Source organism: Bacillus altitudinis 41KF2b (assembly GCF_000691145.1).
Classification (GTDB): domain Bacteria; phylum Bacillota; class Bacilli; order Bacillales; family Bacillaceae; genus Bacillus; species Bacillus altitudinis.
On record NZ_ASJC01000003.1, the window covers coordinates 1 to 115,343 of the forward strand.

118 protein-coding genes, 1 other RNA gene, 1 riboswitch and 4 other annotated features (1 of these 124 running past the window's edge) are annotated in these 115,343 nt (G+C 41.6%); of the genes, 18 read left to right on the forward strand and 101 right to left on the reverse strand.

Features of this window, described 5'->3' with window-relative positions; translation table 11 throughout:
* Positions 1-13 precede the first annotated feature (13 nt).
* Positions 14-1,216: an iron-containing alcohol dehydrogenase gene (locus BA79_RS06260; protein WP_035701661.1), complete on the reverse strand. Its 1,203-nt coding sequence runs from the start codon at positions 1,214-1,216 to the stop codon at positions 14-16.
* Complete coding sequence (locus tag BA79_RS06265) at positions 1,213-2,655, reverse strand: alanine/glycine:cation symporter family protein (RefSeq protein WP_035701665.1); 1,443 nt, start codon at positions 2,653-2,655, stop codon at positions 1,213-1,215. The genes BA79_RS06260 and BA79_RS06265 overlap by 4 nt, the downstream gene beginning before the upstream one ends.
* A 130-nt stretch (positions 2,656-2,785) precedes the next feature.
* Here BA79_RS06265 and BA79_RS06270 point away from each other — a divergent pair, with 130 nt between their 5' ends.
* The gene (locus tag BA79_RS06270; protein ID WP_035701668.1) at positions 2,786-3,679 is read left to right on the forward strand and encodes a LysR family transcriptional regulator; all 894 of its coding nucleotides are present in this window, start codon (positions 2,786-2,788) and stop codon (positions 3,677-3,679) included.
* Positions 3,680-3,817: 138 nt separating this feature from the next.
* Here the strand turns inward: BA79_RS06270 and BA79_RS06275 are convergent, their stop codons facing one another.
* The 5 genes from BA79_RS06275 to BA79_RS06295 form a co-directional block, all read right to left on the reverse strand.
* Positions 3,818-4,939 (reverse strand): ABC transporter permease, encoded by a 1,122-nt coding sequence (locus tag BA79_RS06275; RefSeq protein ID WP_035701672.1) that lies wholly within the window; start codon positions 4,937-4,939, stop codon positions 3,818-3,820.
* Positions 4,932-6,098 (reverse strand): ABC transporter permease, encoded by a 1,167-nt coding sequence (locus tag BA79_RS06280; RefSeq protein WP_035701675.1) that lies wholly within the window; start codon positions 6,096-6,098, stop codon positions 4,932-4,934. Before BA79_RS06280 ends, BA79_RS06275 begins: the two co-directional genes overlap by 8 nt.
* Before the next feature lie 19 nt (positions 6,099-6,117).
* The gene (locus tag BA79_RS06285; protein WP_035701677.1) at positions 6,118-7,062 is read right to left on the reverse strand and encodes an ABC transporter ATP-binding protein; all 945 of its coding nucleotides are present in this window, start codon (positions 7,060-7,062) and stop codon (positions 6,118-6,120) included.
* 209 nt (positions 7,063-7,271) lie between these two features.
* The gene (gene fdhA, locus BA79_RS06290; RefSeq protein ID WP_017358089.1) at positions 7,272-8,486 is read right to left on the reverse strand and encodes a formaldehyde dehydrogenase, glutathione-independent; all 1,215 of its coding nucleotides are present in this window, start codon (positions 8,484-8,486) and stop codon (positions 7,272-7,274) included.
* A 428-nt stretch (positions 8,487-8,914) separates the two neighbouring features.
* Entirely contained in the window at positions 8,915-9,517 is a 603-nt protein-coding gene (locus BA79_RS06295; RefSeq protein ID WP_017367683.1) for a class I SAM-dependent methyltransferase, read from the reverse strand.
* 267 nt (positions 9,518-9,784) lie between these two features.
* On the opposite strand from BA79_RS06295, the gene BA79_RS19950 reads away from it, so the two are divergent.
* Positions 9,785-9,910, forward strand: coding sequence for a YjcZ family sporulation protein (locus BA79_RS19950; RefSeq protein ID WP_008342643.1), 126 nt, complete (start codon positions 9,785-9,787; stop codon positions 9,908-9,910).
* A 43-nt stretch (positions 9,911-9,953) separates the two neighbouring features.
* Here BA79_RS19950 and BA79_RS19370 read toward each other — a convergent pair whose 3' ends face one another.
* The 7 genes from BA79_RS19370 to BA79_RS06320 form a co-directional block, all read right to left on the reverse strand.
* On the reverse strand, positions 9,954-10,115 hold the full coding sequence (locus tag BA79_RS19370) for a hypothetical protein (protein WP_154666048.1): 162 nt from the start codon (positions 10,113-10,115) through the stop codon (positions 9,954-9,956).
* A 159-nt stretch (positions 10,116-10,274) separates the two neighbouring features.
* A complete protein-coding gene (locus BA79_RS18960; RefSeq protein WP_008342648.1) occupies positions 10,275-10,409 on the reverse strand; it encodes a YrzI family small protein in 135 nt (44 codons plus the stop codon).
* Positions 10,410-10,854: 445 nt separating this feature from the next.
* Positions 10,855-11,085, reverse strand: a complete 231-nt coding sequence (locus BA79_RS06300; protein ID WP_017358091.1) for a YrhC family protein — start codon at positions 11,083-11,085, stop codon at positions 10,855-10,857.
* Positions 11,086-11,157: 72 nt separating this feature from the next.
* Entirely contained in the window at positions 11,158-12,306 is a 1,149-nt protein-coding gene (locus tag BA79_RS06305; protein WP_008342652.1) for a bifunctional cystathionine gamma-lyase/homocysteine desulfhydrase, read from the reverse strand.
* Position 12,307: 1 nt separating this feature from the next.
* Positions 12,308-13,231 carry a PLP-dependent cysteine synthase family protein gene (locus BA79_RS06310; RefSeq protein WP_007501427.1) on the reverse strand — a complete coding sequence of 308 codons (924 nt, stop codon included), beginning with the start codon at positions 13,229-13,231 and terminating at the stop codon, positions 12,308-12,310.
* Between the two features lie 46 nt (positions 13,232-13,277).
* On the reverse strand, positions 13,278-13,973 hold the full coding sequence (gene mtnN, locus BA79_RS06315; protein WP_035701682.1) for a 5'-methylthioadenosine/S-adenosylhomocysteine nucleosidase: 696 nt from the start codon (positions 13,971-13,973) through the stop codon (positions 13,278-13,280).
* Between the two features lie 15 nt (positions 13,974-13,988).
* A complete protein-coding gene (locus BA79_RS06320) occupies positions 13,989-14,630 on the reverse strand; it encodes a class I SAM-dependent DNA methyltransferase (RefSeq protein WP_035701685.1) in 642 nt (213 codons plus the stop codon).
* A gap of 187 nt (positions 14,631-14,817) precedes the next feature.
* On the opposite strand from BA79_RS06320, the gene BA79_RS06325 reads away from it, so the two are divergent.
* Positions 14,818-15,024 carry a YrzA family protein gene (locus BA79_RS06325; RefSeq protein WP_024718362.1) on the forward strand — a complete coding sequence of 69 codons (207 nt, stop codon included), beginning with the start codon at positions 14,818-14,820 and terminating at the stop codon, positions 15,022-15,024.
* A gap of 135 nt (positions 15,025-15,159) precedes the next feature.
* Here the strand turns inward: BA79_RS06325 and BA79_RS06330 are convergent, their stop codons facing one another.
* The 16 genes from BA79_RS06330 to BA79_RS06405 all read right to left on the reverse strand — a co-directional run bounded on the left by BA79_RS06330 (position 15,160) and on the right by BA79_RS06405 (position 32,059).
* Entirely contained in the window at positions 15,160-15,825 is a 666-nt protein-coding gene (locus tag BA79_RS06330; RefSeq protein WP_017367687.1) for a YrrS family protein, read from the reverse strand.
* Positions 15,826-15,892: 67 nt separating this feature from the next.
* Positions 15,893-17,635, reverse strand: a complete 1,743-nt coding sequence (locus BA79_RS06335) for a peptidoglycan D,D-transpeptidase FtsI family protein (RefSeq protein WP_035701688.1) — start codon at positions 17,633-17,635, stop codon at positions 15,893-15,895.
* Between the two features lie 50 nt (positions 17,636-17,685).
* Positions 17,686-18,159: a transcription elongation factor GreA gene (gene greA / locus BA79_RS06340; protein ID WP_007501433.1), complete on the reverse strand. Its 474-nt coding sequence runs from the start codon at positions 18,157-18,159 to the stop codon at positions 17,686-17,688.
* Positions 18,160-18,807: 648 nt separating this feature from the next.
* Positions 18,808-19,440: a uridine kinase gene (udk, locus tag BA79_RS06345; protein WP_007501435.1), complete on the reverse strand. Its 633-nt coding sequence runs from the start codon at positions 19,438-19,440 to the stop codon at positions 18,808-18,810.
* A gap of 7 nt (positions 19,441-19,447) precedes the next feature.
* A complete protein-coding gene (locus BA79_RS06350; protein ID WP_025207695.1) occupies positions 19,448-20,716 on the reverse strand; it encodes a peptidase U32 family protein in 1,269 nt (422 codons plus the stop codon).
* Positions 20,717-20,736: 20 nt separating this feature from the next.
* Entirely contained in the window at positions 20,737-21,666 is a 930-nt protein-coding gene (locus BA79_RS06355) for a peptidase U32 family protein (RefSeq protein ID WP_008342670.1), read from the reverse strand.
* Complete coding sequence (locus BA79_RS06360; protein ID WP_008342672.1) at positions 21,663-22,328, reverse strand: O-methyltransferase; 666 nt, start codon at positions 22,326-22,328, stop codon at positions 21,663-21,665. The genes BA79_RS06355 and BA79_RS06360 overlap by 4 nt, the downstream gene beginning before the upstream one ends.
* 212 nt (positions 22,329-22,540) lie before the next feature.
* Positions 22,541-23,623: an endolytic transglycosylase MltG gene (gene mltG, locus BA79_RS06365; RefSeq protein WP_035701691.1), complete on the reverse strand. Its 1,083-nt coding sequence runs from the start codon at positions 23,621-23,623 to the stop codon at positions 22,541-22,543.
* Positions 23,624-23,696: 73 nt separating this feature from the next.
* Complete coding sequence (locus BA79_RS06370) at positions 23,697-24,785, reverse strand: acetyl-CoA C-acyltransferase (protein ID WP_035701694.1); 1,089 nt, start codon at positions 24,783-24,785, stop codon at positions 23,697-23,699.
* Positions 24,773-26,230 (reverse strand): acyl-CoA synthetase, encoded by a 1,458-nt coding sequence (locus tag BA79_RS06375; protein ID WP_035701697.1) that lies wholly within the window; start codon positions 26,228-26,230, stop codon positions 24,773-24,775. The genes BA79_RS06370 and BA79_RS06375 overlap by 13 nt, the downstream gene beginning before the upstream one ends.
* Positions 26,230-26,796 carry a biotin transporter BioY gene (locus tag BA79_RS06380; protein ID WP_035701698.1) on the reverse strand — a complete coding sequence of 189 codons (567 nt, stop codon included), beginning with the start codon at positions 26,794-26,796 and terminating at the stop codon, positions 26,230-26,232. The genes BA79_RS06375 and BA79_RS06380 overlap by 1 nt, the downstream gene beginning before the upstream one ends.
* Positions 26,797-26,952: 156 nt before the next feature.
* Complete coding sequence (locus tag BA79_RS06385) at positions 26,953-27,237, reverse strand: DUF1292 domain-containing protein (RefSeq protein WP_017358102.1); 285 nt, start codon at positions 27,235-27,237, stop codon at positions 26,953-26,955.
* Between the two features lie 15 nt (positions 27,238-27,252).
* Positions 27,253-27,669 (reverse strand): Holliday junction resolvase RuvX, encoded by a 417-nt coding sequence (ruvX, locus tag BA79_RS06390; protein WP_003216519.1) that lies wholly within the window; start codon positions 27,667-27,669, stop codon positions 27,253-27,255.
* Between the two features lie 3 nt (positions 27,670-27,672).
* Positions 27,673-27,939 carry an IreB family regulatory phosphoprotein gene (locus BA79_RS06395; protein WP_024718370.1) on the reverse strand — a complete coding sequence of 89 codons (267 nt, stop codon included), beginning with the start codon at positions 27,937-27,939 and terminating at the stop codon, positions 27,673-27,675.
* A gap of 89 nt (positions 27,940-28,028) precedes the next feature.
* Positions 28,029-30,665, reverse strand: coding sequence for an alanine--tRNA ligase (alaS, locus tag BA79_RS06400; protein ID WP_017358103.1), 2,637 nt, complete (start codon positions 30,663-30,665; stop codon positions 28,029-28,031).
* Between the two features lie 78 nt (positions 30,666-30,743).
* Positions 30,744-30,951, reverse strand: a binding site (T-box leader).
* Between the two features lie 43 nt (positions 30,952-30,994).
* Positions 30,995-32,059: an AI-2E family transporter gene (locus BA79_RS06405; protein WP_035701703.1), complete on the reverse strand. Its 1,065-nt coding sequence runs from the start codon at positions 32,057-32,059 to the stop codon at positions 30,995-30,997.
* A gap of 225 nt (positions 32,060-32,284) precedes the next feature.
* On the opposite strand from BA79_RS06405, the gene BA79_RS06410 reads away from it, so the two are divergent.
* From BA79_RS06410 to BA79_RS06425, 4 genes are all read left to right on the forward strand, one after another.
* On the forward strand, positions 32,285-33,013 hold the full coding sequence (locus tag BA79_RS06410; protein ID WP_007501456.1) for an amino acid ABC transporter ATP-binding protein: 729 nt from the start codon (positions 32,285-32,287) through the stop codon (positions 33,011-33,013).
* Between the two features lie 14 nt (positions 33,014-33,027).
* Positions 33,028-33,837, forward strand: coding sequence for a transporter substrate-binding domain-containing protein (locus tag BA79_RS06415; RefSeq protein WP_008342689.1), 810 nt, complete (start codon positions 33,028-33,030; stop codon positions 33,835-33,837).
* Positions 33,838-33,917: 80 nt separating this feature from the next.
* Positions 33,918-34,571: an amino acid ABC transporter permease gene (locus tag BA79_RS06420; RefSeq protein ID WP_007501460.1), complete on the forward strand. Its 654-nt coding sequence runs from the start codon at positions 33,918-33,920 to the stop codon at positions 34,569-34,571.
* Between the two features lie 15 nt (positions 34,572-34,586).
* Positions 34,587-35,237, forward strand: coding sequence for an amino acid ABC transporter permease (locus tag BA79_RS06425; RefSeq protein ID WP_008342693.1), 651 nt, complete (start codon positions 34,587-34,589; stop codon positions 35,235-35,237).
* A 38-nt stretch (positions 35,238-35,275) separates the two neighbouring features.
* Here the strand turns inward: BA79_RS06425 and BA79_RS18965 are convergent, their stop codons facing one another.
* The 8 genes from BA79_RS18965 to cymR form a co-directional block, all read right to left on the reverse strand.
* Positions 35,276-35,407: a YrzQ family protein gene (locus tag BA79_RS18965; RefSeq protein WP_008342695.1), complete on the reverse strand. Its 132-nt coding sequence runs from the start codon at positions 35,405-35,407 to the stop codon at positions 35,276-35,278.
* Positions 35,408-35,427: 20 nt separating this feature from the next.
* On the reverse strand, positions 35,428-35,619 hold the full coding sequence (locus BA79_RS06430; protein WP_003216308.1) for a hypothetical protein: 192 nt from the start codon (positions 35,617-35,619) through the stop codon (positions 35,428-35,430).
* Positions 35,620-35,632: 13 nt separating this feature from the next.
* On the reverse strand, positions 35,633-36,091 hold the full coding sequence (locus BA79_RS06435; protein WP_008342703.1) for a PRC-barrel domain-containing protein: 459 nt from the start codon (positions 36,089-36,091) through the stop codon (positions 35,633-35,635).
* A gap of 284 nt (positions 36,092-36,375) precedes the next feature.
* A complete protein-coding gene (recD2, locus tag BA79_RS06440; RefSeq protein WP_035390959.1) occupies positions 36,376-38,760 on the reverse strand; it encodes an SF1B family DNA helicase RecD2 in 2,385 nt (794 codons plus the stop codon).
* A 19-nt stretch (positions 38,761-38,779) separates the two neighbouring features.
* Positions 38,780-39,433 (reverse strand): tetratricopeptide repeat protein, encoded by a 654-nt coding sequence (locus BA79_RS06445; protein WP_008342707.1) that lies wholly within the window; start codon positions 39,431-39,433, stop codon positions 38,780-38,782.
* Positions 39,434-39,494: 61 nt separating this feature from the next.
* Positions 39,495-40,613: a tRNA 2-thiouridine(34) synthase MnmA gene (mnmA, locus tag BA79_RS06450; RefSeq protein WP_008342709.1), complete on the reverse strand. Its 1,119-nt coding sequence runs from the start codon at positions 40,611-40,613 to the stop codon at positions 39,495-39,497.
* A 94-nt stretch (positions 40,614-40,707) separates the two neighbouring features.
* The gene (locus BA79_RS06455) at positions 40,708-41,850 is read right to left on the reverse strand and encodes a cysteine desulfurase family protein (RefSeq protein ID WP_035701708.1); all 1,143 of its coding nucleotides are present in this window, start codon (positions 41,848-41,850) and stop codon (positions 40,708-40,710) included.
* A gap of 18 nt (positions 41,851-41,868) precedes the next feature.
* On the reverse strand, positions 41,869-42,288 hold the full coding sequence (gene cymR / locus BA79_RS06460; protein ID WP_008342713.1) for a cysteine metabolism transcriptional regulator CymR: 420 nt from the start codon (positions 42,286-42,288) through the stop codon (positions 41,869-41,871).
* Positions 42,289-42,494: 206 nt separating this feature from the next.
* Here cymR and BA79_RS06465 point away from each other — a divergent pair, with 206 nt between their 5' ends.
* Complete coding sequence (locus BA79_RS06465; protein ID WP_035701711.1) at positions 42,495-43,760, forward strand: replication-associated recombination protein A; 1,266 nt, start codon at positions 42,495-42,497, stop codon at positions 43,758-43,760.
* 32 nt (positions 43,761-43,792) lie between these two features.
* Here the strand turns inward: BA79_RS06465 and BA79_RS06470 are convergent, their stop codons facing one another.
* From BA79_RS06470 to BA79_RS19450, 5 genes are all read right to left on the reverse strand, one after another.
* Complete coding sequence (locus BA79_RS06470) at positions 43,793-44,557, reverse strand: tRNA threonylcarbamoyladenosine dehydratase (protein ID WP_008342718.1); 765 nt, start codon at positions 44,555-44,557, stop codon at positions 43,793-43,795.
* Between the two features lie 92 nt (positions 44,558-44,649).
* Positions 44,650-44,830, reverse strand: a non-coding RNA gene (gene ssrS / locus BA79_RS18970) — 6S RNA.
* Between the two features lie 77 nt (positions 44,831-44,907).
* Complete coding sequence (gene aspS, locus BA79_RS06475) at positions 44,908-46,686, reverse strand: aspartate--tRNA ligase (RefSeq protein ID WP_035391010.1); 1,779 nt, start codon at positions 46,684-46,686, stop codon at positions 44,908-44,910.
* Between the two features lie 18 nt (positions 46,687-46,704).
* Entirely contained in the window at positions 46,705-47,979 is a 1,275-nt protein-coding gene (gene hisS, locus BA79_RS06480; protein ID WP_017358112.1) for a histidine--tRNA ligase, read from the reverse strand.
* A gap of 73 nt (positions 47,980-48,052) precedes the next feature.
* Positions 48,053-48,292, reverse strand: a binding site (T-box leader).
* Positions 48,293-48,350: 58 nt separating this feature from the next.
* A complete protein-coding gene (locus BA79_RS19450) occupies positions 48,351-48,521 on the reverse strand; it encodes a YrzK family protein (protein ID WP_003216250.1) in 171 nt (56 codons plus the stop codon).
* A 161-nt stretch (positions 48,522-48,682) separates the two neighbouring features.
* On the opposite strand from BA79_RS19450, the gene BA79_RS06485 reads away from it, so the two are divergent.
* Positions 48,683-50,239, forward strand: a complete 1,557-nt coding sequence (locus BA79_RS06485) for an N-acetylmuramoyl-L-alanine amidase family protein (RefSeq protein WP_428829220.1) — start codon at positions 48,683-48,685, stop codon at positions 50,237-50,239.
* A 97-nt stretch (positions 50,240-50,336) separates the two neighbouring features.
* Here the strand turns inward: BA79_RS06485 and dtd are convergent, their stop codons facing one another.
* The 8 genes from dtd to BA79_RS06525 form a co-directional block, all read right to left on the reverse strand.
* Positions 50,337-50,780, reverse strand: coding sequence for a D-aminoacyl-tRNA deacylase (dtd, locus tag BA79_RS06490; RefSeq protein ID WP_008342725.1), 444 nt, complete (start codon positions 50,778-50,780; stop codon positions 50,337-50,339).
* Between the two features lie 18 nt (positions 50,781-50,798).
* Positions 50,799-53,009: a RelA/SpoT family protein gene (locus BA79_RS06495; protein ID WP_008342726.1), complete on the reverse strand. Its 2,211-nt coding sequence runs from the start codon at positions 53,007-53,009 to the stop codon at positions 50,799-50,801.
* Positions 53,010-53,151: 142 nt separating this feature from the next.
* Positions 53,152-53,664: an adenine phosphoribosyltransferase gene (locus BA79_RS06500; RefSeq protein ID WP_008342729.1), complete on the reverse strand. Its 513-nt coding sequence runs from the start codon at positions 53,662-53,664 to the stop codon at positions 53,152-53,154.
* A gap of 23 nt (positions 53,665-53,687) precedes the next feature.
* Positions 53,688-56,021: a single-stranded-DNA-specific exonuclease RecJ gene (recJ, locus tag BA79_RS06505; protein WP_035701717.1), complete on the reverse strand. Its 2,334-nt coding sequence runs from the start codon at positions 56,019-56,021 to the stop codon at positions 53,688-53,690.
* Between the two features lie 81 nt (positions 56,022-56,102).
* Entirely contained in the window at positions 56,103-56,459 is a 357-nt protein-coding gene (locus BA79_RS06510; RefSeq protein ID WP_017367707.1) for a LapA family protein, read from the reverse strand.
* 99 nt (positions 56,460-56,558) lie between these two features.
* On the reverse strand, positions 56,559-57,047 hold the full coding sequence (locus tag BA79_RS06515) for a cation:proton antiporter regulatory subunit (RefSeq protein ID WP_008342734.1): 489 nt from the start codon (positions 57,045-57,047) through the stop codon (positions 56,559-56,561).
* Positions 57,048-57,247: 200 nt separating this feature from the next.
* Positions 57,248-59,476 carry a protein translocase subunit SecDF gene (secDF, locus tag BA79_RS06520; RefSeq protein ID WP_035701720.1) on the reverse strand — a complete coding sequence of 743 codons (2,229 nt, stop codon included), beginning with the start codon at positions 59,474-59,476 and terminating at the stop codon, positions 57,248-57,250.
* Between the two features lie 41 nt (positions 59,477-59,517).
* Entirely contained in the window at positions 59,518-59,814 is a 297-nt protein-coding gene (locus BA79_RS06525; protein WP_003216788.1) for a post-transcriptional regulator, read from the reverse strand.
* 116 nt (positions 59,815-59,930) lie between these two features.
* Between BA79_RS06525 and spoVB the strand changes: the two genes are divergently transcribed.
* Positions 59,931-61,481 (forward strand): stage V sporulation protein B, encoded by a 1,551-nt coding sequence (gene spoVB / locus BA79_RS06530; RefSeq protein WP_008342741.1) that lies wholly within the window; start codon positions 59,931-59,933, stop codon positions 61,479-61,481.
* A 1-nt stretch (position 61,482) separates the two neighbouring features.
* Here spoVB and BA79_RS06535 read toward each other — a convergent pair whose 3' ends face one another.
* Positions 61,483-62,145, reverse strand: a complete 663-nt coding sequence (locus tag BA79_RS06535) for a DUF421 domain-containing protein (protein WP_017358120.1) — start codon at positions 62,143-62,145, stop codon at positions 61,483-61,485.
* 165 nt (positions 62,146-62,310) lie between these two features.
* Between BA79_RS06535 and BA79_RS06540 the strand changes: the two genes are divergently transcribed.
* Positions 62,311-62,688 carry a TIGR04086 family membrane protein gene (locus BA79_RS06540; RefSeq protein WP_007501492.1) on the forward strand — a complete coding sequence of 126 codons (378 nt, stop codon included), beginning with the start codon at positions 62,311-62,313 and terminating at the stop codon, positions 62,686-62,688.
* Between the two features lie 49 nt (positions 62,689-62,737).
* Here the strand turns inward: BA79_RS06540 and yajC are convergent, their stop codons facing one another.
* The 7 genes from yajC to BA79_RS06575 form a co-directional block, all read right to left on the reverse strand.
* Complete coding sequence (gene yajC / locus BA79_RS06545; RefSeq protein ID WP_003216659.1) at positions 62,738-63,004, reverse strand: preprotein translocase subunit YajC; 267 nt, start codon at positions 63,002-63,004, stop codon at positions 62,738-62,740.
* A 47-nt stretch (positions 63,005-63,051) separates the two neighbouring features.
* A complete protein-coding gene (tgt, locus tag BA79_RS06550) occupies positions 63,052-64,197 on the reverse strand; it encodes a tRNA guanosine(34) transglycosylase Tgt (RefSeq protein WP_017358121.1) in 1,146 nt (381 codons plus the stop codon).
* Between the two features lie 31 nt (positions 64,198-64,228).
* Complete coding sequence (queA, locus tag BA79_RS06555) at positions 64,229-65,257, reverse strand: tRNA preQ1(34) S-adenosylmethionine ribosyltransferase-isomerase QueA (RefSeq protein ID WP_035701724.1); 1,029 nt, start codon at positions 65,255-65,257, stop codon at positions 64,229-64,231.
* 34 nt (positions 65,258-65,291) lie between these two features.
* A complete protein-coding gene (locus tag BA79_RS06560) occupies positions 65,292-65,492 on the reverse strand; it encodes a DUF2905 domain-containing protein (RefSeq protein ID WP_008342752.1) in 201 nt (66 codons plus the stop codon).
* A complete protein-coding gene (gene ruvB, locus BA79_RS06565; RefSeq protein WP_007501501.1) occupies positions 65,485-66,489 on the reverse strand; it encodes a Holliday junction branch migration DNA helicase RuvB in 1,005 nt (334 codons plus the stop codon). The genes BA79_RS06560 and ruvB overlap by 8 nt, the downstream gene beginning before the upstream one ends.
* An 11-nt stretch (positions 66,490-66,500) precedes the next feature.
* Positions 66,501-67,106 carry a Holliday junction branch migration protein RuvA gene (ruvA, locus tag BA79_RS06570; protein WP_017358123.1) on the reverse strand — a complete coding sequence of 202 codons (606 nt, stop codon included), beginning with the start codon at positions 67,104-67,106 and terminating at the stop codon, positions 66,501-66,503.
* A gap of 147 nt (positions 67,107-67,253) precedes the next feature.
* On the reverse strand, positions 67,254-67,760 hold the full coding sequence (locus BA79_RS06575; RefSeq protein WP_411238095.1) for a BofC C-terminal domain-containing protein: 507 nt from the start codon (positions 67,758-67,760) through the stop codon (positions 67,254-67,256).
* A 232-nt stretch (positions 67,761-67,992) separates the two neighbouring features.
* Here BA79_RS06575 and BA79_RS06580 point away from each other — a divergent pair, with 232 nt between their 5' ends.
* Positions 67,993-68,637 (forward strand): serine/threonine protein kinase, encoded by a 645-nt coding sequence (locus tag BA79_RS06580; protein WP_035701731.1) that lies wholly within the window; start codon positions 67,993-67,995, stop codon positions 68,635-68,637.
* A 233-nt stretch (positions 68,638-68,870) separates the two neighbouring features.
* On the opposite strand, the gene BA79_RS06585 is transcribed toward BA79_RS06580, so the two are convergent.
* Complete coding sequence (locus BA79_RS06585) at positions 68,871-69,053, reverse strand: hypothetical protein (RefSeq protein WP_008342761.1); 183 nt, start codon at positions 69,051-69,053, stop codon at positions 68,871-68,873.
* Positions 69,054-69,245: 192 nt separating this feature from the next.
* On the opposite strand from BA79_RS06585, the gene BA79_RS19540 reads away from it, so the two are divergent.
* A complete protein-coding gene (locus BA79_RS19540) occupies positions 69,246-69,395 on the forward strand; it encodes a hypothetical protein (protein WP_164071257.1) in 150 nt (49 codons plus the stop codon).
* A 30-nt stretch (positions 69,396-69,425) separates the two neighbouring features.
* Here the strand turns inward: BA79_RS19540 and thiC are convergent, their stop codons facing one another.
* Complete coding sequence (gene thiC, locus BA79_RS06590) at positions 69,426-71,186, reverse strand: phosphomethylpyrimidine synthase ThiC (protein WP_035702165.1); 1,761 nt, start codon at positions 71,184-71,186, stop codon at positions 69,426-69,428.
* A 126-nt stretch (positions 71,187-71,312) separates the two neighbouring features.
* Positions 71,313-71,422: riboswitch (TPP riboswitch) on the reverse strand.
* 238 nt (positions 71,423-71,660) lie between these two features.
* Between thiC and BA79_RS06595 the strand changes: the two genes are divergently transcribed.
* Entirely contained in the window at positions 71,661-72,293 is a 633-nt protein-coding gene (locus BA79_RS06595; protein ID WP_035701732.1) for a LysE family transporter, read from the forward strand.
* Positions 72,294-72,339: 46 nt separating this feature from the next.
* Here BA79_RS06595 and BA79_RS06600 read toward each other — a convergent pair whose 3' ends face one another.
* The 5 genes from BA79_RS06600 to nadB all read right to left on the reverse strand — a co-directional run bounded on the left by BA79_RS06600 (position 72,340) and on the right by nadB (position 77,928).
* A complete protein-coding gene (locus BA79_RS06600) occupies positions 72,340-72,960 on the reverse strand; it encodes a YhcN/YlaJ family sporulation lipoprotein (protein ID WP_035701734.1) in 621 nt (206 codons plus the stop codon).
* Positions 72,961-73,093: 133 nt separating this feature from the next.
* On the reverse strand, positions 73,094-74,284 hold the full coding sequence (gene safA, locus BA79_RS19800) for a SafA/ExsA family spore coat assembly protein (RefSeq protein ID WP_035701736.1): 1,191 nt from the start codon (positions 74,282-74,284) through the stop codon (positions 73,094-73,096).
* 131 nt (positions 74,285-74,415) lie between these two features.
* Positions 74,416-75,525: a quinolinate synthase NadA gene (nadA, locus tag BA79_RS06610; protein WP_035701737.1), complete on the reverse strand. Its 1,110-nt coding sequence runs from the start codon at positions 75,523-75,525 to the stop codon at positions 74,416-74,418.
* A complete protein-coding gene (nadC, locus tag BA79_RS06615) occupies positions 75,512-76,375 on the reverse strand; it encodes a carboxylating nicotinate-nucleotide diphosphorylase (RefSeq protein WP_017358129.1) in 864 nt (287 codons plus the stop codon). Before nadC ends, nadA begins: the two co-directional genes overlap by 14 nt.
* A complete protein-coding gene (nadB, locus tag BA79_RS06620; RefSeq protein WP_081826979.1) occupies positions 76,357-77,928 on the reverse strand; it encodes an L-aspartate oxidase in 1,572 nt (523 codons plus the stop codon). Before nadB ends, nadC begins: the two co-directional genes overlap by 19 nt.
* Positions 77,929-78,020: 92 nt before the next feature.
* Between nadB and BA79_RS06625 the strand changes: the two genes are divergently transcribed.
* Positions 78,021-79,169, forward strand: coding sequence for an IscS subfamily cysteine desulfurase (locus BA79_RS06625; protein WP_035701743.1), 1,149 nt, complete (start codon positions 78,021-78,023; stop codon positions 79,167-79,169).
* 3 nt (positions 79,170-79,172) lie between these two features.
* Positions 79,173-79,712, forward strand: a complete 540-nt coding sequence (locus BA79_RS06630; protein WP_017358132.1) for a transcription repressor NadR — start codon at positions 79,173-79,175, stop codon at positions 79,710-79,712.
* Between the two features lie 24 nt (positions 79,713-79,736).
* Here BA79_RS06630 and pheA read toward each other — a convergent pair whose 3' ends face one another.
* The 20 genes from pheA to BA79_RS06730 all read right to left on the reverse strand — a co-directional run bounded on the left by pheA (position 79,737) and on the right by BA79_RS06730 (position 97,819).
* A complete protein-coding gene (gene pheA, locus BA79_RS06635; RefSeq protein ID WP_007501516.1) occupies positions 79,737-80,615 on the reverse strand; it encodes a prephenate dehydratase in 879 nt (292 codons plus the stop codon).
* Between the two features lie 18 nt (positions 80,616-80,633).
* Positions 80,634-81,077: an ACT domain-containing protein gene (locus tag BA79_RS06640; RefSeq protein WP_008342790.1), complete on the reverse strand. Its 444-nt coding sequence runs from the start codon at positions 81,075-81,077 to the stop codon at positions 80,634-80,636.
* 55 nt (positions 81,078-81,132) lie between these two features.
* Complete coding sequence (gene obgE / locus BA79_RS06645; RefSeq protein WP_007501521.1) at positions 81,133-82,419, reverse strand: GTPase ObgE; 1,287 nt, start codon at positions 82,417-82,419, stop codon at positions 81,133-81,135.
* Positions 82,420-82,440: 21 nt separating this feature from the next.
* Positions 82,441-83,034, reverse strand: a complete 594-nt coding sequence (locus BA79_RS06650; RefSeq protein ID WP_007501522.1) for a sporulation initiation phosphotransferase B — start codon at positions 83,032-83,034, stop codon at positions 82,441-82,443.
* 277 nt (positions 83,035-83,311) lie between these two features.
* Positions 83,312-83,596 carry a 50S ribosomal protein L27 gene (gene rpmA / locus BA79_RS06655; protein WP_003216586.1) on the reverse strand — a complete coding sequence of 95 codons (285 nt, stop codon included), beginning with the start codon at positions 83,594-83,596 and terminating at the stop codon, positions 83,312-83,314.
* Positions 83,597-83,608: 12 nt separating this feature from the next.
* Positions 83,609-83,947 carry a ribosomal-processing cysteine protease Prp gene (locus BA79_RS06660; RefSeq protein WP_007501524.1) on the reverse strand — a complete coding sequence of 113 codons (339 nt, stop codon included), beginning with the start codon at positions 83,945-83,947 and terminating at the stop codon, positions 83,609-83,611.
* Positions 83,948-83,961: 14 nt separating this feature from the next.
* A complete protein-coding gene (gene rplU, locus BA79_RS06665; protein ID WP_003216781.1) occupies positions 83,962-84,270 on the reverse strand; it encodes a 50S ribosomal protein L21 in 309 nt (102 codons plus the stop codon).
* A 12-nt stretch (positions 84,271-84,282) separates the two neighbouring features.
* Positions 84,283-84,356, reverse strand: a sequence feature (ribosomal protein L21 leader region).
* Between the two features lie 66 nt (positions 84,357-84,422).
* Positions 84,423-85,292: a M50 family metallopeptidase gene (locus BA79_RS06670; protein WP_025207720.1), complete on the reverse strand. Its 870-nt coding sequence runs from the start codon at positions 85,290-85,292 to the stop codon at positions 84,423-84,425.
* Positions 85,285-86,076, reverse strand: a complete 792-nt coding sequence (locus BA79_RS06675) for a M23 family metallopeptidase (protein WP_035701746.1) — start codon at positions 86,074-86,076, stop codon at positions 85,285-85,287. The genes BA79_RS06670 and BA79_RS06675 overlap by 8 nt, the downstream gene beginning before the upstream one ends.
* A 109-nt stretch (positions 86,077-86,185) precedes the next feature.
* Complete coding sequence (gene minD / locus BA79_RS06680; RefSeq protein WP_017358134.1) at positions 86,186-86,989, reverse strand: septum site-determining protein MinD; 804 nt, start codon at positions 86,987-86,989, stop codon at positions 86,186-86,188.
* A gap of 2 nt (positions 86,990-86,991) precedes the next feature.
* Complete coding sequence (minC, locus tag BA79_RS06685) at positions 86,992-87,675, reverse strand: septum site-determining protein MinC (RefSeq protein ID WP_007501533.1); 684 nt, start codon at positions 87,673-87,675, stop codon at positions 86,992-86,994.
* A gap of 54 nt (positions 87,676-87,729) precedes the next feature.
* Positions 87,730-88,248 (reverse strand): rod shape-determining protein MreD, encoded by a 519-nt coding sequence (gene mreD / locus BA79_RS06690; protein WP_025207721.1) that lies wholly within the window; start codon positions 88,246-88,248, stop codon positions 87,730-87,732.
* Positions 88,245-89,144 (reverse strand): rod shape-determining protein MreC, encoded by a 900-nt coding sequence (gene mreC, locus BA79_RS06695; RefSeq protein WP_007501536.1) that lies wholly within the window; start codon positions 89,142-89,144, stop codon positions 88,245-88,247. The genes mreD and mreC overlap by 4 nt, the downstream gene beginning before the upstream one ends.
* Before the next feature lie 27 nt (positions 89,145-89,171).
* A complete protein-coding gene (locus BA79_RS06700; RefSeq protein ID WP_007501538.1) occupies positions 89,172-90,191 on the reverse strand; it encodes a rod shape-determining protein in 1,020 nt (339 codons plus the stop codon).
* Between the two features lie 90 nt (positions 90,192-90,281).
* Entirely contained in the window at positions 90,282-90,956 is a 675-nt protein-coding gene (gene radC, locus BA79_RS06705) for a RadC family protein (RefSeq protein ID WP_026050121.1), read from the reverse strand.
* Between the two features lie 48 nt (positions 90,957-91,004).
* Positions 91,005-91,574, reverse strand: coding sequence for a Maf family protein (locus BA79_RS06710; RefSeq protein ID WP_007501543.1), 570 nt, complete (start codon positions 91,572-91,574; stop codon positions 91,005-91,007).
* A gap of 177 nt (positions 91,575-91,751) precedes the next feature.
* Positions 91,752-92,768, reverse strand: coding sequence for an SPOR domain-containing protein (locus BA79_RS06715; protein WP_035702168.1), 1,017 nt, complete (start codon positions 92,766-92,768; stop codon positions 91,752-91,754).
* Between the two features lie 157 nt (positions 92,769-92,925).
* A complete protein-coding gene (locus tag BA79_RS06720) occupies positions 92,926-93,657 on the reverse strand; it encodes a prepilin peptidase (RefSeq protein WP_035701749.1) in 732 nt (243 codons plus the stop codon).
* Positions 93,658-93,806: 149 nt separating this feature from the next.
* On the reverse strand, positions 93,807-95,111 hold the full coding sequence (locus tag BA79_RS06725; RefSeq protein ID WP_035701752.1) for a bifunctional folylpolyglutamate synthase/dihydrofolate synthase: 1,305 nt from the start codon (positions 95,109-95,111) through the stop codon (positions 93,807-93,809).
* A gap of 65 nt (positions 95,112-95,176) precedes the next feature.
* Complete coding sequence (locus BA79_RS06730) at positions 95,177-97,819, reverse strand: valine--tRNA ligase (RefSeq protein ID WP_025207725.1); 2,643 nt, start codon at positions 97,817-97,819, stop codon at positions 95,177-95,179.
* 59 nt (positions 97,820-97,878) lie between these two features.
* Positions 97,879-98,108, reverse strand: a binding site (T-box leader).
* Positions 98,109-98,277: 169 nt separating this feature from the next.
* On the opposite strand from BA79_RS06730, the gene BA79_RS06735 reads away from it, so the two are divergent.
* Entirely contained in the window at positions 98,278-98,466 is a 189-nt protein-coding gene (locus BA79_RS06735) for a hypothetical protein (RefSeq protein ID WP_003216497.1), read from the forward strand.
* Positions 98,467-98,540: 74 nt separating this feature from the next.
* Here the strand turns inward: BA79_RS06735 and ysxE are convergent, their stop codons facing one another.
* From ysxE to hemA, 8 genes are all read right to left on the reverse strand, one after another.
* Positions 98,541-99,572 (reverse strand): spore coat protein YsxE, encoded by a 1,032-nt coding sequence (ysxE, locus tag BA79_RS06740; protein WP_035701755.1) that lies wholly within the window; start codon positions 99,570-99,572, stop codon positions 98,541-98,543.
* 37 nt (positions 99,573-99,609) lie between these two features.
* Positions 99,610-100,854, reverse strand: coding sequence for a LysM peptidoglycan-binding domain-containing protein (locus BA79_RS06745; protein ID WP_035701757.1), 1,245 nt, complete (start codon positions 100,852-100,854; stop codon positions 99,610-99,612).
* A 132-nt stretch (positions 100,855-100,986) separates the two neighbouring features.
* Positions 100,987-102,279, reverse strand: a complete 1,293-nt coding sequence (gene hemL / locus BA79_RS06750) for a glutamate-1-semialdehyde 2,1-aminomutase (RefSeq protein ID WP_008342821.1) — start codon at positions 102,277-102,279, stop codon at positions 100,987-100,989.
* A 27-nt stretch (positions 102,280-102,306) separates the two neighbouring features.
* The gene (gene hemB / locus BA79_RS06755) at positions 102,307-103,278 is read right to left on the reverse strand and encodes a porphobilinogen synthase (RefSeq protein ID WP_007501555.1); all 972 of its coding nucleotides are present in this window, start codon (positions 103,276-103,278) and stop codon (positions 102,307-102,309) included.
* A complete protein-coding gene (locus BA79_RS06760; protein ID WP_035701760.1) occupies positions 103,275-104,066 on the reverse strand; it encodes a uroporphyrinogen-III synthase in 792 nt (263 codons plus the stop codon). The genes hemB and BA79_RS06760 overlap by 4 nt, the downstream gene beginning before the upstream one ends.
* On the reverse strand, positions 104,063-104,998 hold the full coding sequence (hemC, locus tag BA79_RS06765) for a hydroxymethylbilane synthase (RefSeq protein WP_035701763.1): 936 nt from the start codon (positions 104,996-104,998) through the stop codon (positions 104,063-104,065). The genes BA79_RS06760 and hemC overlap by 4 nt, the downstream gene beginning before the upstream one ends.
* A gap of 37 nt (positions 104,999-105,035) precedes the next feature.
* Positions 105,036-105,866 (reverse strand): cytochrome c biogenesis protein, encoded by an 831-nt coding sequence (locus BA79_RS06770; RefSeq protein ID WP_007501558.1) that lies wholly within the window; start codon positions 105,864-105,866, stop codon positions 105,036-105,038.
* Positions 105,867-105,873: 7 nt separating this feature from the next.
* Entirely contained in the window at positions 105,874-107,241 is a 1,368-nt protein-coding gene (gene hemA, locus BA79_RS06775) for a glutamyl-tRNA reductase (RefSeq protein ID WP_024718410.1), read from the reverse strand.
* A 240-nt stretch (positions 107,242-107,481) separates the two neighbouring features.
* On the opposite strand from hemA, the gene BA79_RS06780 reads away from it, so the two are divergent.
* The gene (locus BA79_RS06780) at positions 107,482-107,967 is read left to right on the forward strand and encodes a hypothetical protein (protein ID WP_024718411.1); all 486 of its coding nucleotides are present in this window, start codon (positions 107,482-107,484) and stop codon (positions 107,965-107,967) included.
* Between the two features lie 225 nt (positions 107,968-108,192).
* Here the strand turns inward: BA79_RS06780 and BA79_RS06785 are convergent, their stop codons facing one another.
* The 7 genes from BA79_RS06785 to clpX form a co-directional block, all read right to left on the reverse strand.
* A complete protein-coding gene (locus BA79_RS06785; protein ID WP_035701766.1) occupies positions 108,193-108,588 on the reverse strand; it encodes a glycine-rich domain-containing protein in 396 nt (131 codons plus the stop codon).
* Entirely contained in the window at positions 108,589-109,737 is a 1,149-nt protein-coding gene (locus BA79_RS06790) for an MFS transporter (protein ID WP_035701769.1), read from the reverse strand.
* Positions 109,738-109,807: 70 nt separating this feature from the next.
* Positions 109,808-109,948, reverse strand: a complete 141-nt coding sequence (locus BA79_RS19375) for a hypothetical protein (RefSeq protein WP_017367733.1) — start codon at positions 109,946-109,948, stop codon at positions 109,808-109,810.
* Positions 109,949-110,185: 237 nt separating this feature from the next.
* Positions 110,186-110,773, reverse strand: coding sequence for a ribosome biogenesis GTP-binding protein YihA/YsxC (gene yihA, locus BA79_RS06795; RefSeq protein ID WP_035701772.1), 588 nt, complete (start codon positions 110,771-110,773; stop codon positions 110,186-110,188).
* Entirely contained in the window at positions 110,770-113,094 is a 2,325-nt protein-coding gene (gene lon / locus BA79_RS06800) for an endopeptidase La (protein WP_008342837.1), read from the reverse strand. The genes yihA and lon overlap by 4 nt, the downstream gene beginning before the upstream one ends.
* A 171-nt stretch (positions 113,095-113,265) precedes the next feature.
* Complete coding sequence (gene lonB, locus BA79_RS06805) at positions 113,266-114,927, reverse strand: ATP-dependent protease LonB (RefSeq protein ID WP_007501566.1); 1,662 nt, start codon at positions 114,925-114,927, stop codon at positions 113,266-113,268.
* Positions 114,928-115,066: 139 nt separating this feature from the next.
* On the reverse strand, positions 115,067-115,343 hold the end of the coding sequence (gene clpX / locus BA79_RS06810) for an ATP-dependent protease ATP-binding subunit ClpX (protein WP_007501568.1). Its footprint extends 989 nt past the window's final position; only the last 277 of its 1,266 coding nucleotides appear in the window; the start codon falls outside the window, past its right edge — the gene reads right to left on this strand; the stop codon is at positions 115,067-115,069.

A 115,343-nucleotide genomic window follows, 5' to 3' on the forward strand; every position in this document is an offset into this window, starting at 1 on the left:
ACCGCGTCTAAATTTAGGGGGTCACTTCACTATTCGGCTCTTTTTCTGTATGACTATATGAAAAAGCAGCCTTTAGTATATCTAAGTAGTCCGCTTTCGTAACGGCACGAACATTGCTTTTTGTAGAGTTGTTTTGTTCTGCTAGTTCAGCCATTTTTTCAAAATCTTCTACTTTTACATAAGATAATTCTTTTAGTGATGGAATACCTAAATTCTTTGTGAATGTATACATACCATCCATTAATTTTTGAATCGCCACATCATCTGCATCCGTTTTATCTGCAAAGCCCATAATGTTTGCAAGCTCTATGTGCAATGATTTGTTTTCAGCTGCATTAAATTGTATGACATAAGGTAAAAACACAGCATTTGCGATACCATGAGGCGTATCATAAAGACTGCCGAGCGCTTCGGCTAAACAATGTACGGCTGCTACATCAGCAGAACCGAAGCATAAGCCAGCGAGTAAACTGCCTTCCTGCATTTTGTATCTTGCTTCTAAATCAGACCCGTCTTCATACGCCTTCGGTAAATAGGTCACAATGGTTTTCATTGCGCTTGCTCCCATCGCCTTAGATATAGGGTTTGTTTCTTTACATGTATAGCCTTCAATCGCATGGACCAGTGCATCAACACCTGTTGCCGCTGTTATACTTTTTGGCACCGTAGAAGTAAGAGCAGGATCCAAAATCGCAATAGTTGGTCGAAGCAAGGCATGTTTTAAGGTGATTTTTTTATGTGAAGCAGCTAACGTAATCACAGATGAACGGGTCACCTCAGAGCCAGTTCCAGCCGTGGTTGGAATACAAATTAAGGGTGATACATTTGTATACGCCTTCTTCCCTGCTATATACTCTTCAGGATTACCGCCATTTGGACCTAATAAAGCAATGGCTTTTGCCGTATCCATTGGGCTGCCTCCGCCAATCGCAATTACCGCTGATGCTTGTACTTTTCTAAAGAGCTCTGCACCCGTTAGACATTCATGATCTCTAGGGTTTGGTGATACTTGATCAAAGACGACAACGGAATAACCAGCTTCTTGTAAATATGCTTCAATAGGCGTCACCAATCCTGCGCTTTTTACACCAGGGTCAGTCACAATCATAATTGTAGCACTAGGCAATACAATGTCCTCTACAATAGAGGCAATATCTTTAGATTTTCCAGTCCCCATGATCATTTTCGTATGACAATCATATTCAAAATTTATCATTGATTTTCTACCCCTTCATTTGTTGATTTAATCGCTTGTTTTTCTGCTCCCCACCATTCTATTCCTTTTAAACCTGGAATGGTAGAAGCGTAAAAAACAGGGTTCTTTCCTACCTTTCTTTGTCCCATGTAATCATTAAGAGCCGCAAAAGCAAATTTGCCTAAAATCGCAATGGCAACCAAGTTAACAATAGCCATAATCGCCATCGACAAGTCCGCTAACGTCCAAACGATTTGTAAGTTGGCGAGAGCACCAAACATGATCATCATTAAAACAGTGATTCGATACACGAATAGCGCGGATACACTGTGATGAATAAAACCGATATTGGCTTCACCGTAATAGTAGCCACCTACAATGGAGCTAAATGCAAAAGTAAAGATCGCAAATGCTAAGAAAATACTAGCCCAAGAACCGAAATGCTGCGCCATTGCAGCTTGAGTAATTTCAATACCTGACAAATCACCTGCTGTTTCTACTGTTGATAGCATAATAATAAATGCTGTACAACTACAAACAACTAATGTATCAAAAAATACGCCTAATAATTGAACAAACCCTTGTTTTACTGGGTGTGAAACATGGGCAGCAGCTGCTGCATTTGGCGCACTTCCCATTCCTGCTTCATTGGAAAACAAACCGCGTTTGACACCGTTCATTATTGCAGCGCCGATTCCGCCTCCAACCATTTGCTCTAATCCAAACGCACTTTTCATAATACTTGCTAATGCTGCGGGTACATCAGCGATATTTGTCACAATCACATAAAGTGCTAAGATAATATAAAACGAGGACATGATTGGCACAATGATTTGGGTAAAGCGGGCAATTCTCTTTACACCACCAAAAATGATGAGAGCCGTAAGAATGGTTACGAATACCCCCATACCAATTGGACTGATACCAAATGAATATCGAAAGGCATTTGTGATGGTGTTCGTTTGTACTGCATTAAAAATTAAGCCAAAACTAAGAATAACAGAAAAGGCAAAGATCCTACTTGGCCATTTCAGTCCAAATTGCTTTTGTATATAATAGCCTGGCCCCCCTTTAAAACCATCACTTGTTCTCACTTTATATATTTGAGCGAGTGTGCTTTCGACAAATGCAGAAGCTCCCCCTAAAACTGCTGCAAACCACATCCAGAAAATAGCTCCAGGACCACCAACTGTGATGGCAATAGCAACACCTGCCATATTTCCAGTTCCAATCCTCGTCGCTGCTCCGATAAAGAAAGCTTGCATTGAAGAAATGTCTTGACTCCCTTTTATTTTTGGAGCTTTTTCAAAAATAGAACGGAAGATCTCTTTTAGTAAGACAATTTGCATAAACTTCATTCTCACCGTAAAGTAGATTCCTATTCCTATTAACATAACGACTAAAATATATGTCCATAAAAAGTCATTTATTGAATTGACAATCGTTTCAAACAAAGCCATCCCCCCTATAAAATCTGAACATTCTAAATAATGAAAGCGCCTACTTTTATCATAGTAAAAATGTTATGATCTATCTATAGAAGTTTTCTGATTGCATCAATCGGCTCATCCGATTTAGGAGGGATTGACGTTGGAAATAAAGCAACTGATGATGTTCCAAACAGCATCAAAAGTATTAAACTTTACAAAAACAGCACAAATACTTGGCTATGCTCAATCTAGTATCACGGCAAATATCGCTGCATTAGAAGAAGAGTTAGGAACCCCTCTTTTTGAAAGGCTTGGAAAAAGGGTCATTTTAACAGAAGCTGGCATGAAGTTTCAAGATTATACGGATAAGATTTTAGGTTTAACAGGAGAAGCATTAGAGGCTGTTGGCGGGATGAGTGAGCCAAGCGGCATTTTAAGAATATGTGCATCTGAAACACAATGTACCTATCGACTTCCTCATATTTTAACGGACTTTCAAACAACGTATCCTAAAGTAGAACTGATTTTCCGTCCCGGAATAGCTGAAAAGGATGTTTTAAATCTATTACTGGAAGGACAAATTGATGTCGCCCTATTATCGATGAATCCTGTCGTATCCTCACATTTAATTGTAAAAGAATTAAAAGATGAACCGATGGCCATTGTATGCTGTCCAACAAATCCATTGAGCAAAAAACAAAAAGTATATCCTATCGATTTAGACGAGCAAAGATTGTTGTTAACTGAAGACTGCGATTATCGTTATGCCTTCGAACACTCTTTGACACAGGCAGGAGCAAAATCGAGAAGTAAACTAGAACTAGCAGATGTAGAAGCCATAAAAAAATGTGTAATGGCTGGGCTAGGAATTGCTGTACTTCCCGAAATTTCTATAAAAAGAGAAATAACAGAAGGCCATATGATTAAAATCAATTGGATGGGACCCTGTCTCACAACGAAAATCCAACTATTCTGGCATAAAAATAAATGGATGTCTCCTGCTTTGAAGGCGTTTGTTGATTTAACAGAGGAATATATCCTTCTCAATGGGTAATGTGAAATATTTACTTGGGCAGCCTTCAATTTCTTTCACCATTAAATATTAACGAGTTATCCAATCATTTAAAGTAAATCACGTGTATACAAAAAGCCCTCTACATAGCTATAGAGGGCTTTTTAGAAGAACAAAGGATTAATAGGATCTGATACTCTTCAAACCAATGATCATAAAGACCACCGTAAAAGCAATTAAAACCGTCGCATCTAATAATAAGATAGAAAGATTAACATTGCCGCTCATGATCTCACCAAAACCAGACATCATCCATGTTTGCGGTATAGTCAAAGAAATCTTCTTCATAATGTCTGGAACGATATCTAAAGGCCAATAAATACCACCCAGCATGCACGATCCTACAATGACAATTGCACTAAAGATTTCAGCTTGTTTTTTTGTTTGAGATAAAGTAGCTATCATAAATCCTAAACTTACGACAAGGCCTATAACAAATGATCCGAACAATAAGATAAGAAACAGGTTGCCTAAGTAGACATTAAAGAAAATAGATAAGATGGTCAAAAGAACACCCAATTGTATCCATCCAAGAAGGAAATATGCCATTAAATAGCCCAGAAGTACATATATTTTATGGATTGGACTCGAAAGCAATCTTTGCCATGTATAATTTTTATACTCCGAATGTATAGATGACAAAGAGCTTGAAATCGCAAACATCATAAACATAATGGTAAAGCCAAGCGGTATTAAATTTGGTTGTTGGCTTGCTTGACCATTTTGATTTTTTTCGGCCAATGAAATCGTACCAGATTCATTTAACTTGTTCAATGCATTGGTGAGAGAAACACTTTTCTGCTCTTTCACACCCTGATTGATTTGATAAATGATGGCAGCTGTCTCTTTTAAATAGGGAGATAAGACTGCATATTCTTCAGTTTTTTTATAAACTGTCACATCAAAAATCTCTTTATTTTCTTTTAGATGGGACTTTAATTGGTTTACGACTTTCACAGACTCAACTACCTTTTCTTCAGATACTAAATCTTTTGCGTCGCTTTCAGTTGCCTTTACCCAGAGAAATTTGGTGTTTTTTTCGAGAATTTGAAAAATTTCTTGATCTAGTTTACCTTGACTGGGCTCTAGAATAAAAGCAACTGTCGGTTTCTTTGTATCAGATGCGGTACTACCAAAGATAAAACTAAATACAATTGGCATCACAAATAAAAAAATGAGGGTCAATGGGGACTTTAATGTTTCTTTTAACTTTAACGTGATAATGGCTAATATTTTATGCATAACGATGCTTCCTTTCAAAAGACATTCTTAATAAAGCAATGATGAAGAAAGCCATTCCCATCCCACAGCTAAGTAATAATCCGTTTTGTATTTCACTAAATTCAGCACCTGCCATACTTTTCAAAAACATTTGAAGTGCAAGAGAATTAGGTAAAAAATAGCTGGTATCAATCACCCATTGTGGGAATAAGTATAAGGGCACCATACTCCCGCCTAAAGCAGCTAACACTTGAGTGCCTAAAATCCCCACACTATTAAACGTTTTTTCTCTTTTGATAAAAGAACCAATCAGCACCCCGAAACCCGCAGCATTTAATATAAAACTACATCCGATCATAACAACAGTAAAAGGCTCTCCCCAGTTCACCTTAAAGACAAAGCTAGTAAATAAAATAATGACCGCAAGTTGAATCATACTCATTAAAATAATGCCCAATAACTTTCCAATGATATAACTAGTATTGCTTAATTTTGATACTAGTAGTCTTTTATAAACTTCTTCTTCTTTTTCCTCTATCATACTGCCAACCAAGAAAACAACAGTCATTAATAAAAAAAGCACACCCATCCCGCCTGCGTAGTATTGGAAGGATGTAATCGGCTGGCTGTTGATATGAATATTTCTTTCGTTCACTAGTTCTTTTTTCAGTTGATCAGACACGACCTCCACTTCTTTACCTTGATTCAACGGCACCAAAATACGATTCATATGATAATTTTGAAAGAATTGCAAAACCACATTTTCTAGGACCATTTCATGTAAGCTTGAATTAGGTCCTTTCAAAATATTCAATTGCACATGATCGTGATTTAATAGGCTTTTTTCAAAATTCGGCTTGATGATTATACCCATTGTAATGTCTCTACTATTTAAATCTTTCTCTAGCTGATTTTTCGAGGTGACCTTCACTTCAAATATGTCACTGAGTTCACTCTTAGACAATGTTGAAAGAAACATTTTACTTGTAGCGGACTTATCTTGATCTGTTATTCCTACTCGAAATGAATTGATCCTAATTTCGCTATCTTTCTTCATATTATCTCCAAATGCTGCACCTAATATAGCAATTAATATGATAGGCATAAAAAAAAGTGTAAAAAAGCTTTTCTTATCCCTAAAAAACAATAATAGATCTTTCAGTACAACCCAAATGCTCATATGCTCACCTCTATTCGGTCTAATCTCGTAATTTTTTACCTGTTAAATACAAGAATACATTTTCTAAATTTGGTTCTACAACTTCTGCTGAAATTAATTGAACATGTAATGCGGTTACACCTTGAATAAGTTGACTTAGTAAATGCTGAGGGTCGTCATCAAATAATGTGATTTGATTTTCCTGTACCACAAAGTCATTCAGTGGGTGGTATTCATTTATGTATTGGCACACTCGCTCCATATCCTTTTGTCCTTGTTCACATTTAATCGTAAAAATGATTTCTCTTTTTTCTCCAACAAGCTCAGCCAATTCACTTAAATCACCTACCTTAATGAAAGAACCTTGATCCATAATAGCTATTTTTTCACATAGATATTCGACTTCCTCCATGTAATGACTCGTATAAATAATCGTCATTCCTTCACTATTTAACGTTTTAACTGTTTCTAATATATGATTTCTGGATTGCGGGTCTATACCCACTGTAGGCTCATCCATTATTAATAGTTTTGGCCGATGCAAAATCGCACATCCGATATTCACTCTTCTTTTCATCCCTCCTGAGAATACTTTCACTTTATCATTCGCTCTATTGCCCAGACCAATTAATTCAAGGATTTCTTGTACTCTGCTTTTTAATTCTTCTCCTTTAAGTCCATACATTTTCCCCCAAAACGTTAAATTTTCTTTTGCTGACATATCTAAATATAAAGCGATCTCTTGCGGAACAATACCAATCAATTGCTGTGCATGCTTTGTTTCTTTATGTAGATCAATGCCTCCAATCGTAACAGTCCCGCTCGTTGCAGGTAGAAGTCCTGTCATGATGCCGATTAAGGTTGATTTCCCTGCACCATTAGGACCCAAAAGCCCAAATGATTCACCAGGTTTCAAGTGGAAGCTAACCCCTTTTAATACTTGTTTACCCTCATAATTTTTGATGATGTTCTGTACTTTTAGCAATTGTAATCTCTCCTCTATTCTTCCTATCTATCATAATCCTATCCAATCATTGCCAACTGTTTTATGGTATGTCTTTCAACTAAAGATCATTTTTTCCAATTTACTCATTTTACCACGTTATGAAATGTAGAAGAACAGTATAGGTCTTTTTATATTTATAAACAAAAAAACTTACAGGAAAAACCCTGTAAGTTTTTTTCGATGGATCATTATTTAGAAATCATGCCATGCGGGTCAATCACAAATTTCTTCGCCACACCCGAATCAAAATCGCTATATCCTTTAGGGGCTTGATCTAGGGAAATGACGGTTGCATTAACGGCTTTGGCGATTTGTGCTCTTCCGCTTAAAATAGATTTCATCAAGCTGCGGTGATATTGCATGACAGGGGTTTGGCCTGTCACAAAGGTATGGGCTTTGGCCCAGCCAAGTCCAATTCGCACTTTCAGAGATCCAACTTTTGCATCTTCATCCACAGCACCTGGATCTTCTGTGACGTAAAGTCCTGGAATTCCAAGCTTACCGCCAACTTTGGTAATATCCATAATTGTATTTAAAACGGTGGCTGGTGCTTCTCCTTGATCTCCATGACCTGAAGCTTCAAAACCGACACAATCGACCGCACAGTCGACTTCTGGCTCTCCAAGGATGTTTGTCATTTGTTCACCGATTCGATCATGTTTTCGTAAGTTAATCGTTTCGCAGCCAAAGCTTCTCGCCTGCTCGAGCCTTTGTTCATTAAGATCGCCGACGATGACAGCAGAAGCGCCAAGGAGCTGAGCGGAATGCGCTGCTGCAAGACCTACTGGCCCTGCACCAGCAATATAGACGGTAGAGCCCGGCTTTACGCCAGCCGTATAAGCACCATGAAAACCTGTCGGGAATATATCAGAAAGCATCGTCAAATCAAGTATTTTTTCCATCGCCTGATCTTTGTCCGGAAATTTGAGTAGCTGGAAATCAGCATATGGCACCATGACGTACTCCGATTGGCCGCCAACCCATCCGCCCATATCTACATATCCATAAGCTGAGCCAGGTCGATCGGGGTTCACATTTAAACACACATGGGTTTTTTGTTCTTTACACATGACGCAGCGACCACAGGCAATATTAAATGGAACTGATACGAGATCACCCTTTTGGATAAACTCTACATCTCGTCCAACTTCAACGACTTCACCAGTAATCTCATGACCAAGGACAAGTCCTTCAGGCGCAGTTGTGCGCCCTCTTACCATGTGCTGGTCGCTCCCGCAAATGTTTGTTGTCACCACTTTTAAAATGACGCCATGCTCACACTTACGTCCAACATTGGCTTTAGGTACACCAGGGCCATCCCTTAAAACCAAATCAGGGTATCCAATATCTTCAACTGCTACATTTCCTGCTCCTTTATAAACGACACCTTTGTTTCCCGACATGTTTTCATTCCTCCCTTTTTGTTTAAAAATGAAGTCTCTCCAAAGTTCTCTCTTTCTCGGGCTTTTTCCTTCTTTCAACCACACATTGACTCAAATAGTAAATGAAAAATGTCTATCCAGGAGAGAAAAATGTATTTTCCAGTCAAATAAAAAAGAAAAAATTGAAAAAAAAGCTAAACATTTGAAGAACATTGTCGATATAAGGAATAAGCCAGACAGGTATCCTTAATCGACAAACAAATTCCTTATATATACTATCATTCCTTACACACCTGGCTGGCCCCTACATATGAAATGAATGCAAAAGACTCTTCTTGTGAAGAGTCTTTTTTATTGACGAATGGTCCATTTCATCGCATGCAAAAAGGCTCCTCTGACGAAGAGCCTTTTTTAATTGCTTGTTCATTACCTGGGAAATATTTTCATCATCATTTTAAGGCTTTGATACAGATGTATGTATCATAATGGTAAACAGAGACGTCTCTAAAGTGATACGCTGAAAAAAGACAGCTGATGTCTTCTTCACTGTACGTTGAAAGAGACTGTGAGCGTTTTTGTTCCTTCATTAGTTCCTGCTTTTGAAAAGATAAGAATACTTCTCCATCCACTTGAAGAACACGATATACCTCTTTCATAACTTGTTCGATATCTGGCAAGTAATAGATGGTCTGCACTGTGAACAATTTATTGAATGATCTGTCTTCAAAAGGTAATTGCTCAGCTTTTCCAAGTGTGATAACGGCTTTTTCCTGCTCGACAAGCCTCTTATGTTTTCTTTTCGCGTATTTTACCATATGACGCGAAGCATCGATTCCATATACTTTCCCTCGATCAAGTTTTTCCGCTACTTTAGATAATGTCATACCTCTTCCAGTACCAATTTCTAAGATCCGGTCGTTTTCTTGTATATTTAAGAGTTGAATCGTCCATTGATTGATATTATGATGATTTTTTTCCATATAGCGGGCAACCCATTTTGAGAACAAGCCCTTTGGTTCCCTCATTTGTTTTCCAATCCAGCTTTGAATCAATGTCAACACCTGCTTTGCACCAGTAAATAAAACTATTTACGAATTTTCTTACTTTTCATATCGGCTCTCGCCTAACAAAAGTTAAGACCTAGTCCTAATTTCTTTGTCTTTTATTAGACGGCACCTTTTCTGAAAATGTTTCGCACGTCATGAAAAATATTTAAACAAATAGGCATTTTCATTAATTGTGCTCAGATTGATTTCGTTTTCCGCATGAGCTGCATATTTTATGAATGTATCTTGATTAGATAAAGGTGGTGCTAGATTATGGGCTTTGGCGGTTATTCTGGAGGCTACTGCGGTGGCTACGGTGGCGGTTTTGCAGGCGGATTCGCATTGCTTGTTGTACTGTTCATTTTGTTAATCATCATCGGTGCAAGCTGGATTTGCTAATGTAAAAGGAGCAGGAAACGATAACGTTTCCTGCTCCTTTTCTTTAATACCAATAGGTTGGATAATTGTACATATAGCGTCTGAGCATTTCTTCTTGCTCTCTTTGCATTCTGTATGGATTGCCGTATCCGTGCTTTAAAGAATGTGGAATAGACGCATATCCGTGCCCCACTGATGGAAACCTCATATATGGTGACATCGACATTCATTGATCACCTCACAATCTCCTTTTACGGTTATCATATGTGCAGGTGATCAATGTGGAGCGTGTCTAAACCTGGTCCTTCTCCCTTGTATAACAATCAAGCATTGCAAGCATCATAAACATGTCAATCTCCTCCTTTTCATGTTTTTATTGTCCTTTTTAGTTCATGTACTTTAGTTGTTTCTGCTTCATTTCTTCATAAAACGTTTCGACTTGTTGTTCATAAAGAACCGTTTCAATGTCTTTGTATTTACGTTGGATCGTCAAAGTAATAAAAAATAAATGGATTGTCATATACGCTCACCTCCCTTCAGTTCGCAGCACGCGAAATAGCCCGCAGATCTTCTTTATCAGTTGACCTGCGGGCACACAAAAATGCAGATCAAAAGACAGTGTCTTCTAACCTGCGATGGATGATACGTGAAATCCTCGTTTACTTAAACAGTTTTGTAGCGTGAACCGTAAAAGGTAAAGGAAGGACACGAGCTCTTCCACAGGCTGATGACATGATGAAATTGGTTGTTGAATTGATCACAAGTAGATACGAATAACATATTCTTCAGCCTCCTTTACGTTTTTAATTACTTTGTAAGTATATCCAGCAAGCACCATTTTGTAAACCTGTTTTTAGTAAATTAGATGATTTTTGTGTGTTTGACTAAATTTCCACAGTGATTCTTGTCCGATTATCCAGTGCAATTTAAAAAAGTCTCCTCATCACATGAGGAGACTTTTCGACTTAATCTTCATCTAGTTCTTGTAGCTTTTTTTGAAAAAAGATCGCACGTTTCACGCAAAGGAAAGCAGCCAATAGGAAAACACAATCAACTGCCAGCATCAGCATTTTTGGTGATGCTTCTATGTGCTGATTTGGTAAAATCGTACCAATATATAAAAAGGTGCTAACAGCAAGCAAAATAAAAGCGTATTGCTTGTAATCTGTCACTAAACCATCCCACTTTTTCTTCACTTGATTCACCTTCCCGTTATCAATGTCTATTGATAGCTTACCATAGTGAGAGAAAGCGAGGGGCATGTAAATCTATCCATTCGTTACTGCGTCGAGCCCTTGTTCAATATCATGTAATAAGTCATCAATATCTTCAATACCGACAGAAATACGGATTAAACCATCTGTGATGCCAAGCTCTTCTCTGCGCTCTTTTGGAATGGATGCATGGGTCATGCGAGCAGGAACAGAGATTAAACTTTCAACCGCCCCTAGGCTTTCTGCGATTGTAAACAATTTCAATTGGCTTAAAAACACGTCGACATTTTCTTCTTTTCCAATATCAAAAGAAATCATACCGCCAAAGCCTGTTGCTTGAGTTTTTGCAAGCTCATGCCCTGGGTGAGCGCTTAAACCTGGGTAATAGACACGTGTAATCGCAGGATGTTGTTCTAAAAACTCAGCGATTTTCTGCGCGTTTTGTTGATGTGCTTCCATTCTAAGTCCGAGCGTTTTCATCCCTCGCATTAGAAGCCACGCATCTTGCGGTCCAAGAATACCGCCTGTAGAGTTTTGAACAAAGTGCAGTTCTTCACCCAGCTCTTCAGTAGCTGTCACGACAAGTCCGCCCACCACATCACTATGGCCGCCTAAATATTTTGTGGCACTGTGCAAGACAATGTCAGCCCCATATGAAATCGGCTTTTGAAAATATGGGGTAAAAAACGTATTATCGACAATCATCAAGATGCCAGCTTCTTTTGTGATCCGGCTTATGGCTTGTAGATCGGTCATTTTCAGCAATGGATTGGTTGGTGATTCAATATAGACGGCTTTTGTTTCTGGTAAAATGGCTTTTTTCACCGCTTCAGGATCACTTGTGTCTACAAATGTAGCTTTAATGCCAATCCGGTTGAGCACCTTTGTCATCACACGATAGGTTCCGCCGTACACGTCGTCAGTCAGTACGATATGATCTCCGCTGTTAAACAGCATCATCACAGCTGTAATTGCAGCCATCCCTGAACCGAATGCATAGCCGTTTGCCCCGCCTTCAAGATCACGAATGACTGTTTCCAGTGCTGTTCTTGTTGGATTCGCAGTTCTGGAATATTCATATCCAGTGTGCTCGCCTGCTTTAGGCTGCTTATAGGTGCTGACTTGGTAAATAGGAACAGACACGGCTCCTGTTTTTTCATCACCAGTGATTCCACTATGAATCATCATTGTTTTTGGCTTCATTTTATTTTCCTCCCTCATAAATACCTTTACTTAGATAACGCTCACTGCTATCAGGAAAAATAGTGACAATCACCGTCCCAGGTGATGCCTTTTTCGCTTCCTCTAAAGCGGCAAATAGAGCGGCTCCAGACGAGCTTCCGATCAGAACACCTTCCTTTTCAGCTGCTTCTTTCACCATTCGGAAAGCATCATCGTCACTGACGGTATAAATCTCGTCAAATAAAGTCGATTCCATATAATCTGGAATAAATTCAAGGCCAATTCCTTCCGTTCTATGCGGCCCCGGCTTTCCGCCATTTAAAATAGATCCTTCTGGTTCCACGATCACTGTTTTTAGCGCTTCTTTTTGCTCTTTTAAATAGGCAGCACAGCCTTGAAACGTTCCGCCAGAGCCCGCTCCTGCTACAAACACGTCTATGTTCCCCTGGAGGTCAGACCATATTTCTGGCCCGAGCGTTTTATAGTAAGTCAATGGATTTACTTGGTTTTTAAATTGTAAGACACAATAAGCATTGTCAAGGCTTGCCTCTAGTTCAAGGGCTCGATCAATCGCACCCTTCATCCCATCTTTTCTTGGTGTATGAATAATTTCTGCACCAAGCGCCTTCATGAGCTGTTGTTTCTCTTGACTAAAATGTTCTGGTACACAGAAGATCGGATGCAATTGATGTTTTCTTGCACTTAGCGCAAGCCCGATGCCTGTGTTTCCTGCAGTTGCTTCAATAATGGTTCCGCCTGGGCGCAGTTTGCCCGATGCCAGCGCTTCTTTAATCAGCATATCACCTAAGCGATCCTTAATACTTCCGCCTGGGTTCATCATTTCAAGTTTTGCATAAACATCAACACCTGCCGGCACACCCATCCCTGACAGTTTTAAAAGCGGTGTGTGGCCAATTAATTCCGTAATATCATGTATGACAGCCATATAAATCCCTTCCTTTGTATGGAAAAGAAGGGGGAAACCCCTTCTTTTATTGTGTTTGCTTTATCATACGCAGGACAAGGTCTGTTGAGTGAATCGCTGCTTGCTCTAGAAATTGATCAAAAGAGATATTGGATTCTTTCCCAGCAATATCTGACAACGCTCGAACGACCACAAATGGCGTTTCAAATAGATGGCAAACTTGCGCAACTGCAGCTGCCTCCATTTCCACTGCATACAGCTCTGGGAATTTCTCTCTCACAAACGCGACACGACCAGGATCATCCATAAATGAATCTCCTGTTGCAATCGTTCCTTTTGCCACTTGAATATGATCGATTTCTGAAGCAGATTCCTCTGCCAGCTTCACAAGCTTTTCATCTGCGAGAAAAGCAGCTGGTAATCCTGGCACTTGTCCATATTCGTAATCAAAGATCGTCACATCCACATCATGATGTCTAACATCAGTAGAGATGACAATATCACCTACATTTAATGAGTGATGGAAACCGCCAGCTGACCCTGTATTGATCACATAATCTGGCTGAAAGCGGTCAAGCAGAAGTGTTGTGCTGACCGCTGCATTCACTTTTCCAATCCCTGATTTTAATAAAATCACTTCTTTATCTTCATAAACACCTGTTGTAAATTCACACCCAGCGATGTTTTCTTGTGTGGCATTCTTTAGTTGGTCTCTTAAAATCGTCACTTCTTCTTCCATTGCACCTATCACTGCGATTTTCAAATAAAAAACATCCTTTCATTCCCTTTTCTTCGCTTCTACGATCCACACAAAATCATTCATTTGATGAAAAGATGTGCTAAAACCTTCTTCTTCAAAGATTTGCTTTAACACACCTATGGATGGATAGTATTCCGTTTCTAAATCCTCTGCAAGCTGATCGAATCCAGCGGCTTTCGCTTTGTTCGTTGCAGCTTGATGTGCTGCTTGATTTTGGAACATTGTATCAGCAAAGACTATTTTACCACCTGAGGGAAGGATGTTGCCATAGGTGTGAATGGCTTGTTTTTTTTCTTCGTCGGTTAAATGATGGAAAGCATATGAACTGACGATCGTATCTGGCTCAAAAGGTGGAGATGGAAACGATAAAAAATCCCCGTCATGAAATACATCTGGTATTCCTTTTTGAAGAGCCGCTTTCTTCATGGCCTCTGAAGGTTCAACGCCAAACACTTTCTTATCTGCTTGAAGCAGTGCCGCCGTTAGGTTTCCTGTGCCGCTTCCAAACTCAATGACATGTTGACCTGCACGGCGAGTAATCTCTTTTAGAATGGCCGGATACCGGCGAAACACTTCTTTATACTGCTCGTCATGACCACTTACAGTGTCATCATAAGATTCAGCCCAATGATCAAATAAAGAAAGAAACTCACGTCCCATTTTTCTTTCCCTCCACTTTATCTATTTATTCCTATCTGTATAGTATGTTTTATTCCGTCGAACAGTTCCTATCCTACCACATCTTCTGATTCTTTCCTACTAAAAAATACTGGGCGGGGTAGAAAAATATTTGCCCTTTTGAATGGGAGAGATTATGATGAATCTAGAGCATGGAGGGATGAATGAAATGGATTTTCAACTAGATTTTTTAAAGGACAAAATTGAATTTTTTGAAGCAACGTCTTTAAAAGAACTTGAACAAAAGATCCAAAAACAAATTGAACATAATCAGGCGATCTTGCTGACTGTTCATTCTGTGAGTCATCAAACGACTGTCATTGATGATAAGATTTTGTATACAGCAGTTGTTCATTTTAAAGCGAATGTCTCATAAAAAAGATTAGCGTGTAGGCAGTCAGGTCTGTGCGCCGGTGCTAGTCCTTCCTAGACTGCAAAGGTTTTCTATCACGCTGAAAAGAAGAAAAAGGCTAAAATGAAGTTCATTTTAGCCTTTTTGTATGCATCTTTTTTATTTTAATTTTTCAACCTTCACAGGTTTCCAGCCTTTTTCGTCCACCCACGTAATTTCTACACGGTAGCGTTCACCTGTTGATTTATCACGGATGGTTCCTTTTGCATCTTGAGGTCCTCCGTTATTTCCTAACCAAATAACAGTCATTTGATCTTCTGAGATTCCTGTCGCATAGGACATGGCTTTGATCATTTCTTTCCAGTCTTTTGAGTTAGCATCATAGGTTGCTGTATGTGATCCCGATTGCTCTGTTCCTACGGGCTCCCAGTTATCGTTTTCATATGTTTTGTCTACGTCACTTGTTTTACCGCCATCTGTTTCTGTGGCATCTTTTAACGCATCTTTGTTTGGCTCTTCTTCATCATCTGTTTTCTTTGTATCGTCTTTTTTGTCAGATGAATCGTCTTTTTTTGCATCCGCATCATCGGATGTATCTTTCTTTTGATCTTTCACATCTTCTTCTGAGTTTTGTTTATTTTCACTCGATGCAGGTGCTGTTTTGGATGGTTCGTCTGCTACATTTGTATCTTTCGGTTTATTAAAAATTAACAAACTCGATGCGACAACCAAAATAAGCACCACAACGATACCAATTAATATGTTAAGCACCATATTCGCCTTTCTGCGCTTATCACGATGTTCAAATCGAGAATTTCTACTCAAAATCTCTGCACTCCTTTGCCTCTGTTCCCTAAGTCGTTACTATTCTAACATGACATGAAGGGATGTTCTATGTCTGTTTCTTTTCAATTTCATTGACCTTTTTTACAATATCATAAAACGCTTCATTTGTCTTAGCCCGGCCACTTGCCTCATCAAGGTGAACAACGACGAGAGCGTATTTTGGTTTTTCTGCCGGAAAGTATCCGGCAAACCACTTGTGATAAAGTGGATTCCCCTGTTTATCTTTGCTGCCGGTTTGGGCAGTGCCTGATTTCCCTGCTATATGGAACGGCAGGTCTTGAAATCTTCTTCCTGTTCCTTTGTCAGAGGTCACCACCTGCCTTAAGTACTTTTGCAAGGTTTGAGCTGTATAGCGGTCAATACTGTCACCATCAGGTCGTTTGTTTTGAAAGGATAGCATCGTTGTTCCGTTTTGATACATCACTTTATCTGCAATCCTCACTTCTTTTCGTTCTCCGCCCCTTGCAATCGTTGCCATCATATTGGCAATTTGTAATGGGGTTGTTTTGACATTTTTTTGACCAATTGCCGTTTGTGCAATGGCTTTTTTGACATGCTTGTCTCTTTTATCTCCCCACACACTGCCTGTTTCTTCACGATCAAACTGTTTGAATTGCTGCTTATGGTATACATCCCCTTCCCAGCCGGCTCGATCCACAAGCCCAAGCTTTGAAGCTGTCTTTTCAATGATTTGATCATCTGTTTGGATGAGCTGCTCAGCGAGTGTCGCAAATGTATAATTACAGCTTTGCGCAAAGCTTTCAGACAGATTCAGTACTTCCTGCTTTCCTTCTGGCTCTCCATATAAATTCTTTCGACAATCATACATCGTTTGTGGCTGGTTCAAGTTTTTTTCAATCGCTGCGGCAAGTACGACCGTTTTAAATACAGAACCGGGAGCCATTGCGGTCAGCATGTAATTTCTTGCCTCATGCCGGTTTTTGCTGGTCACATTTGGAACACTCGCCATCGCCAGCACACTGCTATTTTGAATGTCGAGCAGAACCGCTCCGCCTTTTTCAACACCTTGCGCTTTGAGAACATTCTCCATTTCCCTCTGCATGTCTTCGTCCATAGTTGTCTGCACTTGCAGCGGATAAAACGAATGAGCTTCTGCTGTATATTTGACGTCCATCCCAAACAAAGGGTTTCCCCTTCCGTCCACATGATATAACAATTTTGTGTCTTGCTCTGGTAATAGAAATTCGTCAAATGTACTTTCCAAACCGAATGTACCGATCTCAGTGCGAATCGAAAGCTCTTTTTTGTCCGGATAACGTTTTCTCAAGAGTTCTGGATTCTCGCTTGTGAAACCTAATGTGTGGAGGGCAAGTCTTTTTTTGTCCTTCTCTTTCATATATACGCCGTAAACACCTGAATATTTCATATCATTGATGTCTTTCAGCTTTTTTTTCGTGATATCATCTTTTAAAATGAGTGGTTTCTTCGTTTCTGTCAGCTGGCTCTTCAATTCATCTTCTTCCATCTCAAGTATAGAAGCGGTTTGTTTTAAGTGAGGGAGGTCATATTGCAGGAAAGGAAATATGATGACCGCAGGCTCTTCTTTTGTGAGAAGTGCCTCGCCGTTTCGATCTAAAAATTCGCCGCGTCCGTCTGAAATGACTACTTCTTCTGTCCGCTGCCTGACACTTTCTTGGATCAAATTAATATCAAGCTTTGAAAAAGATTCTGTGAAAAACAACTGAATTTCCGCTAGTCTAAATAGGAGACCGAGCAATAAGATAAAAATAATGACACCTGTCCATTGGATTCTTCTTGTTTTCAGCATAAAAACACCTCGTCCCTATTGTGGACGAGGTGTTTATCGTATAAACGTAATTATGAAATTTTTACAATTTGGACGAACATTTCTCCGCCAGGTGTTTGAACCGTGACTTTGTCGTCTACTTGTTTGCCTAAAAGGCTTTTTGCAATTGGTGAATCGTTTGAAATTTTGCCTTCAAACGGATCAGCTTCTGCACTTCCTACAATCGTATAAGACTCTTCTTCACCGTCTGGTAATTCAACGAATGTCACCGTTTTACCGAGTGAAACAATATTTGAGTTACCTTCATCTTCAATAATTTTGGCATTACGAATCATATTATCAAGCGTTGTAATACGACCTTCTACAAACGCTTGCTCTTCTTTAGCAGAATCATATTCCGAGTTTTCAGAGAGGTCTCCAAAACTTCTAGCGATTTTAATACGCTCTACAACCTCTTTACGTTTAACCGTTTTCAAATATTCAAGCTCTTCTTCTAATTTGCGCTTTCCTTCTTCTGTCATTGGAAATACTTTCTCTTGTGCCATGAATCATTCACTCCTTCTATTAATCCTCATCATACAAGCTTTCTGCATGTGAGTGACGACTGAAATATACAAGAATGAGGACATATTCCGGCCCTCATTCCTTCTGTCCCATATTCGTAAAAGTCCATCTTACATGGCGTCCCTTTTAGATGCAACTATTATGCCTTTTTATTAGGCAGGAACAGCAGCGGTCTCATGATGATGTATTATCTTCATCGCACAAACTGTGGAAAGGCACAGGAAGCTCCTGTACCTCGTTCGGCCATTTCGATCATATGTAGAAGAATAGCTTATCCATTCTCCATCTTCCAATACATAATATGGTCAGTGTACGATATGTCTATGCTATATTATTACAAAATTGCATTTTGATCAAGAATTGTTTGAAAATTTGTGATGATTTGTTTGTCGTTTTTTTAATATACTTTTACAAAGCAGGAATAACTGAAACTTTCAGCATCCCATCGTGATTTTCCTGTCTCCATTTCGCAGCATTGTTTTCCTATCATATCAAATCTTTTATTCAGGGGGCTGCTTCTTACAATGCTCACCGATGATTTCGGACTAGCCATTACTAAAGTATTGACTACAAGAGCATGATGTTGAAAAGACCTTTACGTCGTAAAGGTCTTTGTTCTTCTCCACCATTTACTCTCCGCGGTTTTGAAGAATCGTTTGAATTTTTGTCACCATGAGGTCAATGGCCACATGATTTTGACCGCCTTCTGGGATGATGATATCGGCGTATCGTTTTGACGGTTCAATGAATTGATTGTGCATCGGTCTGACGACAGATACATATTGTTCAATCACGGAATCAATCGATCTGCCTCTTTCTTTCGTATCACGTAAAATACGGCGAATGATCCGAAGATCTGCATCAGTATCCACATACAGTTTAATATCCATTAAGTTTCTTAGACGTTCGTTTTCAAGAGCAAAGATTCCTTCAACGATGATGACATCTTTGGGTTCAACATGTACCGTCTCTTCTGAACGTGTGTTTAGTTTAAAATCATAAATCGGTTTTTCAATGGACTCGTACTTTAGCAGCGCTTCTACATGCTCAATCATCAGGTCATTGTCAAAAGCAAGCGGATGATCATAATTGGTCAGCAGGCGCTCTTCAAATGGCATATGACTTTGATTTTTATAATATAAATCTTGCTGAAGCATGAGGATTGAATGTCCTTTAAATTTTTCGTAAATGGAATTGGTGACGCTCGTTTTACCTGAACCCGAGCCGCCAGCGATTCCAATCACCACTGGTTTTTTCCCCATGTGCCGGTTATTTCCCCTTTCTCATCATGTTGCTAGGGTATACTTTTTGATCAAGCTTAAATTTCACAATTTGCAATGGATGACGAGCGGCATCGATTTCGTTCCCTTTTTCGTCCCAAATCGTCTCAATCTTACATGTGAAATTTTCGATTTCTGGACCGAAAAATTCAACTGCGTCGCCAGCTTTAAAGAAATTACGCTGCTGTAATGTGACAATTTGTTCTTGTTCATCATAATGAAGTACAAGACCGACGAAATCAAAGGTCGTTTTCTTTCCATGAATGCCAAACATTTGTTCATCCGTTCCTGGTACACCTTCAAAAAAGGCAGGAGCCGTGTCACGGTTGGCACATTTGTCTAATTCATCGAGCCATTCTTGTTGAATGACGAAATTGTCTGGATCCGCACAGTAAGCATCAATGACTTTACGATAGACACTGACAACTGTTGCTACATAATGAATGGACTTCATTCGTCCTTCGATCTTTAAGCTATCAATTCCCATTTCGATCATTTGCGGTATGGATTCGATGAGTTTTAAATCTTTTGGACTCATCGCAAATGGTGCGTCTTCTTCACCGAATAAAGGCGCTTCCTCAGAGCCTTCTAGTTTATAAAGATCATAATCCCAGCGGCAAGATTGGCAGCAGCCCCCGCGGTTTGAATCTCTCGCTGTCATATGGTTACTGAGCACGCAGCGGCCAGAATAAGCAATACACATCGCCCCGTGAATGAACGTTTCGATTTCAATATCCACTTTTTCTTTCATTTCTTTAATCTCTAGGGCGCTTGTTTCACGTGCAAGGACCACACGCTCAAGCCCCTCTTCCTTCCAAAACTGCACCGCTTTCCAATTTGAAAGAGACTGCTGTGTGCTTAAGTGGACTTCAAGCTTTGGAGCTACTCGTTTGCATGTTTCAATAATGAGTGGATCAGCGACAATAATTCCCGCTACACCGGCTCCTTCAATCCCTTGAAGATATTCTTCCAGCCCGTCCATGTTTTCGTTGTGGGCGAAAATATTCGTTGTCACATAAATGCGAGCACCGTATTTGTTCGCAAATGCAACACCTTCTGCCATTTCTTCAATTGAAAAGTTATCTGCATTTGAACGAAGTCCAAATTCTTTCCCACCAATAAAAACAGCGTCTGCTCCATAATGCACAGCAATTTTTAGTTTTTCTAAGTTTCCTGCTGGCGCTAGCAGTTCTGGTTTTTTTGTAATGACACGTTTTCCATCGATCACTTCAGAAATTCCATCTTTTAAAAGTGCCATTTCCTCTGCCTCCTTTTATCTTAATAAACCGTTTCTTTAAAGAAAAATCCTGTATCGATTGAGCGGTTGACAGGCTGGATCTCTTCAATACGCTCCACCCATTCATCTTTCTGATCTTCATAGGCTTCCTTATCAGTCACTAGTAAATCAATGGCTTTTCGATAGAGGGATGTCACCTCTGTCATATAAGAAAGTGACTTTAAAATTCCGTCAATTTTAAATGAGTCAATGCCTGCGTCGACAAATTCTTCTAATTCATCAATCATACATACATCATTTGGACTCATAATGTGTGTGCCATTTTCATCCTCAAAAATAGGATATTTGTTTTGACGCTCCTGGTCGTGAAGGAATAGACCTTCTTCCATATTTCTGCCTTCCACGTCCATTTGTTTGCCTTGATATTCAAAATAGTTGCCAACAAGTGTCCGTTTCGATTGGAACATACAGGTCATGCCGTGGACTTGAATTTCAATCTCCACTTCAGCGTTTTCTTTGATATCAATCACGCTATCCATATTGAGTTCTTTGGCAAGAACAGCACGTGTTGCGCCTTTTCTGCCCCAGTAGTTACAAGTGTAATAGTTTGTCCCAGTTGTTTCTGTACTCCAGTGCAGATTCAAGTTGACACCTGTTTCTTTTGCGGCCATGATCACTGCCGGATCTCCAAAAACGACACCATCCACGTTTAACCCATCGAGAAAGGTTAAATAATCTCCAAGCAGTGCCACACGGTCATTATGAAAAATCGCATTCATGGCGACATATACTTTTTTGTGATGTGCATGTGCGAGTTGAACCGTTTGTTTCACATCTTCTCTTGAAAACTCACCTGCAAGACGGATTCCATATGTTTGTTCACCTATTAAAAATGCGTCAGCACCCGCTTCAATGAGCGGCAGTACATCCGACACCTTGCTTGGCGTCACAAGCAATTCTGGTTTTTTCATGATTGGTCACCTCTTTTTGTACTAATGGCGATCCCATCTCCAACCGGAATGATACACGTTTGGTAGTCAGGATTTGACATCAGCCATTGATTGTATCGATCAATTTTGCCTATTAATTGTTTTTTTCGTTTATCTTCAATTTCTTCTTCATAATTTGTCGCAACTAAGCCTTTAAATAATACGTTGTCTGTAATAATCATTCCGTCATCGGACAGCATCGGTTCAAACAGCTCAAAAAAGCGTTGATACTGGCCTTTTGCCGCATCAATGAAGATCACATCATAGGGCGCCATCGTCTGAACCGTTTTAGCTGATTCAATCGCATCGCCAAAAAACACGTGAATTCTATCTTTGAAATGTAATTCTTCAATATTCCGTGTCGCTTCCTCATAACGTTTCGCATTTCGCTCAATCGTATAGATTTCAGCATCTGGCAGAGCTTCTGCCATTCGAATCGCTGAATAGCCAATCGCTGTCCCAACCTCAAGAATCTTCTTCGGTTTTTTCAAAGAAAGCAGCTGCAATAACAGTTCAATGCTCACCTTTTCCATAATTGGCACATGATGCTCTTTCGCATACTCCTCTAATTGAGCGATGGCATCAGGACTCGGCTCAATTAAATCTTCAATATAATCATTTATTTGATCATCTTCGATTGTCATTATATGTCTAGCTCCTTCATGACCTGAAAAAGAAGAGTCCTGCCTGCTGCAGCTCTCTTTCTCGTCAATCTTTCGTTCATCTAAGTAAAAACAACCCGATATATTTTACCACAAAGATGTGGTAATTGCGAACCTATAAAATGGATATAACAACGAAAAAAACTGCAGGCAATTTCACCATTGTCTACAGTCTTTTTCCTTTCACATGAGCGCTAGTTGCTGCCTGTGATGTATTTCGCTTTCGCTTTGTTGTGCTCATTTAACGTTTTCGTAAAGACGACTTCGCCATTTTTCTTTGCTAGGAAGTAAACAAAATCTGTTTTCTCTGGATGGAGTGCTGCTTTCCAAGAAGATTCTCCAGCATTGGCAATAGGTCCAGGCGGCAGCCCTTTGTTTGTATACGTATTATAAGGTGATTTCACTTTTAAATCTTTGTAATAAACACGGGACTTATGCTCGCCAAGCGCATAAAGAACGGTTGGATCTGTTTGAAGCGGCATGTCCTTTTTCAACCGGTTATAAAACACACTTGAGATTTTTGCCCGGTCTGTTTTTTCGGTTGCTTCCATTTCTATTAGGGATGCCATCGTTAGGACATCATGGATGGACATCTTTCTCTTTTTCATGTCCTTTTCGTACGTTTTCACATATTGATCTGTTTGTTTAATCATCGTGTCAATGATGGTTTCAAGTGATTCATCCTCACGATAAAACGGATACGTCGCCGGGAATAAATATCCCTCTAACGGATGCTTGACTTGTTTCCCGTTCACTTGTGATGTCACCGTTTTCGGGTATTTTTTCATCAATTTTTTAATAAAGGCTGGATCATCCAGCTTCGCTTCAACTTCTTTCGCTGAAAAATTCGTCTGGTTTGCAATAATGGCTGCAATATCAGACAACTGTTTCCCTTCAGGTATCACAAGCTGAAATGCGTAGTCTGTCCCGCCAGATGTCAGCTTTTGAATCAGCTGATCCGCATCCATTGTTTGTTTGAGATGAAAATAGCCCGCTTTAAAGCCTGACGCTTTTTTGTACTTTGCATAGTAAGTGAAAATCGTGTCATTTGAAATCAGTTCATTTTCTTTTAAAATGCTCGCAATTCCACTGACAGATGTCCCATTTGGAATATGAATATTAATGGTTTGTTTGCTTTTTTGATCGACCGGCCCGAGTGCTGATTTTACATATAAAAAACCTGATAATGCTGCAATGATGATCACAGCAAGTACAGATAACAGGACGATCCCCATTTTTCGTTTAAAAAATGGTCGTTTCTTTTGTTCTGAAAACATGCATGGCCCTCCTCACATCTAGCTTTTATAGTACATGATTCGACGGAGTTCGGCAATTACTTGCTCATGCATGTCATGACAGAACTTGCCATAGTGTGGCTAAACCGACACCGCCTCCACTTCCAATTGCAGCCATGACATAACTTCCATTCGGTAAGGCGCGGGCTTCGTAAAACAGTCTCACCATCATAGCAGCTCCCGAGGCGCTATATGGATGCCCAAGACAAAGCGCACCGCCTCTTTTATTGATACGGTCATAAGGAATACCTAGTGTCCGGGCAATGAGTACTACTTTGAGCGCAAACGCTTCATTGATTTCAAAAAGTGCAACATCTTCTATCTTCACCTGTTCTTTATGTAAAAGTTTCTTGATTGCATCAATTGGTGAAGCAGCAGGATAATGCGGGTCCATAGCGGTCACGGCACTCCCGATATACCGCAGCATAGGGCTGAAGCCTTTTGCCTCCGCTTCCGCTCTTTCCATCACAACGACGGCAGCTGCACCATCTGCTTCTTTACAGCTATTGGTCACAGTCACAGTACCTTTGCCTGGTAAAAAGACAGGTTTTGCCCGCTTTATCAAGCTTGCAATCGGTCTTATTTTAGCTGCCGCTTCATCTGTGCTCATCCCGCCAATCGGAACAATTTCTTCTGAATACGTTCCTTGCTTGAATGCGGTTATACTTCGTTCCCAGCTTAAAAGTGCATAGTCATCTTGCTCTTGTCTCGCAACTGAAAATCTCGACGCCGTCAGCTCTGCCGCTTCGCCCATATGAGGGTCCCCTATCCACTCTGGAGAAAAGCGGGCCCTTTCTTTCATTGGTGACCGAGAAATGCTTTCCGTTCCACCAGCGATATACATTGATCCCTCCCCCGACTGAATCATGATGCACGCTGTTCTAATGGCTTCAAGACCGGAAGCACACTGCCTATCAATGGTCATACCCGGAATATGTAATGAAAGCCCTGCTTCTAACGAGGACAGACGGGCAATGTTGCCACCACCCCCGACGACATTGCCTAAAATGACGTCATCTGGCTTGGTCACGTTTGAAAAATGCTGGATCAAGGGCGCAGCTAGATGCTCTGGCCGGTAATCCTTCAACATTCCATTTTTCTCACCGAAGGGCGTCCGCTTCGCTTGTACGATCACCGCTTGCATAATAGTTGTTCCTCCGCCCACTTTTTCATACTGGCACGAGCGATTTTCCCTCCTGATGTTTCGATCATTTTGTCCGTGACGAGCCATTTTTTTGGTACTTTGTATGCCGCTAATGTTTCTTTTACAGCTTGCCGAATGGTTTTTGTTTGTTGTACATTCTCAATAATGGCAACAGGGATTTCGCCCCAATATGGATCAGGAAGTCCAATCACGATTGACCGATTCACCTCTGGCTGTTCATTCAGCACACGTTCAATTTCCTCTGGAAAAATATTCAGTCCCCCATAGACAATCATGCCATTCTCGCGGCCGCTCATATACAAGTAACCATCCTCGTCAAGCCACCCCATATCATAAACGGTCAACCACTCTGCGGGCGGCTTTTTATCTTGTAAATAGCCTGAAAAAGACATTGGGCTTTTCACATAAATTCTCCCTATTTCATTTGGCTTGCAAACGGTTTGATCTGCCCTCCTGACTTCAACCTGAATAGAAGGAAAAGGCTTTCCGACAGAAGTAGGCTTTTGCAAAAAATCATCTGAAGATAAATAGGAGACAAAACTCAATTCTGATGTTCCATAAAAATCAAAAAATGTGATGTGGGGATAGCGGTTGACGAGCTGTTTTTTTGAAGTGTTTCCCCAATCTGCACCAGAAGACAGGACAAGAAGCGGATGTTTTCCGAAGGCATCCATTTGCAGTAACGATTCTGTCATGGTCGGAACCGTATAAATAGCCGTGATGTCTCCTCTTTCTAAGATGTTCTTTGCTTTCTCTGGCACAAATTTTTCTAACAATGTCACGGTGCCGCCGAAATAAAGTGTGCTGATCGCACCGTATAAAAAATGAGAGGATAAAAGTGTGCCCAAAATCAGTACATGATCTTGATGTGTGATCCCAAAGACGGAAGCTGTCATTTGAAAGCTCTCGATCCATGACTGCTGGCGTCTTATAAAGGCTTTGGGCGATCCCGTTGATCCTGAAGTAAATCCCATATAAAAAGCAGGATCTTCCTCCGGTTCACCTTTGTTCGATTGAACGTTTATGCTGAGGCTGATTCTTTCTTTCCATTCAGATAAAGAGAGCACTGGCATATCCAGCTTGTACTTTTCAATCCTTTTGATATATCGATCTTCCACAATGACAAGGTCCGCGTCGCTTAATAAGAGCTTTTCCGCGCATTCCTTGTCACTCCACCGCGGATCAAGAGGCACCGCTGTCCATCCTGCAGAAGCTGCGCCAGCAAATAGTTGGAGAAACGGAACACCATTTGATACTAAAAAAGCGACTCTTTTTTGCTGATGAGGCATTTCTTTTAACCATTGTGCAGATGACTGGACACGCTTATGCCATTCTTCATAAGTAATTTTCTCTTTTTTATCTATGATCGCCATCTGATCTGGCTTCACTTTTGCATGAGCTGCATAGCTTTCCGTTATTCTCATCAAACTGCTCGCCTCCCTCTATGTAAGTCCCTTTTTCGATAAGACATCGCTTGAATGATTTTCACCGTGAAGACAGCACATATCCCTGCTTTGATCAGATCACCCGGTAAATAAATGACACTGAACAGAGCTGCTTGCGTGATCTTTATATGCATCATCATGGCTTGAAAGGGAATTCCGCCTATATATAATACCCCGATACTGCATACCGCATAGATCAAAAATAGTCGTAAGGCCGTCACTTTCTTTAGCCGGTTCAGCCACAGGCTGATCATAAAGGCAGCCACTGGATAAGCAAGTAAAAAACCACCGCTTGGTCCAAAAAAGACACCTATTCCGCCTCTCCCTCCAGATAAAAGAGGTGCGCCTGCTGCCACTATTAGAAGAAACAGAAGTAAACTAATCAGCGCTTGCTTTGGTTTTAACAGCCCTCCAGCAAGCAAAAGACCTGCGGTTTGCATTGTGATTGGTACAGGTGTAAACGCAAGAAAAATAGGCGGAATCAACCCTAACATCCCAATAACTGCTGTCATTAATGCCATTTGCATCATATCGTGAATTTTCAATTTTCATACTCCTCACTCGATGTTTTTGATAAAAATAGCGTAAAAGGTCGAGTGATATATGTCAACTAAATTTCAATAATAGTTTACATATAGAATGTAAAAAAAGACCTGTGAAGAAAGATCACAGAGATCATGTTCACAGGCCTTTTATTCGTTCTATTCTTCTTCGTCTTCTTGATCTAAGAACGTATTTAACGTTTCTTCAATCATGTCCCACTCTTCATCCGTTTCAATTGGCTCTAATTCGCCATCTTCACCGTCTTCGTTTGGTGTGAAGCTTGATGCATGAATTTCAATTTCTTCGTTATCTTGTTCAGAAATTGGGTAGTAAAGAACATATGATTTGTTAAAATGGTCGCTTTCAAAAGTAAATAGTACTTCGCAAAGCTGCTCATTTCCATTATCATCAACGATTGTAATTTGCTTTTCTCCGTGTTCCATTTGATTCACCTCATTTTAATTTAAGCTGTCTAAGTACCCTTGAAGGATCATAACAGCCGCCATTTTATCAATGACTTTTTTACGCTTTTGTCTGCTCACATCTGCAGAGATGAGCATTTTTTCTGCTGCCATCGTTGACAGACGCTCGTCCCAAAGCACAACAGGAACATTGTACGTGTTTTCTAACACTTTCGCAAATGATTGGCTGGCCTCGCCTCTTGGACCGACCGTACCGTTCATATTTTTTGGAAAACCAAGGACAATTTTATCCGTTCCATATTGCGAGACGATCTCAGACAGGCGGCTGAGACCAAAGTCTCCGCCTGCTTCATCAATTTTAATGGTTTCAATCCCTTGAGCTGTCCATCCCATTTCATCACTGATTGCCACACCAAGGGTTTTCGTGCCTAAATCTAAGCCTAAAATTCTCATGTTTTACGCCTCTTTATGTGTCTCTAAGTACGATTTAACCAATTCCTCAATTAATTCGTCTCGTTCTAGTTTACGAATTAGGTTGCGTGCATCCTGATGTCTTGGAATATAAGCAGGGTCGCCTGACAGCAAGTATCCGACAATTTGATTGATCGGGTTGTATCCTTTTTCTTGGAGTGCGTCATAAACTGTTATGAGCACTTCATTCACATTGGTTTCAGCTGAATCATCAGAGAAGTTAAACTTCATTGTCTTATCAAATGAACTCACTGCTTCTTGCACCTCTCTTCCAACATTCTACTAGCAAGCTTTTTTCTAACCGCTCATCTAATACCATTATTCTACACTACATTGACTGATTATAAAACGGATTTGACAGATTCTTCGACAGTTGCCAGTGCTTCTTCAAGCTTTTCTGGCTGTTTCCCGCCTGCTTGTGCCATATCTGGGCGTCCGCCTCCGCCTCCGCCGCAAATTTCAGCTGCCTGCTTCACAAGTTTTCCTGCATGAAGACCTTTTTCAATGACGTCTTTTGTCACACCGGCTGAAATGTTGACTTTTCCATTTTGAACGGCACCAAGTACGATGACAGCTGAACCTAATTTCGCCTTTAAGTCATCAACCATCGTTCTTAAATGGTTCATGTCTTTGGCGTTTACTTTTTCAGTTAACACGTTCACTCCGCCAACTTCGATGACTTTTTCTAAAATAGAGCCAGCTTCTGCTTGACTTAATTTCGCAAGAAGTGATTCGTTTTCTCTTTGAACTTCTTTTAAATCAGCCTGCAAGGAAGCGATGCGTTTTGGTACATCTTTTGTATTTGATTTCAGTTCATTAGCTGCCTTTTCTAAAATCGCAAGCTGATCATTTAATTCTTCATAAGCACCTTTACCTGTTACAGCCTCAATACGGCGTGTTCCAGCACCAATACCCGATTCAGATGCAATTTTAAACAATCCGATCTCCGCAGTGTTTTGAACGTGACAGCCTCCGCATAACTCGATGCTGTAATCACCCACTTGCACAACACGGACAATATCGCCATACTTCTCGCCAAACAGCGCCATTGCGCCCATTTCTTTTGCTTCAGCAATTGGTTTCAGGTCAATGGCAACCGAAATGCCTTCCCAAATCTTTTCGTTGACGATTTTTTCAATTTGTGACAATTCTTCTTTTGTTACTTGTCCAAAGTGAGAAAAGTCAAAGCGAAGTCTGTTTTCATTCACAAGTGAACCCGCTTGGTTAACGTGGCTGCCCAATACATCTTTTAGCGCTTGGTGCAAAAGATGTGTCGCTGTGTGATTTTTCACAATGCCTTTTCGAAGCGCTGATTCGACTTCTGCAGTGACTTCAATGCCTTTTTGAACCGTACCACTTACGACGACTCCTTCGTGGACATGCTGGCCGTTTGGCGCCTTTTTCACATCTTTGATATCAATGATCGCTTCGGCACTTTTTAACGTTCCTTTATCCGCCACTTGTCCGCCGCTTTCCGCATAGAAAGGTGTTTCATCTAATAAAATTTGCACCGTTTCCCCTTCGTGTGCTTCTGTGACAATTTCACCGTTTTGAAGCAATTCGATAATACGAGCATCTGCAGTTAAATTTTCGTAGCCAACAAACGTACTTTCTGCTTTTATATCGCCTAAAGCCCCGCCTTGAACCTGCATACTGCCCACATCTTGTCTGGCATTTCTTGCACGTTCACGCTGCTTCTCCATTTCTAGCTGGAAGCCTTCACGATCGACTGTCATGTTCTCATCTTCAGCATATTCTTCTGTGAGTTCGACCGGGAATCCATATGTGTCATAAAGCTTAAACACATCTTTACCGGAAATTTGTGAGCTGCCATTGTCTCGTTCTTTTTTGATCACTTCTGATAAAATGGCTAACCCTTCATTCAGTGTCTCATGGAAACGCTCTTCTTCATTTTTGATCACTTTTGCAATAAATTCTTCTTTTGCTTGAACATCTGGATAGAAATCCTTCATGATCTCCGCAACAACTGGAACTAGATCATACATGAATGGACGGTGGATATGGATCGTTTTTGCATAACGCACAGCACGGCGCAGCAAACGTCTTAACACATAACCTCGGCCTTCATTAGAAGGAAGTGCTCCGTCACTGACGGCAAAGGCAACAGTACGAATATGGTCAGCAATGACTTTAAATGCTGTGTCTTTTTCTTTTGACTCCCCATAGCTTTCTCCAGAAATCGTTTCTACTGCACGAATAATCGGCATGAACAGGTCTGTATCAAAGTTCGTCGGTACGTTTTGAATCACAGAGACCATACGCTCAAGACCCATTCCTGTATCAATGTTTTTCTTCGGAAGCGGTGTATATGTACCATCTGGATTATGGTTAAATTCAGAAAAAACAAGATTCCATACTTCTAGATAACGTTCATTTTCTCCGCCTGGATATAATTCAGGGTCGTTCATGTCGTTGCCATATGCTTCGCCGCGATCATAGAAAATTTCTGTATTCGGACCACTTGGCCCCTCGCCAATATCCCAGAAGTTGCCCTCTAGACGAATAATTCGTTCCTCAGGGACACCCATTTTATCTCTCCAAAGAACATATGCTTCTTCATCCTCTGGATGTACCGTTACAGATAACAGATTCGGATCAAAGCCAATCCACTCGTCACTTGTGAGGAATTCCCAAGCCCATTCGATTGCCTCTTCTTTGAAATAGTCTCCAATAGAGAAGTTGCCCAGCATTTCAAAAAACGTATGATGGCGTGCTGTTTTCCCTACATTTTCAATGTCATTTGTACGAATTGATTTTTGTGCGTTGCAAATACGTGGATTCTCAGGCACAACGCGGCCATCGAAGTATTTCTTTAATGTTGCCACCCCGCTGTTAATCCATAAAAGTGTTGGATCGTCATGCGGTACGAGGGACGCACTCGGTTCGACAGCATGTCCTTTTTCTTTAAAAAAATCTAAAAACATTTGACGTACTTGAGCTGAAGTTAAAGTTTTCATCATAAATCCTCCCTTTTTATTCTCAATCTTCACACAAACGAAAAAACATCCCGCCCTATGCAAGCAAAAAACTACTTACACAGGGACGAGATGCTCTCGCGGTACCACCCTGATTATAGACATATGCGTCTATCACCTTCACATCCGATAACGCCGGAAGAGAGCGGCAGTGTTTATCTGCACTCGGGACTAGCTTCCGTTAAAGGTCTGATAAGGCTTTTCTCAGCAAACAAAGCCTCTCTCTGCAACAGCTTTTTAACGTACTCGGGTCCGTCATTGAATTCAATATGTATGAATCGAAATTATTATAGACAACTCGGCTCGTCTTGTCAATGAACGCTTCGTCTCATGTGAATATATTGCACAATAATGACCCTCATAATGGCTGCGGACGGTACGGCTAAAATCATTCCAATCAAGCCAAACAGCTCACCTCCAGCGAGTAACACCAGCATGATCACGACAGGATGCATATGCAGGCTTCTCCCGACAATGATCGGACTCAGTACATTGCTTTCTAAAAATTGAAGCACGGCTACTGTAATTAGCACAATGATCACTGACTTCACTGAGATGGTAAAAGCGATAAAGACAGCTGGGATCGCTCCAATAATCGGACCAAAATACGGAATGACATTCGTTGCACCGATTAACATACCTAGTACAAGCGGATATGGAATATGAAACAGCCAAAGAACAATGGCAGCAGCTCCCCCAATTAAAGAACAGACAAGCAATTGCCCTCTAATATAATCCCCAAGTGAGTCATCCACTGCTTTCACAAAGGCATGTCCCCTTTTTCGAAAGCTTGGCGGGGTTAAATACCATGCTGCCCGCTTCATCGTGTTCATATCTTTCACCATATAAAAGACAAGAAAAGGAATAAGTGCAGCAACTAAGGCGTAATCAAGCAATACTTTACAGCTTAGAATCATCCGCTCTGCCCCATTTGCGGCATACGTTTCAGATTGGACAATAAAACGATCCAGCCGTTCATGCAGTCCATCAGGCCAGTGGCTTGTATGACGATGAACATGTGATAAAGCACCATTATACGTTTCGGCAAGCATGGGAATTTGCTCCGACAATTCATTTAACTGAGCGATTAAAACCGGTACCCCTTTATACACAGCCAAACCAATGCCGCCAAAAAACAGCACATATATCAATAAGAGACTGACCGTCCTTGGCAAACCTCGCTTATGTAGTCTTTCAACAATTGGATAAAGAAGATAAGAAATAAAAATAGCGATAAGAAGCGGGATCAAAACCGCTTTGAGCAATAAAAAAATAGGCATCCATAACTCGTCGAGCTGAACCAAAATGAGTAAAGACGCAAGGACAAGCAGTACACCTGCAGCATATATTAGAAACTCGATCGGACGTTTCTTCACCTTTTTCACCTCTCTTCTTATTGTTTAACCAACTTCTGCAATTATCCATGTAAATAAAATTTGTCCTAACTTTGTTAAAAATGAATACACATGAAACATACGGCTCCATCCAAAGTCACTGTTTGCTGTAAAAATCTCGTTAGAAAATATTCCATTATTTTCTTATTTTCGCCTCATTTATGCTAGAATCCGCTTTAGCTCAATCATTAGAAGAGGAGGTTCTTCATGATCACATTCGAAGAAGTCAACAAGCATTACGGCCAGTTCCATGTACTTAAGGACATTAACCTACATATTCAAAAAGGTGAGGTTGTTGTGATCATCGGTCCTTCAGGATCTGGAAAAAGCACGATGCTCAGGTGTATCAATCGTCTTGAAAGCATTGATGAAGGAAAAGTCCTTGTCAATCAAGTGTCTGTTCAGCATCCGAAAACCAACATCAATCTCATCAGGCAAAATATCGGGATGGTGTTTCAGCACTTCCATCTTTATCCGCATAAGACGGTGCTTGAAAACATTATGCTTGCGCCGATGAAGGTTAAAAAAGTGAGCAAAGAAGAAGCAAAGGAAACAGCTGAATTTTATTTAAATAAAGTTGGCATTCCTGAAAAAGCAGACACCTACCCTTCTAGACTCTCAGGAGGACAGCAGCAGCGTGTGGCAATCGCAAGGGGACTTGCAATGAAACCTGAGGTCATGCTTTTCGATGAACCAACATCAGCTCTTGATCCAGAGATGATCGGTGAGGTGCTAGATGTGATGAAACAGCTGGCAAGGGAAGGAATGACAATGGTCGTTGTCACACACGAGATGGGGTTTGCCCGTGAAGTCGCAGACCGTATTGTGTTTATTGATGAAGGAAGAATTCTTGAAGAATCTACACCAGCTGCCTTTTATGAAAAACCGCGCGAGAAACGCGCTCAGCTCTTTTTAAGCCGTATTTTAAATCACTAGGGGGAATGAATTTGATGAAAAAAATGAAACGCTTTGGCCTATTACTGTTGATGACTTGCTGTATGATCGCTCTCGCTGCCTGCGGCTCTGCCGAGAAAGGCTCAACCGATGCAAAACAAGGTAGCTCATTAGAAGCCATTAAGAAAGACAAAAAAATCGTTTTCGGTGTGAAAAACGATACTCGTTTATTCGGTCTAAAAAATCCTAGTAGCGGGGATATTGAAGGGTTTGATATTGATATCGCAAAAGCGATCACTAAAGAAATGCTCGGTGATGAAGGAAAAGCAGAATTTAAAGAAGTGACATCTAAAACAAGGATTCCTTTACTGCAAAAAGGAGATATTCATGCCATTGTTGCCACAATGACGATCACAGAAGAGCGTAAAAAAGAGGTCAATTTCTCAGATGTTTACTTTGAAGCAGGACAATCACTGCTTGTGAAAAAAGGCAGCGACATTCAATCGATTGATGATCTAAAAAAAGGTACGAAGGTGCTTGCAGTGAAAGGGTCCACTTCTTCTCAAAACATTCGCGAAAAAGCACCAGAAGCATCCGTTTTAGAATTTGAAAATTACCAAGAAGCCTTTACAGCCTTAAAATCAAATCAAGGGCAAGTTCTGACAACTGATAATGCAATTTTATTTGGCATGGCAGACGAAGATTCAAATTATGAAGTCGTTGGCGGAACATTTACCGATGAGCCTTATGGAATCGCTGTGAAAAAAGGCGATGAAGAATTGACAGAAGCCATTAATAAAGCGTTAAAGGCATTAAAAGACAATGGAGAGTATGACAAGATTCATAAAAAATGGATCAAAGAATAATCAATTGACTCGATCAACCTCAACACCCTCAGGAGAGCCGCTTGCCGGCTCCTCTGTTGATTAGGAAGGAAGTGAACTGATTGCTGCGGTTTTCCATTTTAACTGAGAACTTCCATCTTTATTTAGAAGGGTTTAAATATACGATTGGTGCAAGTGTCATTGCGTTGATTGGAAGCTTTTTCATCGGTACACTCATTGCCATTATGAGAATTGCGCCACTAAGGCCGCTCAACTGGTTAGGGACGGCTTACGTGGAATTTATTCGGAATATTCCGTTATTATTGATCACCTTTGTGTTCTTTTTTGGTTTACCGGTACTTGGCATTGTGGCAGATGGCTTTACAGCAGGAACCATTGCCCTCTCCATTTATACGTCTGCTTTTATCGCTGAAGCCATTCGTGCAGGTATACAAGCTGTACCGCTTGGACAAATGGAAGCAGCTAGAGCTTCTGGTCTGTCCTATGGCGGAACGATGCGATATATTATTCTGCCGCAGGCAATCAAAATTGTCATTCCACCACTTGGGAATCAATTTATCAACCTTGTGAAAAACTCGTCTATTTTAGGTGTCATTGCAGGGTTTGATCTGATGTACCAAGGAGACCTTATCGCTTCGAGAACGTTTGTGACATTTGATGTATACATCTTTGTTGCCATGTTCTATCTTCTATTGACCATTCCGCTTAGTCTAGGCGTTGGTTATTTAGAAAAAAGATTAGCCCGAAGCCACTAGAAAGGAGGAAACACAATGGATTTTATAGGTGCCTACCAGCCCGATCATCTCGCCTTTTTACTTGAAGGATTTGCTGTCACCTTAAAAGTGGCTTTTATCTCCATCATTTTAAGCTTTATCATCGGATTAGTCGTTGGCACATTGAGGTTCGCACAAATCCCTATTTTATCAAAGGTGCTTGCGGTCATTGTTGAAACCGTTCGGAACCTACCGCTTTTGCTGATCATCTTTTTTACGTATTTCGCCCTGCCTGAAATTGGCATTAAGCTGAGCATCACGGCCTCTGCCATTGCGGCTTTAACCGTGTTTGAATCCGCTATGCTGTCAGAAATCATTCGCAGCGGATTAAAATCAATTGATAAAGGACAAATCGAGGCGGCCAGATCCTCTGGTTTAACCTATATTCAAACATTAAAAATGATTATCATGCCACAGGCGTTACGCCGAATGGTACCGCCGATTGTCAGTCAATTTATTTCTCTTTTAAAAGATACATCGCTCGCCGTTGTAATTGCCCTTCCAGAGTTATTGCATCACGCGCAGATTTTAAATGGTCAAAGCCAATCTTATTTACTTCCTATTTTCCTCTTGGCGGCCATGATGTACTTTGTTGTCAACTTCAGCTTGTCTATACTTGCACGGAGATTAGAGTACAGGCAGGCATAAAAAAAGGACATCCGCTCATGGTGGATGTCCCTTTTTGTTTAAAGCATTCGCATAACTCGTTTTCTCATCTTTTTCATATCCCGCTTAGATGGCATATCATATCGACTTGCAAAGTGATATGCGAGTGCACCTGCACCAAGCGTTAATAGTGAAGAAGTCATTTTGCCCATTCGAAATTCCCCCTTAACACTTATAGTTGAATTGAACGTTCATCGTCACTAAACAGGTCGTCTAAACTGCTTAGTGTACCGTCTTCCTCCACTTGGTGAGTAGATATTTTGCCTTTTGACAGTGTCAATTCAATAAAACAGCCCCAGCAATAATATTGATTGACCCCAATTTTTCCGATGTCTTTACATTTGCAATTTGGGCAAATGAGCATATTCAGCACCTCTTTACGTTCGGTTTAGAACAAGTGCTTCCTTTTGAACATCCATCAAGGTTCCGGCAGCATGCAGCTGCTTTCGAATCCCTGATAGCTCTGTAAAGAAGCCGTCCGAGAGTTCATATGCTACGATTGTGCCCGAATTCATGCAAAAGTATACATCTTCCAAAACACCTAATGTTTCACCATCTGGCGTACGGATCATTTTCTTTTTTAATTTCGAAAAGAAAAAGGATGGGGCGGTGGTATCTATCTCGATGCCCTTCTGGCAGCTCACATATAGACCTTTGTCTGTCAGTTTGTCGCCAGCTGAGAATGGAATGAAAGCACAGTCTTTCTTTTTCCCATCTAAAACATATCCCCCGCAGCTGCCGCCGGCTAAAAAGCAAATATCTTTGATCGCCCCAAGTGAATAAGACAGCTCGTCTGTATAGATCGTCAGTCCTTCAAGCTCTCGACATGTTCTCAAAATGTGATCAACCACCTTTTCGGAACAGTCTTATCGTGTGCGTTTCCTCTATGACTCATACGAAGAAATGGCTTCCATGAAGGAAGCCATCAGCGTGTAGACAAACCCTCGCATTCTTTGTCAGTCCTGCGTGCTGGTGCTCACGAATGTCAAATTCGTTCCGCGCCAGTACTCGTCCTTCCTAGGGCTGCAAAGTTTTCTTTCACGCTGAAAAAAACAAAGGGCTAAAATCAAGTTCATTTTAGCCCTTTGTTTAACAATATGATGGCTTCCATGGAAGCCATTTACTCTTGCATAAAATCAAACGGGGTGATTCCCTCCATACCAATATTGGCATCGTGTACGCTGAAAGGAAGTTCTTTTTGGAGAGCTGCTAGTTCAGCATCCATGACTTCTTCCGTTTCAGTAAGACGCATGGTTAAAGACGTTTGTCTGAGGGAGTCTTCATTATTTTTTACGCCCCACTCTAATGCTGATTCCTCACCGCACAAAATTAAAAACTTTTTACTTCGTGTAATGGCCGTGTAAAGCAAATTTCTTCGAAGCATTCGATAATAACTTCTCACGACTGGCAGCACCACGATTGGGAATTCACTGCCCTGGGATTTATGAATCGAGCAACAATAAGCGTGTGTAAATTGATGAAAATCTTTTTTCGTAAACGTGATTTCATTTCCATCAAAGGAGATGACCGCCATATCTTCTTTTTCCGTGTTTTCTTTCGCATAAAAGATCGAGACAATTTCGCCAATATCTCCATTAAAAATGTTATTCTCGGGCTGATTGACAAGCTGAAGTACCTTATCACCTGTCCGGTAGACGACATCACCAAAAGGAATTTCTCTTCCTTTTGGCTTTTTAGGATTCAAAATTTGCTGAAGCATTTTATTCAGTTCATTAATGCCTGCTTTTCCTTTATACATCGGGGCAAGCACTTGAATGTCCTTTGCTGAATACCCCTTTTGAGCAGCATTGCTGACCACTTTCTCGATGACTTCTTTCATTTGGTCACTAGAGCATTGAATAAAGGATCGATCCTTCGAGCGTGCAGTAATATCCTTTGGCAAAACACCATTTTTCATATCATGCGCAAGCTCAACAATTGTTGAACCGTCTGCCTGCCGGTAAATATCAGTTAGTGTAACTGCCGGTATAGCTTGTGACGCAAGCAGGTCTCTTAACACTTGACCAGGTCCAACAGATGGAAGTTGATGTTCGTCTCCAACCATAATGACTTGAATATGATCTGGGATCGCCTTAAACAAATGGTTCGCCAGCCAAATATCCAGCATACTCGATTCATCAATGATGACAAGCTTTCCTTCAATCGGCTGGTCTTCATCATGTGAGAAGCCTTCTGATCCATTCCAGCCTAGCAGCCGGTGAATGGTCACAGCAGGAAGTCCAGTGGATTCTGTCATTCGTTTCGCAGCACGTCCAGTTGGTGCGGCAAGCACGAACGGAAATGCTTCATCTTTTTTATAATCACCCGGGTCAAGAGAAACGCCGTGAAGATCGCTGTAAAGCTCGACAATCCCTTTAATGACCGTCGTTTTCCCTGTACCCGGTCCGCCTGTTAAAAGCAGCATTGGAGACATGAGTGCCTTTTGAATGGCTTCTTTTTGGGTTGGTGCATACTGGACACCAAGCCGTTCCTCCAGTTCACCGAGTGCAAGCAGAAATTCTGATTCAGGAAATTGATCTGCATATTCTGTTTGAGAGACAATTTTTTGAATACGTTTTGCCACACTTTGCTCCGCATAAAAGAGCGACGGATGATAACAGCGATCATCTTCAATGATCATGTCTTTCCCTTCACCAAGTGCAATGATCTGATTGGCAACGTCCATTTCAGTCACTTTGTAGTCATTGCCTGTTTGATTCAGCAATTTACGGGTTTCGATGATCAGATCTTTCGTTTGTATGTACGTATGACCGTCTTGCAGGCTTGCTGTCTCAACGGTATACAAAAGGGCTGCACGAATGCGTTCTGGATCATTTCCAGATATCCCTGTTCTAGCGCCGAGTTCATCTGCTTTAATAAATCCAATCCCCTCGACGTCTTTGACGAGCTGATAAGGGTTTTCTTCAATTTTCTGCAACGTTTCACTCTCGTACGCTTGGTAAATCTTCATACTAAGCTGAGGACCAAAGCCATATTGATTCAGGCTGATCATAATTTGCTCAAGCCCTTGATGCTCCTGAAGTGCGGCAGCCAGCTTATCAGCCTTCTTTTTTGACAGGCGAGGGACGTCATACAAAACAGACGGATCACGCATAATTTGATGAAGCGTCTGATTGCCTAGCTTGCCGACGATTTCTTCCGCTGTCTTTTTTCCAATCCCTTCAAACAAGTCACTAGAGAGATAATGAATGATGCCTTGCTTTGTTGTAGGGACTTCCTTTTGAAAATGAGTGGCTTGAAACTGCTCGCCAAACTTCGGATGACTTGTGACCTTGCCATAGAAGGTGTAGGTTTCCTCCTCATGAAGCGCTGGGAAGTACCCTGTGACAGATGCTGTTTTTTCCTCTAAATTCTCTGATGTTTCAATGACTTTTACTTTTAACACCGAGTATAAATTACTTTCGTTATGGAAAATAACGGCTTGAACCGTTCCTTTTAAAAACGGTTCATCTTCAAGCTTCATTTGATCTGGATGTTCCTGCACAGGTCTTCCCTCCTTCCGGTTATTCTGCCTCTTGAATCAGCTTTTGCGCATGCAATGCAAGCATATGATCAGGCTGCACGTCAATGGCTTTTCCTAGCATTTCAAGCGCTTCGTCCTTTTTCTCTAAATACGCATACGCAACACCTGCATTATAAAAGGCGTCTGCATGCTGCGGATCTCGCGTAATCACTTCAGTAAAGACTGCGACCGCTTCCTCCAGCAGATGTTCATTCGCTAAGCACATGCCAAATTGAAATCTTGCTTCGTTATCTTCTTCGTTTAGCTCAACTGCACGCTGAAGATAAGGCATCGCAAGCTTTGGCTGCTCTAATTTCATCAGTGTCTGCCCTAACATATAAAACAAATCACTGTTTTCCATTCCAGCTTGTAGCGCTTGCTCAAAATAGTCTTTCGCTTTCATAAAGTCTTCTTTCATCGTGTAGACATTTCCTGCCCCATAATAAGCTGCAGCTGCTGTATGATCAAGTTCAATGGCTTTTTGAAAGAAGTTCAATGCACGTTCAAATTCATGAACACTTGAAAGTAAATTCGCAAAGTTAATATATGGAACCGGGTCCTTTGGGCTTTCTTCAATGGCTTTCGTAAAAGCTTCAGCTGCCTGTTCGATGTTCCCTTGATTTAAAGCTTCAATACCGATTTCGTTATGATTCATTCGCTCTCTTCATCCTTTCATTAAAAAACCTCAACAGCGACGTTGAGGTTTTTAACACATGTTACACATACGACAGCTTTTGGCCATCTTTAAAGACATCGTCAATGGTCCCGCCGCCAAGACATTCTTCGCCATCATAAAAAACAACAGCTTGTCCTGGAGTGACAGCACGAACGGGTTCATCAAAGATCACCATTGCTTCCTGCTCACCTGTCATTTTGACTTTTACATGATGGTCTTCTTGACGGTATCGGAATTTCGCTGTGCATGTGAGTTCACCGTTTTCGCCGACAATATGAGGACGAGTCCAGCTGATGTTAACAGCTGAAATACTTTCAGAGTATAAAAGCGGATTGTGGAAGCCTTGTTCAACAAATAAGATATTTTTCTCTAAGTCCTTCCCAACAACAAACCACGGATCACCGCTTCCGCCAATGCCAAGTCCTTGGCGTTGACCGATCGTGTAATACATGAGTCCATCATGTTCACCTTTTACTTCTCCGTCCATTGTCTGCATCACACCGGGCTGTGCAGGCAAATATTGGCTAAGGAACGTTTTAAAGTTTCTTTCCCCAATAAAGCAGATGCCCGTAGAATCTTTTTTCGTTGCTGTTGCGAGCTCTGCTTCTTTCGCTAATTCACGCACTCTTTTTTTCTCTAAATCGCCGATTGGGAACAACACTTTATCAAGTTGTTCTTGAGTCAGCTGATTCAAGAAATAAGTTTGGTCTTTGTTTGTATCAAGACCTCTTAGCATTTTCACTTCATCGCCGGTTCTGTCGACACGGGCATAGTGGCCTGTTGCCAAATAATCCGCTCCAAGCGACAATGCATGCTCAAGAAATGCTTTGAACTTAATTTCTTTATTACACATGACATCTGGATTCGGCGTTCTACCTGCTTTATATTCATCAAGAAAATATTGAAACACTTTGTCCCAATACTGTTTCTCGAAATTTACTGCATAATATGGGATTCCAATCTGGTTACAAACACGAATGACATCCTCATAGTCCTCCGTTGCTGTACATACACCATTTTCATCTGTGTCATCCCAGTTTTTCATAAATATGCCGATCACATCATAGCCTTGCTCCTTTAACATGAGCGCAGCAACTGATGAATCGACGCCTCCGGACATGCCGACCACAACTCTTGTGTCTTCAGGTCTTTTTGTCATCTTCATCAACTCCAATTTCAATGAAACAACGTGCGCGTTTCGTTCTTCAGGTGCCTGCTGTTTCATTTTTCACACACGAACAAAAGGGGAGCATTTATTTGGCTAGGCGTTTCACGACAGCCGCTATCTTATGCGCCGCCTGCTTCACATGTTCCTCTTCATTTCCAAGACCGAAGCTAATTCTGACTGAGGATGTCAGTTCTTTTGCTTCTTCACCATACATGGCGCTTAATACGTGCGAAGGAAGGACAGATCCAGCCGTACATGCTGACCCGCTTGAAACAGCAATCCCTTCCATATCTAAGTTCACAAGTAACGATTCAATAGAAACGCCCGGGAAGTGGACATTTAAAATATGCGGCAATGTCTCTTTCGGATGTCCATTGATAGAGAAATTGAGTGATTCCTCTTCGAATACTTGCAGCATCGCTTCTTTGAGCTTACCATAATGCACTGCTTTTTCTCTTCTATTTTGCTTTGTTAATTGAACTGCTTCTGCAAGTCCAATGATTCCCGCCACATTTTCAGTGCCAGCACGGCGTTTTCTCTCTTGTTCTCCTCCGAATAGCTGCGGAGAAAGTTTTACACGCTCATTGACGTATAAAAAGCCTGTTCCCATCGGGCCATTTAGTTTATGACCGGACGCAGATAAGAGGTCGATATGAAGTTCTGTGACATCAATTGATATTGTCCCAAATGCCTGTACAGCGTCTGTATGAAAATGAGCAGCGTGATCATGCAAAAGTTGACCAATTTCTTTGATTGGCTGGATCACACCCGTTTCATTATTGCCGTACATGATGGTCACAAGAATTGTATCGTCTCTTAATGCTTGTTTTAATTGATCAAGATGAATCAATCCAGTGTGATCCACATCTAAATACGTCACATCAAAACCAAGCTTCTCTAAGCGTTCGCATGTATGCAGCACTGCATGATGCTCAGTTTTTGTTGTGATGATATGTTTTCCTTCATGCTGCCTTGCCATTGCCACACCTGTAATGGCCAAGTTGTCTGCCTCTGTTCCCCCGCTTGTGAGGATGATCTCCTGCTGCTTACAGTGTAATTCTCCTGCAATGACTTCCCTTGCTTCATCGAGCCACTTTCTTGCCTCGCGCCCATATGAATGAATACTAGAGGGATTGCCAAATATCTCTGTAAAGTAAGGCATCATCTTGTCCACAATTCGCTGATCCATCGGCGTTGTGGCTGCATGATCTAAATAGATACGTTCCATTTCCGGTACACCTCTGATCTAAATATAGAACATATACGCCTCTTGATCCTCGTCATCTTTATAGCTTGCCAAGTCTTCAAGAGTTGTATTGTCTAGTACGTCTTTTACTGCATCACGAATACGAATCCAAAGTGCACGCTTTGCTGGCTCTTCGTTTTCGATCACTTCTACAGGACTAATAGGTCCTTCTAATACTCGAATAATATCACCGGCTGTAATCTCGTTTGGCTCATGGGCAAGCACATAGCCGCCATACGCTCCGCGGATACTTTTTACAAGACGAGCATTGCGAAGTGGTGATACAAGCTGCTCTAAATAATGCTCAGACAAATCATTGTTTTGAGCGATTGATTTTAATGATGTAGGGCCTTCGCCATGTTTTTTGGCTAATTCGATCATGATCGTCAGACCATATCTGCCTTTAGTAGAAATTTTCAAGTTAAACACCTCTGCGTTTTCTATTTCTATGTCATCAATTTTTTTCTGATTTCATATACGCTTATATAGACCAAAAGCAATTATATCATACTTTTAGCCAACTTTCATTTGCGGGTTCTGAGCTCAAAACGAGGACGCATCCCTTTTCTATTTGAAGAAATTTCGGTACTCTATACAAACAAGACATTGCTTTAGGAGAGATAATCATGAAACCTTTAGCGTATCGGATGCGCCCAAGTCATATTGGAGACATTATTGGGCAGGAGCATCTCGTTGGAGAAGGTCAAATTATTAGACGAATGGTCGAGGCGAAACATTTGTCCTCGATGATTTTATACGGACCGCCGGGAATCGGCAAAACATCCATTGCCACTGCAATCGCTGGCAGTACAAGCATTGCCTTCCGTACATTGAATGCGGTGATTCATAACAAAAAAGATATGGAAGCTGTCGCCGCTGAAGCGAAAATGAGTGGTCAGGTCATCTTGATTTTAGACGAAGTCCACAGACTCGATAAAGGGAAGCAGGATTTCCTTCTTCCGTATTTAGAAAATGGCATGATCATTTTAATTGGCGCGACAACAGCTAATCCGTATCATGCGATCAACCCAGCCATCCGTAGCCGGACACAAATATTTGAGCTGAAGCCGCTGGAAACAGAGCAAATTAAAACTGCATTATCTCGGGCTTTACAGGATGAACATCGCGGGCTTGGCGGTTATTCGGTCAAAGTTGATGAGGAGGCAATGAATCATTTTGCAAATGGATGCGGAGGAGATGTGCGTTCCGCTTTAAATGCGCTTGAACTAGCCGTCTTATCGACAAAAGCGGATGAATCTGGACAGATCACGATCACTCTAGCTGCAGCAGAAGAATGTTTACAAAAAAAGAGCTTCTCGCATGATAAAAACGGTGATGCCCATTATGATGTCCTCTCGGCTTTTCAAAAATCCATTAGAGGATCTGACGCAGATGCTGCGCTGCATTACCTTGCAAGACTCATTGAAGCGGGAGACCTTGAAAGCATTTCGAGACGATTACTTGTGATGGCTTATGAAGATATTGGCTTAGCCAGCCCGCAGGCAGGGCCACGTGTGTTAAGCGCTGTTCAAACAGCTGAGAGAGTTGGTTTCCCAGAAGCACGAATTCCACTCGCTAATGCCGTGATTGAACTGTGTCTTTCTCCAAAGTCAAACTCCGCTTACCAAGCGATTGATGCGGCACTGCATGATATTCGCACGGGGAAAATTGGTGAAATTCCCGTTCATTTAAAAGATGCCCACTATAAAGGGGCAGCAGCACTTGGAAGAGGCGCCGATTACTTATATCCGCACGATTATGAAAATGGCTGGGTGAAGCAGCAATATTTACCTGACCCGCTGAAAAACAAGCAATATTATGAACCAAAGCAAACTGGAAAATTTGAAGGTGCACTAAAGCAAGTGTACGAAAATTTAAGACGGCAAAAATAAAAAAAGCCCCCTGCTCTAAGCAGGCGGGCTGTTTATTTATCTTTCACACGTGTAATCGGAATGTCTTTTAACAGTTTCATAATGACATGACCACCCATGATCAGTCCAGCCACAGATGGAACAAAAGCATTGGATGATGGCGGCATTTGTGCCTTACGAATTTTCGCTTCATCATTTCCCACTTCTTTTCTCACATCTTCACGAATGACAATCGGACTTTCATCAGAGAAAATAACTTCAATTCCCTTACGAATGCCTTCCTTCCGCAGGCGTGTTCTAACGACTTTCGCAATTGGGTCTGTATGTGTTTTCGAGATGTCATCAATTTTAAAACGTGTCGGATCTGTTTTATTTGCAGCACCCATACTCGAAATAATGTTCACATCGCGTTTCAGGCACTCTTTCATTAAATGAATTTTATAATGAATTGTATCTGATGCATCAATGACATAATCAAGTGGATACTCAAAGAATTGTTCATATGTTTCTTCTGTATAGAACATTTTGAGCGCAACAACTTCACATTCTGGGTTAATATCAGCAATTCTTGCCTGCATTAAGTCAACTTTAGGCTGACCAACCGTTGATAGCAAAGCTGGCAGCTGCCTATTTACATTTGTAATATCAATATCATCTTTATCAACAAGAACAATACGGCCAACACCTGAACGAGCAAGGGCTTCTACTGCAAAAGAACCTACGCCGCCTACTCCAAGCACTGCAACTGTACTGTTTTTTAATATATTTAAGCCTTCCTTGCCAATGGCAAGCTCGTTTCTTGAAAACTGATGTAACAAGTGCCTCACTCCACCTTTATTTAAAATGAATCGAAAGAATCATATCATATTCAGCGTTCTCCGTCATCCTTCTCAAATAGAAAAAAACACAAAAAAGTCCCGATCACGCCGCCAGCCTTTCCTTCGTTTTGAACCCCGCACCATGCAGGTGGGTGCTTTCTTCCTCACTTTATAAGTCCTCAGAAGAGGCATTTATGCAGAAAGGAAAGGCAAGCTCCCGTAGAAAAAAATGTTCGGTCAAAACTAGGTAACCACCGTACGTATCAGGACTTTATTTATTGGTTGATGAAAGCATATCATAGGCATGTCCCTTTTTCAAGCGTTTACATGCCTATAAACATGCGCCTATTTTACTGTTTTACTTTTGTTTTAATCGCCAAACTCAGTTCATCTAGCTGCGCTGTGCTTACAGTGCCAGGAGCATCTGTGAGAACACAGCTTGCACTTGCCGTTTTCGGGAACGCAATGGTATCTCTTAGGTTAGATCGGCCGGCAAGCAGCATCACTAAGCGGTCAAGTCCAAGCGCAATTCCGCCGTGCGGAGGCACACCATGCTCAAATGCATCAAGAAGGAAGCCGAACTGATCGTACGCTTCTTCTTTAGAAAAGCCAAGTAAACCAAACATTTTCTCTTGAATGTCCTTTTCAAAAATACGAATAGAACCTCCGCCAAGCTCATAGCCGTTCAGCACAAGATCATACGCTTGAGCTTTCATATCTTCTGGACTTGTTTCAATTAATTCAAGATCATCACGAACTGGCATTGTGAAAGGATGGTGGGCAGCATAGAAGCGGCCTTCTTCTTCATCTTTTTCAAGCAGCGGCCAGTCGACAACCCATAAGAAATTGAAGACAGACTCATCGATGAGTTTAAGCTCTTTGCCAAGTTTTAAACGAAGTGCGCCAAGCGCATCATGGACAACAGACGTCTTATCTGCAACAAAGAGTAAAAGGTCGCCTTCTTCAACTTGAAGCTGTTCTTTTAATTCTGCTTGTTTTGACTCATCAAAGAATTTAGCGATTGGTCCTTTTAACTCTGTCCCTTCAGCTTTTAGCCAAGCAAGACCTTTTGCACCATAGTTCGCTGCAAATGCACCAAGTGCATCGATGTCTTTTCTTGAATAGTTTGCTGCAGCCCCTTTGACATTAATGGCTTTGACAGCTCCACCATTGTTTACAGCACCGCTGAAGACTTTGAAATCTGAGTCTTTTACGGTGTCTGAAATGTTGACAAGCTTCATGTCAAATCGGGTATCTGGCTTGTCAGAACCATAGGAATTCATCGCTTCATCGTACGTCATACGAGGTAATGGCAATGTCAGGTCAACACCTTTGACATCTTTCATCACCTTTGCCATCATCTCTTCAGCAAGCGTCATGATGTCTTCTTGGCTCATAAAGGACATTTCAATATCGACTTGTGTAAATTCCGGCTGACGGTCAGCACGCAAGTCTTCATCTCTAAAGCAGCGAGCGATTTGATAGTAGCGGTCCATCCCAGACACCATAAGCAATTGCTTAAATAATTGCGGAGACTGCGGCAGCGCATAGAATTCTCCTTCGTGTACACGGCTCGGCACAAGATAGTCCCGCGCACCTTCTGGCGTACTTTTTGTTAAAATTGGCGTTTCAATGTCTAGAAAGCCGTGATCATCTAAGAAATGGCGGAATGCTTTTGTGACTTCATGTCGCATTTTCATCGTTTCAAACATCGCAGGGCGGCGAAGATCTAGGTAGCGGTATTTTAAGCGCACATCTTCTGATACCTCATCTGCTTGATCAGAAATCACAAATGGAGGCGTCTTGGCTTCATTTAAAACAGTGACTGTGTCGACTTGAATTTCAATTTTACCTGTTTTTAAATTTGGGTTGATCGTGGCTTCTTCTCTTGCGACCACTGTCCCTTTAATATCAAGGACATATTCATTCCGAATCGATTCTGCTGTCTCAAGAGCCTCTTTTGATTGGTCTGGATGAAAGACAACTTGCACAATGCCTGTACGATCACGCAGGTCAATAAAGATTAATCCACCAAGGTCACGACGTTTTTGTACCCATCCTTTTAATACAACGGTTTGACCAATTTGGTCTTCTGTTACTTCTCCACAATAAAAAGTTCTACCAAACACAAACATTCCACTCCTTCTTTACGCTTTCTGGTGGGCTTTCATCATTTGAATCAGCTCATCAAGCTTCACTTCAATTTGTTCACCCGTTGTCGTATCTTTTACATTTACAATTTGCTGCGCCAGCTCATCTTCACCAAGAACTGCAATAAACTTGGCTTTCGAGCGGTCTGCGGCTTTAAATTGTGCTTTTAGCTTTTTCCCTGTATAGTCCATTTCACTTGAAATGCCTTCTTTTCTTAAGCGATTCAATAAGCCAACAGCATAATCTTTTGCTTGATCTCCTAATGCCGCAATGTATAAATCAATGCCGTCTTGAACAGGAAGCTCAATCTTCTCTGCATCAATCGCTGATAGGAAACGTTCAATACTCATCGCAAAGCCGATACCTGGTGATTCAGGACCGCCAATTCCTTCAACAAGTCCATCATAACGGCCGCCGCCGGCTAATGTTGTAATCGCGCCAAAGCCTTCTGCATTACTCATGATCTCAAAGGCAGTGTGATTGTAATAATCAAGACCGCGCACTAAGTTCGGATCGACGACATATTCAATGCCTAGATCGGTTAAGTATTGTTTTACTTTTTCAAAATAAGTCCGTGATTCTTCATTTAAGTAATCTTGAATGGATGGTGCCGTTGCCATCAATTCGTGATCGCGGTCCTTTTTACAATCAAGAATACGCAATGGATTTTGATGTAAACGAATTTGGCAGTCGTGACAGAATTCATCAATTCTTGGTTCAAAGTGCTCGACAAGTGCTTGACGGTAATCTGCACGGCTTTCTTTGTCACCAAGGCTGTTAATGACGAGTTTTAAGTTGGAAAGACCCGCTTTCTCATACACACTCATCGCTAATGAAATGACCTCTGCATCAATGGCAGGATCTTTTGAACCGATCGCTTCAATTCCGAATTGATAAAATTGACGATATCTTCCCGTTTGCGGACGCTCATAGCGGAACATTGGTCCAATGTAGTACAGCTTTGTAGGCTGTGCAGGCTGTGCAAACAGTTTATTTTCAACATAAGAACGGACAGTTGAAGCTGTTCCTTCTGGGCGAAGTGTGATGCTACGTCCTTTTTTGTCTTCAAATGTGTACATCTCTTTTTGAACGATATCTGTTGACTCGCCTACTCCTCGTGCAAACAGTTCCGTATGCTCAAAAATCGGTGTGCGGATTTCTTTGTACTGAAAGGCTGCACATGTATCTCTCGCAATTTGTTCAACATACTGCCAGCGTTCTGATTCTCCCGGTAAAATATCCTGTGTGCCTCTTGGAATATTAAAACTCATTTTTCGTCCTCCTACGACCATCATTCATTTTTTATGTGGACATATAAAAAACCCCCGCCTCTACTATGTGTATAGTAGGGACGAGAGTTATACCCGTGGTGCCACCCTAGTTGGAACATGATCTAGTCATGTTCCCGCTCAAATCCTTAACGCAGATTCACGTTCTCCGCCTAATGACTCATTTTTTGAGTGTTCAGCAGGAAACCTACAGAGTGTTCTTTCGTGATAAATGCCATGCGGATTCGCTTTCAGCCTAAGGCGATTCCTCTCTGCTCACGCAATTTACCCTACTATTCTCTATCATCAGTTCCACATTTTAAATTTTCAAGTGTGTTGATTTATATTATAATAAGGTCGGTGCTGCCACTCTGTCAACCCTTGCCGTGTCTCTTTTTCTTTTCCAGCTCTTCTTTTGACGTGCATCCGTATTCAGATGCCGTTTCTTCAAGGAAGCCTGGTTGATCCATTTCGTCGTGCTGCCAGCGATCGATATCACGATGTCCATTGTATTGCACTCGTCCTAATTTTCTGCTTAATCTCATGTTTGTACATCCTTTTATCACATTTTTATCTAGTATAAACAGATTGATTCATTTTTATTAGGGAAACTGCAAGGAATTCATCCATTACATAACGAATTAACATTCATCGGTTTTACAAGGGAGGGGAAAACACCGTTTTGAATCTGAAAACACACCATCACATGATGTTGCTGCTCACCTGTTTTGTCCTCATTGCCAGCACTTGGCCAATGACACATGCGACGGCTCAAACAGATCAAGCTGTCGTTGCAACAGATGAAATCAATGTGCGAACCGGGCCTGGTTTAAGCTACGGGATCGCAGCAGTTGTGAAACGAGGAGAAAGCTACCCGATTCTCACTGAACAAGGAGAATGGGTACAGATCGGGCTATCGAACGGACAAAAAGGCTGGGTCGTCTCATGGCTGATTACCAAGTCATCTGATGCACAAAAGCCTGCTAAGCAAAAGACGCAAGGTCAAAGTACGCAAGGAAGCAGTTCGATTACGTCAACAGCCTCTGACCTTCGCATTCGGACAGGCCCAGGGACTTCCTATCAAGTCATTGGCACTTTCCCTCAGGGCGCTTCCGCTAAAAAGCTGGACACAAGCGGCGAATGGACAAAAATATCGTACAAACAAGCGGAAGGCTGGGTCCACTCTGATTATATTTCTGGCGGACAAAACGCTTCTTCATCCAGTTCAGCTGAGCCCGCTCGTTCTAAACAGTCCGGCACAGTTGGCGTATCAAGCTTGAATGTTCGTAAATCGGCGGCACCAAACGCACAAGTGGCCGCTTCACTTTCCCGTAACACTCAAGTCACCATTTTACGGGAGCAAAATGGCTGGTATGAAATCGAAGCAAAAGGCGTTAAAGGCTGGGTTGCAAGTTATTATATTGTCTCAAGCCAAGGAGCAAGTTCAGCACCTGAAAAGAATTCATCCTCTTCGTCATCTCATCAGAAAGCGTACATTGTTTATGATGGAACGAATATTAGAAAAAGCGCTTCTACCTCTGCTGGTATTGCAGAAAGAGGAACAAAAGGAGCTGCTTATCAAATTGTTCGTACACAAGGTGACTGGTACGAGGTGACATTATCAAACGGCGGAACAGGCTATGTGGCGAGCTGGGTCGTTCAAACAAAGAAAAATAGCAGCGAAGCACCAAGACCTCAGCAGGATTCATCGTCTGGCACTGGATCTTTAAAAGGCAAAACAATTGTGCTTGATCCTGGCCATGGCGGAAAAGACAGCGGCACGATCGGCGCAGACGGTGCATTTGAAAAGAATATCACGATCAAAACCGCTCATTTGCTGGCGGGTAAGTTAAGAGCTTCTGGAGCAAATGTCTATTTAACAAGAAGTGATGATACATTCATCAGCCTTCAATCGAGGGTTGCCACTTCACATTACCGAAATGCAGATGCATTTATTAGTCTTCATTATGATAGCTTTATGGACCCAAGTATCAGAGGGAGCACCGCATATTATTATCAGGCATCCAAAGATCAACGTCTGGCGACAAGCGTTCATACTGAAGTCGCAAAACGATCACAGATCCCTGATAAAGGAGTCAAATTTGGAGATTATTTTGTTTTAAGGGAAAACAAGCGCCCTTCCCTTTTATATGAACTCGGCTATTTAAGCAATCCTCAAGAAGAAGCGATCATTTATAGCGCCTCTTACCAAGAACGAGTGACAGAAGGAATGACAGAAGGATTAAAACAATATTTCCGATAGAAAAAAGAGGCCGATGCGCCTCTTTTTTGTTTGATCGCAAAAGAAAAAGACTCTAAACAAACTCTCAGCAAGAGTTTATCTACAGTCTAATGTCTTTCTATTCTTTGCTGTCCATCAACATGGTGACAGGCCCCGAATTGGTCAATGAGACGTCCATCATCGCCCCAAAACGTCCTGTTTCAACATGGATGCCTTTTTCTCTAAGCGTTTCATTGAAGCATTCGTAAAGTGAATTCGCCACATCCGGTTTGGCAGCTTTCATAAAGTTCGGCCGTCTGCCTTTTCTCGTATCACCATAAAGGGTAAATTGAGACACAGACAGTACACTTCCTTTTACATCTAACAAAGAATGATTCATTTTCCCGTTTTCATCTTCAAAAATACGCAAGTGTGCGAGCTTTTCAGCTAAGTAATGCACATCTTCTTCTGTGTCTTCATGTGTAACCCCAACGAGCACCATATAGCCTTCATTGATGGCACCTGTGATCTCTTCTTCTACTTTCACAGATGCACTCGTCACACGCTGAACAACAAGCCTCATAGACGATATACTTCCTTTCTAATTCATAAATCGGCGAACTGAGTAAATGTCTTTGATTTGTTTGATACGTTCCACTACTTTATGCAAATGATTAATATTTTGGATAAAAATAGCCATATGGATCGTCGCCACTTTGTTACGATCAGACTTACCAGAAACCGACGAGATGTTCGTTTTGGTTTCGTTGACTGCTTGAAGCACTTCATTAAGTAAGCCGCGCCTGTCATATCCTAATATTTCAATTTCCACATTGTATTCTTTACGGTTTCGAGCAGGCTGTTCATGCTCCCACTCAACCGGGATTAACCGTTCCTGCGCTTCTCCTGTCTTCACGTTCGGACAGTCATCACGGTGAACAGATACGCCACGTCCTTTTGTAATAAAGCCAACAATGCTATCACCAGGAACAGGATTACAACACTTAGATAAACGGACAAGCAAGTTATCAATGCCTTTCACTCGCACGCCAGCTTCCCGTTTTTTCCCGTGATATGGTTTTGACTCTACAGACACTTCTTGAACGGTTTTCTCTTGTTCTTCCTGATCTCTTTGTTTTCTTTCTTTTTCCGTTAAACGATTCGCCACTTGGAGTGCCGTAATTCCGTTATAACCAACGGCTGCATACATGTCCTCTTCATTTGAGAAATTAAATTTATCAGCCACTTTTTGCAGATTTTCAGCGGTCAAAATGTCTTTGACATCGAACTCAAGGTTTTTGATTTCTTTCTCCACAAGTTCTCGGCCTTTTTCGACATTTTCTTCACGGCGCTGTTTCTTGAAAAACTGTCTGATCTTGTGCTTCGCTTGGGAGGTTTGGGCAAGTTTGACCCAATCCTGGCTTGGTCCATAGCTATGCTTAGATGTCAGAATTTCAATAATGTCACCTGTTTTTAACTTATGATCAAGTGTGACCATTTTACCGTTGACCTTGGCTCCGATTGTTTTATTCCCAATTTCCGAATGAATCCGGTATGAGAAATCAATTGGTACGGAACCAGACGGTAGCTCGATGACGTCACCTTTTGGTGTAAATACAAACACCATATCAGAGAAAAGATCAATTTTTAACGATTCCATAAATTCTTCCGCATCTGTGGATTCATTTTGGAATTCAAGGATTTCTCTAAACCAAGACAGCTTCTTCTGGAAAACGGCTTCTTCCGTCGATTCTGCTGACTCTTTGCCTTCTTTATAAGCCCAGTGTGCGGCAATTCCGTATTCCGCAATTTCGTGCATTTCCACTGTACGAATCTGAACTTCAAGCGGGTCCCCTTTTGGACCAATCACCGTTGTATGAAGAGACTGATACATGTTCGGCTTTGGCATCGCAATATAATCCTTAAATCTGCCTGGCATCGGCTTCCAGCATGTATGAATAATACCAAGTACCGCATAGCAGTCTTTAATGCTGTCAACCAAAATACGTACAGCCAGCAAATCATATATTTCATTAAATTGCTTATTTTGCATGACCATTTTGCGATAAATACTATAAATATGTTTCGGTCTGCCGGAGAATTCAGCCTTAATGTTCACCTCAGACACGCGGTCTTTTACTTCATTGACAACCTCGTCCAAGTATTCCTCACGTTCCGCTCGTTTGCGCTTCATGAGATTCACAATCCGGTAGTATTGCTGCGGATTTAAATAGCGGAGGGCTGTATCTTCAAGCTCCCACTTAATCTTTGAAATCCCTAATCTGTGCGCAAGCGGTGCAAAGATCTCAAGGGTTTCATTTGAAATTCTTCGCTGCTTTTCCTGCGGAAGGTGTTTGAGTGTTCTCATATTGTGAAGACGGTCTGCCAGCTTAATTAAGATGACGCGAATATCCTGCGCCATTGCAACAAACATTTTACGATGGTTTTCAGCCTGTTGTTCTTCTTGTGATTTATATTTAATCTTTCCGAGCTTTGTCACACCATCAACAAGCATGGCCACTTCTTCGTTAAAATGCTCTTTTAAATCTTCTAATGTCACATCCGTGTCTTCGACAACATCATGCAAGAAGCCGCCAGCAATGGTCGAAGGGTCCATTTCAAGATCAACAAGAATTCCCGCCACTTGAATAGGATGGATAATATAGGGCTCACCGGATTTCCGGTATTGCTCCTTGTGAGCATTTTCAGCATATTCGTATGCACGCTCTATAAATTGAATATGTTCAGCGGACAGGTATTCTCTTGCCTTATCAATGACCTGCTGCGCCGTTAAAACTTGTTCGTTCGCCATGGAATCACCTTTTTAAATGAAAACTGTATTGTAGTTTATTATCAAGAAAAATTCGATAGATGTAAAGAGAAGAAGTCCGCTAAAAGATTTTTGATAGGAAAAAAGCACCCTTCTTACTGAGTGCTTTTTGCGTAAAACTCCATTAGTATTGCATTAACGTCAAGATGTCGTAACCGTCAAGCTTCTTTCTGCCATCAAGATACGTCAGCTCAATTAAAAATGCAATCCCTGCCACAACGCCGCCTAATTCCTCAACCAGCTTGATGGATGCTTCAATCGTTCCACCTGTCGCAAGCAAATCATCTGTGATCAGTACACGCTGACCAGGACGAATTGCATCTTTATGAATCGTTAATACATCTTTACCGTATTCCAAACCGTAATCGACTTTGATGACTTCACGAGGAAGCTTTCCTTCTTTACGAACTGGGGCAAAACCTACACCAAGTGCGTATGCTACAGGGCAGCCAATAATGAATCCACGCGCTTCAGGGCCAACAATGAGATCAATGTCTCTTTCCTTCGCGTATTCAACGATTTGATCCGTTGCATAACGGTACACTTCGCCTTTATCCATTAACGTTGTAATATCTTTAAATTGTACACCTTCCTTTGGGTAGTCAGGTACAACTGTCACATATTGTTTTAAATCCATCTTTTCCTTTTCCTCCTCGTACGTCAAAGCACAGGTGAGACTTCGCTCATCATGCTATTCAGCCATTCCTTCAGCTCTTTGGCTGAGGAATATGTTAGTGTTTGATCGAGTTCCATCAATCGTTGTTTTGCTGTATAAGACGATGATGCGGTTAAATCTTTTTTAGGGGCATCACGCACTATTGACAGCACACCATTCTCTATTTTAACAAAACCGAGTTCAAAAAACACCTTTGTCATAAAAATGATTGTATCTTTTGTCCAACCTCTATGTTTGGCAAGCTCCATGCCTTGTTCTTTAATAGGAAAACTTCCCCGTTTGAACAAGAACCCATAAAACCATTTGAATTGATCACGGCTCGGGAATGAGGACATAAAGTGATCTTCTTTCCGCTGAAACACCGTATAAATTCTTGCTGGTTGTTGATTTTCTAAAAGCAGCTTGAGCAAGTGTTCGTCGGCAGGAACATCGGCAAAGATCACATACTTTTCCTGCACATTAAACGTGGATACATTTTCTGCATCAATAAGATGAATCGGAATATCCACCAGCTCCGATTGCCTTTTTGTTTCTTCGTCAAAACAGAAGACCATCGTTTTTGCTGGATCAAGTGTTGATACTTTCTTTTCCCAATCTTTTTTCCCGCGTAAATCAAACAGCTGCCATTCATCGACTCTGGCGTCTTTTAGCATGAGCTGAGGTTTCTTTCGGTTATTCCATTCATTAATCGAGACCTCACCAACGACAGAAATTTGACTCCCTGGGACAAGTTCTTCTTTTAGGTTGCCTTGGTGAAAACCGACACAGTCGAGCAGCTTGTCTTCGTCTTTTAGTGACATTTTAATGTGATTTTGATTGGCCCCGATCGTTCGGATGTCTTCAAGCTGGGCGTCTTCAATCATAATGAACGGCTTAGGATTCTGCATGCCAAACGGGGACAGCAGTCCCACTTCTTCAATGGCTTGCACCGTCATTTCGTCCACTTTACATACTGCATCGACCCGTTGAATTGGAATGAAATCTTCTTCAGTCAACGTTTCATTTGCATATTGATTCAATCTTTCCCTAAGTAAAGGAACATCATCCGCTTGAAGTGTCATTCCAGCTGCCATCGGGTGTCCACCGAAATGCGGCAGGATGTCACGGCACTTGCTCAAATGGAAAAATAAATCAAAGCCAGGAATACTTCGAGCTGACCCTTTCGCCATCTGCGTTTCTTCATCTATTCCAAGCACAATCGCCGGACGAGAAAATGTATCCGTCAATTTTGAGGCAACAATACCGACAACGCCTGGATTCCAGCCAGCTTTTGCTACGACGATAGCAGACTCGTCAGCACCTGTCTCTTCGACCATTTGAATGGCTTCTTCCGTGATCGTACTCACAATTTTCTGCCGTTCTTTGTTCAATTCTTGTACAAAACGAGCGAGTTCTTCTGCTTCATCCATATCCTCAGTCATGAGAAGATGAACAGCCGGATCTGCCTGCTCAATTCGTCCAACAGCATTCAGCCTTGGCGCAATTTGAAAGCCGATCGTTTCCTCATTTGCTTCTTCAAGAGTGGCGCCTGCTTCTTTTAATAACGCTTTTAACCCAGGTCGTCTAGATTGACGAAGCTGCATCAGACCTTTTTTTGCAAGCCATCTATTTTCATCAAGCAGCGGGACAAGATCGGCAATTGTACCGATTGCAGCAAGATCTAATAATTCTACTGGGAGTTTACCAAGGAGTGCATGTGCCACTTTAAACGCAACACCGACACCCGCCAGCTCTTTAAACGGATACTCACATCCAGGCTGCTTAGGATGTACAATCGCAAGTGCCTCAGGCAGTTCCTCGCTTGGTTCATGGTGATCTGTGATGATCAGGTCTAATCCTATTTCTTTTGCAATACGTGCTTCATTTACAGCAGCGATCCCTGTATCTACGGTGATAACAAGCGATGCCCCTTGCTCTTTGATATATCGGAAAGCCTGTTCGTTTGGCCCATATCCTTCTTTAAATCGATCTGGAATGTAAAAGTCTACCTTAGCAGATCGTTCTTTTAGTGTATGTAAAAGTACAGACGTACTTGTCACACCATCTGCATCATAATCTCCGAAGATCACAATCGATTCCTGCTCTTCGATCGCTTTGTTGATGCGCTCTACTGCTTCTTTCATTCCTTTTAATAAGAATGGATCATGAAATTCGGCTTTTTGATCAAATAAAAAAGACCTCGCTTCTTCTACTTCTTCGAGCCCTCTTTGTACAAGAAGTGATGCAGTCAGCGCTGAAATATTCAGATTTTCAGAGAGTGATTTCACTTTTTCTTCGCTAGGATGTTCATATTCCCAACGCATTTTGGATAATAACATAAATTCACCCCTCAACCACACTATTATACTAGAGTGGACTGAGGGGTTTCAATTTTTATTTTATGAAATGATACTGGAAGATTATTTTTCCTTCCGGTCAAAAGACGCTGGCTGTTCTTTTAAAGGTGTGACATTCGTTTTCTTTTGAACGTCTTTGTCCGCCTTTTTATGAGAAGAAGCAGGGCTTGCTTTAGCGGCTGCATGTTCAGCTTTTAATGTTTTTAATTCACGTTTTAGTTTCACAATTTGGAAAATCCCCGCAAAAGCCACAATGAGTCCGCCCATAAGAACAGAACCGATAATGACAAGGATCAGCGGCCATTCAGCCGTTCCAAATAAGTAGTCTACCTGTACAGGCCGCACGTTAATAACAGCAAATACTGAGACAATTAATACGAAAATAAATGCGAGTATGATGGTCCATTGTTGTTTATTCATCTACAAATCCCCCAAGCTTTTTCTTTTATTCTTCCCTCTTTCTTGTCCTTTTTAAACACAGAAAGAACATGGCGGAAGGTTTTCTATCAGCATGGGCGCTTAGCTGCTGAGTTTTTCTTTAATGAGGCTCTTTAATTCTTTTCTTTCTCCAGAGATGACAAGGGTGTCTCCTTCTTCAATCACCGTATCTGGTCCTGGGTTTAAAATTTTCTCATGTGATTTTCTCACAATGGCGATGACTGTTACTTGATAGTTTTGGCGAACACTCAGGTCACCGATCGTCTGGTTAACAGCCGGTGCGTTCTTTTCAATCTTAAACCATTCAATGATGAGTTCATCAATGGCCACCTCCACTGTCTCAAGCGCTTTTGGTTTATAGACCATGCCGCCTAAAATAGCCGAGATTTGTCTTGCTTCTTCATCGCTAAGCAAGATACCAGAAATACATTCTTCGTGATCATCTTCTTGAAAATGATACATCTCTCTTCTGCCGTCATCATGTGTGATAATGGCAAGCTTCTCATTATTTCTTGTGATCATTTCGGCTTTGTGACCGATACCTGGCAGTTCAGTTTCCCGAACCTTCATAACAGCCCCTCCAATGAATAAAAGCCAAATGCCCCAAACGGACACTTGCTTTCTATACTGATCTAAACGTATGTCATTATAGCAAAAGACCATTTCAAGATCAATGAAACCCGAAATGTTTTTACATATCATCTTATTGTTGTGACGATGACAAGTATGATGCATGAAAAAAAGACTGCCAAGGTGGCAGTCTTTCTTGTTTAAATATCTTGTTCTGTATCTATTTTAGCCGGCTTTTTCAGCTCACGGCCTTTCCATATCAGCCAAATTTGTGCCGCAATGTAAAGGGATGAATACACCCCTGTTAATAGGCCGACAAGTAAGGCGATGGAGAAGTTTGTAATAGATGCTGAACCGAAAATGAGAAGTGCAATCACCACTACAAGTACAGTGAGTACAGTGTTCACAGAACGCGTAAAGGTTTGCTGTAAACTTAAATTCACAATGTACGATAAATCTTCGATCGTTTTCGGTTTGCGTTTCTTCATTTGCTCACGCACCCTGTCGAAGGTGACAATCGTGTCATTGATCGAGTACCCAATGACCGTGAGTATCGCTGCAATGAAGGTGACATCCACCTCTAAACGCGTAATGCTAAAGAAGGCAACGATAAAGAATGCGTCGTATAGCAGAGAGGCAATCGCTGCAATCGCCATTTTATACTCAAATCGGATAGATACATATAAGATAATCCCGATTGAAGCTATGATGATAGCGTATAATGCATTACGTGCCAGCTCTTTTCCGACTGTCGGAGACACTGTACTTACGTTAGGCTCCGTTCCGTATTTATCTTTGAAGTAATCTTTCACTTCAGCGATTTTTTCTTTATTCGGAACACCGACAAATCGAGCTGCTGCTTGATTTTCTTTTTGCCCCGATAACACAACACTGTCTGTCTCAAGGTCTAGCTTTTTAAAATCTTGCTCCACCTGTTCTGTTGACAGTTTATGGTCACTTTGAATATCAACTCTAGTACCACTTGCAAAGTCAATACCTGCATTGAGCTTGAAGATCGACAGCACAATGATTCCAGCAATGGTAACGGCTGCTGAGAAAATCATAAAGCCTTTACGTTTGCTGACAAAATCCCATTTATCAAATGGTGTTTTCGGTTCAGTATTTTCTGTTGTTTCATGAATATCGATGATGTCTTTCTGACGAACACCAAACCAGCCTTTTCTGCGGTCGAAATAACGGCTTTCTACAAGTAATCCAAGAAGGAATCTTGATAGGAAGACAGCCGTGATAAAGCTTGTCAAAATCGATAGGATAAGCATGGTTGCAAACCCTTTGACAGAGCTTGTTCCAAAGAAGAATAGAACCCCGCCGGCAATAATACTTGTTAAGTTTGCATCAAAGATCGTGGCAAATGATCTGCGGTTACCCGATCTGAAAGCAGAACGGACAGATTTACCGAGCTTGAGCTCTTCTTTAATCCGCTCATACGTAATAATGTTGGCATCGACAGCCATCCCTACCCCAAGAATCAATGCAGCGATTCCAGGCAGTGTCATGACGGCGCCCATCCAGTCAAAGACTTGCAGTGTGATAAAAATATAAGCTGACAGTGTAATGACAGCAACAAGACCTGGTAATCGGTAATAAAACAGCATGAATAAGAAGATAAATGCGATTCCTACAATTCCTGCGAAGACTGTTTCGTTTAGTGCTTGCTCACCAAACTGTGCACTCACAGATGTTGAATATTTTTCGGTTAATTTTACTGGCAATGCACCGGCATTTAAAATGCTCGCAAGGTCTTTTGCCTCTTGAACTGTAAAGTTTCCTTCGATTTGTACGTCACTGCTGTTAATTTCTTGGTTTACATTCGGCGCAGATACATACTTATGATTTGATTTAGAGACTTCTTTTTTGAAGGAATCTCCCTTATGATAATCAAGCCAAATGACAAGCTGATTGTTTGGTGCCATCGCCGCTACTTTTTTTGTCACGTCACCAAACTTTTTCGCATCCTTTAGTTTGACTGTCACGATCGGCTCATTCGTTTGATTGAATGTTTGTTTTGCACCATTTTCAACAAGATCAGATCCGTTTAGAAGCTCTTTGTCATTCGTATCTCTGAAGGAAAGCTGTGCTTCAGTCGATAGAATCTCCCGTGCTCTGTTTTGATCTTTTACGCCCGCAAGCTGTACGCGGATACGGTTGTTTCCTTCAATCGAAATGTTCGGCTCACTGACCCCAAGCACGTTGGCTCTTCGGTTTAAAGCCTCTACTGTACTGACGAGAACACCATTTGTGATCTTGTCTTCTTTTTTCACTGGGTGTACATCATACAGAACTTCAAATCCACCCTGTAAGTCCAGCCCTAGCGTCATATCTTTCGCAACGGGCTTCGTTAATAAGCCCACACCAGTTCCGATTAACAGAACCACTAAGAAAAACGCAAGTATGCGCCCTTTTTTCATTATGTATTTCCTCCTTAAACACCTGAATCCATTTAGATGGCTTATTTCAACAGTTCGTCCAGCATATTCTTGCCATCTTCACTGTCCAAAAAAGCAGACGTTTTAAACGACTGAACGGTTGCATAGTTCATAAATTCGCCAATTTTCACAGATAAAATATCTGCAACCATTTCATGAATCGGATACTCTTGTTTTTTCTTCCACTTCTTATTCTCTAAGTATGACCATAATTCCTCTAAATCTACATCTTTATAGCCCAAAACGATGAATTCTTCAAGCTTACTGAACAGAAAAGGCTTTAAATGGTCTTTGTATATAGCAGCCGGATGTTGTGTCAATGTGAGGCTCCCCCTTTTCAGTTTTTTATCGAGAGACTTGTCATGCTTGGACGATATACACGCATATCTTATTGTATATGATTCTATGTCGTTTGAGAAGGCAGGTGATCTGTGATTTGACGAAGCAAACGTTTTTAAAAGGGACCATTATTTTAATTTTAGCAGGTTTTATTACAAGAATATTGGGTTTTGTCAATCGAATTGTGATTGCAAGGTTCATTGGTGAAGAAGGCGTAGGGCTTTATATGATGGCAGCGCCTACCTTTTTTCTCGCCGTGACGCTGACACAATTCGGACTTCCTGTTGCGATTAGTAAGCTAGTCGCAGAAGCAGAAGCCCGTGGTGACAAACAGAAAACAAAACGCATTCTAGTGATGTCCCTTGCAATAACAGGAACACTCAGCCTGATTTTCACGCCGCTCTTTTTATGGTTTGCCCCTATTATGGCGGAAAATATGCTGACAGATCCTAGAACGGTCTATCCTCTGCTTGCCATTACACCAGTCGTACCCGTTATTGCGATCTCTAGTGTGTTAAGGGGCTATTTCCAAGGAAGACAGCAAATGAGCCCGCTTGCGATGTCGCAAGTACTAGAACAGGTCGCAAGAATTTCACTCGTAGCAGTATGTACAACAGCGTTCCTGCCTTATGGAATTGAATACGCAGCAGCAGGCGCCATGATTTCATCTGTCATCGGGGAAATGATTTCACTTGCTTACTTACTGATTGCCTTTCGTTATAAAAAGACCATCCGTATCCGAAAACGTTTTTTCAAGGCAATTCATGATGGGAAGGACACGTTTAAGCAGCTCATGAGTATTGCCCTGCCAACGACAGGCAGCCGTTTCATCGGCAATATCTCTTGGTTTTTAGAACCGATTGTCGTCGCGCAAAGCCTTGCGATTGCCGGTTATGCAGCTGTGGAAGCAACAAGGCAGTACGGAGAATTGACAGGACTTGCGCTCACCCTTTTGACACTTCCTAGTTTTATCACGTATTCTCTCTCCACCGCACTAGTTCCAGCGATTAGTGAGGGGATGGAACAGAACAAACGCAAAACGGTCGAATACCGGCTCAAGCAGGCGATGCGCCTTTGTTTATTAAGCGGGGGCATTTCATGTATTATCCTTTTTGTGTATGCAGAAAATTTAACCCTCTTCATGTATGGTTCATCTCATGCCGCCGTCTATGTAAAATTCATGGCCCCCTTCTTTTTGCTCTATTACTTTCAAGGGCCACTGCAGGCTGTCCTTCAAGCATTAAATTTAGCGGGGGCAGCGATGACCAACAGTTTGATAGGAGCTGTTGTGAAAACAGGCATGATCTTTGTTCTTGCTTCACAGCCAAGCTTTGGCATTATGGGCGCAGCGCTTGCGATACTCATCGGCATCGTTCTTGTCACGTTGCTCCATGCGGCAACTGTCGGTAAAGTGCTGCCTATTCATTTACCATTAAAAGAATATGGACTTTGCGTCCTTGTGATCATCGGCACTGGGGCGGTCAGCTTATGGATGAAACATCAAGCGAGCGGACTCTTTTCCGCCCCTTTGGAGCTTGTCATGATGATCGTTTTGACGTGCGTGCTGTATGTCATTCTATTAATTTGTCTTGGGCTAGTGAAACGAGAAGAGCTACGCCGCATCCCCTTTATTGGGAAGCTGCTGTAGCTCATTCTTTCTTGATCACTTCATCTTTCAAATCAATATAAAAATCCTTCTGATTAAAGCTACAGTAGGAGATCTGCTCGATGTCATGATAGCCTCTTTTGGCAAGCTCCTTTATCAGCCACTGTTCATCATGGTTGATCTGCTTGAGATGATCATGCTGAACCACACCGTCTGCAATAAGCGGGAGCTCAAGCGCTGCATGTTTGCGCTTGTTTTCTTTTTCAACAACGGCGAGCTTTCCTGAAGGCTCTAAGATGGCATATGAGACATCCTGGATACTATCGATGTTATTTTCTCTTAATTGAATCAGCAAATCATCAAAATTGTATCGCTGTTTTCTCATCGCACCCTCATCTATTTTACCGTTGATGATGAGCAGGGCCGGCTTACCGTCGAGAAAACGACGGACACCTTGGAATTTTAGTGACAAATAGGCAAGGGTGATTTGAATGAAGGTTAACAGCAGGATCGGCCATACTGTATGTAACATGTGATCCTCTACTTCTTCTATGGCGAGCACCGCAATTTCAGCGATCATCATAAAAATAACAAGATCTAAAATACTCAGTTCCCCAATCTCCCTTTTGCCCATTAAACGAAAGATAAACCAAATGAGAAAATATAAAATGATCGTTCTCATGGAGATAATTAAGATGTCCTGCATATGATGCACCCCCTCCTTCTCCACCATAGCTTGTGTCAAAACACTTTATTTATGTAGAAAAGAAAGCCTCGGTTTTTATCACGAGAAACATGTCTATTTTTTCTTCTCCGTGAATACATTTTAGTAAAAGACAAGCTTCGGTCAATTGGAGAGGAGACGAATCACATGCAGGAAACGAAACAAATAGGAAAAGGCATTTTATCTGGCTTAATTGCTATTTTTGTCGTGATGATTGTGACAAGCTTACTTGTATCACTGATGCTTACCTTCACAAGTATGCAGGAATCATCGTTTAAATGGATGATCATGATCTTGTCCTTTGCGGCACTTTTTCTAGGAGGAATGATTTCTGGAGGGAAAGCAAAGGAACGAGGCTGGCTCATTGGCGCCATGACCTCTTTTATCTTTTCACTCACTGTTTTTTTATTTCAATATTTAGGGTTTGGAGAAACCTTTTCACCAGAACAATTCATCTATCATGCAGCCTTTTTGGGAATTTGTATGCTAGGGGGAATGATTGGCGTTAATCTTCGGGGCAAATAAAAAAAGAGCGAATGATATCGCTCTTTTTTTATCGCTATGTATTGGAGGATTAGCCTTTGTCAGCTAATTCTCTAATAGCACGTCGGTCGAAAGTTAAACGGTTGTTTTCGCTTGTTTTGATGACCACTTTTGATTCATCAATGTAGTCGATTTCACCGTGTAAACCACCGATTGTGACGATTTTATCGCCTTTTGATAAAGATTGCTGCATCTGACGCACAGCTTTTTGTTGCTTTTGCTGTGGACGGATTAACAAGAAGTAAAGCACAGCAAACATGACAACAATCATAATGATTGAACCCATACCACCATCCATTCTATCTCACCCCTTTCTAAAGCATTGTAAAGCTTTTCGTTTATGCGTTAAAAGTTTTTCGCATTCGGTTTGTTAAAGCCATAACGCTCAAAAAACTCTTCTCTAAAATCACCTAAACGATCCTCACGGATAGCTTCTCTCACTTGCTCCATTAATTTTAACAGAAAATGAAGATTATGATAAGTTGTTAATCGAATTCCGAACGTCTCATTTGTACGGATTAAATGTCTAATATAAGCACGTGTGTAGTTTTTACATGTGTAGCAGTCACAGTTTTCATCGATTGGTCTGAAATCACGCTCATATTTAGCATTTTTCACAACAAGGCGTCCTTCACTTGTCATCAGCGTACCGTTTCTTGCAATTCGCGTAGGCAGTACACAGTCAAACATATCGACACCTCGAATCGCACCGTCAATTAATGAATCTGGCGAGCCGACACCCATTAAGTACCTTGGCTTGTCTGCCGGTAAAAATGGCGTTGTAAACTCCAGCACACGGTTCATCACATCTTTTGGTTCACCAACAGATAAACCTCCAATGGCGTATCCTGGGAAATCAAGTGAAACAAGGTCTTTTGCACTTTGTTTACGAAGCTCTTCGTATTCTCCGCCCTGTACAATGCCAAACAGCCCTTGATCCTCTGGACGCTGGTGCGCTGTTAAGCAGCGCTCTGCCCATCTGCTTGTCCGCTCTACAGAACGTTTCATATAATCGTACTCTGCTGGATACGGAGGGCATTCGTCAAATGCCATCATAATATCTGAGCCGAGCGCATTTTGAATCTCCATCGCTTTTTCAGGAGAAAGGAACAACTTATCTCCATTTAAGTGATTACGGAAGTGAACGCCTTCTTCTTCAATTTTTCTAAATTCACTTAAAGAAAACACTTGGAAACCGCCTGAATCTGTTAGAATCGCTCGATCCCAGTTCATAAATTTGTGCAGGCCGCCTGCTTCTTTGACAATGTCATGCCCCGGGCGCAGCCATAGATGATACGTATTGCTTAAAATGATGCCTGCTTCCATTGCTTTTAACTCTTCAGGCGCCATTGTTTTCACTGTAGCCAGTGTACCAACTGGCATAAATACAGGTGTTTCAAAGGAGCCGTGCGGTGTATGAACGCGTCCAAGACGTGCACCTGTTTGTTTGCATGATTTAATGAACTCATAACGTATCGGTAATTGCGACAAAAATGAGCCCTCCTGTCTTTGTTGTATGATGTTATTGAATCAGCATGGCATCGCCAAAACTGAAGAATCGATATTCCTCTTTTACAGCCTCATTGTACGCTTTTAGGACGTGTTCTCGTCCAGCTAATGCACTGACAAGCATAATTAAAGACGATTTCGGCAAGTGGAAATTCGTGATCATGCCATCAATTGCCTTAAATGTATAGCCTGGGTAAATAAAAATCGACGTCCAGCCGCTTGACGCTTTGAATTCACCATCATAAGTACTTGCAATGGTTTCAAGCGTTCTTGTCGAAGTTGTTCCGACTGAAATAATCCGTCCGCCTTCTTTGCGCACGCGATTAAGTTCTTCTGCCGTTTCTTCATTCATTTCGTAAAACTCTGCGTGCATTTCATGTTCTTCAATGCGTTCAGCACTGACCGGTCGAAATGTGCCAAGCCCTACATGGAGCGTAATAAACGCAATATGCACTCCTTTTGCTTTCAGTGCATCCAGCAGTTCATTTGTAAAGTGAAGACCGGCAGTAGGCGCAGCAGCGGAACCAACTTCTTTGGAATAGACGGTTTGATAACGCTCACGATCGTCAAGCTGCTCTTTAATGTAAGGAGGCAGCGGCATTTCACCTAAAGATTCAAGTACTTCATAAAAAATGCCTGTATACTGAAACTCAACTTTTCTTCCGCCATGTTCCAGTTCTTCTGTACATACCGCTTTTAATCGTCCATCACCAAATGTAATGACTGTTCCGTTTTTCACACGTTTTGCTGGTTTCACGAGCGTTTCCCATTTGTCTCCTTCTTCTTGTTTCAAAAGAAGCAGCTCCACTTTAGCACCCGTATCCTCTTTCGTTCCAAATAGACGTGCAGGCAATACACGTGTATTGTTTAAAACGAGACAATCACCCTTTTGAAAGTAATCTGTGATTTGCGAGAATGTATCATGTGTGATGCCACCTGTTTGTTTATTTAAGACCATCAGTCTTGATGCATCTCGTTTTTCAAGCGGCACTTGTGCAATCAATCTTTCTGGTAAATCAAAATCAAATAGTTCTAACTTCATTTCCTTCACCTATTCTGTAGTTAACTAGTTAACGTTATTTCATCCGTCCGAAGACATTGAGTAAAATGGTTAGGACGATGCTAATGACAATGCATGTAATCACAGGAAAAAAGAACGTTACGTTCCCTTTTTTCACGAAAATATCGCCTGGAAGTTTCCCAACCAATTGAAACACTAAACCAGCGGCAAAAAGGACACCACCTAAAATCATCAACATTTTAGGGAATTCAGTCACGAATCGGAACCTCCATATGAAAATGTTCATACGCTTCTCTTGTGACGACCCGCCCTCTTGGTGTTCTTTGCAGAAAACCAATTTGCAGTAAATACGGTTCGTACACATCTTCAATCGTATGTGATTCTTCTCCAATTGTCGCTGAGATCGTATCAAGTCCAACAGGACCGCCTCTAAATTTTTCAATCATACTTAAAAGCAGTTTATGATCGATATGATCAAGTCCGAGTCTGTCAACTTGCAGACGCTCAAGAGCATCTTCTGCAATGTCTTGTGTGATCGCATGATTTCCAAGCACCTGCGCAAAATCTCTCACTCTTCTGAGCAGACGATTGGCGACCCTCGGTGTGCCTCTAGATCTTCTTGCAATCTCTTCAGCTGAACGAATGTCGATCCCAATCTCAAACAGCTCGGCTGTTCTTGCTACAATGTGAGCCAAATCTCTTTGCTCATAGTATTCCAATCTTGCATGAACCCCAAACCTATCACGAAGCGGCGCTGTTAAAAGCCCAACACGGGTTGTAGCACCTACAAGCGTAAATGGCGGTAAATCAAGCCGCACAGAGCGTGCTGTATCTCCTTTTCCAATCACGATATCTAGACAAAAGTCCTCCATCGCTGGATATAGCACTTCCTCTATTGAACGCTGCAAGCGATGAATTTCATCAATAAACAGAACATCGCCAGGTTCAAGAGATGTTAAGATCGCCGCCAAATCGCCAGGGCGTTCAATCGCTGGTCCAGACGTTGTACGCAGCTGAACATTCATTTCATTGGCAATGATCGACGCAAGCGTTGTTTTCCCAAGTCCCGGCGGCCCATATAAAAGGACGTGATCCAGTGTTTCCTGCCTCATTCGGGCAGCTTCAATAAATACGCTGAGATTATCCTTTACTTTCTGCTGGCCAATATATTGACTAAGCGTCTGTGGACGCAGACTTTGCTCAATGGCTGATTCATGGTTGTCTGCTTCAGTTGAGACGAGCCGTTCATCCATGAGACATCACCCTATTTCAACATTTTTTGTAAAGCTTTTTTCACATATTGATCGGTTGTAAGATTCTTCTCTTCTTTTAATAAAGGAAGAACCTTTTTGATTTCACGATCACCATACCCAAGGACACTTAAGGCTTCAACCGCTTCATCTAAAGCGCTTTGCTGCGTTTCAATCTGGATATGATCCTCGTGGTTAAATAAGTTTCCTATCATTTCAGGCACCACATCTGCGAGCTTCCCTTTCAGATCTAGAATGATCTGTCGTGCTGTTTTTTTGCCAACACCCGGGAATTTAATGAGGAAAGCTTCATCCTCTCGTTCGATCGCTGAAATGACAGCGCCAGGGTCACCGGAAGCAAGAATCGCAAGCGCACCCTTCGGTCCAATCCCTGTGACATTTAACAGTTTTGTGAACAACGCTTTTTCTTCTCGTGTTTGGAATCCATATAACGAAAAAGCGTCTTCCTTTATGTAATGATACGTATAAATCGTTTCTTGTTTTGTTACTCGATAGATAAACGGATTTGGGGTATAGACTTGATATCCCACTCCGCCGTTTTCAATGACAACATATTGCGGGCACACATAATCAATGGTCCCTTTTACAAACTCTATCACCGTTTTCACCTCTTTGACTGTTCTCCATTGTAACATAAATCGAAGAGAAAACCGTAATAAAAGTTAACATACGTTCGCTCAGCCTTTTTTCATCGTCAACCCATGAAAAAGAGCTTGCGGTCTTCACACCAGCAAGCTGTCATACGATTAAAACGATTGTTCATTTCGGTAAGGTTTCATGACTTCAAGCACATGCTCAAATTCATCTTTTGTTCGAAACGGAATGCCTTGTGCGAGCTGTTGCTCTACATGACTTTCCAAGCGGGACGTATCAATTTGAAAAAAGAGATGAATAGGCTCCGCCCACCCGTCAGGCCTTCCATGAAACGTAGAAATCACGCCGTCTTCTGATAATCCGATATATCCATTTGCTTTACTTAAAGGCGATATATCGTCAATTTGCTTTCTAAAAAGGGCAAAATCTTCTCGCTGTTCTACCAATGTCCAGCCCTTATACTGGGCCCAAAATGTGTCTTTGTCTTCTAATGATGCCCGCTGTCTTTCAATACTTACATCGCCGTCTAGATAGACCTTTTCAAGCTGAACGTTGATGGTTTTTGACTCTTTTTGCAAGTGTTCTGCTGCTTCCATATCAACAGCGAAAAAGAGTACACTTGTCATGATAAGCCCTGTAACGAAATACTTTATTTTCATTTTCACTATTTACACCTCTTTAGAACATAAGATCGATGCATGACATATGTAGTTTGACCCATTTTGCTCCACATTAACCAAATCGATGTCTTGACACATATTGAGAGTCTTTCGTTGTATCCTTCGTGCGTAAATGTTATGTTTTATACAATCCATTGCTCTACCGAATCACATGGTTTTTTCATCATTCGTTTTTCAGCCGCATAAACTGAAACCAAAGAAGGTGAAGTCAATGTCAGATGTCAAAAGATTAGCCGAATCGATTCAGTATCAAGAAGAAAAGCGTTTTAATAAGCTCGTCTTTAAACCGGCTGAGCTTGAGCTGTGCGGCAAAGGAAGAAGTGCCTATGTATTTTCATACAAAAAAGACGACAAAAAAATGGCGTTAAAAGTCTTTTTTCCTTCTTATCGAAACATCGCCCGCAAAGAGGCTGCAATTTACGAAAAACTTTCCGGCTCCTCATATTATCCTGAGATTTACGAGTCTGGGGATCAGTATATTTTAATGGAATATATTAAAGGTTATACTTTCTATGAATGCCTGACAAAAGGAATTCCGATCAAAAAACAAATGATTGAACAAGTAGATGATGCGCTGGAAGAAGCACGCGCGAAAGGTTTAAATCCTTCTGATATTCATCTGCGAAATTTAATTTTAACAAAGGATGGCCGCGTCAGGGTCATTGACGTCGCCCGCTTCACGCAAACGAAAACATGTCATCAATGGGATGATTTAAAAGCTGCATACGCCTATTATCAAAAACCTTTTTTCCCGAAAAAAGCGCCGCGTCTGTGGCTTGAAGTGATTGCCTATTTGTATAAGAAAAACTGGCTGTCTCGAGGTCAGCTGAACAACCGAAATGATTTTACTGCATAATGAAAGCCGCTCGAAAAGAGCGGCTTTCAGATTGTTGACAAAGGGCTAAAATGAACTTTATTTTAGCCCTTTGTCTTCTTTTCAGCGTGATAGAAAACCTTTGCAGCCCTAGGAAGGACGAGTACCGGCGCGGAACGAATTTGACATTCGTGAGCACCGGCACGCAGGACTGACACCGAATGCGAGGGTTTGTCTACACGCTGAAAGCCGCTCTCTTTGAGCGGCTTTTAGTTTTATTCTGTTTCTACATGGATACTATTCACATTTAATAGGTTAATGATTTCATTATTCAGCTTAAACCAATGATTGGCTTCCTCAATTTTTTTATACACATCATAGGTAGCTGGACGTTTCAGCTCGAAATCGAGCACTTCCCCATTGTTCATATGAAATGTTACCTTAAATACTTTCATCATAAGATCACCTTCCACTCTGTCTTGTTCACTAACCGAATCGGTCAGCTCTTTTCATTCATTCTCTATTCAATCCGTTTCCCCTGCTTCTTTCCTTCTAAACACAAGAAGTTTAAATTTTGTTTAAATTCGCACAACATATCTATCTATATACTCTTCAAAAGAAGTATATTGAATGAAAAGGAGGCTGTCTTTATGAAACAAAAGAAAAAACGAACATCTCCAGAGAGACAAACAGTTCTATTTCATTTAACAGATGCCCTCATCCCAAGTATTGAAACGATGGCGATTGCAGTAAAAGCATTTTTCCACCTCGTGAGAAAAGCCATTTCAGCCGTTTTATAAAACCCCGCACTAGAGGAGTGCGAGGTTTTTTTAGGATTGATAGATTTGACTGCCTTGATTGATAAACTCTTTTGCCTTCTTCTCCATCTCTCTTTTCACTTCTTCTGATTGGTTGCGGATGTCATGGGATATTTTCATACTGCAAAACTTTGGTCCACACATGGAACAGAAATGAGCGGTTTTAGCACCTTCAGCAGGCAATGTTTCATCATGGAATGCCAGCGCTCGTTCTGGGTCAAGTGACAGATGAAATTGATCCCGCCATCTGAATTCAAATCTCGCTTTTGATAAGGCATCATCACGCTTTTGAGCAGCAGGATGTCCTTTTGCTACATCAGCTGCATGTGCGGCGATTTTATAGGCGATGACACCTTCTCTTACATCTTCTTTGTTCGGCAGACCTAAATGCTCTTTTGGTGTCACATAGCACAGCATGGCTGTTCCATACCAGCCGATCATCGCCGCACCGATCGCGGATGTAATATGATCATATCCCGGTGCAATATCTGTTGTTAGAGGACCTAACGTATAAAAAGGTGCCTCTTTGCATATCTCCATCTGCTTATCGACATTCTCTTTGATTTTATCCATTGGAACATGACCAGGTCCTTCAATCATGACCTGTACATCATGTTTCCAAGCGATCTCTGTCAATTCCCCTAACGTTTCCAGCTCTGCAAACTGCGCTTCGTCATTTGCGTCCGCAATGGATCCAGGTCTGAGCCCGTCCCCAAGCGAAAAGGCAATGTCATATGTTTTCATGATTTCACAAATTTCTTCAAAATGGGTATACAGAAAGTTCTCTTGATGATGAGCGAGACACCATCTTGCCATAATGGCTCCGCCTCTTGAAACAATTCCAGTGACCCGGTCGACTGTGAGCGGAATATACCTTAACAGGACGCCCGCATGAATGGTGAAGTAGTCAACCCCTTGCTCTGCCTGTTCAATTAATGTGTCTCGGTATACTTCCCACGTCAAATTTTCTGCGATTCCATTCACTTTTTCAAGTGCCTGATAAATTGGAACCGTTCCTACTGGGACTGGGCAATTGCGGATAATCCATTCTCTCGTTGTGTGAATGTCCTTTCCTGTAGACAGGTCCATCATCGTATCTGCCCCCCATCTAATTGCCCATGTCATCTTCTCCACCTCTTCTTCAATGGACGACGTCACAGCTGAATTGCCAATATTCGCATTAATTTTCACGTGGAAATTCTTCCCGATGATCATCGGCTCACTTTCAGGATGGTTGATATTAGCTGGAATGACCGCTCTTCCACTAGCCACTTCCTCTCTAACAAACTCAGGACTTAGCTGTTCTCTCAAAGCGATAAACTCCATTTCAGGCGTAATGATGCCCTTTTTTGCATAATGCATTTGCGTCACACAAGCACCTTGTTTCCCGCGGAGCGGTATATGATGAAAATCTGTCTGGGCAGCTTGAAAGGATTCTTTCCCGTTCAAGCGATATCCATTATCTTCTGGCTTTACTTGACGCCCTTCATAGCTTTCAGTATCTTCTCTTTCTTTAATCCATACTGATCTCAGGCGCTTTAATCCCTTTGTGACATCAATATGAGCCTCCTCATCTGTATACGGTCCACTTGTATCGTACACACGAATCGGTTCATTTTGGATATCACCTGCTTGTGTCACTGTATTTGTGAGCACGATTTCTCTTTTTGGCACCAAAATGTCAGGTCTCGAGCCTTGTTCATATACCTTTCGACTGCCTTCAAAGTTTGATAATAAAGATTGCGTTGATGGAACATTTGTCTTTTCATTCATTTGCTGTTCTCTCCTTCTTTTCGTGTGACCGGTCAGGATGGAATCAGCACCAGCAAAAAACCAGATTCTATGTAAAGAACCTGGTTTCGTCGTCAGAAAAAAACATGTATGCCATTCATATGGCACATGTATCATCTTCAACTTCCCCACGCTGGTACGAGCCAGATCAGGTCCAAAGGGTTAAGAAGCTTGTCTTCTCTCTCAGCCCGCATTTCCGGGCACCCCTAGTCACTTATATTGATTTCCACAACAGTGTAGCATAGCTGAGAAATGAAAAAAAGAAGTTTCAGGAAAATAGTTCCTTTCCCCTACAATGAATACACGATCTTCACGATATACATCTTTCTATACACGATTTATCTCTCTCATTTCGATTAAATCAGAAATAATCATTGATCCTTTTCTCCTAATATGTATAATTAATCTAAACGGAGAATTTTTATACAAACATGATTCAAAGGAAGTTCTAGTCGATTGCAAACATTTCTTACATTTATCGTCGTTGGATTCTCAATTGCTCTACCTGTTGGAGCGATCACGGTTGAAATGACAAAGCAGGGATTAAAAAACGGATTCTTTCATGGATTAACTGTAGGCGCTGGTGGTATGACCATCGATATATTGCTCATCTTGGCTTTATATGCTGGATTTGCTCAATTTTTATCTTTGCCCTTTATCCAAATTCCGCTCTGGCTGATCGGTGCCATCTTTTTAATGATTCTTGCCTACGATTCGATTAAAAATGCGGATCAAGACATCCATTTAGCAGGAGAAAAAGTGAATAAATCATTCACCAAAACATACCGAAATGGGTTGCTCGTCGCGGTATCCCCTGGAAACCTTGTGTTCTGGGTATCTGTGTTTGGTGCTGTACTGGCAGATGCTTATACGAATACAAATTCATCTGAATTTATATTGGCTGCTGCGGGTATTTTGGCAGGGATTCTTCTTCATGACATCGGTCTTCTCACGATTGTTTCCCTAACAAGAAAAGTGATGAATCGAACAATGATTAAGTGGACATCCATTATTGCCGGTATTTTATTACTTGGATTTGGCTGTTATTTCTTTTATGAATTTTATATCGGGATCAAAGTTTATTTTTAAAGAAAGGCTAAAGTTCGTCATGAACTTTAGCCTTTTTTATTCCAGCCTATCGGGTCATGCCTGTCTGACCTGTTTCAAATTGCGTTTTTCTCATATCTCTGAAGCGTGTAAATGCGCCTTCGTCTTTAATGACTTGGACAGCTCTACCATCTGCATAACGATTCGCTGCTTCTTCTACTTGTGATACACCCTCTGATGTCAAGCGCCCATCTGTTTTAAGAGCAATATACACATTTTCATCCGTCACCATGACTTGTGAGTCTGTCACATGGTTCATTTTGTTCACTCGGTTGGCAATTTTTCTTGAACGCTGGATGTTCTCTTGTTTATCGTAGCCAGAGAACGACATTTGGTTATGATAGTTCATATCTCCATGACTGTAGCGTCCATCTCCACCAGTAAGCGGCATTCTCACTTGATCCTGTGTAGGGCGTGAACGATCATCAACATTCGTTGTATTTCTTCCATTCATTCCCTCCATAAGCTCAGAAACCGGTCCTTGATGATCTTGATTGTTGTCTGTTGCCTGTTGATTGGAGTGGTATCCAACTGGCTGGCCAGATTGATTATGACGTGTATCTACACCCGCATTGTTATTTGTACCACATGCCGTTAATCCAATAGGTAGAAGCACTAAGGCGATTGTTTTTTGCCATTTTTGTCTCAAACGAAAAACCCCCTGTACAAATTGAATCTCATGAGCGCAAAACAGGCTCTGTATTAGCATGTACAGTTGAGGACAAAAACAAGCTGTCAGTTATAAACAAAAAAAGGAACGATTGAGATCGTCCCTTGTGTCATTAATCTTCTTCGTCTTCTTCTGGTCTTGCAAAAACAGATGGGTTTTGATAAGGCTGCTGCATATAAGGCTGAGCTGGATAAGCACCCATTTGACCATATGGAACAGGATTTGGATAATGTCCAGGCCATGGCTGATGATGCTTCATCCCATCATCGCATCCGCAGTCTTCCTTGCCATATGCTTCATTTGGAGCGTTTGGATAAAAGCCTTGATTGGCATTCGCATTCGCTCCTGCATTTGGATGCATATGGTGGTGCCAGTGATGCCCGTCGTTTGCATGATGCTCATGATGTTCACCGTAATAAGCCGGTGCTTGATACGCAGGATAATAAGGCTGAGCCGCCGGGTAAGGATACGGCATCATGTGATGGTGATAATACGGCTGTACCGGATAACAAAGGCCTGATCCCGGTAAAATAGGAGAAGCGGGTACCATTTGCTGCGGATATGGATACATTGCTGGCATGTAATGACCATAACCATAATAAGGATCATATGACTCTTGATGATGGTGGTGATGCTCTTTATTTTCAGCCATGCCCCCTACTGCTGCCCCTCCAACATTCGGCATTTGCGGGAAATTAGGAAGGTTTGGGTAATTACTATGTTCCATATCTTTTCCCTCCTCTTTTTGATGTGGGATATGAATGAATGGATCATATCCCTTTGCCACTTCATCTTTGAAATGATCCTTATTTTCATGATGAAAATGGTCCTTGTGATCTTTATGATCCTTTTTCTCATGAACATGATCTTTCTTTTCATGAACGTGATCTTTTTTCTCATGATGTTCTTTTTTGGGAGGAGGCGTGAATGGCTGGTAGAGATTCGTCTGATAATAGTTTACATCAACTTGTGGAAAAACTGGCTGTTCAATCTTTGGTACTGGTGGCACATAAGGTACCGGTTCATTCGGCTTTTCCTTCGGCTTCGTATCTTGAACTTGCACGACATCCTTTGGCTTTTCTTTTACATACGGGTGTTCTTTTGCTTTTGGCATTTCTTTTGCTTTGTGATGATCGGTTTTGACAGGAACACCACTAGATGGAATTTTGATTTTCATTCCTGGCATAATCAAATCTGGATTACTGAGCTGCGAATTTAATTTTTTCAATTCTTGAAAGTCGACTCCGTACTTCTTTGAAATTTTCCAAAGGGAGTCTCCTTTTTGCACAATATGAATTTTCAACGTTTTCCCCTCCTATGCAAAACGTGAACGTAGCGGTTATGTCAGAAGTACAATATGTTTCAACATAAATTTATGCCTATTTACAAGCCGATATGATAAAAACTTGTTTTCTGATAGGAGGGGACACTTCATTATTTAATGGTCAGCATCTTATTTAAAGCGAGCAATGCCTCTTTTGTCGTCTCTTCATTCACTTGAATCAAACCGACTGGCTCCCCTTTTTCAATGCTTTCAAGTGACCATAGTAGATGAGGCAGGTCAATACGGTTCATTGTCAAACATGGACACATATCTGGATTGAGGGATTCGATTTGTTTGTCAGGGTGCTGGTCAATGATGCGTTTCACTAAATTCATTTCTGTTCCAATGGCCCACTTGCTTCCTGCTGGTGCCTGCTTGATCGTATCAATAATAAATTTCGTTGAACCAGCTAGATCAGATGCCTTTACGACTTCATGCGTACACTCTGGATGAACAAGAATCTGTATGTCACGGTCTCGTTTTCTCGTTTGTTCAATATTCTCAATGGTAAATTTCTCATGAACAGAGCAATGACCTTTCCATAAAATCATTTTAATTCGATGAAGCGGTTGATCGGTGATGAGCTTTTCTTCTATTTGATCCCAGACAGCCATTTCCTCTAGCGGAATCCCTAAATCATAGGCCGTGTTACGCCCTAAATGCTGATCAGGAAGAAAAAGAATTCGCTCTTTTTGGGTCAGCGCCCACTCCAATACTTTTTTAGCGTTTGAAGATGTGACAGTCGATCCGCCATGTTTGCCGACAAATGCTTTAATATCAGCCGTTGAGTTTACATAAGTCAGTGGAAGGATCGTATCTCCAAACAGCTCAGTGAGCTGATCCCACGCCCTGTCTGTTTGTTTCATATTCGCCATATCTGCCATTGAACAACCTGCTCTCATATCTGGCAAAAAGACGTGCTGATTCTTTTTTGATAGCATATCGGCCGTTTCTGCCATAAAATGAACCCCGCAAAATACAATGTATTCTGCTTCGTGATTGTCAGCAGCAATTTGTGCAAGCTGCAATGAATCACCTGTCACATCAGCAAATTGGATGACTTCATCTTTTTGATAATGATGACCCGGTATAAAAAGCTTTGATCCAAAGGCGCGTTTAATCTCTAATACTCTCTCTTTCATTTCATCATAAGAGCGCAGTTTATATTCATCTGGCATCATGGCTGTATGTTGCGCTGCTAACACATCAAGCATGGACATGAGTCGTTCCCCCTTTATGGCTGAATTCCATATTCATACTAAAATCGAATGATGGAGCAGAATGTGTGAGGAATCCAAGTGAAATAAGGTCTACACCTGTCCCCCGGTAGTTAGCCACATTCTCTAACGTGATGCCGCCTGATGCCTCAGTCAATATGGTTTCAGGGGTCATTTGTTTAAAGCGCTTCACTTCGTCTGGAGAGCAGTTGTCAAACATGATGACATCTGCTTTGGCTTCAATGGCTTCCATCAGCTGTGCTTCTGATTCAATTTCCACTTCAATTTTCACCATATGACCGGCGTATGCTCTTGCTTTTTCCACAGCTTCCCTGATAGAACCACAAGCCGCAATATGATTATCTTTAATCATCACCCCATCGGATAAGCCGAAACGATGATTCTTTCCGCCTCCGACTTTTACTGCATACTTCTCCAGCATGCGCAAACCGGGTGTCGTCTTTCTCGTATCACAAATCGTAATAGATGGATCAGCTAATCGCTCTACTGCTTCATGCGTTAGTGTAGCAATCCCTGTCATTCTTTGTAGGATATTCAACACCACCCGCTCCCCTTTCAGCAAATCGTTGACGGGGCCTGTTATTTGTGCCAGTACAGCCCCTTCATGAATCCAATCACCTTCCTGGAAAAACAGCTCAGTTTGAACTTGTTCATTCAGCAGTTTGTATCCCATATCAATGACTTGTGTCCCGGCCAATACGCCTGATTGTTTCGCCATGATGTAAGCTGTTCCTTTCTTGTCTCCAAAGATGGCATCAGCGGATACATCTCCAAACCCAATATCTTCTTTTAAAAAATGAGTGAGCATTTGCTTTAACTGTAAACGTTCCATTTGGCACCAATCCTTTCATTTTTTACGATGTAAATATGGCCCTGTTCATGTACAATCTGTTTTGCTCGCCACGAAGCATCGTGCCGATTTGGATAATCGGTGCGATAATGACCGCCCCTGCTTTCTGTTCGGAGTAATGCGGATTTGACAAGGCACATGGCTAAAGCCCATTGATTCGTTATTTCGATCTGTTCATTTGTGATATTCTTCACATTGATTTGCTGAAAAGAGACTTGTTCTAAATGATCGAGCAAAGTCTGTAAGCCTTTCTCATCTCTCACAATTGCGGCATATGCTGTCATCCATTTTCTGAGCTGAGCCAGTGACACCGTTGGGACAGACCATACTTCTTGAATGGAAGGAGCAAGGTTTTTATCTTGCCGGGCTTGCAACCGCTCAATATACCGTGCTGCGTTGTTTCCTAAAACGAGACCTTCTAAGAGCGAATTACTTGCCAATCGATTGGCGCCGTGTAAACCTGTACAAGCTGCTTCACCAATGGCAAAAAGTGATGGAACTGTTGTTTCTCCATGTTCATTCACCTTAATTCCACCCATTAAAAAGTGCATACCGGGTGAAACTGGCAGCCTTCTGCTTGCCATATCAACTCCCGCACGCTGACACATTGAAGCAATCGCAGGAAAACGTGCAGAAAAATACGGAATATCACGGATGTTCAGATAAATGGAATGACCGAGTTGCTGCTCATGGAAAATGGTCCTTGCCACCACATCTCTAGGCGCTAAATCGCTCTGCGGGTGAATTCCTTCCATGATCCGCCTGCCTGATTCATCTTCTAAATAGGCGCCCTCTCCCCTGACTGCCTCTGATACGAGACCGATCGCTTTACCTGAAGTGGTCAAAAGGGTCGGATGGAATTGCACAAATTCGAGATCTACTAGCTGTGCCCCTGCGCGATAGGCCATCATCAGACCGTCTCCTGTCACAGACGGATCATTTGTGTTTGTTTCATATAAGGACCCACAGCCGCCAGTGGATAATACAACTGCATCTGCGGTCATTGTATGTACATGACCTTTTTCGTCTTTCCACACGACACCGGTACATACCCCTTCATGAACTAATAGATCCATGACATAATGGTTTTCATATACATGAATGTGTGAGCCGAGCTTCCCTTTCAAAAACTGCACGAGGGTTTTTCCTGTTTGATCTCCCCCTGCATGCAGAATACGATGGGTCGTATGGGCTCCCTCTTTACCTAACTGCGGAATTCCCGTTTCATCTCGATCAAATGGGCAGCCCTCTTCTACGAGCTTCTTTACAAGATCTTTTCCATGACGGACGATCTCCTGTACAGTTTTGTCATCATTGTGACCACACCCCGCAGCTAAAGTGTCTTGCACATGCTGATCGACAGAATCATGTGAAGAAAAGGCTGCAGCAATTCCCCCTTGTGCGAGCATGGAATTACTAGAGGAAAATTGTTTTTTTGTCATCATAATGACTTGGCAGTTCTCTGAGATCGTATTCACAAAGGAAAGAGCCGCAATGCCCGACCCCACCACAATGACTTTTTTGATAGATGACACAATTGCCCCTCCTGTCATTTACACCTGTCTTGACACATATCATTACACAACACTACAATAAATACAAGAAAAAATTTTCACACAGGAGATGGATGGATTTGATTTATTTAGATTATGCAGCTTCTACACCTGTTTCTGAGGATTCACTGCATGTATTTCAGCAGTTGAGCAAAGAATGTTACGGAAATGCGAGCAGCCTGCATGATGCAGGAGGAAGAGCAAATGAAATCTTGGCTTACAGCAGACAATCACTTGCAGCGATTCTAGGGGGCGAACCTGATGGTATTTACTTTACAAGTGGCGGAACTGAATCCAATATCCTTGCGATTCAATCGATCATAAATGGACTACCTCCACATAAACAGCATGTCATTACCACATCAGTAGAGCACCCTTCCGTTCATCATGCGGTCAATGCCTTGGAGCGTCTCGGTGTGAAGGTGACGGTCATAGAACCGAATCAAGAAGGAATCATCACAAAGGAGATTCTCAAACAGGCTCTATTGCCTGAAACCGGACTAGTATCCATCCAGCATGCCAACTCAGAAACTGGGATTATTCAGCCATTAGCTGAATTAGCAACGCTCTTAAAAGAAAGAGATATTCTTTTTCATACAGATGCCGTGCAGACATTCGGAAAAATGCATGTGTCGATTAAAGAACTTGGGGTCGATGCCCTCTCCATTTCGAGTCATAAAGTGTATGCACCTAAGGGCGCCGGTGCTGTCTATATGGGGGCACATGTCCCTTGGAAGCCTATATATCAAGATACTGTACAGGAAAATGGTCTACGCCCAGGGACAGTGAACGTTCCATGCATCGGTGCTTTTGTTGCCGCGAGCGAGCAAATCATGCTGAAAATAGAGCATCAGCAGCAGCTGGATATTCAGCTTCGTGATTATTTTCTTCAGCAGCTAAAAAAACGGAAGCTGTCTGTCCGCATGCTGCAAGAAAGTGACCAGCGCCGCACGCTGCCTCATATTATTGGTTGTTTTTTTGAAGGGTTTGAAGGACAATATGTAATGTTAGCTTGTAACCGGCATGGGATTTGTATATCCACAGGAAGTGCGTGCGCTTCTGGTTATCACCACCCTTCCCCTGCTGTGAAGGCATTACATGTATCAGATCGTGATGCCCTTCAATTTATTCGACTATCATTTGGACGAGGATCATCAAAGGATGACATCGATCAGCTTTTGCATACATTTGAGAGCTTGCAAAAGGAGAAGAAAGGAGCATAAAACGTGGAACAAGAGAGAAAACTCATTGGCGAAGAAAGAAGAAACGCCATTTTAAAGTGGCTACAAGAGACTGATACACCACTCACCGGAAGTTTTTTAGCTAAAAAAGCCGCTGTCTCACGACAAGTCATTGTACAAGATATTTCATTACTCAAAGCAAAAAACGAACCCATTATTGCCACAAGCCAAGGCTATGTGTATATGGCGCAGCATACACCGGAAACTGAAATTGAACAGATTATCGCTTGCAAGCACGATCCTCATCGTACAGAAGAGGAGCTGACACTGATTGTAGACTACGGTGTAACGGTGAAAGACGTGATCATTGAGCACCCTGTCTACGGGGAGCTGACGGCCTCTATTCGAGTGAGTACGCGCAAACAAGTGGCTGACTTCGTTCATCATATTTCTAATACGGGCGCCTCCTACTTATCAGAGCTGACAGACGGCGTACACTTACATACCCTTACTTCATACAGCCAAAAGCAGCTTGACCAAGCCATTCAAGCGCTTGATGACGCTGGATTTCTCATTAAAGACTAAAAAAATAGTGTCCCCAAGAGGACACTATTTTTCATTCGTTAATTCATATGTTTGATAGCTGCCGAGTAGTTTCACTTCACAGCCAATCGCTTCTAATTCTTGAATGGCCCCAGGGACAAGTACATCATCCATCTCTTTTTCGATATCAATGATAAATAAATAGTGTCCAAGGCCTGTTTTTGTCGGACGCGATTCAATTTTGGACAAATTGAGATTCCGCCATGAAAAAGCTGATAACACGCGGTGCAATGCACCAGACTGATCATCCTTTGGCAGGCTGACAACAATGGTCGTTTTTGGCTTTGAAGAAAAACCAGAATTCATTGGGAACGATGCCTTCGCCTCTTTATGTAAAATAACAAAACGTGTATGATTGTGCGGATAATCATGAATGTCTTTTTTCGCAATCGTCAATCCGTACGTTTTTGCGGCGATTTCATTCGCAATCGCACCAACAGCTTCATCTGGATGCTCACTGATGTATTTTGCTGCATAGCCTGTTGATTCCACTGGCCGATGCGGAATATCAGGGAACTGTCTCTTCAAAAATTGATGACACTGCGCAATGGCGTGCGGATGTGACTGAATCACATCTAATGTCTCCCAGCTCTCCGCTCTCGATGGATGGACAAGCAGGTGCTGGCGAATCGGTGCTGTCATTTCGCCCACAATGGACAAAGCGTCCTCATGAATTAAATAATCAATTGTTAAGTTCACAGATCCTTCGAGTGCATTTTCAAGTGGAACGACCGCCAAATCTACTTCTCCCTTTGACACGGCATCCATACATTGCGGAATGGTTGCATAAGCCCGCTGCTCTGCATCTTTTGGAAAACAAGAACAGACAGCCAAATGAGTAAATGTGGCCTCTGGTCCAAAGTAACCTACCGTTAATTGCTTCATCTGCTATGATCTCTCCTTTTACGCCCCAGAACCTAGAATTTCAACTTTTTCGACAAATTCAAGTTTTCTTAATTGATTCATGACTGTATTGATATCATCTGCCATGCCGGCCGTACTGATCGACAAGGTGACATTCGCTCTTCCTTGCAGCGGAATCGTTTGGTGAATGGATAACACATTACAGCCAGAGTCAGCCACAATTTGCAGTAGCCTAGACAAAGCCCCAGACCGATCCTCCAGGTGGAAAAACAATGTGATGATCTGCTCTTTGACCATTGTATAAAATGGAAAAACAGCATCTCGATATTTATAAAAAGCACTGCGGCTTAAATCCGCTTTTTGAACAGCATCGGCAACTGAATCCGCTTTTTTGCGATCGAGAAGCTTTTTGACTTCAAGCGTTTTTCGCATCGCATCCGGAAGTACATCCTCTCTTACTAAATAGAACGTTTCTTCTTTCACCTGTTTTCTCCCCTTTTAAAAACGGGAGAGCCCATGAACTGGACCCTCCTTTTGATCAATCGATAAATTCAAATTCAAATTCAAGCAGACGAATGATGTCTCCATCTTTTGCACCACGTTCACGCAGGGCATCATCAACGCCCATTCCGCGCAGCTGTCTAGAGAATCGTTTCACTGACTCGTCTCTTGAGAAATCTGTCATCTTAAACAGTCGCTCAAGTGCTTTACCAGTTAAGACAAATGTACCATCAGGATCTCTTGAGATCTCAAATGCTGCTTCTCCTTCATCAAACTTGTACATCACACGGTTATCAGAGAGCTCTTCTTCATTGTAGAGCGGGAATTCCGGTGTTGTTTCAAGCTGATTGGCGATTTCAAATAAGAGCTCACGAAGCCCTTCTCTTGTGATCGCACTAATTGGGAACACTTTATAGTCATCTGTTAATTTTTCTTTAAATGCCGCTAGATTGTCAGCTGCATCCGGCATGTCCATTTTGTTCGCTACAATGATTTGCGGACGCTCTGTCAATCTCATATTGTATTGCTCAAGCTCTTCGTTAATCGTCACGTAATCTTCGTATGGGTCACGCCCTTCAAGTCCAGACATATCAATGACATGGACAATGACACGTGTACGTTCAATGTGGCGTAAAAATTGATGACCTAAGCCAACACCTTCGTGCGCTCCTTCGATCAGTCCTGGCAGATCCGCCATGACAAAGCTTCGGTTATCGTCTGTTTCAACAACTCCGAGGTTTGGCACAAGCGTTGTAAAATGATAATCCGCAATTTTTGGTTTCGCAGAAGAGACAATCGAAAGCAGCGTTGACTTCCCGACACTTGGGAAACCAACAAGTCCAACATCTGCAAGTACTTTTAATTCTAAGATGACGTCACGTTCTTTACCTGGCTCACCGTTTTCAGACAGCTGTGGTGCAGGGTTTGCTGGTGTTGCGAAGCGTGAATTTCCACGTCCGCCACGTCCACCTTTGGCAATCACAGCCCGCTGTCCATGCTCTGTCAAGTCAGCTAGTACTTGTTCCGTCTCAGCATCTGTCACAACTGTACCCGGCGGAACTTTAACAATCATTTCTTCCGCATTTCGGCCATGCTGGTTTTTACTCATTCCATGCTCACCGCGGTCCGCCTTGAAATGACGCTTATAACGAAAGTCCATTAACGTTCTAAGTCCTTCGTCTACTTCAAATACTACATCTGCACCATTTCCGCCGTCGCCGCCAGCTGGCCCGCCTTTTGGCACATATTTTTCACGACGGAACGCCACCATACCGTTTCCGCCGTCACCGCCTTTAACATACACTTTAACCTGATCTACAAACATAACTTCCTCCGTTTCTCTGCATCACATATCTCGTTCTTGCCTCAAACAAAGCTCAATCATGGACTCATGATTCGTCACATGAAATTGCGTTATACTCATACATGGATAGTTTGCGTCATGAAACGCATTTAACGCATCCAAACTTGTTAATTTTCCTTTGAAATCAAAATATAAGATCACATCATTCTCTTCATGATCCGTTTGGAAAGTGACCGTTAAATGATTTTCAGTTTTTTGGCAAACTGATTGATCGAATATCGAAAACAACTCCCGTGATACCGTTAGCAGCTGCGATTCATATGCTGATAAGTCTCGGGTTTCACCAAGCACTTCATATTCTAGGGTGATAAAATGCGACTCCCAATTAAAGGTTAGAAAGTAATAGGCCAATTGGGGAATTTTTAAATTTGAGAGTTTGGATTCATGCTGTGCTTCAATGACCATTTCTTCTATTATTTCGAACACTCGGTCATATTTTTCTAATGTCAAGTTGCCTTTGATTAACTGCAATTTATTCATCCAGTCGTGTCTTGAACGACTAAGCAGATGGATCAATTCATTCGTTAATGCAACGTGAGTTAATTTTTCGTTTTGTTTACTTGGTATCTCTTCCATTATCGCACTCCCAATCGTTTGGTCTCTCTTTTAGGAGTCTTATCATCAATATGTCTCCCTGAATTATAACAGAGAAGACAGCTTAGAAAAACACTAGTTATGTGAGGAAAGGTTGTTTTTTCTGATCGTATAGGAGAAAATGAGGCAAAGTCAGCAAACATTCTTTGATATTTATGGAGTGCATCTTCTTTTATCATCTTCGGTACTACTTGTAAAAAGCGCAAAAGCTCCCTGAATAGTGAAAAAAACTCCAGTCAATGACCGGAGTTTTTAGCAATTATTGTGCCGCAGGATATACGCTCACTTTTTTACGGTCACGACCGAAACGTTCGAATTTAACTGTTCCGTCGATTTTAGCGAAAAGAGTGTCGTCGCCTCCGCGTCCAACGTTTTCACCTGGATAGATTTTCGTTCCACGTTGACGATAAAGGATAGAACCACCAGTTACGAATTGACCATCAGCACGTTTAGCGCCTAAACGTTTAGACTCAGAGTCACGTCCGTTCTTTGTAGAACCTACCCCTTTTTTAGATGCGAAAAATTGAAGATCTAATCTAAGCATGAAGTTCACCTCCTATTTTTTTGTAGATATTCTCACATAATCGTGATAATCTCGTTCAATTGTTTCTAAGGAAACGACCATGCCTTCTAAAAGCAACTGGGCTTTTTCAAAGGTGACTGGATCTGTATCAGCTGGCAGTTCAAAAGAGAAATACCCGCCTTCATCTCCAATATCAAGCAGTGGATCCATTCCTGTCAGTGCAATAATTGAATTGACTGACCCGAAAACAACAGCAGATACACCTGCACAAACGAGATCCTGACCTTTTTCAGCAAACTCGGCATGTCCAGTCATCTGAAAAGACGTAATGCTTTCATCTGCTGGCGACCGAGTAATGGTTGCTTTGATCATATCACTCACACGCCTTAAGCGTTGATTTTTTCGATAACAACTTTAGTGTAAGGTTGACGATGACCTTGTTTCTTGTGGTTGTTTTTCTTCGGTTTGTACTTGAACACAGTAATTTTTTTACCGCGACCTTGTTTTTCAACTTTAGCCGTTACTGTTGCTCCAGCAACTGAAGGGTTACCCACTTTGACAGTGTCTCCGCCGACAAACAATACGTTTTCGAAAGTAACTGTTTCACCTGCTTCAGCAGCTAGTTTTTCAACATAAACAGTTTGACCTTCTTCAACTTTTACTTGTTTGCCACCAGTTTCGATAATTGCGTACATCTCTGCACCTCCTAATAAACTCAGACTCGCCGAATACAGGGGGCCAATAGGCACTTTACACCTGCTCCGCGCGGTTGTAGCACGGGTGCTACATATCCATAACATTAAAAAATATATCAAATTAGACGCTGAATGTCAATGTATTTTCACCATTAGTACGGCAAAAGAAGATCTTCCATGGAAGAGGTGGTTCTTCGATCTGAAAAATAAGCATGGAGCAATTCATTTTCATCGAGCTGGCTCATTTTCACACCATTCCGTTCGATAATAATGGGATGCTTACAGCCCCTTTGGAATCGCGCCATCACTTCATATATTTTCTCCTCAGCACTGGCTCTCAGCGGAATGAGTTTCTCTACCTTTTGCTCTTTTTTACCGTAATAACGTTCTAGTAAAAAACGTACCCTGATATAATGCCGCTGCCGGTGCTCCATCACAAGCGAGTAGGCTAAAAAAGTGAGCAGGATCCAGCCGTTGAATTGCAGCGGAGCAAAACAGAGTAACCCTGCTGTCAAAAGACCGAAAAAAATGAGTGAGCCTTTTATTGCAAGGGCATGTGCCTGTTGGAAAGGGTAAAAAACAGATAAGAGCAAAAAGAATAATTTTCCGCCATCAAGCGGCCAAATGGGCAAAAGGTTCACTAGAAAAATCGCTATATTATAAAAAGTAAACATCGTAAAGACGTCATATGAAATAAGTGAGGCTTCCATGAGAAGCCAGGCGACGAGCTGGAGCGGGACATGCTGAAGCGGTCCGCATAAAATGACCGCCAGTTCTTCTTTTAGCGGACGGTTGCCATGCTCTTCTACTTCTACCGCCCCGCCAAATGGCAGTAAAAAAATCCGCCGAATCCGCCAGTGATAATAACAAGCAGCCGCTGCATGTCCAAGCTCATGGACACAGACGATGATGAGCAAACAAAGCAGCGGCTTAATTTGACCTGATAGCATGGCAAATGCCATGACTATCCAAAGGAGCGGGTGAACATGGACCTTTGTCAGCATGAGCAGCCATCTATTCAAAGGTCATCACCTGAATGGGATCAATAAACTGTTCATTTTGCTTAATGGCGAAGTAATATGTCCCCTTCCCTTGTTCATCAAGCGCAATTTGACCAATTTTTTCCCCCTTATCGACAAAATCGTATAAAGCCACATCAGCTTCTTTTAGTTGGCCGTACCAGCTGTAGCTGTTATCTGCATGCTGCACCACGACTGTGAGCCCTGTATCACTTTTCTTTTTCACTTCTACGACATAGCCTTCTTTCATACTATCGATGGCTTCAGCAGATGTTTCAACTTTGACTCCGGCACCATTTTGCGTGAAGGATTCCTGTACTTTTCCAGAGGCAGGGACAGCCAGTTCTTGATTGGCTTGTACGTCCTTTTGCCCTTCTTTTCTATCGGTTAAAAAGGCAAGTGGGTTTCCGACAGTTTTCTCAAACCACCTGTTGGCGGCGGCAAATTGAAAATCTTGTTCAAAGGTTTGACTGATCATCGGCTTCAGCTGCTGAAAAGGCCCCGCCTGCCCTTTAAATGAAATAGCGGCAATCAGTACAAGAGAGGCAGAAAGTAAACATTTAAGCACAAACGTATTTGAATGAAATAACGGATGGCGAAATTTTTTCGTTTGGTGAGACGTTGACTCGTAGGAAGCCGAGCCAGAATGCTTTTCTTCTTCTGTTAACATGACCCATGGCGGAACATCATCTCTCTTCTTGAAAGCTGCCTTCTTAGGGGCAGCAGCTGGCTGCTTCATTTTGCGGCGCTGCGCTATTTTCTTTCGATACTCGTCCACTCTTTTCATAAGATCACCCTTTACATACAAACAGTTTGTACATTTTATGTGGCGACCTCATATGATATGCAACAAAAAGACCGATTCTCATCGAATCGGTCTCATCTCACGTGAATCATTATGCCCTTACACCGAAAAATGCTTTCAGCTTTGCAAACATCCCTTTGTTTTCTTCTTCAAAGGATTGAAGAGGAACAGATTCACCTAGTACGCGGCGAGCAATATTGCGATACGCAATGGAAACTTTATTTTTAGCATCCATGACAATCGGTTCACCATTGTTTGAAGCCTTAATGACATCATCATCATCGGCTACAATGCCGAGAAGATCAATTGATAAATGATGGACAACTTCATCCACATCCATCGAATCGCCATTTTTCGCCATGTGTGTACGAATGCGGTTCACAATCAAACGAGGCGGTTCAATATCCTCTTGTTCCAGCAAGCCGATAATTCGGTCTGCATCTCTCACAGCTGAGATTTCAGGTGTCGTGACCACAATCGCTTTGTCAGCACCTGATACAGCATTTTTAAAGCCTTGCTCAATTCCAGCAGGGCAATCAATGACAACATAATCAAAGTCTTGTTTCAATGATTGAATTAATTCTTTGATCTGCTCCGGCTCTACCGCCGTTTTATCGCTTGTTTGAGCAGCAGGTAAAAGATACAAAAGATCCTCGAACCGCTTATCCTTCACAAGCGCTTGGTGAATCTTGCATCTTCCTTCTACTACATCGACTAGATCATAAATAATGCGGTTTTCAAGCCCCATCACGACATCTAAATTCCGAAGGCCGATGTCGGTATCAACTAGACACACTTTTTTCCCTTGAATTGCTAGTGCTGTGCCTAAGTTTGCAGATGTTGTTGTTTTGCCAACGCCGCCTTTTCCTGAGGTAATCACAATAGCCTCGCCCAATTTCACATTCCTCCCTCAAGCCTTGTCAGATTAGGTCTTATATGAGCCAATTGCTGCAGGCGTTCAATGATCATATTGCCATCTATATCTAAATAAGCACATTCCATTTCATTTCCATCTTCTTTTTGATCCGGTGCACGGTTAAACACTTGTGCGATGCGAAGCTGGGTTGGAATCATATGAGATGCCGCAATCACAGCTTGTTTGTTTCCATTACATCCAGCATGCGCTACACCTTTTAATGCACCGAGCACAAAAATATTCCCCCCAGCACGAATAGTTCCACCAGGGTTGACATCTCCTATTAATAAAAGATCCCCTTCGACATAAAGCACCTGTCCAGAGCGTACAATTTTTGCTACAGAAGTAATCTCAGCCTCTGCTTTTAAACGTCTGGCCTCTTCAGTTGACATGACGTCACTTTCAATAGAGTGAATGACGAGATGTTCATTTTCAGACACCGCTTCAGTTAAACGCGCCTCTTGATCCTCTGTTAAATATCGAAAACCAAGTTTAATATGCACATTGACTTTATGTCCTTCTCTTCCGTCTGTATATTGCTCAAGTAAAAGAACCTCTCGCAAGCCAGAAAGAAGGTCTTCAAACGAACAGTCATCATTTAACTGTAATGTTAATCCGTTTTTTGTACCTTTTATTGTCACATACTGCTGTTTTTGAGTTTTCAAGATGCTCACCTCAACAACATACTCATTTCGCCGTAATTGGACAAACTCCTGCTTTTATTCGTCGATCAGTCCTTGTTTCACATTGATGAAAAAGAGCCTAAGCGGCACAACAAGTATGAGAGACGCAGCAGTATTTAAAAGAATCGTTGGAATAAAGCGTTCGATGACATACGTATTAAAAGGCATAATACCTGGTTGAATCGTCGCTTGAACGCCGTACACATAAAACTCCATCACTGCAACAGCAATCATCGATAGAAAGACAACGACTAACATATTCGTTTGGAGGACTTTGAAGGCTTTTGCTAACAAATAGCAGAGCGCACCAAAGCCAAACATATGAACACCAAGAATACCTGTATACGAAATATCATATAAAAGTCCAAAGACAAATCCATAAATCACACCATATTTTTGATTCACAAAAGCTGTCATAAATACAAGTGCGAGTAAGATGAAATGAGGTGCTAAAATTTGATTATCTGAAACAAATGGGAGCTTCACTAAATCGACAAAAATACTGTCAAATACGAAAATAAACAACATGACGAAAGCAAGAAGGACACGTTTCACGAGCCTTCCTCCTTCGTTAATTGAGATGCATCTGCCGTACTTGTGCTGCGATTCACAACAATCACACGGTCTAAATTATTGAGTTCAGCAGCTGGTTCTACATAAATAATTTTTGTCAGTCCGTAATGGTCCGGCTCAATTTCGCTTACCTTCCCAATCGTCAAGCCCTGCGGGAATACGCCCCCTGCTCCAGATGTTTCAACAAGATCTCCTTTTTTGACATCCCCATCAGCATCGGATTTTAAAATGTTCATTGTCAGCATTTTTTTCTTGCTGTCATAACCGTTAATAATTCCATTGAGTTCTTCTTTGCCCTTTTTCGCAAAAATTTTCGTTGAAATTCTATTATTTTGATCTGTAGAGCTTAGCAACCTTACAGTCGACGTAAAATTGTTGAGCTTATCACTTTCAATTTTCCCAATTAACGCACCACTCTCATTGGTGACCGCCATATCTTTTTCAACGCCTTGTTTTTTCCCTTTATCAATCATGACAAAACTATCCCAAAGGGACGGGTTTCTCGCAATGACTGTTGAAAGTATGGGCGTGTAGTCACGAATAGAGTTCACATATCCGAGCTGCTTGCGAAGCTTTTTGTTCTCATCTTCTAGTTCTTGAAGTTTCGCCTCATATTGGGTTTGTCCATCAAGTTTTTTTCGAAGACGCTCGTTTTCATCATATGTGTTCTTTAAATCTTGTACGTTCCCATAAATACCGGCAATAAATTGTGATGGTTTATGAAAGACACCTTGAAAAAAGCCTGTCGTATCCCCCACTAATTTTTCCGGCCATGAAGCACCTCTGCCGCTTTTCACAGAAAAACCAATCATGGCCACCAGTACGATGACACAGACAAGGAGCAACATTAATCTTTTATTCATAAAAAACTGCGGCATGTCTTACACCTCTTTATTTACGCCCAATTATCGATTATCTTTAGATTTTCCTTTGAACAAGTGAATATGTTCTAGTGCTTTCCCTGTTCCGATCGCCACACAGTCAAGCGGATCTTCAGCAATAATGACCGGCATTTTTGTTTCATCACTAATGACTTTGTCAAGATTACGTAGCAATGCACCGCCGCCTGTTAACACAATTCCACGGTCCATAATATCTGCTGCTAGCTCAGGTGGCGTTTTTTCAAGTGTCATTTTGACCGCATCGACAATTGTTTCCACCGTATCGCGAAGCGCTTTTGCAATTTCTTCTGCTGTAATAGAGATCGTTTTTGGCAGACCTGTTAAAAGGTCACGGCCGCGAATGTCCATCTCATCATGTACGTCAGGCTGCGCAGAACCGATTTCCATTTTAATCGCTTCTGACGTACGATCACCAATCATAAGATTATACGTTTTACGAATGTAGCTGCTAATCGCATCATCCATCTCGTCTCCTGCAACACGGATCGATTGAGATGTCACAATACCGCCAAGTGAAATAATGGCTACTTCTGTTGTACCGCCGCCAATATCTACAACCATGCTTCCAGTTGGCTCCCATACAGGAAGGTTAGCACCGATTGCCGCAGCAAATGGCTCTTCAATAGGGTATGCGTCACGAGCACCAGCTTGTCTTGTTGCATCAATGACTGCACGCTCTTCGACTGCTGTAATACCAGATGGTACACACACCATCACGTACGGTTTACGAGCAAAAAGCCCTTTACCTTTTAATGCTTGATTAATGTAATATTTCATCATTGTTGCTGTCGTCTCGTAGTCTGCAATGACTCCGTCTTTCATTGGGCGCAGTGCCACAACATTACCAGGTGTACGACCGATCATGTTTCTAGCGTCATTTCCAACCGCCACTATAGACTTCGTATCAGTTTCCAAAGCTACGACCGAAGGTTCTCTCACAACAATGCCTTTTCCTTTAATAAAAACAAGCGTATTCGCTGTTCCAAGATCTATTCCAAGGTCTTTTGTACCAATTCCAAACATATGTATGTATCTTCCTTTCTTAAACCAAAATTCCCTTTAGGGAAAAACTCATAAACTCTATTATATCGTAAAACATTGAAAAAAAAAGTGTTACAAATACCCTTTTTCCTTCAAACTCACAAATTTTTGATCACCGATCACTAGATGATCAAGCAGCTGTATTCCAATCAGCTTCCCACATTCAAAAAGTCGCTGTGTGACTTCAATATCTTCCCTGCTGGGCGTCGGATCTCCAGATGGATGGTTGTGCACACATATAAATGAAGCGGCCGAACGTTTAAAGGCCTCTTTAAAAATTTCGCGCGGGTGAACAATCGACGAATTTAGACTTCCGATAAACACAGTATGTTTATGAAGAACTTGATTTTTGGTATTGAGATAAAGACAAACGAAATTCTCCTGCGTCAAAAATCTCATATCTTCCATCACAAAATTCGCACCATCCTCCGGCGTGCGGATCACATAACGATTGTCCGTCGTTTGATGGTGTAATCTAGTGCCGAGTTCTAAAGCAGCTAAAAGAGAGATCGCCTTCGCTTTTCCAACTCCTCGAATCTTTGACAATTCTTCAATCGAAGCTTCCTTCACAGAACGAAGACCACCAAATGTTTGTAAAAGTCTTGCGGACACTTGAAGAACTGATTCCTTTTTTGTGCCTGTTCTCAAAAGAATCGCGACAAGTTCATGGTTTGATAAGCTGCTTGGGCCATATTTGACAAATCGTTCGCGCGGCTTTTCATCATGAGGAAAATGCTTCAGCAGCATAGGGAAATGATTCAAGATCTACACTCCTTTTTTGATTCCTTCCCGTCATCAAAAAGGGGTGATACCAAATGTTTCAAGCACTCTGACTGTTTTAGCAATAGGGAGTCCTACAACGGAAAAATAATCACCGTCTATTTTTTGTACAAACAGGGCACCTTTTCCTTGAATGCCGTAGCTTCCAGCTTTATCAAGAGGCTCACCGGTTTCAATATAGCGGTCTATTTCATCTTGTGTAAGCGGCCAAAATGTCACGTCTGTCTGTTCATAAAATGTTTCTTTTCTATTCTCTGATTGAATCGTGACACCAGTCAAGACTTGATGTGTCTTACCTGACAATAATTGAAGCATTGAGGCTGCATCTTCCTTGTCTTTTGGCTTTCCAAGACATTTGCCATCAATTGCAACAATTGTATCTGCACCAATGATCACAGCTTTGGGATGTATTTTTTGAATATCATTTGCTTTTTGTTCTGCCAACCATTGGACGTTCTCAGCAGGAGAAAGGTTTCGATTTATTTCTTCTTTTAAATCACTTGCTTGAATGTCATAAGAAAACCCTGCTAAATCAAGCAATTCTTTTCTTCTAGGTGATTGAGATGCGAGTATTAACTGGTTCATGTTTGTTCATCCTTTCAGGGTTTAGCCTAAGAAGTAAGATACCCATTCATCCTATCAAATGAATATCTTACCGACAATTGACGAAAATGCCATTTTCATGTTCCTACATCATTATGTTGGAAGCAAAAGAAAAAAACTAGTCATTTTTTGACTAGTTTGGCTGTTAAAAACATGATTTTACGTATTTAGTTGATCTAATAGCGCTTGCTGAGATTTCCAGCCATTTTCAGCAGATGGGTCATTTAAAAGCTGAACAGCTTTCAGCAAACTGCTTTTAGCTGGTGCGTCGGTTGTTTTGGCATTTTCGAGTTCAGAAATCAGCTGAGTGACTTCTTTTTGATCCACATCATCTCCTGCAATCATCTTAGAGGATAAGACAGATGCCTTCTCTATTAAACCTGTCAGCTCATCCGGCACTTGAAACGAGAGCTCTTTTCCTCCCCATGCTTCAAAGTGCTGATCGATCAATTTTTTCCCAACGGCACTTGTCATGCCTTGTTCTGTGGCAAGTCCGGCAATCACATAATATCCATCATCCATTGATACCTTTTTACCTGCATATCCTGCCTCTTTTAAACTGTCAACTAAGTCATCTGCTCCTTTTTCAGAAGAAAACTTTCCAGCCTGCACCACAAAGGTTGAAAAATGACCTGATGCACTTTTTTCACCTTCATTGTCCTTTGACGTATCTGCAAGATCAGCCGGTGGTGCATCTCCCCCAGCTTTCGCCGAAGGCCCGCTTCCAGATGCTGAGACGCTGATATGATCGCCTCCTGATGGATTGGCAGATCCATCTTTACTTAAACTTAGTGCAAATACACCGAGGCCTGTCCCTAGAACGACTGCAAACACAATCGTTGTCATCACTCGTTTGAAGGGACCGCGGTTTTTACTGAACTTCTGTTCAAAAGAACCTTTTTTCTTTTGATAGGGTGTGACGACCTTTGGATCCGAATGATAAATGTGATCTGCTGCATCGTCCCATTGAAAATCTTCTTCTTTCGGTTTGGACGGTTCCTCCTCGGAAGCGGCTGTCTCCTGTTCAGACTTCCTCTTTTCCTCCCAGTTCGAAAACGTCACTTGATCCTCTTGCTGTTTTTGAGGTTGATGATCTTCTCCATGCAGCATTTCTTCCTTGCCATTAATATTGACCTTTAACCCTTGTTTTTTTGCCTGCCTTTTTTTCACTGTCATTCCCCGCTTTCTGACATTGTTTGTAAGAAAGACCTTTCTGTCCAATGAAATAGCGCGAATGTAACCCGTCCTTCTTTCTGTTTCACACTTTAACATAGCCAATAAAAAAAAGAACAAGACTTTTGTCGGCAGGTTCAAAAAGTGTTCGCCAATTTTCTCATCCGAAAAAATCGCGAATTGGGTTTAACAGATCACCACAAAAAAGATAAAACCAGAAAGAACAAGCGATGGCAGGAACAAAAGGCAAGGGTTCATTTGCCTTGTAAGAAAACACCTTTGCGTAAACCATTCCCGTGACAGACGAAAGAAAAAGAATGATCAGAAATGGCTTAAATCCGAAGCAAAATGCAAGCACACCAAATAGTTTGACATCCGCTCCCCCCATACTATTTGGCTTGAAATGTTCTAAACTATAAAACAAAAGAAGACAAATAAGAAGAGATGCCGCTCCTTCCCACCAAATAAAAAGTGGTTCTAGCATGCGGTATATGACGAAAAGAGGAAAAAAGAAGAGAAAGAGCTCGTTGGGTACTCTCATATAAAAAAGATCGCTCACGACAGCAATCACGAATAAACTACATAGACTCACAAGAAAAAGGCCCTCAAAAGAGAAACCAGCATGTCTATAAACGAGTAAAAAAAGGCCGCCTGTCAACAGCTCAAACAGTGGATAAAGCAAAGAGAGCCGGGTTCCACAATGCTTACATGACCCTTTCAATACAATATAAGAAACAAGCGGGAGCATGTCGTGAAAAGAAAGCGGCTCTTTACAAGCTCCGCAGTGTGATCGAGGAAAAAGAATGGATCGCTTCATCGGAAGCCTCTCACCAACTAGATGAAAAAATGACCCCATGGCCATGCCTGTGAAAAACATAAAAAAATCAATCAAATTAGGTGACTCCTTCCGGAAATAGAATAGACCGGATTGTACCATAGCGATTCACCTTTGATCACCTTGCGAAAAAGTGATTTTCCCCCTCTCCTACATATCAAAAGAAAAAAGACGCGCATTGCATAGAAGCAATTTGCGTCTTTTCCTTACTGTAAAATACGACTTCGTACATCTGAGATAAAATAAAGGGAACCTGTCACCAGAATCATTGCTGAAGGGTCATCTCTTTTCTTCTGAATGAAGTCAAGCACTGCACGAGGGTCTTCATCAAACGATTTTGCTTCTAAATGACTGCAATCATAAAGCTTTTCCGCTGATTCAGCTCTTGGAAAGTCAAAGGAAACAAAATGAATCGATGAACTAATCCTTTCAAGCTTTTCGATCATTTGTTTGTAAGGTTTATCTTTTAAGGCACTAAAACATACATGAACCTGTTTACTAGAAAAATGAGCTTGTACAGTTTCAATTAAACGGTCCATTCCTTCTTCGTTATGAGCACCATCTAAATAAACAAGAGGCTGATCTTGGATCTTTTCAAATCTTCCAGCCCACACCGCTTGCCGAATTCCTTCATACACTTGCTCATTTAGCACATGGATATATCCTTCTTGCTCCAGCCATTCGATCAGTAGAACGGCAAGGGAGGCGTTCTGCCTTTGATGCGTTCCGATTAACCCTGTCTCTAGCTGCGAGTACTCCCTTTTTGGGGTAGTGAATGTGAAGCGTTCTCCTGTTTCAGTCGGCTGCTGGTCCTTAAAGGTACAAGTATCATGTAACGAGATAAACGGCGCATTTTTTTCTTCGGCTTTGTGTTGAATCACAGTAAGAGCTTCCGCTTGATGAACGGCCGTGATCATTGGAATCCCAGCTTTAATAATGCCAGCTTTTTCTGCTGCAATCTGATCAAGTGTGTCGCCTAAAATGGCCATATGATCGTGACCAATCGACGTAATTGCTGTTAAGATGGGCGCTGCCACATTTGTAGAATCAAGTCTTCCGCCAAGCCCTGTTTCCAAGAGGACAAAGTCTACTTGGTGCACATGGGCAAAATAAGCAAACGCACATGCTGTAATGATCTCAAACTCTGTTGCTGCACCAAGCTCTGTATCATCTAATTCATCAACTAAAGGCTTGATTTCGTTCGCCAAACTCAACCACTCTTCGTCCAAAATCGGCTCCCCATTAACACTAATTCGTTCATTGAACGTTAAAATAAATGGCGAGGTGAAGGTTCCAACTGAATAGCCCGCTGACTGTAAAATGGATCGCGTAAATGCAATCGTTGATCCTTTTCCATTTGTTCCAGCTACATGCACCGCTCTTATTTTTTGTTCAGGATGGTCTAGTCTGTCCATCAGCCATTTCATTCGTTCAAGTCCCGGTTTGACACCGAAAGCGAGTCTGCTATGAATCCATTCAATGGCTTCATGATAGGTTGTAAACAATGTCATCTCTCATTTCATACGAAATTTTCAAAAAAGACGACTCCAATTCATTAGGAGCCGTCTTTTCACTCTTATGCTTTCAGCTCTTCAATACGCTTTTGAACAGCTTCGCGTTTTGCGACATAATCACGTTCTTTCGCACGCTCTTCTTCTACGACACTTTCAGGTGCTTTTTTCATAAAGCCTTCATTGCCAAGCTTTTTCTGAACTCGTTCCACTTCTTTTGTCAGTTTATCAAGCTCTTTTTGCAGACGGGCAATTTCTTCGTCTAAATTGATTAAACCTTCAAGCGGAAGAATGAGCTCTGCTCCAGAAATAACTGCTGTCATCGCTTTATCACTAGCAGGAACATCCGTGCCAATTTCAAGCACACTTGGATTCGTAAAGCGTTCAATATATGAACGGTTCTTCTCTAAACGTTCCTGTACATCAGATGTGGATGCTTTGATATATAGCTCAACTTGTTTGCTCATTGGTGTGTTGACTTCACTGCGAATATTACGAACAGAACGAATCAGTTCAACAAGCAGCTTCATGTCAGCAGAAGCTTGTTCGTTGGAAAGCTCCGGCTTCACTTCAGGCCATGCCGCTACAGTAATGGACTCACCTTCATGAGGTAGATGCTGCCAGATTTCTTCTGTTAAGAACGGCATAAACGGATGTAGAAGTCTCATCGTTTGATCTAATACATACGCAAGGATCGAACGAGTCGTTTTCTTCGCCGCTTCATCTTCTCCATAAAGCGGAAGTTTCGCCATTTCAATGTACCAATCACAGAAATCATCCCAAATGAAGTTGTATAAATGTCTGCCCACTTCACCAAATTCATACTTATCAGCAAGCTGTGTGACACTTTCAATCGTTTCATTTAGTCGTGTTAAAATCCATTGATCAGCGACTGATTTTTCTCCTGTCAAATCAAGCTCATCGTACGTTAAACCATCCATATTCATTAAAGCAAAACGGGATGCGTTCCAAATTTTGTTCGCAAAGTTCCAAGTGGATTCAACCTTTTCAAAGCTAAAACGTAAATCTTGACCTGGAGAGCTTCCAGTCGCTAAGAAATATCTCAGTGAATCCGCACCGTATTTGTCGATGACCTCCATTGGATCAATTCCGTTGCCAAGTGACTTACTCATTTTACGCCCTTGTTCATCGCGAATAAGACCGTGAATGAGGACATCTTTAAATGGTTTTTCTCCTGTGAATTCAAGACCTTGGAAGATCATGCGAGAGACCCAGAAGAAGATGATGTCATAGCCTGTAACAAGCAGGTTTGTTGGATAGTAGCGCTTGAAGTCTTCACTGTCTGCATCCGGCCAGCCCATTGTAGAGAAAGGCCAAAGCGCTGAACTAAACCATGTATCAAGCACATCGTTATCCTGTTCCCAGTTCTCTATATCTTCTGGCGCTTCCAGTCCCACGTATACTTCCTTCGTTTCTTTATGATACCAAGCCGGGATGCGGTGTCCCCACCATAGCTGACGAGAAATACACCAGTCACGGATATTTTCCATCCAGTGTAAATACGTCTTTTCAAATCGGTCTGGAACAAATTGAACTTGCTCATCACCTTTTTGCAGATTGATGGCTTCATCTGCGAGCGGCTGCATTTTCACAAACCATTGTGTTGATAAATATGGCTCCACTACAGCGCCACTGCGCTCACTGTGACCAACTGAATGCATGTGGTCCTCAATTTTGAACAAAATGCCTTCTTCTTGAAGATCTTTCACAAGCTGTTTACGACATTCGAAGCGGTCCATTCCTTTGTATTGAAGTGCGTTTCCATTCATTGTGCCATCTTCATTCATCACAAGAATGCGCTCTAGGTTATGACGGTTTCCAAGCTCGAAGTCATTCGGGTCATGAGCCGGCGTAATTTTTACAGCTCCTGATCCAAATTCCATATCGACATAGTCATCCCCGACGATTGGAATCTCTCGGCCTGTAATTGGTAAAACAACTGTTTTCCCAATCAAATGCTGATAGCGTTCATCTTCAGGATGTACAGCGACTGCTGTATCTCCCAGCATCGTTTCAGGTCTTGTTGTCGCAATTTCAATCGAACCTGATCCATCTGCAAGCGGATATCTCAAGTGATAAAACGCACCTTGCACATCCTTGTAGATGACTTCAATATCAGAAAGGGCCGTTTTTGTTGCTGGGTCCCAGTTAATGATGTATTCTCCGCGATAGATCAATCCTTTTTCATACAATTGAACAAACACTTGGCGGACCGCTTTATTCAAGCCTTCATCTAATGTGAAACGCTCACGCGAATAGTCTAGACCTAGACCCATTTTCGCCCACTGGCTGCGAATAAAATCGGCATACTCTTCTTTCCATTTCCACGTTTCTTCTACAAATTTTTCACGTCCGAGATCATAGCGGCTCACACCTTCTTCGCGAAGCTTCGCCTCTACCTTGGCTTGTGTTGCAATACCCGCATGATCCATTCCTGGCAGCCATAAAACATCATAGCCCTGCATCCGTTTCATACGAGTCACGATGTCTTGAAGAGTTGAATCCCAAGCATGCCCTAAGTGTAATTTTCCTGTCACGTTTGGTGGAGGAATGACGACTGTATATGGATCTTTCGTTTTGTCATTTTGTGCTTCGAAGAATTTCCCTTCAAGCCAGTACGTATAGCGGTCTTTTTCAATCGCATTTGGATCGTACTTTGTTGGCATTTCTTGATTATTTGTTTCCATTTGTGTTACCTCCACATTTTTTCGGCTGATGAAACATAAAAAAAGCCTTCTCATCCTTATAAAAGGACGAAAAAGCTTTTTCGCGGTACCACCTTTTTTCACGAAACACTTAGACGTGTCCCGTACTCTCTAAAGGATAACGGGGATCTCCCGAATTTCTCTACTACATGTTTCAAGAAATTAAGCTCACAGGCGACCTTCCAAACAAGTGCATCCTAGAAAACCTTTCAGCTATTGGTTTCCCTCTCTTTAGGGTCTTGCTCGTACTCTTCCTGATCCACGCTTACGATATATCACGTTCATCAGCTTATACTCATCTTTTATTAATATTACTAAATGCCTTTTGTTTTCGTCAATCATCTTTTCCGCTTTTCTTCTTCTTTATACAAATTGGGCAGGCACCCTTTGCCTCTTTGCCCATATGATAATAACAAAATAAAGAAGGAGGGCGTTTTATTTTGAAAAAGATCAATCCTTACACACTCCCCCCATGGCTTAGACAAATTCGGGCAGTTGCCTCCCAAGTCGTTCTCCCGATTGCCATATTTCAAGGCTTTCGCACGATCATTTTTCCTACAACATTTGACGTCCTCATCTTAGGAATTCTTATATTTCTCGCCTGTGCCTTTCACCTTGATTGGTTTTAAGAGAGCTGAAAGCTGCAGGCTCACTCTTATGTATCGATTACCCCATGTTAGACATTTGACAGCAAACAACCTCGTCACTCTTCTGATGACGAGGCATTTTGTTCTTCTTCAAGGCGTCTAGCCTGCTCAATTTCGTGTATTTTCATGACGGTCGGCTCAGAATTTTTCATTTGCCAATACGCCCTTAACAGCTCCTGACAACTTTCCATCTCATCCTGTCCGCCTGCTTCATAGGCTTTCACCGTATCAAACAAACCCTGCGGATAAGCGAGGTAGCTCAAGAACAAATGAATCTCTTCCTCACGAAGTTTATTTCCCTTTTGATACGTATAAAACAAAGATGTGCATTCAGGACAAGGAGTAGGGTAGGTTTTGAATGTGCGATAGTAAAAGGTCAAAAGGTCATATATGGGGGTAGCCTTTTTGGACCGCTCAAAATTGGTGAAATGTCCTGTACCTACATCATTGTACAAAAAGTGATGGATTGACAATTGCCCATGGTTTAACACAATACGTGTCGCCTCTTGGTCTTTCATTTCCTCATGCCAATCCTCTAAACGTTCAAGTGCAAATTCACTTGCAGACATCGCTTCTGAAAAGTACATAGCAGCAGCCAGCTCAAATGGCGACATATACCATGTTTGTTCTGCCCGCTCGATAAATCGTTCATACATGTCTTTCTCTGTTTCCCATTTGCTTTTCATTTGGGTGTAGTGAGCCTCTATTTCCTGCTCTGTAATGTCCATCATGACTTCTGTTCGTTTATGAAGTCTTGCAATCTCTTGAAATAAATATTCATGTTTATCGTCCTGCTCTTCTCTCTTTTCATTCGTCAGCCATGGCATAAGGTAATACGTGTACTGGCTTTCTCGTTGATTTGAGAAAAAGGAACCGCTCTTCGTGCGATAAATCGGCACAAAGGAGCGATAGCCTTTTGATTCTAGTTCAAGCATTTGCTCTGTAAATTGCATGTGTCGATGGGGTTTTACTCGCTTTAGTGCAAATACGCCCTGCTTTGTATACACTCTAACGACTGCTGGACTGACAGGTTCGATATATTCAGCCTCAAGCCCATATTCGTATAGGACAGATTGGATTTCATCCACGTTCTCTCACCACATTTTCTCGGTCCATCATCTCATACTATGCATTGCTTTTTTGATATTCAGGAATATAAAGAATCTGCCCTTCTTCAAGCTCTGCATCCACCGACAATGAATTCGTTCGAAGGAGCTGCTGCACATTCAACTGATATCGCTCACAAATACGATCGACCGTATCTTCTTGCTGAACTATACATATTTTCATGCGAGAAAAATCTTCCTCCTCCTGCTTAGCGAACAGCTTCGTTAAATAAAGAGAATTCTCACTGCCAGACGCTTCTCTCTGGTCATGTTCAAACTCCTCAGCTTCTTGAGCTGATTCATACACCTTTGGTGCTTCACGTTCATATAATCGTTCGAACTGATAGCTGTCATCCCGCTCTTCCTGCGTCTGTTCCATCTGATAAGCAGGTGATTCAAAGGCTGGATAAGCTGGCGGCTCTTCTTCTTCCTTGCTCTCTGCTTCAGGGTCTTTCCTCACTTCCACCTCAAAGAACGTATCATCCCGCTCCTCTTCTTCTAACAGCTTAGGCGGGTCAAAGAATGGCGGCTCTTGAACTTGAGTTTCTGGGAAGGAACGATACCCAAGCGCCACGGCTTCTTCTTCCTCATATTCCTCCTCTTCTTCTGCTTCTTCCACCATCACCGTCTCGATGTCTATTTCATCCTCTTCTTGTTCAGTTCGCGCTTCATGTTGCAAAACGGCCTGCTGTTCTGCATTTTCTTCACGCTCTTCACGTGGCAGCATTTCTTGCTCTTCATATTCAGACTGCGCCTGATATTCATAAGTGACATCGCCATATTCCTCTTCAGCACGATGGACAAATTCATATGGCTCTTCTACAAGCGGTTCAGGCGTTCCTTCATCTAACAGACCTTCAATGGCCAAATCAGCCTGAATCGTGAGCAAACGGCTTTCTGTCAGCTGGTAATCAAATGCATCAATAAACACAAATACATCATTTAAATGACTAATTTTGTTCTTGGGGATCGTGATATCCACCGGAAATTGATGCAGCAGCTCAGCCGTTCCGTCCTCTCTTACCTTCACCTCATCAGCCTGCCTGTATGATGCATAGGAACTGGATTCACCCATTAGCTCCTCTTGATTTATGTTGTATTCTCCTGTTAGCTCGAGTGAACCTCTAATGGAAACATAATCATTCACTTCTTGAACGAGAATGTCAGGATCGAGAGAAATTGACAGCAGCTCACTGACTTCCTGTCCGTTTTTGAAATAAATGGACTCTTCTACCGAAAACTGTAATCGATTGTTTTGAGACAAGTCGGTGTCCTCCTTTCATCTAATCCTTCAAAATAAAATTAGATGTCAATACAGGTGTATGAAGGAGGCAGTGAAAATATGATTGGTTTTATGCAAAGCAAAAAGCCGATATGTCTCCATATCGGCTTTTGGTTACTGAGCTAATTTTTGAAATACCTTTTCAACTGTCTCAATTGTATACTCGATGTCTTCATCCGTATGAGCAGTTGATAGGAACAGCCCTTCGAATTGTGAAGGTGGAAGGAAGATGCCGTGATCAGCCATTTCCTTGTAGAATTCAGCGAATAAAGCAAGGTCAGCTGTTTTCGCTGTATCGTAATTGACGACTTGTTCGTTTGTAAAGAAGAATCCAATCATGGAACCTGCACGGTTAAATGTTAATGGAATCCCATGTGCTTTCGCCGCTTTTGAAATACCTTCTTCCAAACGATCTCCTTTGCGTCTAAACTCTTCATAAGACTCAGGTGTCAGCTGTTTTAATGTTTCAAGACCTGCTGTCATCGCAAGCGGGTTACCGGATAACGTTCCTGCTTGATAAATCGGGCCGCTTGGCGCAATTTGTCTCATAATGTCCGCTCTACCGCCATAAGCACCAACTGGCAGGCCGCCTCCGATGACTTTACCAAGACATGTCAGATCAGGCGTAATGCCAAAATAGCCTTGGGCACAATGATAATCCACACGGAAGCCTGTCATGACCTCATCAAAAATGAGTAAAGAGCCATATTGCTCGGTGATGTCTCTCAATCCTTGCAAGAAACCTTCTTGCGGAGGGACAACCCCCATATTTCCTGCAACTGGTTCTACAATGACACCTGCAATGTCGTCTCCAAATTCTTCAAAAGCGACTTTGATGCTTTCTAAATCATTGTATGGAACGGTGATCGTATTGCTTGCTGTACCTTCAGGGACACCAGGGCTATCCGGAAGTCCAAGCGTTGCCACACCCGAACCAGCTTTAATAAGCAAAGAATCACCGTGGCCATGATAACAGCCTTCAAATTTCACAATTTTGTTTCTGCCTGTAAAACCACGTGCTAGACGAAGCGCACTCATCGTCGCCTCTGTTCCAGAGCTGACCATACGAATGACCTCAATAGAAGGAACTCGTTCTGATACAAGCTTAGCTAATTCATTTTCAACTAAAGTAGAAGCACCGAAGCTTGTACCATGTTCAGCTACTCGCTGAATGCTTTCAACCACACGGTCATTCGTATGCCCTAAAATAAGCGGTCCCCACGATAAGACATAATCAATATATTCATTTCCGTCAATATCGTATATTTTTGCGCCTTTTCCTCGTTCCATAAAAATCGGGTCTGTATTGACTGATTTAAATGCGCGCACAGGGCTGTTCACACCACCCGGCATTAACTGCTGCGCTTCTTTAAATGCTTGCTTTGACTTTTCATAGCTACGTCCCATTTCAACGTCCTCCTGTCTATCCGTTCTTTATTCTGAGAGCCATTTTGCTGCATCTTTTGCATGATACGTAATGATTAATTCTGCGCCTGCACGTTTCATGCTAGTCAGCATTTCAAGAACAAGCTCTTTTTCAGAAATCCACCCATTTTGAGCTGCTGCTTTCACCATTGCATACTCTCCGCTCACATTGTACGCAACAACAGGAAGTGTAAATTCATTTTTCACATCACGCATGATATCTAAGTATGAAAGTGACGGCTTCACGATCAGGAAGTCAGCGCCTTCTTCTACATCAGACTGCGCTTCTCTCAGTGCTTCTAAGCGGTTTGCAGGGTCCATTTGATACGTTTTACGATCTCCAAACTGCGGTGTGCTATGCGCCGCATCACGAAACGGACCGTAAAAAGCACTTGCATATTTCACAGCATATGACATGACAGGCACATGAACAAAGCCGGCCTCATCAAGCGCCTCACGAATTGCGATAACAAAGCCATCCATCATGTTTGATGGAGCAATGATATCTGCACCTGCACGAGCCTGACTGACAGCGGTTTTCGCTAAGAGCTGAAGAGATTCATCATTTAAAATTTCTCCATCTTCAACGATTCCGCAATGTCCGTGATCTGTATATTGGCATAAGCAAGTATCAGCAATGACCACAAGCTCAGGGAAATGCTTTTTGATTTCAAGCGTTGCTCTTTGAACAATCCCATGATCGTGATAAGCTTCACTGCCTACATGGTCTTTATGGTCTGGTACCCCAAAAACAATGATAGATTTAATCCCAAGGTCAACAAGCTCTTGGACTTCTTCTTTCACAAGATCAACTGAAATGTGATAGACACCCGGCATTGAAGGGACTTCTTTCCGGACATTCTCTCCCTCTACAAAAAAGATCGGATAAATGAAATCAGAGGGTCTTAAAAATGTTTCTCTCACCAATTCTCTCATTCCTGCGCTTGTACGCAATCTGCGGTGTCTGTTAAATTTCATCATTGGTTCAACTTCCTTTCAGATAAACGGCACATCAAATCAAGCATCCCGTCTATCGTATAAGTATCTGGGGTTTCAGAAGAAATCCCGTATTGAAGCAGTGCCTCTTGTGTAAGAGGACCGATGCTCACAAAACATGTGTCTGATGCAGCTAATCTATCGATATCAGCCTCCATGGCGTGCATAAAAGAATGAACAGTGGAGGAGCTTGTAAATGTAATAAAATCAAATGATTGCTCCATCATTGCCGACTTGAGTGCGATAATTCCGTCCTCATCCTTCACTGTTTCATATATAATCCACTCTTTTACATCAATGCCAAGCGGAACGAGGGTATTCTTCACCACATCTCGTGACAGGTGGCCTTTTGCTACAAAGACACATTCTTCTGGGTTTACATGTTCAATTAAAGCATCTGCCAGTTCTTCTGCTATAAATCGCTCTGGAACCACATCCACTTTTAGGCCGTGCTGCATCAGATAGGCAGATGTTTTTTCACCTACAGCCGCCACTTTCAAGTGGGATAAGCTTTGATGTAATTGATGCTTCTCTATATAACTAAGAAAAAAAGACGCACCATTTACACTCGTAAACACAAGCCAATGGCTTGCTTCTAAGTCTTCTAAAAATGCCTTCGCTTTTTCTTTTGTCAGCGTTGGTTCAAACCTGATAAGAGAGGTTAAAACAGCATGGCCGTTCAGCGCTTCAATTTTCTGCTGAAACGCACCCGCTTGACGTTCATTTCGAGTGACAAGCACCGTCTGTCCGTAAAGCGATTTGGCTATCGTCATTGGGAGGACAGATCCTTTTTCACCTTGTCGATCAAATCCTTTGCTCCCTTATCCGCCATTTGCTTCGCACATGCTGTTCCGATTGCCTCAGGGTCAGTACCTGTTACGGTTTCTCGAATAATCGTATGCCCATCCGCAGATGCCACAAGACCTGTCAATTCAATTTCATCACGCTCATTCATCGTTGCATAACCAGCGATCGGCACTTGACAGCTTCCATCCATTTGCTTAAGGAAGGCTCTTTCAGCAAGGACCGTTTTCTTTGTATACTCATTTGTGAATTGAGCTAACAGCTGCAATAGCTCTTCGTCATCTCCCCGGCATTCTATCGACAATGCGCCCTGCCCCACAGCAGGAAGGCAAGTATCAGGAGCTAAAAATTCCGACACGACTTCTTGACTCCAGCCCATTCTAGACAATCCGGCAGCCGCTAGAATAATCGCATCATATTCTTCATTTTTCAGTTTTTCGAGTCTCGTATCAATGTTTCCACGGATCCATTTAATCTCAAGATCTGGTCTCTCCTGAAGAAGCTGTGCACTGCGCCGTAAGCTGCTCGTTCCCACAACCGCTCCCTTTGGTAGTTCATGAAGACGGAGATGATCCTTTGAAATCAATGCATCCCTCACATCTTCACGCTCAGGAATACATCCGATGACTAAACCTTCCGGAAGAGAAGCCGGCATATCTTTCATGCTGTGTACTGCCATATCGATGTCATGGTTCAGCATTGCCTGTTCAATCTCTTTAACAAACAGACCTTTTCCGCCAACCTTTGATAAGGTCACATCTAAAATTTGATCACCCTTTGTCACAATCTCTTTAATTTCAAAAGAATAAGAAGGGTTTAGTTCAGACAACTTTTGAATGACCCATTTTGTTTGTGTAATCGCAAGTTTGCTTCGTCTAGAACCTACTTTAATTGTACGCATTACGTCTTCCTCCCGACAATGCCCTTAAGACTCATCATTATTGAAACCAATGAAAGGTTGATAAGCTACCAAGCAGAAAATAATTGATCATCAGCACAAGAAATGAAGCGACATTCCATCGCGCCACGATTTTGCCCTGCATATTTCTCACCAGTCTAATGTATAAGTAAAAGCCGTATAAAAACAGCATAATAAACGAACCGAGCACCTTTGCATCTGTCCAGTACAACGTATCATACGAGATATATGCCCATATAATGCCAAGAATTAAACTAAGCAAGAGCATCGGCACGCCAATAATATTTAAGACATACGCCATGTGATCAAGCTTTGATAAATCTTCAATTCTCAAAAGCCATTTTCCCCATTTTTTCTTTTTCAGCAAACGATATTGAAATAGATAGAGGAGTGAAAAAGCAAATGAAAGTGAAAAAGCGCCGTATGATAAAATGGCCATCGTAATATGAATGACGAGCAGCTCACTCGTCAGCTTTCCCGTCAGTTCGGCAGAATGAAGATCGGATGGTGTAAAGGTGTGAATCGCCATCATGGAAAAACCAATCACATTTGTAAAAAAGACAATAAATTCAACGCGTAATACTTTTGTCAAAACAAGTGACAATGTCACAAGCACCCACGTATAAAAATATAACCCCTCTGCTACATTCAACACAGGGAATCGGTCTGTTTCCATCATAATATAAAACATGTAGACTGTTTGCAGCAGCCAGACAATAGAAAGCAACCAGAAAGCCATTTTTCCAGCCTTCCGGTTGTGTTGAAGAAAATCTATGAAATAGAACAAGACACTGAGTGCATAGATCAAGGTCGTCGCTTCACCTAGTCTCGCTACAATGGATTCCATCATCGCCTAATCACTCACTGGCAACTGTAGCAAGGCCTTGTGCCATATTTGTTTTAAACAGCTGAAACGCCCCTTGCTCCACCTGCATCGGCTCTGCCTTTTGCTCTTCATCTTCAACCTGTAAATCAAAGATTTCTTTAAAGAGTAAAAGTTTTTCCTCTGCATTCGGCTCCCCGGCAATTTCTTTGGCCTTTAAGATAGGATCTTTCAGCATTTGATTGATGATGCTTTTCGTATGTTTATTTAACAGCTTCATTTCACGATTTGTGAGGTTTGGAAGCTTTCGTTCGATGCTTTGCATCGTATCCGCTTGAATCGAGAGTGCTTTTTCTCTTAAAGCAGAAATCACAGGAACCACTCCGAGCGTATTAAGCCATTGCTTAAATTCCACAATTTCAGCTTCGATGAGAAGCTCCACCTCTTCAGCTACTGCACGGCGCTCTTTCAGGTTAGCTGCCACAATGCCCTCAAGGTCATCAATGTCATACAAAAAAGCACCTTCTACTTCAGAAATAGCTGGATCTAAATCACGTGGTACTGCAATATCCACCATGAATAGAGGTCTGCCTTTTCTCTGTTTGTTCGCTTTTTCGACCATTTCCTTTGTGATCACAAATTGTTTAGCCCCAGTAGAGCTAATTAAAATATCCGCTTCAGATAAAGTTTTTTCTAATTGATTCAAGCTCTTAGGCTCTCCTGAAAAGCGGCCGGCCAGTTCTTTGGCCTTTTCGAACGTTCGATTGATGACTGTTACCTGGCCAATTCCTTGACCTTGAAGGTTTTGAGCCGCCAGCTCGCCCATTTTACCCGCACCAAGAATAAGGACATGTTTATCAGAAAGACGTCCAAAGATTTTTTTGGCAAGCTCCACTGCCGCATAGCTGACAGATACAGCATTAGACGCAATATCTGTTTCCGCATGAGAGCGTTTCGCAACTGTTACCGCCTGCTTAAACAAATAATTGAAAACGGTACCAATGGTCTTCTCCTCTTGAGCGACTTTAAAGCTTGAGCGCACTTGACCGAGTATTTGTGTTTCACCAATGACCATAGAATCAAGTCCACAGGCAACCCGGAATAAATGCTCAACCGCTCCATCATTTTCATAAAACTTCAAATATGGAGAGACATCTTCTTTTTCTAAACCGAACCAATCTGCTAAAAATCTTTTTATATAAAACCGACCAGTATGAAGCTGATCTACAACTGCGTAGATCTCTGTTCGATTACATGTTGAGATGACGATATTCTCTAGAATGCTTTTTTCTTCTTTAAGCTTGGACATCGCTGTTCCGAGCTCGCTCGGTTCAAAGCTCAGCTGTTCCCGTATCTCAACAGGGGCTGTTTTATAATCTAAACCCACAACAAGAATATGCATAACTTCAGCTTGCACCCCCAACGCCCTGTCTAATTTATAATAATTACAATATAGAATTTATTATTTATAATGATTATAACATATATTCATTTTTAACTGGATAAAAATTGTGAACAGATTTCAAAAATGTTGTGATATAGTAGAAAAATGTTCGACATCGAATGCCATATCATCACTTCAAGCAATTTACCAGATTTGGCGCGTGCGGACAAATGATCTGCTTATAAGAAGGTGACATCTTTGAAGAAGAAATCTATTTTGCTGCCGCTCACTTTGCTGGCTGTAGCACTATATGCCATTCTCTCAGGAGATCAATTTGACATTTGGAAAGATCAGGAGAAATGGTATACACTTGTACTGCTTTTTGGCCTTGCTTTCTTATATCAAGGAAAGAAGGAACAGGAAACCTCTCATGTGTTTATCGGTATGCTCATGACAGGCCTTGCGCTACACTTTATCCTTCAGCCGAAATTAGAACACTGGCCAGATACATTTACGATGATTGTGTTCATCGTCGGCCTCGCACTTTTAATGAAATCATCACAGAAAAAGGAATATCGAATAGAAAGTGTTGTTCTCATTGCACTCGGTCTATTCCTTTATTTCTTTCAACAAATTACAAAGCAACTTAGCACACTTTCGATCCCTACTTCCGGTTTTGAATTGTACTGGCCATATGTATTGATTGCCGTCAGTCTCCTCTTATTATTTTTAAAAAGGAAATAACTTATACAATATAATTGTTTGATAAGCCATCAATTGGATGTTTTATAATACACATCTTACGAGAAGAAGAAGATCCAGTTTAACTGATATAGACGACAATAACCGCCTTATCTGCAGTTGCTTGTGTAGCAACATTTTGCAGGTAAGGCGGTTTTGTTTTTCTCCCCTTATGTCAAGTATCATTAAATTGATATCAGTGTCACTGTCAAGCAATTATTATCATTTTTATGGTTTCGTCTTAAGTTCATTTTCATCAGGTAATCTAAATCCAAATTCTTTTTCCCATAAATCATTTCCGCTATCAAACATTTCATTTAGTATATCCACTTCATCAGCTTGATTCCCAAATCCAGCATCATGAGCTAAAATAATGCCGAAATACGACATACAATCGTAATAATAGTTTTGTGGTAACAGCATATGTAAATGCCAAACCTCATCAATTTCAGTATTTGGGGCAAAAGAACAATCGGGATATTTTTTGATCATGAACCAAAATTTTTTGTATTGATCTACTAATCGAGTAACATTCTCTTTATCCATTCCTTCAAAATAGTAACCAAACTTCAAACATGCTTCTACTAAGTCCACCGAAAAGTCAGGATAACTCACTTTATCCATTCATTGAATTCCCCTTTTTAAAATATTTTTTAGAATCAAAAATCGAATGATTCCTATACAAAGACATAATGGAATGATGTAAGAAATATTGAAAATTTTAGAACTTTCCAACATGAATGTAATCACTGTAATGATTAATATCGTTCCTAGCTGATTCAATGTATTCATACCTGCAAGTGCCATACTTCTATAGTGAGGATCAAAAACAACTAAAAAAGATGCTTTGATTAAGCTCATAAACAACGGGTTAATGAGTGTCAAAATAAAAAAACCAATTAAAAACAGTGAACTATCGGGCGCTAAAATCATTAGAATTAACCCAAACATAAGATATATCGTTATAAGATAGATTTTCGAATGTATTTTTTGTATATCCATTCTTCGGATCAATAGATTTCCTAGTAAAACCGATACTCCGCCAATTAGCCAAAATAATGATACAGTAAGATCACTTGCCGAAAACGTTTCTTTCAGAATAATAAACGAATAATTCATTACTACAGGTAAAAACATCCCATCAATAAACATGATGCACAAATAACTCTTTGGTACTTTTTTAAATATTTCAACATTCGCGAAAGATATACTTTCGATTTTCAACTGGGCAACAATTGGATACAAATACTCATAAACCAACAAACCAATAAAAAAGAGCAGAAAAACAAGATACATTTCTGATCCAAAGAATATAAACAAAATTGGTCCACTAAAGAAACCAATTGTTTTAGCTGAGAGTAAAAACATATTACGATATGCAATATCTTTATGGGGTTGATTGGATAAAAACATGTTAAATCCCGATTCTAAAATAAACGATAAGCCATTTATAAAAAATTGAAAAGCAAGCATTAAAAAAAACATTAGATTAAATAATTGATTGTTTAAAGCAAAAAACGAAGCAAGGGTTAGGATAGACAATGTGGTGACGAAAAATTTTGCTGTGTATCTAGAAAAAACTTTAAATAAATAGTTGCTCACAATATTACTTAAAATAAACGAAAAGCCACCAATCAGATACATACTGCCTGCATAAAAATAGGAACCAGTCATCTCAAAGAAATAAAGAGGCAATCCAGTCCAAACTAATGCCCCTATGAAAACAATCATAGTATCCAAATAAACTAATGTACTCACTCTACTAATATTCATGTACACTATTCCTTATTTAAGTGTTAAGAAACAGAGATTCTAAAAAACCTCTGTTTCTCATCATACTCTCTTACTTTTTCTTTAATTCCTTTTGCATTTCTTTCATTTCATTTAGCGAGTAATTATAGCATGTTCTCGCTTTCAGTTTTGATTGTTTTTCCTTCATTTCATTTAGTGAGTAATTGTAACAAGTTCTTGCTTTTAATTTCATTATTACCACTCCTATCTGAAATATTTTCAATATCATATTACCGTAATTGATTTTATTTGTAAATATGGAAATTAATTATAATTTAGCATCTATTTAATAAACTTTCGGCATTCAATAATTTCTAGAAACAGAACGAATTTAAACTTAATCGTTTTCCTTCAAGTTCTACGTTTTTCTCAGCATATGAAAAAAAGTTGTAAGAAAACAAATGTTTTCTTACAACTTTTTATTATCTTCTTAGCTGTTAATCTTCGCAAGGATCGCATTCCAAGCTTCATCTTTTCCCTTTTTTGTTTCAGAAGAGAAAAGGATTAATTCATCTGAAGGGTCAATGTCGAGTGTCTGTTTGACGACTTTCACATGCTTTTCCCATTTGCCTTTTGGAATTTTATCGGCCTTTGTCGCAATAATGATCACAGGAACTCCATAATATTTAAGGAATTCATACATGTTCACATCATCTGCGGATGGCTTATGACGCAGATCCACAATTTGGACGACTGCTTTTAACTCTTCACGCATTGTAATATACGTTTCGATCATTCTCCCCCATGCTTCGCGCTCTGTTTTTGATACTTTTGCAAAGCCATAACCTGGGACGTCCACAAAATGGAGCATATCATTAATAATGTAAAAATTAAGCGTCTGGGTCTTTCCTGGTTTAGAAGACGTACGCGCTAAATTTTTCCGATTAATCAATGAGTTAATGAACGAGGACTTTCCAACATTTGATCGTCCAGCAAGTGCGATCTCAGGCAGTCCCCCGCTCGGGTACTGCTCTGGTTTCACCGCACTAATGACGATATCTGATTTTGTTACTTTCATCTTCCCTCTCCTACTAACGCTTTCTCAAGCACCTCATCTAAATGTGAAACCGGAATAAAAGTTAATCCTTCTCTCACACTTTCAGGAATATCATCAATATCCTTCTCATTGTCCTTTGGAAGAATAATCGTTTTCAGTCCTGCACGATGTGCGCCTAATGCTTTTTCTTTTAATCCGCCAATCGGAAGCACTCTTCCTCTTAACGTAATTTCTCCTGTCATGCCAACCTCTTTTGAAACAGGACGTCCTGTGAGTGCTGATACAAGAGCCGTCGCAATGGTAATACCAGCTGATGGCCCGTCCTTTGGAACCGCACCCTCTGGAACATGGATATGAATATCGTGCTTTTCATTAAATTGAGGATCAATGTTCAGTTCATCTGCTTTTGAACGGATATAACTGAATGCCGCCTGCGCAGATTCTCTCATGACATCACCGAGCTTACCTGTTAGCAAAAGCTTGCCTTTACCCGGCGAGAGTGAGACCTCAATGGACAAGGTGTCTCCGCCAACTGAGGTATATGCAAGGCCTGTGACAACGCCGACCTGATCGGTCGTTTCCGCCTGACCATAACGGTAAAGTCTTTTTCCGAGGAATTCAGATAAGTTCTTTTCCGTCACTGTGATGCGTTTGCGGTCTTCAGCCACAATTGCTCTTGCCGCTTTTCGGCAAATCGCCGCAAGCTGACGCTCTAATCCGCGGACTCCTGCTTCTCTCGTGTAATAGCGAATCATATCGTAAATCGCTGCTTCACGAAGCTGCAAGTTCCCTTTCTTTAATCCGTGCTCCTTTAGCTGCTTCGGCAGAAGGTGATCTTTCACAATTTCTGCTTTTTCAACTTCCGTATACCCTGCAATCGTGATAATCTCCATTCTATCACGAAGTGGACCTGGAATGGTTGCTAAATTGTTGGCAGTTGCGATAAATAACACTTGAGACAAATCAAATGTCTCTTCAATATAGTGATCGCTAAAGTTATGATTTTGCTCTGGATCTAACACTTCAAGCATCGCAGAAGACGGATCTCCTCTAAAGTCAGAAGACATTTTATCAATTTCATCTAAAAGAAAGACCGGATTCATCGTGCCCGCCTTGCTCATCCCGCGAATGATACGGCCAGGCATCGCACCTACATAGGTTCTTCGATGACCACGGATCTCAGATTCATCACGTACACCGCCAAGAGAGATACGGATAAACTTTCGATCGAGTGATTTGGCAATGGATTTAGCAAGTGACGTCTTCCCTACCCCAGGAGGTCCTGCCAAGCAAAGAATCGGTCCCTTTAATGAATTTGTTAGTTTTTGAACAGCAAGATATTCGAGTACCCGCTCTTTTACTTTTTCAAGCCCGTGGTGCTCGTCATCTAAAATTTCGCTTGCAAGCTTTAAATCTAGACGATCTTCTGTATATGTGCCCCACGGCAGATTGATCAGCCAATCAATATAATTGCGAATGACAGAACTCTCAGCAGAGCTTGAAGGGATTTTTTCATAACGGTTCAGTTCTTTTAAAGCCGTTTCACGAACGGAATCTGGCATGCCGGACTCTTCAATTTTAGCCATAAGCGTACTGACTTCGCCTGTTTTCCCCTCTTTGTCTCCAAGCTCTTTTTGAATAGCTTTCATTTGTTCGCGCAAATAATATTCTTTTTGCGTTCGCTCCATTGAACGTTTGACACGCTGGCCAATTTTCTTTTCAATCTCTAGCACTTCTTTTTCATTGTGAATGAGACTGATGACCCGGTTCAACCGTTTTTTGACATCGACAGTTTCCAGCACTTCTTGCTTGTCTTTTAATTTCAAAGGCAGGTGGGAAGCGACGATATCCGCCATTCTTCCAGGTTCTTCAATATCCGTCACCGTTGCATATGTTTCAGCTGAGATTTTTTTTGAAATTTTTATGTACTGATCAAAGTGATCTAACAAAGTGCGCATGAGTGCTTCTGCTTCTGCGTCCTTTAATTCTTCTTCTGTCAACTCTTTAATATCGACTGACGTATAGTCTTCTAGCTCCATGTAGGATTCGATCTGCGCTCGATTTAAGCCTTCGACGAGCACACGGATCGTTCCATTTGGCAGCTTCAGCATTTGTTTAATTTTTGTGTAGGTGCCGACTTTGAAAATTTCCTCTTCACCTGGTTCATCTATTGAAATTTCCCGCTGTGTTGCTAGAAAAATCATATGATCGTTCATCATGGCCTGTTCTAATGCTTGAACAGACTTTTCGCGCCCAACGTCCAAATGCAAGACCATTGTTGGATAAACAAGCAAGCCTCGCAGCGGAAGAAGCGGAACATTCTTTTTGATTTCATCTGCCATGTTGATAGACACCTCCGTCACTAGTATGAATCATTATAATATACCTGTTTCAGTCTTGTACAATGTAAAAGACTTGAGAAATGATGATCTTACCGTAGTATACCCTTTCTTTTTATCTTGAAAAAGAAAAAAAGATCTATTTCACTAAAAAATCCCCATATGAGATGGGGATTAAACAGATTTCCTTTTCATTTCTTCTTCTAGTCCATCTTTCTTCTCATCTGGCGGATTCACCAAACACTGATCCAGCACTTCTTGGAAGTGCTTCACAGGCACAATCGTCACCCCTTCAATCTCTTTTAAGATCGACTGCTGATTGTCATAAGGGATGATCACTGTTTTGACACCTGCTTGTTTGGCTGCCTTGATTTTTGGTATGACACCGCCGATCGGCTTCACCTGACCTTGTAATCCAATCTCACCGGTCATCGCCGTTAAATGATCAATCGGGATTTGATGAATGGCTGAGAAAATGGCTGTGGCCATCGCAATTCCAGCAGACGGCCCATCAATCGGGGCACCAGCCGGAAAATTAATGTGGATATCATATTCATTTGTTCGTATGCCTAAGTTTCGAAGCACGGTTAATACATTTTCAACTGAGCCCTTCGCCATACTTTTCCGTCTGATCGATTTAGACTGATTGCCGATGCTTTCTTCTTCCGCAATACCTGTAATATTGATACTGCCTTTTTCAAGCGCTTTACAAATGTTCACTTCAATTTCAAGCAGAGCCCCGCTGTTCGGTCCATACACGGCAAGACCATTTACTACTCCTACCTTTGGCTTTTCCGGTACTTTTTGTTCATATCTTGGTGTCAGCTGGCTTGAATGAATGACCCATTCTACATCGGCGATCGTAATATCCTTTCGGTTTTCAGTGACAGCCATACCTGCGGCGATCTGTACCATGTTGACCGCTTCACGTCCATTTTTCACATAAGATGTTAACAGGTTCAGTCCTTCGTCACTTAATTCCTTCTGTATTTTCTCGACTGCTTTAGCTGCAACAATTTTCAGCTCATGCTGATCCAAATCCTTGAAGAAAATCTCCAAACATCTTGATCGAATAGCCGGCGGAATTTCGTCTGGTGTTCTTGTCGTGGCGCCAATCAGTCGAAAATCAGCGGGTAACCCATTTTGAAAAATATCATGGATGTGATTCGGGATCTGCGTATTTTCTTCACTGTAATAAGCACTATCTAAAAACACTTTTCGATCTTCTAGCACTTTGAGCATTTTGTTCATTTGAATCGGATGCAGTTCTCCAATTTCATCGATAAAGAGAACGCCCCCATGAGCATGTGTGACGGCTCCTTGTTTTGGCTGCGGAATGCCGGCCTGCCCCATGGCCCCTGCTCCTTGATAAATGGGATCATGTACGGAACCAATCAAGGGGTCTGCGATGCCTCGTTCATCAAATCTTGCCGTTGTGGCATCAAGCTCAACAAATACTGCATCTTTTTTAAATGGTGAATCAGCGTGACGCTTCGCCTCTTCCATCACTAGACGGGCAGCAGCTGTTTTTCCAACACCAGGCGGCCCGTAGACGATGACATGTTGCGGGTTCGGTCCACACAGGGCTGCTTTTAGTGCACGTATACCGTCTTCCTGCCCTACAATATCTTGAAACCCCTTTGGCCGGACTCTCTCTGATAAAGGTTCACTCAGTTTAATGGATCGCATCTTTCTGAGTGCTTCCATTTCTTTCTTTGATTCTTTATCGATCGTCACCTTTTGTGTGCGCTGATTTTTCAGTAAGTTCCAAAAGTACAACCCGATGACGATACCAAAGAACAGTTGTATGAATAATACGATTCCTGTCCAGCTCAATCGGTGCTCCCTCCTTCATCTATCGTTATGTATTGGTTTCTGTCTGCTAGTATTTCCTAGAGCTGGACGGAATAAACACAACTTCCACGATAAATAAAAAACTCCTGAATCAAAAGATTCAGGAGTCATTCAAATGGGCTTATGCTGATGTTTTTGTATCTTTATTCACGACTGTACCGTCTTTTAAGACAAGACGTGGCGGCTCACCATCAGCAACCGTTGCACCAGTAATGACACATTTCTCAATATCATCACGAGATGGAAGATCAAACATCACATCAAGCATGATGCCTTCAATGATGGAGCGAAGACCACGAGCTCCTGTTTTACGCTCAATTGCTTTTTTCGCAATTTCGCTAAGAGCATCTTCTTCAAACTCAAGCTCAACATCATCAAGCTCAAGCATTTTTGTATAT

Coding starts and splice junctions, on each gene's coding strand:
- BA79_RS06260 (WP_035701661.1), bottom strand. CDS start 1,216: ATGATAAATTTTGAATATGATTGTCATACGAAAATGATCATGGGGACT.
- BA79_RS06265 (WP_035701665.1), bottom strand. CDS start 2,655: ATGGCTTTGTTTGAAACGATTGTCAATTCAATAAATGACTTTTTATGG.
- BA79_RS06275 (WP_035701672.1), bottom strand. CDS start 4,939: ATGCATAAAATATTAGCCATTATCACGTTAAAGTTAAAAGAAACATTA.
- BA79_RS06280 (WP_035701675.1), bottom strand. CDS start 6,098: ATGAGCATTTGGGTTGTACTGAAAGATCTATTATTGTTTTTTAGGGAT.
- fdhA (WP_017358089.1), bottom strand. CDS start 8,486: ATGTCGGGAAACAAAGGTGTCGTTTATAAAGGAGCAGGAAATGTAGCA.
- BA79_RS19950 (WP_008342643.1), top strand. CDS start 9,785: ATGGGCTTTGGCGGTTATTCTGGAGGCTACTGCGGTGGCTACGGTGGC.
- BA79_RS19370 (WP_154666048.1), bottom strand. CDS start 10,115: ATGTCGATGTCACCATATATGAGGTTTCCATCAGTGGGGCACGGATAT.
- BA79_RS18960 (WP_008342648.1), bottom strand. CDS start 10,409: ATGACAATCCATTTATTTTTTATTACTTTGACGATCCAACGTAAATAC.
- BA79_RS06305 (WP_008342652.1), bottom strand. CDS start 12,306: ATGAAGCCAAAAACAATGATGATTCATAGTGGAATCACTGGTGATGAA.
- BA79_RS06310 (WP_007501427.1), bottom strand. CDS start 13,231: ATGGCTGTCATACATGATATTACGGAATTAATTGGCCACACACCGCTT.
- BA79_RS06320 (WP_035701685.1), bottom strand. CDS start 14,630: ATGGGACGTGAGTTTCTTTCTTTATTTGATCATTGGGCTGAATCTTAT.
- BA79_RS06325 (WP_024718362.1), top strand. CDS start 14,818: ATGGATTTTCAACTAGATTTTTTAAAGGACAAAATTGAATTTTTTGAA.
- BA79_RS06335 (WP_035701688.1), bottom strand. CDS start 17,635: ATGCTGAAAACAAGAAGAATCCAATGGACAGGTGTCATTATTTTTATC.
- greA (WP_007501433.1), bottom strand. CDS start 18,159: ATGGCACAAGAGAAAGTATTTCCAATGACAGAAGAAGGAAAGCGCAAA.
- udk (WP_007501435.1), bottom strand. CDS start 19,440: ATGGGGAAAAAACCAGTGGTGATTGGAATCGCTGGCGGCTCGGGTTCA.
- BA79_RS06350 (WP_025207695.1), bottom strand. CDS start 20,716: ATGGCACTTTTAAAAGATGGAATTTCTGAAGTGATCGATGGAAAACGT.
- BA79_RS06355 (WP_008342670.1), bottom strand. CDS start 21,666: ATGAAAAAACCAGAATTGCTTGTGACGCCAAGCAAGGTGTCGGATGTA.
- BA79_RS06360 (WP_008342672.1), bottom strand. CDS start 22,328: ATGACAATCGAAGATGATCAAATAAATGATTATATTGAAGATTTAATT.
- mltG (WP_035701691.1), bottom strand. CDS start 23,623: ATGTTTTCAGAACAAAAGAAACGACCATTTTTTAAACGAAAAATGGGG.
- BA79_RS06370 (WP_035701694.1), bottom strand. CDS start 24,785: ATGCAAGCGGTGATCGTACAAGCGAAGCGGACGCCCTTCGGTGAGAAA.
- BA79_RS06375 (WP_035701697.1), bottom strand. CDS start 26,230: ATGAGAATAACGGAAAGCTATGCAGCTCATGCAAAAGTGAAGCCAGAT.
- BA79_RS06385 (WP_017358102.1), bottom strand. CDS start 27,237: ATGGAACACGGAGAAAAGCAAATTACAATCGTTGATGATAATGGAAAT.
- ruvX (WP_003216519.1), bottom strand. CDS start 27,669: ATGAGAATTTTAGGCTTAGATTTAGGCACGAAAACCCTTGGTGTGGCA.
- alaS (WP_017358103.1), bottom strand. CDS start 30,665: ATGAAAACTTTAACTTCAGCTCAAGTACGTCAAATGTTTTTAGATTTT.
- BA79_RS06410 (WP_007501456.1), top strand. CDS start 32,285: ATGATCACATTCGAAGAAGTCAACAAGCATTACGGCCAGTTCCATGTA.
- BA79_RS06415 (WP_008342689.1), top strand. CDS start 33,028: ATGAAAAAAATGAAACGCTTTGGCCTATTACTGTTGATGACTTGCTGT.
- BA79_RS06425 (WP_008342693.1), top strand. CDS start 34,587: ATGGATTTTATAGGTGCCTACCAGCCCGATCATCTCGCCTTTTTACTT.
- BA79_RS18965 (WP_008342695.1), bottom strand. CDS start 35,407: ATGGGCAAAATGACTTCTTCACTATTAACGCTTGGTGCAGGTGCACTC.
- BA79_RS06430 (WP_003216308.1), bottom strand. CDS start 35,619: ATGCTCATTTGCCCAAATTGCAAATGTAAAGACATCGGAAAAATTGGG.
- BA79_RS06445 (WP_008342707.1), bottom strand. CDS start 39,433: ATGAATCATAACGAAATCGGTATTGAAGCTTTAAATCAAGGGAACATC.
- mnmA (WP_008342709.1), bottom strand. CDS start 40,613: ATGACAAAAAGACCTGAAGACACAAGAGTTGTGGTCGGCATGTCCGGA.
- BA79_RS06455 (WP_035701708.1), bottom strand. CDS start 41,850: ATGGAACGTATCTATTTAGATCATGCAGCCACAACGCCGATGGATCAG.
- BA79_RS06465 (WP_035701711.1), top strand. CDS start 42,495: ATGAAACCTTTAGCGTATCGGATGCGCCCAAGTCATATTGGAGACATT.
- hisS (WP_017358112.1), bottom strand. CDS start 47,979: ATGAGTTTTAATATTCCAAGAGGCACACAGGATATTTTACCGGGAGAA.
- BA79_RS19450 (WP_003216250.1), bottom strand. CDS start 48,521: ATGAGATTAAGCAGAAAATTAGGACGAGTGCAATACAATGGACATCGT.
- BA79_RS06485 (WP_428829220.1), top strand. CDS start 48,683: ATGATGTTGCTGCTCACCTGTTTTGTCCTCATTGCCAGCACTTGGCCA.
- dtd (WP_008342725.1), bottom strand. CDS start 50,780: ATGAGGCTTGTTGTTCAGCGTGTGACGAGTGCATCTGTGAAAGTAGAA.
- BA79_RS06495 (WP_008342726.1), bottom strand. CDS start 53,009: ATGGCGAACGAACAAGTTTTAACGGCGCAGCAGGTCATTGATAAGGCA.
- BA79_RS06500 (WP_008342729.1), bottom strand. CDS start 53,664: ATGGATTTAAAACAATATGTGACAGTTGTACCTGACTACCCAAAGGAA.
- recJ (WP_035701717.1), bottom strand. CDS start 56,021: ATGTTATTATCCAAAATGCGTTGGGAATATGAACATCCTAGCGAAGAA.
- BA79_RS06510 (WP_017367707.1), bottom strand. CDS start 56,459: ATGAATAAACAACAATGGACCATCATACTCGCATTTATTTTCGTATTA.
- BA79_RS06515 (WP_008342734.1), bottom strand. CDS start 57,047: ATGAAGGTTCGGGAAACTGAACTGCCAGGTATCGGTCACAAAGCCGAA.
- secDF (WP_035701720.1), bottom strand. CDS start 59,476: ATGAAAAAAGGGCGCATACTTGCGTTTTTCTTAGTGGTTCTGTTAATC.
- BA79_RS06535 (WP_017358120.1), bottom strand. CDS start 62,145: ATGCAGGACATCTTAATTATCTCCATGAGAACGATCATTTTATATTTT.
- BA79_RS06540 (WP_007501492.1), top strand. CDS start 62,311: ATGCAGGAAACGAAACAAATAGGAAAAGGCATTTTATCTGGCTTAATT.
- yajC (WP_003216659.1), bottom strand. CDS start 63,004: ATGGATGGTGGTATGGGTTCAATCATTATGATTGTTGTCATGTTTGCT.
- queA (WP_035701724.1), bottom strand. CDS start 65,257: ATGAAGTTAGAACTATTTGATTTTGATTTACCAGAAAGATTGATTGCA.
- ruvB (WP_007501501.1), bottom strand. CDS start 66,489: ATGGATGAACGGCTCGTCTCAACTGAAGCAGACAACCATGAATCAGCC.
- BA79_RS06575 (WP_411238095.1), bottom strand. CDS start 67,760: ATGAAAATAAAGTATTTCGTTACAGGGCTTATCATGACAAGTGTACTC.
- BA79_RS06580 (WP_035701731.1), top strand. CDS start 67,993: ATGTCAGATGTCAAAAGATTAGCCGAATCGATTCAGTATCAAGAAGAA.
- BA79_RS06585 (WP_008342761.1), bottom strand. CDS start 69,053: ATGATGAAAGTATTTAAGGTAACATTTCATATGAACAATGGGGAAGTG.
- BA79_RS19540 (WP_164071257.1), top strand. CDS start 69,246: ATGAAACAAAAGAAAAAACGAACATCTCCAGAGAGACAAACAGTTCTA.
- thiC (WP_035702165.1), bottom strand. CDS start 71,186: ATGAATGAAAAGACAAATGTTCCATCAACGCAATCTTTATTATCAAAC.
- nadA (WP_035701737.1), bottom strand. CDS start 75,525: ATGTCCATGCTTGATGTGTTAGCAGCGCAACATACAGCCATGATGCCA.
- nadC (WP_017358129.1), bottom strand. CDS start 76,375: ATGGAACGTTTACAGTTAAAGCAAATGCTCACTCATTTTTTAAAAGAA.
- BA79_RS06625 (WP_035701743.1), top strand. CDS start 78,021: ATGGATTTGATTTATTTAGATTATGCAGCTTCTACACCTGTTTCTGAG.
- pheA (WP_007501516.1), bottom strand. CDS start 80,615: ATGAAGCAATTAACGGTAGGTTACTTTGGACCAGAGGCCACATTTACT.
- obgE (WP_007501521.1), bottom strand. CDS start 82,419: ATGTTTGTAGATCAGGTTAAAGTGTATGTTAAAGGCGGTGACGGCGGA.
- BA79_RS06650 (WP_007501522.1), bottom strand. CDS start 83,034: ATGGAAGAGATACCAAGTAAACAAAACGAAAAATTAACTCACGTTGCA.
- rpmA (WP_003216586.1), bottom strand. CDS start 83,596: ATGCTTAGATTAGATCTTCAATTTTTCGCATCTAAAAAAGGGGTAGGT.
- BA79_RS06660 (WP_007501524.1), bottom strand. CDS start 83,947: ATGATCAAAGCAACCATTACTCGGTCGCCAGCAGATGAAAGCATTACG.
- rplU (WP_003216781.1), bottom strand. CDS start 84,270: ATGTACGCAATTATCGAAACTGGTGGCAAACAAGTAAAAGTTGAAGAA.
- BA79_RS06675 (WP_035701746.1), bottom strand. CDS start 86,076: ATGAAAAGAGTGGACGAGTATCGAAAGAAAATAGCGCAGCGCCGCAAA.
- mreC (WP_007501536.1), bottom strand. CDS start 89,144: ATGCCGCAGTTTTTTATGAATAAAAGATTAATGTTGCTCCTTGTCTGT.
- BA79_RS06700 (WP_007501538.1), bottom strand. CDS start 90,191: ATGTTTGGAATTGGTACAAAAGACCTTGGAATAGATCTTGGAACAGCG.
- radC (WP_026050121.1), bottom strand. CDS start 90,956: ATGCTGCTGAAGCATTTTCCTCATGATGAAAAGCCGCGCGAACGATTT.
- BA79_RS06710 (WP_007501543.1), bottom strand. CDS start 91,574: ATGAACCAGTTAATACTCGCATCTCAATCACCTAGAAGAAAAGAATTG.
- BA79_RS06715 (WP_035702168.1), bottom strand. CDS start 92,768: ATGACAGTGAAAAAAAGGCAGGCAAAAAAACAAGGGTTAAAGGTCAAT.
- BA79_RS06725 (WP_035701752.1), bottom strand. CDS start 95,111: ATGACATTGTTTACAACCTATCATGAAGCCATTGAATGGATTCATAGC.
- BA79_RS06730 (WP_025207725.1), bottom strand. CDS start 97,819: ATGGAAACAAATAATCAAGAAATGCCAACAAAGTACGATCCAAATGCG.
- hemL (WP_008342821.1), bottom strand. CDS start 102,279: ATGGGACGTAGCTATGAAAAGTCAAAGCAAGCATTTAAAGAAGCGCAG.
- hemB (WP_007501555.1), bottom strand. CDS start 103,278: ATGATGAAATTTAACAGACACCGCAGATTGCGTACAAGCGCAGGAATG.
- BA79_RS06760 (WP_035701760.1), bottom strand. CDS start 104,066: ATGACGATAGCCAAATCGCTTTACGGACAGACGGTGCTTGTCACTCGA.
- hemC (WP_035701763.1), bottom strand. CDS start 104,998: ATGCGTACAATTAAAGTAGGTTCTAGACGAAGCAAACTTGCGATTACA.
- BA79_RS06770 (WP_007501558.1), bottom strand. CDS start 105,866: ATGATGGAATCCATTGTAGCGAGACTAGGTGAAGCGACGACCTTGATC.
- hemA (WP_024718410.1), bottom strand. CDS start 107,241: ATGCATATTCTTGTTGTGGGTTTAGATTATAAAACAGCCCCTGTTGAG.
- BA79_RS06785 (WP_035701766.1), bottom strand. CDS start 108,588: ATGGATAAAGTGAGTTATCCTGACTTTTCGGTGGACTTAGTAGAAGCA.
- BA79_RS06790 (WP_035701769.1), bottom strand. CDS start 109,737: ATGAATATTAGTAGAGTGAGTACATTAGTTTATTTGGATACTATGATT.
- BA79_RS19375 (WP_017367733.1), bottom strand. CDS start 109,948: ATGAAATTAAAAGCAAGAACTTGTTACAATTACTCACTAAATGAAATG.
- yihA (WP_035701772.1), bottom strand. CDS start 110,773: ATGAAAGTAACAAAATCAGATATCGTCATTAGTGCGGTGAAACCAGAG.
- lon (WP_008342837.1), bottom strand. CDS start 113,094: ATGGCAGATGAAATCAAAAAGAATGTTCCGCTTCTTCCGCTGCGAGGC.